Annotated in this window: 111 protein-coding genes, 1 other RNA gene and 2 pseudogenes (1 of these 114 only partly in view); 74 read left to right on the top strand and 40 right to left on the bottom strand. The window is 50.4% G+C overall.

Annotated features, from left to right (window positions below; all coding sequences use genetic code 11):
* The coding region (locus FRIGORI9N_RS13970) for a transposase domain-containing protein (protein WP_159569577.1) at nt 1-101 on the top strand (101 nt) is incomplete at its 5' end.
* A 105-nt stretch (nt 102-206) separates the two neighbouring features.
* Entirely contained in the window at nt 207-1,184 is a 978-nt protein-coding gene (locus tag FRIGORI9N_RS13975) for a transglutaminase domain-containing protein (protein ID WP_159572448.1), read from the top strand.
* A gap of 1 nt (nt 1,185) precedes the next feature.
* On the opposite strand, the gene FRIGORI9N_RS13980 is transcribed toward FRIGORI9N_RS13975, so the two are convergent.
* Nucleotides 1,186-2,367, bottom strand: coding sequence for a M20 aminoacylase family protein (locus FRIGORI9N_RS13980; RefSeq protein ID WP_159572450.1), 1,182 nt, complete (start codon nt 2,365-2,367; stop codon nt 1,186-1,188).
* Between the two features lie 106 nt (nt 2,368-2,473).
* Here FRIGORI9N_RS13980 and FRIGORI9N_RS13985 point away from each other — a divergent pair, with 106 nt between their 5' ends.
* A complete protein-coding gene (locus tag FRIGORI9N_RS13985) occupies nt 2,474-3,565 on the top strand; it encodes an aminopeptidase (protein ID WP_159572452.1) in 1,092 nt (363 codons plus the stop codon).
* Here FRIGORI9N_RS13985 and FRIGORI9N_RS13990 read toward each other — a convergent pair.
* Nucleotides 3,560-4,363, bottom strand: coding sequence for a class II glutamine amidotransferase (locus FRIGORI9N_RS13990; RefSeq protein ID WP_159572454.1), 804 nt, complete (start codon nt 4,361-4,363; stop codon nt 3,560-3,562). The genes FRIGORI9N_RS13985 and FRIGORI9N_RS13990 overlap by 6 nt on opposite strands.
* A 52-nt stretch (nt 4,364-4,415) precedes the next feature.
* On the opposite strand from FRIGORI9N_RS13990, the gene FRIGORI9N_RS13995 reads away from it, so the two are divergent.
* From FRIGORI9N_RS13995 to lpxC, 21 genes and pseudogenes are all read left to right on the top strand, one after another.
* Nucleotides 4,416-5,762: a glycerate kinase gene (locus FRIGORI9N_RS13995; RefSeq protein ID WP_159572456.1), complete on the top strand. Its 1,347-nt coding sequence runs from the start codon at nt 4,416-4,418 to the stop codon at nt 5,760-5,762.
* A 63-nt stretch (nt 5,763-5,825) separates the two neighbouring features.
* Nucleotides 5,826-6,947: a dihydroorotase gene (gene pyrC, locus FRIGORI9N_RS14000; RefSeq protein ID WP_159572458.1), complete on the top strand. Its 1,122-nt coding sequence runs from the start codon at nt 5,826-5,828 to the stop codon at nt 6,945-6,947.
* Nucleotides 6,944-7,693: pseudogene (locus tag FRIGORI9N_RS15600) on the top strand (DUF3025 domain-containing protein); the annotation flags it as partial. The gene pyrC and the pseudogene FRIGORI9N_RS15600, both read left to right, overlap by 4 nt.
* Before the next feature lie 83 nt (nt 7,694-7,776).
* Nucleotides 7,777-8,179, top strand: an RNA gene (rnpB, locus tag FRIGORI9N_RS14010) — RNase P RNA component class A.
* A gap of 228 nt (nt 8,180-8,407) precedes the next feature.
* A complete protein-coding gene (gene mraZ, locus FRIGORI9N_RS14015) occupies nt 8,408-8,836 on the top strand; it encodes a division/cell wall cluster transcriptional repressor MraZ (RefSeq protein WP_159572460.1) in 429 nt (142 codons plus the stop codon).
* Between the two features lie 2 nt (nt 8,837-8,838).
* On the top strand, nt 8,839-9,810 hold the full coding sequence (gene rsmH / locus FRIGORI9N_RS14020; RefSeq protein WP_159572462.1) for a 16S rRNA (cytosine(1402)-N(4))-methyltransferase RsmH: 972 nt from the start codon (nt 8,839-8,841) through the stop codon (nt 9,808-9,810).
* Nucleotides 9,798-10,079: a cell division protein FtsL gene (ftsL, locus tag FRIGORI9N_RS14025; RefSeq protein WP_159572464.1), complete on the top strand. Its 282-nt coding sequence runs from the start codon at nt 9,798-9,800 to the stop codon at nt 10,077-10,079. Before rsmH ends, ftsL begins: the two co-directional genes overlap by 13 nt.
* 34 nt (nt 10,080-10,113) lie before the next feature.
* A complete protein-coding gene (locus tag FRIGORI9N_RS14030; RefSeq protein WP_236550927.1) occupies nt 10,114-11,832 on the top strand; it encodes a penicillin-binding protein 2 in 1,719 nt (572 codons plus the stop codon).
* A complete protein-coding gene (locus FRIGORI9N_RS14035; protein ID WP_159572468.1) occupies nt 11,829-13,325 on the top strand; it encodes a UDP-N-acetylmuramoyl-L-alanyl-D-glutamate--2,6-diaminopimelate ligase in 1,497 nt (498 codons plus the stop codon). Before FRIGORI9N_RS14030 ends, FRIGORI9N_RS14035 begins: the two co-directional genes overlap by 4 nt.
* The gene (gene murF / locus FRIGORI9N_RS14040) at nt 13,318-14,712 is read left to right on the top strand and encodes a UDP-N-acetylmuramoyl-tripeptide--D-alanyl-D-alanine ligase (protein WP_159572470.1); all 1,395 of its coding nucleotides are present in this window, start codon (nt 13,318-13,320) and stop codon (nt 14,710-14,712) included. The genes FRIGORI9N_RS14035 and murF overlap by 8 nt, the downstream gene beginning before the upstream one ends.
* Complete coding sequence (gene mraY / locus FRIGORI9N_RS14045) at nt 14,702-15,856, top strand: phospho-N-acetylmuramoyl-pentapeptide-transferase (RefSeq protein ID WP_008250398.1); 1,155 nt, start codon at nt 14,702-14,704, stop codon at nt 15,854-15,856. The genes murF and mraY overlap by 11 nt, the downstream gene beginning before the upstream one ends.
* 16 nt (nt 15,857-15,872) lie before the next feature.
* Complete coding sequence (gene murD, locus FRIGORI9N_RS14050) at nt 15,873-17,348, top strand: UDP-N-acetylmuramoyl-L-alanine--D-glutamate ligase (RefSeq protein ID WP_159572472.1); 1,476 nt, start codon at nt 15,873-15,875, stop codon at nt 17,346-17,348.
* Nucleotides 17,349-17,377: 29 nt separating this feature from the next.
* Entirely contained in the window at nt 17,378-18,601 is a 1,224-nt protein-coding gene (gene ftsW / locus FRIGORI9N_RS14055) for a putative lipid II flippase FtsW (protein WP_371717465.1), read from the top strand.
* Nucleotides 18,598-19,671, top strand: a complete 1,074-nt coding sequence (gene murG / locus FRIGORI9N_RS14060) for an undecaprenyldiphospho-muramoylpentapeptide beta-N-acetylglucosaminyltransferase (RefSeq protein ID WP_159572476.1) — start codon at nt 18,598-18,600, stop codon at nt 19,669-19,671. Before ftsW ends, murG begins: the two co-directional genes overlap by 4 nt.
* The gene (murC, locus tag FRIGORI9N_RS14065; RefSeq protein ID WP_159572477.1) at nt 19,668-21,068 is read left to right on the top strand and encodes a UDP-N-acetylmuramate--L-alanine ligase; all 1,401 of its coding nucleotides are present in this window, start codon (nt 19,668-19,670) and stop codon (nt 21,066-21,068) included. Before murG ends, murC begins: the two co-directional genes overlap by 4 nt.
* Complete coding sequence (locus tag FRIGORI9N_RS14070; RefSeq protein WP_159572478.1) at nt 21,065-22,036, top strand: D-alanine--D-alanine ligase; 972 nt, start codon at nt 21,065-21,067, stop codon at nt 22,034-22,036. The genes murC and FRIGORI9N_RS14070 overlap by 4 nt, the downstream gene beginning before the upstream one ends.
* Complete coding sequence (locus tag FRIGORI9N_RS14075; RefSeq protein ID WP_159572480.1) at nt 22,037-22,816, top strand: cell division protein FtsQ/DivIB; 780 nt, start codon at nt 22,037-22,039, stop codon at nt 22,814-22,816.
* 25 nt (nt 22,817-22,841) lie between these two features.
* Complete coding sequence (ftsA, locus tag FRIGORI9N_RS14080) at nt 22,842-24,074, top strand: cell division protein FtsA (protein ID WP_138519404.1); 1,233 nt, start codon at nt 22,842-22,844, stop codon at nt 24,072-24,074.
* A gap of 64 nt (nt 24,075-24,138) precedes the next feature.
* Nucleotides 24,139-25,308, top strand: a complete 1,170-nt coding sequence (ftsZ, locus tag FRIGORI9N_RS14085; protein WP_159572482.1) for a cell division protein FtsZ — start codon at nt 24,139-24,141, stop codon at nt 25,306-25,308.
* Nucleotides 25,309-25,491: 183 nt separating this feature from the next.
* A complete protein-coding gene (locus FRIGORI9N_RS14090; protein ID WP_159572484.1) occupies nt 25,492-25,995 on the top strand; it encodes a peroxiredoxin in 504 nt (167 codons plus the stop codon).
* A 146-nt stretch (nt 25,996-26,141) separates the two neighbouring features.
* Nucleotides 26,142-27,062 carry a UDP-3-O-acyl-N-acetylglucosamine deacetylase gene (gene lpxC, locus FRIGORI9N_RS14095; protein WP_159572486.1) on the top strand — a complete coding sequence of 307 codons (921 nt, stop codon included), beginning with the start codon at nt 26,142-26,144 and terminating at the stop codon, nt 27,060-27,062.
* A 65-nt stretch (nt 27,063-27,127) separates the two neighbouring features.
* On the opposite strand, the gene FRIGORI9N_RS14100 is transcribed toward lpxC, so the two are convergent.
* Nucleotides 27,128-27,535, bottom strand: coding sequence for a hypothetical protein (locus tag FRIGORI9N_RS14100; protein ID WP_159572488.1), 408 nt, complete (start codon nt 27,533-27,535; stop codon nt 27,128-27,130).
* A 112-nt stretch (nt 27,536-27,647) separates the two neighbouring features.
* Here FRIGORI9N_RS14100 and FRIGORI9N_RS14105 point away from each other — a divergent pair, with 112 nt between their 5' ends.
* The 5 genes from FRIGORI9N_RS14105 to FRIGORI9N_RS14125 all read left to right on the top strand — a co-directional run bounded on the left by FRIGORI9N_RS14105 (nt 27,648) and on the right by FRIGORI9N_RS14125 (nt 34,605).
* Nucleotides 27,648-28,625 carry a M23 family metallopeptidase gene (locus tag FRIGORI9N_RS14105; RefSeq protein ID WP_159572490.1) on the top strand — a complete coding sequence of 326 codons (978 nt, stop codon included), beginning with the start codon at nt 27,648-27,650 and terminating at the stop codon, nt 28,623-28,625.
* Between the two features lie 100 nt (nt 28,626-28,725).
* The gene (gene secA / locus FRIGORI9N_RS14110; protein WP_159572492.1) at nt 28,726-31,491 is read left to right on the top strand and encodes a preprotein translocase subunit SecA; all 2,766 of its coding nucleotides are present in this window, start codon (nt 28,726-28,728) and stop codon (nt 31,489-31,491) included.
* Nucleotides 31,492-31,527: 36 nt separating this feature from the next.
* On the top strand, nt 31,528-32,757 hold the full coding sequence (argJ, locus tag FRIGORI9N_RS14115) for a bifunctional glutamate N-acetyltransferase/amino-acid acetyltransferase ArgJ (protein ID WP_159572494.1): 1,230 nt from the start codon (nt 31,528-31,530) through the stop codon (nt 32,755-32,757).
* Between the two features lie 13 nt (nt 32,758-32,770).
* Nucleotides 32,771-33,637, top strand: a complete 867-nt coding sequence (locus tag FRIGORI9N_RS14120; protein ID WP_159572496.1) for an ATP-binding protein — start codon at nt 32,771-32,773, stop codon at nt 33,635-33,637.
* Nucleotides 33,638-33,657: 20 nt separating this feature from the next.
* The gene (locus tag FRIGORI9N_RS14125) at nt 33,658-34,605 is read left to right on the top strand and encodes a Nudix family hydrolase (protein ID WP_159572498.1); all 948 of its coding nucleotides are present in this window, start codon (nt 33,658-33,660) and stop codon (nt 34,603-34,605) included.
* Between the two features lie 9 nt (nt 34,606-34,614).
* On the opposite strand, the gene zapD is transcribed toward FRIGORI9N_RS14125, so the two are convergent.
* From zapD to FRIGORI9N_RS14155, 6 genes are all read right to left on the bottom strand, one after another.
* Nucleotides 34,615-35,376 carry a cell division protein ZapD gene (zapD, locus tag FRIGORI9N_RS14130; RefSeq protein ID WP_371717467.1) on the bottom strand — a complete coding sequence of 254 codons (762 nt, stop codon included), beginning with the start codon at nt 35,374-35,376 and terminating at the stop codon, nt 34,615-34,617.
* Between the two features lie 120 nt (nt 35,377-35,496).
* The gene (gene coaE, locus FRIGORI9N_RS14135; RefSeq protein ID WP_159572502.1) at nt 35,497-36,123 is read right to left on the bottom strand and encodes a dephospho-CoA kinase; all 627 of its coding nucleotides are present in this window, start codon (nt 36,121-36,123) and stop codon (nt 35,497-35,499) included.
* A gap of 7 nt (nt 36,124-36,130) precedes the next feature.
* A complete protein-coding gene (locus FRIGORI9N_RS14140) occupies nt 36,131-36,970 on the bottom strand; it encodes an A24 family peptidase (protein ID WP_159572504.1) in 840 nt (279 codons plus the stop codon).
* On the bottom strand, nt 36,967-38,205 hold the full coding sequence (locus FRIGORI9N_RS14145; protein WP_159572506.1) for a type II secretion system F family protein: 1,239 nt from the start codon (nt 38,203-38,205) through the stop codon (nt 36,967-36,969). The genes FRIGORI9N_RS14140 and FRIGORI9N_RS14145 overlap by 4 nt, the downstream gene beginning before the upstream one ends.
* Before the next feature lie 20 nt (nt 38,206-38,225).
* Nucleotides 38,226-39,923, bottom strand: a complete 1,698-nt coding sequence (gene pilB, locus FRIGORI9N_RS14150) for a type IV-A pilus assembly ATPase PilB (protein ID WP_159572508.1) — start codon at nt 39,921-39,923, stop codon at nt 38,226-38,228.
* Nucleotides 39,924-40,030: 107 nt separating this feature from the next.
* Nucleotides 40,031-41,023 carry a polyprenyl synthetase family protein gene (locus FRIGORI9N_RS14155; protein ID WP_159572510.1) on the bottom strand — a complete coding sequence of 331 codons (993 nt, stop codon included), beginning with the start codon at nt 41,021-41,023 and terminating at the stop codon, nt 40,031-40,033.
* 215 nt (nt 41,024-41,238) lie between these two features.
* Here FRIGORI9N_RS14155 and rplU point away from each other — a divergent pair, with 215 nt between their 5' ends.
* From rplU to FRIGORI9N_RS14190, 7 genes are all read left to right on the top strand, one after another.
* Nucleotides 41,239-41,550: a 50S ribosomal protein L21 gene (gene rplU, locus FRIGORI9N_RS14160; protein WP_130558484.1), complete on the top strand. Its 312-nt coding sequence runs from the start codon at nt 41,239-41,241 to the stop codon at nt 41,548-41,550.
* 16 nt (nt 41,551-41,566) lie between these two features.
* Nucleotides 41,567-41,827, top strand: coding sequence for a 50S ribosomal protein L27 (rpmA, locus tag FRIGORI9N_RS14165; protein ID WP_008250442.1), 261 nt, complete (start codon nt 41,567-41,569; stop codon nt 41,825-41,827).
* Nucleotides 41,828-41,959: 132 nt separating this feature from the next.
* Entirely contained in the window at nt 41,960-43,075 is a 1,116-nt protein-coding gene (gene cgtA / locus FRIGORI9N_RS14170) for an Obg family GTPase CgtA (RefSeq protein WP_159572512.1), read from the top strand.
* Between the two features lie 5 nt (nt 43,076-43,080).
* Nucleotides 43,081-44,202 (top strand): glutamate 5-kinase, encoded by a 1,122-nt coding sequence (gene proB / locus FRIGORI9N_RS14175; RefSeq protein WP_159572514.1) that lies wholly within the window; start codon nt 43,081-43,083, stop codon nt 44,200-44,202.
* A 19-nt stretch (nt 44,203-44,221) separates the two neighbouring features.
* Entirely contained in the window at nt 44,222-45,079 is an 858-nt protein-coding gene (locus FRIGORI9N_RS14180) for an alpha/beta fold hydrolase (RefSeq protein WP_159572516.1), read from the top strand.
* A gap of 85 nt (nt 45,080-45,164) precedes the next feature.
* On the top strand, nt 45,165-45,725 hold the full coding sequence (locus tag FRIGORI9N_RS14185) for a pesticin C-terminus-like muramidase (RefSeq protein ID WP_159572518.1): 561 nt from the start codon (nt 45,165-45,167) through the stop codon (nt 45,723-45,725).
* A complete protein-coding gene (locus FRIGORI9N_RS14190) occupies nt 45,722-46,354 on the top strand; it encodes a hypothetical protein (RefSeq protein ID WP_159572520.1) in 633 nt (210 codons plus the stop codon). The genes FRIGORI9N_RS14185 and FRIGORI9N_RS14190 overlap by 4 nt, the downstream gene beginning before the upstream one ends.
* A 30-nt stretch (nt 46,355-46,384) precedes the next feature.
* Here FRIGORI9N_RS14190 and FRIGORI9N_RS14195 read toward each other — a convergent pair whose 3' ends face one another.
* On the bottom strand, nt 46,385-46,945 hold the full coding sequence (locus FRIGORI9N_RS14195) for an RNA pyrophosphohydrolase (protein ID WP_008250450.1): 561 nt from the start codon (nt 46,943-46,945) through the stop codon (nt 46,385-46,387).
* 140 nt (nt 46,946-47,085) lie between these two features.
* On the opposite strand from FRIGORI9N_RS14195, the gene FRIGORI9N_RS14200 reads away from it, so the two are divergent.
* Nucleotides 47,086-48,858, top strand: a complete 1,773-nt coding sequence (locus FRIGORI9N_RS14200) for a proline--tRNA ligase (protein ID WP_159572522.1) — start codon at nt 47,086-47,088, stop codon at nt 48,856-48,858.
* Nucleotides 48,827-49,525, top strand: coding sequence for a lytic transglycosylase domain-containing protein (locus FRIGORI9N_RS14205; RefSeq protein WP_236550911.1), 699 nt, complete (start codon nt 48,827-48,829; stop codon nt 49,523-49,525). Before FRIGORI9N_RS14200 ends, FRIGORI9N_RS14205 begins: the two co-directional genes overlap by 32 nt.
* A gap of 23 nt (nt 49,526-49,548) precedes the next feature.
* Here the strand turns inward: FRIGORI9N_RS14205 and ffh are convergent, their stop codons facing one another.
* Nucleotides 49,549-50,946 carry a signal recognition particle protein gene (gene ffh / locus FRIGORI9N_RS14210; protein ID WP_159572526.1) on the bottom strand — a complete coding sequence of 466 codons (1,398 nt, stop codon included), beginning with the start codon at nt 50,944-50,946 and terminating at the stop codon, nt 49,549-49,551.
* 47 nt (nt 50,947-50,993) lie between these two features.
* Between ffh and FRIGORI9N_RS14215 the strand changes: the two genes are divergently transcribed.
* The 5 genes from FRIGORI9N_RS14215 (at nt 50,994) to FRIGORI9N_RS14235 (ending at nt 57,152) form a co-directional block, all read left to right on the top strand.
* The gene (locus FRIGORI9N_RS14215) at nt 50,994-51,833 is read left to right on the top strand and encodes an inner membrane protein YpjD (protein WP_159572528.1); all 840 of its coding nucleotides are present in this window, start codon (nt 50,994-50,996) and stop codon (nt 51,831-51,833) included.
* The gene (locus FRIGORI9N_RS14220; protein WP_138519428.1) at nt 51,833-52,090 is read left to right on the top strand and encodes a PP0621 family protein; all 258 of its coding nucleotides are present in this window, start codon (nt 51,833-51,835) and stop codon (nt 52,088-52,090) included. Before FRIGORI9N_RS14215 ends, FRIGORI9N_RS14220 begins: the two co-directional genes overlap by 1 nt.
* A 17-nt stretch (nt 52,091-52,107) precedes the next feature.
* Nucleotides 52,108-52,671, top strand: a complete 564-nt coding sequence (ampD, locus tag FRIGORI9N_RS14225; RefSeq protein ID WP_159572530.1) for a 1,6-anhydro-N-acetylmuramyl-L-alanine amidase AmpD — start codon at nt 52,108-52,110, stop codon at nt 52,669-52,671.
* 227 nt (nt 52,672-52,898) lie between these two features.
* Nucleotides 52,899-55,823, top strand: coding sequence for a ribonucleoside-diphosphate reductase subunit alpha (locus tag FRIGORI9N_RS14230; RefSeq protein ID WP_159572532.1), 2,925 nt, complete (start codon nt 52,899-52,901; stop codon nt 55,821-55,823).
* A gap of 129 nt (nt 55,824-55,952) precedes the next feature.
* Nucleotides 55,953-57,152: a ribonucleotide-diphosphate reductase subunit beta gene (locus FRIGORI9N_RS14235; RefSeq protein WP_159572534.1), complete on the top strand. Its 1,200-nt coding sequence runs from the start codon at nt 55,953-55,955 to the stop codon at nt 57,150-57,152.
* Between the two features lie 747 nt (nt 57,153-57,899).
* Here the strand turns inward: FRIGORI9N_RS14235 and FRIGORI9N_RS14240 are convergent.
* Entirely contained in the window at nt 57,900-59,366 is a 1,467-nt protein-coding gene (locus FRIGORI9N_RS14240) for an IS5 family transposase (protein WP_236550912.1), read from the bottom strand.
* 71 nt (nt 59,367-59,437) lie between these two features.
* Here FRIGORI9N_RS14240 and FRIGORI9N_RS14245 point away from each other — a divergent pair, with 71 nt between their 5' ends.
* Complete coding sequence (locus tag FRIGORI9N_RS14245; RefSeq protein ID WP_159572536.1) at nt 59,438-59,788, top strand: hypothetical protein; 351 nt, start codon at nt 59,438-59,440, stop codon at nt 59,786-59,788.
* 217 nt (nt 59,789-60,005) lie between these two features.
* Complete coding sequence (locus tag FRIGORI9N_RS14250) at nt 60,006-60,314, top strand: hypothetical protein (protein ID WP_159572538.1); 309 nt, start codon at nt 60,006-60,008, stop codon at nt 60,312-60,314.
* A gap of 55 nt (nt 60,315-60,369) precedes the next feature.
* On the opposite strand, the gene FRIGORI9N_RS14255 is transcribed toward FRIGORI9N_RS14250, so the two are convergent.
* From FRIGORI9N_RS14255 to FRIGORI9N_RS14295, 9 genes are all read right to left on the bottom strand, one after another.
* Nucleotides 60,370-61,362: a patatin-like phospholipase family protein gene (locus FRIGORI9N_RS14255; protein ID WP_159572540.1), complete on the bottom strand. Its 993-nt coding sequence runs from the start codon at nt 61,360-61,362 to the stop codon at nt 60,370-60,372.
* A gap of 15 nt (nt 61,363-61,377) precedes the next feature.
* Nucleotides 61,378-61,740 carry a copper-binding protein gene (locus FRIGORI9N_RS14260; RefSeq protein ID WP_236550913.1) on the bottom strand — a complete coding sequence of 121 codons (363 nt, stop codon included), beginning with the start codon at nt 61,738-61,740 and terminating at the stop codon, nt 61,378-61,380.
* 40 nt (nt 61,741-61,780) lie between these two features.
* Nucleotides 61,781-62,311, bottom strand: coding sequence for a DUF411 domain-containing protein (locus FRIGORI9N_RS14265; RefSeq protein WP_159572542.1), 531 nt, complete (start codon nt 62,309-62,311; stop codon nt 61,781-61,783).
* On the bottom strand, nt 62,308-62,835 hold the full coding sequence (locus FRIGORI9N_RS14270) for a cupredoxin domain-containing protein (RefSeq protein ID WP_008249213.1): 528 nt from the start codon (nt 62,833-62,835) through the stop codon (nt 62,308-62,310). The genes FRIGORI9N_RS14265 and FRIGORI9N_RS14270 overlap by 4 nt, the downstream gene beginning before the upstream one ends.
* A 10-nt stretch (nt 62,836-62,845) precedes the next feature.
* Nucleotides 62,846-64,261 carry a multicopper oxidase family protein gene (locus FRIGORI9N_RS14275; RefSeq protein ID WP_040512439.1) on the bottom strand — a complete coding sequence of 472 codons (1,416 nt, stop codon included), beginning with the start codon at nt 64,259-64,261 and terminating at the stop codon, nt 62,846-62,848.
* Nucleotides 64,262-64,280: 19 nt separating this feature from the next.
* Nucleotides 64,281-65,696 (bottom strand): TolC family protein, encoded by a 1,416-nt coding sequence (locus tag FRIGORI9N_RS14280; RefSeq protein WP_159572544.1) that lies wholly within the window; start codon nt 65,694-65,696, stop codon nt 64,281-64,283.
* Entirely contained in the window at nt 65,693-66,022 is a 330-nt protein-coding gene (locus FRIGORI9N_RS14285; protein ID WP_159572546.1) for a hypothetical protein, read from the bottom strand. The genes FRIGORI9N_RS14280 and FRIGORI9N_RS14285 overlap by 4 nt, the downstream gene beginning before the upstream one ends.
* Before the next feature lie 53 nt (nt 66,023-66,075).
* Nucleotides 66,076-66,456 (bottom strand): hypothetical protein, encoded by a 381-nt coding sequence (locus FRIGORI9N_RS14290; protein WP_159572548.1) that lies wholly within the window; start codon nt 66,454-66,456, stop codon nt 66,076-66,078.
* 64 nt (nt 66,457-66,520) lie between these two features.
* Entirely contained in the window at nt 66,521-66,850 is a 330-nt protein-coding gene (locus tag FRIGORI9N_RS14295; RefSeq protein ID WP_159572550.1) for a hypothetical protein, read from the bottom strand.
* A 167-nt stretch (nt 66,851-67,017) separates the two neighbouring features.
* Here FRIGORI9N_RS14295 and FRIGORI9N_RS14300 point away from each other — a divergent pair, with 167 nt between their 5' ends.
* A complete protein-coding gene (locus FRIGORI9N_RS14300) occupies nt 67,018-67,713 on the top strand; it encodes a heavy metal response regulator transcription factor (protein ID WP_105029761.1) in 696 nt (231 codons plus the stop codon).
* A gap of 2 nt (nt 67,714-67,715) precedes the next feature.
* The gene (locus tag FRIGORI9N_RS14305; protein WP_159572552.1) at nt 67,716-69,050 is read left to right on the top strand and encodes an ATP-binding protein; all 1,335 of its coding nucleotides are present in this window, start codon (nt 67,716-67,718) and stop codon (nt 69,048-69,050) included.
* Nucleotides 69,051-69,172: 122 nt separating this feature from the next.
* On the opposite strand, the gene FRIGORI9N_RS14310 is transcribed toward FRIGORI9N_RS14305, so the two are convergent.
* Nucleotides 69,173-69,415 (bottom strand): hypothetical protein, encoded by a 243-nt coding sequence (locus tag FRIGORI9N_RS14310; RefSeq protein WP_159572554.1) that lies wholly within the window; start codon nt 69,413-69,415, stop codon nt 69,173-69,175.
* Nucleotides 69,416-69,417: 2 nt separating this feature from the next.
* Between FRIGORI9N_RS14310 and FRIGORI9N_RS14315 the strand changes: the two genes are divergently transcribed.
* Both FRIGORI9N_RS14315 and FRIGORI9N_RS14320 read left to right on the top strand, forming a co-directional pair.
* The gene (locus tag FRIGORI9N_RS14315) at nt 69,418-69,735 is read left to right on the top strand and encodes a transposase (RefSeq protein ID WP_159572556.1); all 318 of its coding nucleotides are present in this window, start codon (nt 69,418-69,420) and stop codon (nt 69,733-69,735) included.
* The gene (locus FRIGORI9N_RS14320; RefSeq protein WP_159572558.1) at nt 69,732-70,373 is read left to right on the top strand and encodes a DDE-type integrase/transposase/recombinase; all 642 of its coding nucleotides are present in this window, start codon (nt 69,732-69,734) and stop codon (nt 70,371-70,373) included. The genes FRIGORI9N_RS14315 and FRIGORI9N_RS14320 overlap by 4 nt, the downstream gene beginning before the upstream one ends.
* Here the strand turns inward: FRIGORI9N_RS14320 and FRIGORI9N_RS14325 are convergent.
* On the bottom strand, nt 70,348-71,277 hold the full coding sequence (locus FRIGORI9N_RS14325) for a tyrosine-type recombinase/integrase (RefSeq protein ID WP_159572560.1): 930 nt from the start codon (nt 71,275-71,277) through the stop codon (nt 70,348-70,350). The two genes, FRIGORI9N_RS14320 and FRIGORI9N_RS14325, sit on opposite strands and share 26 nt — an antisense overlap.
* Before the next feature lie 178 nt (nt 71,278-71,455).
* Here FRIGORI9N_RS14325 and FRIGORI9N_RS14330 point away from each other — a divergent pair.
* Nucleotides 71,456-71,665: pseudogene (locus FRIGORI9N_RS14330) on the top strand (transposase domain-containing protein); the annotation flags it as partial.
* On the opposite strand, the gene FRIGORI9N_RS14335 reads toward FRIGORI9N_RS14330, so the two are convergent.
* The gene (locus tag FRIGORI9N_RS14335) at nt 71,662-72,219 is read right to left on the bottom strand and encodes a hypothetical protein (protein ID WP_350109397.1); all 558 of its coding nucleotides are present in this window, start codon (nt 72,217-72,219) and stop codon (nt 71,662-71,664) included. The pseudogene FRIGORI9N_RS14330 and the gene FRIGORI9N_RS14335 overlap by 4 nt on opposite strands.
* 28 nt (nt 72,220-72,247) lie before the next feature.
* Between FRIGORI9N_RS14335 and FRIGORI9N_RS14340 the strand changes: the two genes are divergently transcribed.
* Entirely contained in the window at nt 72,248-72,634 is a 387-nt protein-coding gene (locus FRIGORI9N_RS14340; RefSeq protein WP_236550914.1) for a MerR family DNA-binding protein, read from the top strand.
* Nucleotides 72,635-72,927: 293 nt separating this feature from the next.
* Here FRIGORI9N_RS14340 and FRIGORI9N_RS14345 read toward each other — a convergent pair whose 3' ends face one another.
* Nucleotides 72,928-73,320, bottom strand: coding sequence for a MerR family transcriptional regulator (locus tag FRIGORI9N_RS14345; RefSeq protein ID WP_008249297.1), 393 nt, complete (start codon nt 73,318-73,320; stop codon nt 72,928-72,930).
* A 78-nt stretch (nt 73,321-73,398) separates the two neighbouring features.
* Between FRIGORI9N_RS14345 and FRIGORI9N_RS14350 the strand changes: the two genes are divergently transcribed.
* From FRIGORI9N_RS14350 to FRIGORI9N_RS14380, 7 genes are all read left to right on the top strand, one after another.
* Nucleotides 73,399-74,022 (top strand): cation transporter, encoded by a 624-nt coding sequence (locus tag FRIGORI9N_RS14350; protein WP_159572568.1) that lies wholly within the window; start codon nt 73,399-73,401, stop codon nt 74,020-74,022.
* A 40-nt stretch (nt 74,023-74,062) separates the two neighbouring features.
* Nucleotides 74,063-74,389, top strand: coding sequence for a hypothetical protein (locus FRIGORI9N_RS14355; protein WP_159572570.1), 327 nt, complete (start codon nt 74,063-74,065; stop codon nt 74,387-74,389).
* 85 nt (nt 74,390-74,474) lie between these two features.
* Nucleotides 74,475-75,722 (top strand): TolC family protein, encoded by a 1,248-nt coding sequence (locus tag FRIGORI9N_RS14360; protein ID WP_159572572.1) that lies wholly within the window; start codon nt 74,475-74,477, stop codon nt 75,720-75,722.
* Complete coding sequence (locus FRIGORI9N_RS14365) at nt 75,719-76,297, top strand: hypothetical protein (RefSeq protein WP_159572574.1); 579 nt, start codon at nt 75,719-75,721, stop codon at nt 76,295-76,297. Before FRIGORI9N_RS14360 ends, FRIGORI9N_RS14365 begins: the two co-directional genes overlap by 4 nt.
* Before the next feature lie 2 nt (nt 76,298-76,299).
* A complete protein-coding gene (locus tag FRIGORI9N_RS14370) occupies nt 76,300-77,412 on the top strand; it encodes an efflux RND transporter periplasmic adaptor subunit (protein WP_159572576.1) in 1,113 nt (370 codons plus the stop codon).
* A gap of 11 nt (nt 77,413-77,423) precedes the next feature.
* Nucleotides 77,424-80,543 (top strand): efflux RND transporter permease subunit, encoded by a 3,120-nt coding sequence (locus FRIGORI9N_RS14375; RefSeq protein WP_159572578.1) that lies wholly within the window; start codon nt 77,424-77,426, stop codon nt 80,541-80,543.
* A gap of 26 nt (nt 80,544-80,569) precedes the next feature.
* Nucleotides 80,570-80,962 carry a hypothetical protein gene (locus FRIGORI9N_RS14380; protein ID WP_236550915.1) on the top strand — a complete coding sequence of 131 codons (393 nt, stop codon included), beginning with the start codon at nt 80,570-80,572 and terminating at the stop codon, nt 80,960-80,962.
* Nucleotides 80,963-81,068: 106 nt separating this feature from the next.
* On the opposite strand, the gene FRIGORI9N_RS14385 is transcribed toward FRIGORI9N_RS14380, so the two are convergent.
* The gene (locus FRIGORI9N_RS14385; RefSeq protein WP_138515477.1) at nt 81,069-81,992 is read right to left on the bottom strand and encodes a bile acid:sodium symporter family protein; all 924 of its coding nucleotides are present in this window, start codon (nt 81,990-81,992) and stop codon (nt 81,069-81,071) included.
* Nucleotides 81,993-82,122: 130 nt separating this feature from the next.
* On the bottom strand, nt 82,123-82,545 hold the full coding sequence (locus FRIGORI9N_RS14390; RefSeq protein WP_159572582.1) for a MerR family transcriptional regulator: 423 nt from the start codon (nt 82,543-82,545) through the stop codon (nt 82,123-82,125).
* A gap of 70 nt (nt 82,546-82,615) precedes the next feature.
* On the opposite strand from FRIGORI9N_RS14390, the gene FRIGORI9N_RS14395 reads away from it, so the two are divergent.
* Complete coding sequence (locus FRIGORI9N_RS14395; RefSeq protein WP_236550916.1) at nt 82,616-83,668, top strand: cation transporter; 1,053 nt, start codon at nt 82,616-82,618, stop codon at nt 83,666-83,668.
* A complete protein-coding gene (gene lspA, locus FRIGORI9N_RS14400; protein ID WP_159572585.1) occupies nt 83,665-84,147 on the top strand; it encodes a signal peptidase II in 483 nt (160 codons plus the stop codon). Before FRIGORI9N_RS14395 ends, lspA begins: the two co-directional genes overlap by 4 nt.
* A gap of 367 nt (nt 84,148-84,514) precedes the next feature.
* Here lspA and FRIGORI9N_RS14405 read toward each other — a convergent pair whose 3' ends face one another.
* Nucleotides 84,515-84,772, bottom strand: a complete 258-nt coding sequence (locus tag FRIGORI9N_RS14405; protein WP_159572587.1) for a hypothetical protein — start codon at nt 84,770-84,772, stop codon at nt 84,515-84,517.
* A gap of 296 nt (nt 84,773-85,068) precedes the next feature.
* On the opposite strand from FRIGORI9N_RS14405, the gene FRIGORI9N_RS14410 reads away from it, so the two are divergent.
* The 6 genes from FRIGORI9N_RS14410 (at nt 85,069) to FRIGORI9N_RS14435 (ending at nt 92,137) form a co-directional block, all read left to right on the top strand.
* Complete coding sequence (locus FRIGORI9N_RS14410; protein WP_159572589.1) at nt 85,069-85,968, top strand: TnsA endonuclease N-terminal domain-containing protein; 900 nt, start codon at nt 85,069-85,071, stop codon at nt 85,966-85,968.
* On the top strand, nt 85,965-87,971 hold the full coding sequence (locus tag FRIGORI9N_RS14415) for a DDE-type integrase/transposase/recombinase (RefSeq protein WP_159572591.1): 2,007 nt from the start codon (nt 85,965-85,967) through the stop codon (nt 87,969-87,971). Before FRIGORI9N_RS14410 ends, FRIGORI9N_RS14415 begins: the two co-directional genes overlap by 4 nt.
* Nucleotides 87,968-89,026 (top strand): TniB family NTP-binding protein, encoded by a 1,059-nt coding sequence (locus FRIGORI9N_RS14420; RefSeq protein WP_159572593.1) that lies wholly within the window; start codon nt 87,968-87,970, stop codon nt 89,024-89,026. The genes FRIGORI9N_RS14415 and FRIGORI9N_RS14420 overlap by 4 nt, the downstream gene beginning before the upstream one ends.
* A 2-nt stretch (nt 89,027-89,028) precedes the next feature.
* Nucleotides 89,029-91,170 carry a hypothetical protein gene (locus FRIGORI9N_RS14425; protein WP_159572595.1) on the top strand — a complete coding sequence of 714 codons (2,142 nt, stop codon included), beginning with the start codon at nt 89,029-89,031 and terminating at the stop codon, nt 91,168-91,170.
* A 96-nt stretch (nt 91,171-91,266) separates the two neighbouring features.
* Nucleotides 91,267-91,689 carry a hypothetical protein gene (locus FRIGORI9N_RS14430; RefSeq protein WP_159572597.1) on the top strand — a complete coding sequence of 141 codons (423 nt, stop codon included), beginning with the start codon at nt 91,267-91,269 and terminating at the stop codon, nt 91,687-91,689.
* A 13-nt stretch (nt 91,690-91,702) separates the two neighbouring features.
* Entirely contained in the window at nt 91,703-92,137 is a 435-nt protein-coding gene (locus tag FRIGORI9N_RS14435; protein ID WP_159572599.1) for a hypothetical protein, read from the top strand.
* Nucleotides 92,138-92,205: 68 nt separating this feature from the next.
* On the opposite strand, the gene FRIGORI9N_RS14440 is transcribed toward FRIGORI9N_RS14435, so the two are convergent.
* Nucleotides 92,206-93,483: an AAA family ATPase gene (locus FRIGORI9N_RS14440; RefSeq protein ID WP_159572601.1), complete on the bottom strand. Its 1,278-nt coding sequence runs from the start codon at nt 93,481-93,483 to the stop codon at nt 92,206-92,208.
* A gap of 548 nt (nt 93,484-94,031) precedes the next feature.
* Here FRIGORI9N_RS14440 and FRIGORI9N_RS14445 point away from each other — a divergent pair.
* The gene (locus FRIGORI9N_RS14445; RefSeq protein ID WP_159572603.1) at nt 94,032-94,514 is read left to right on the top strand and encodes a type VI secretion system tube protein Hcp; all 483 of its coding nucleotides are present in this window, start codon (nt 94,032-94,034) and stop codon (nt 94,512-94,514) included.
* Here the strand turns inward: FRIGORI9N_RS14445 and FRIGORI9N_RS14450 are convergent.
* Together FRIGORI9N_RS14450 and FRIGORI9N_RS14455 are read right to left on the bottom strand one after the other, a co-directional pair.
* Nucleotides 94,495-95,364 carry a hypothetical protein gene (locus tag FRIGORI9N_RS14450; protein WP_159572605.1) on the bottom strand — a complete coding sequence of 290 codons (870 nt, stop codon included), beginning with the start codon at nt 95,362-95,364 and terminating at the stop codon, nt 94,495-94,497. The genes FRIGORI9N_RS14445 and FRIGORI9N_RS14450 overlap by 20 nt on opposite strands.
* Nucleotides 95,365-95,397: 33 nt before the next feature.
* Nucleotides 95,398-96,426 (bottom strand): hypothetical protein, encoded by a 1,029-nt coding sequence (locus tag FRIGORI9N_RS14455; RefSeq protein ID WP_159572607.1) that lies wholly within the window; start codon nt 96,424-96,426, stop codon nt 95,398-95,400.
* 186 nt (nt 96,427-96,612) lie between these two features.
* Between FRIGORI9N_RS14455 and FRIGORI9N_RS14460 the strand changes: the two genes are divergently transcribed.
* Nucleotides 96,613-99,696, top strand: coding sequence for a DUF3427 domain-containing protein (locus FRIGORI9N_RS14460; RefSeq protein ID WP_201301508.1), 3,084 nt, complete (start codon nt 96,613-96,615; stop codon nt 99,694-99,696).
* A gap of 330 nt (nt 99,697-100,026) precedes the next feature.
* On the opposite strand, the gene drt3b is transcribed toward FRIGORI9N_RS14460, so the two are convergent.
* The 4 genes from drt3b to FRIGORI9N_RS14480 all read right to left on the bottom strand — a co-directional run bounded on the left by drt3b (nt 100,027) and on the right by FRIGORI9N_RS14480 (nt 105,632).
* Entirely contained in the window at nt 100,027-101,967 is a 1,941-nt protein-coding gene (gene drt3b, locus FRIGORI9N_RS14465; protein ID WP_159572609.1) for an antiviral reverse transcriptase Drt3b, read from the bottom strand.
* The gene (locus FRIGORI9N_RS14470) at nt 101,960-102,637 is read right to left on the bottom strand and encodes a hypothetical protein (RefSeq protein ID WP_159572935.1); all 678 of its coding nucleotides are present in this window, start codon (nt 102,635-102,637) and stop codon (nt 101,960-101,962) included. Before FRIGORI9N_RS14470 ends, drt3b begins: the two co-directional genes overlap by 8 nt.
* A 10-nt stretch (nt 102,638-102,647) precedes the next feature.
* Nucleotides 102,648-103,142 (bottom strand): hypothetical protein, encoded by a 495-nt coding sequence (locus tag FRIGORI9N_RS14475; protein ID WP_159572611.1) that lies wholly within the window; start codon nt 103,140-103,142, stop codon nt 102,648-102,650.
* 111 nt (nt 103,143-103,253) lie between these two features.
* Nucleotides 103,254-105,632 (bottom strand): DNA/RNA helicase domain-containing protein, encoded by a 2,379-nt coding sequence (locus FRIGORI9N_RS14480; protein ID WP_159572613.1) that lies wholly within the window; start codon nt 105,630-105,632, stop codon nt 103,254-103,256.
* 171 nt (nt 105,633-105,803) lie between these two features.
* Here FRIGORI9N_RS14480 and FRIGORI9N_RS14485 point away from each other — a divergent pair, with 171 nt between their 5' ends.
* Nucleotides 105,804-106,235 (top strand): type II toxin-antitoxin system RelE/ParE family toxin, encoded by a 432-nt coding sequence (locus FRIGORI9N_RS14485; RefSeq protein WP_201301509.1) that lies wholly within the window; start codon nt 105,804-105,806, stop codon nt 106,233-106,235.
* Entirely contained in the window at nt 106,232-106,534 is a 303-nt protein-coding gene (locus FRIGORI9N_RS14490) for a helix-turn-helix transcriptional regulator (protein WP_159572615.1), read from the top strand. The genes FRIGORI9N_RS14485 and FRIGORI9N_RS14490 overlap by 4 nt, the downstream gene beginning before the upstream one ends.
* Here FRIGORI9N_RS14490 and FRIGORI9N_RS14495 read toward each other — a convergent pair.
* Entirely contained in the window at nt 106,531-108,153 is a 1,623-nt protein-coding gene (locus FRIGORI9N_RS14495) for an NAD(P)/FAD-dependent oxidoreductase (RefSeq protein WP_159572939.1), read from the bottom strand. The genes FRIGORI9N_RS14490 and FRIGORI9N_RS14495 overlap by 4 nt on opposite strands.
* 45 nt (nt 108,154-108,198) lie before the next feature.
* Nucleotides 108,199-109,704, bottom strand: coding sequence for a winged helix-turn-helix domain-containing protein (locus FRIGORI9N_RS14500; RefSeq protein ID WP_159572617.1), 1,506 nt, complete (start codon nt 109,702-109,704; stop codon nt 108,199-108,201).
* Nucleotides 109,705-109,835: 131 nt separating this feature from the next.
* Between FRIGORI9N_RS14500 and FRIGORI9N_RS14505 the strand changes: the two genes are divergently transcribed.
* Both FRIGORI9N_RS14505 and FRIGORI9N_RS14510 read left to right on the top strand, forming a co-directional pair.
* Entirely contained in the window at nt 109,836-110,363 is a 528-nt protein-coding gene (locus FRIGORI9N_RS14505; protein WP_159572619.1) for an OsmC family protein, read from the top strand.
* 34 nt (nt 110,364-110,397) lie between these two features.
* Entirely contained in the window at nt 110,398-111,198 is an 801-nt protein-coding gene (locus tag FRIGORI9N_RS14510; protein WP_159572621.1) for an alpha/beta fold hydrolase, read from the top strand.
* Here the strand turns inward: FRIGORI9N_RS14510 and FRIGORI9N_RS14515 are convergent.
* From FRIGORI9N_RS14515 to FRIGORI9N_RS14525, 3 genes are all read right to left on the bottom strand, one after another.
* Nucleotides 111,172-111,618: a hypothetical protein gene (locus FRIGORI9N_RS14515; protein ID WP_159572623.1), complete on the bottom strand. Its 447-nt coding sequence runs from the start codon at nt 111,616-111,618 to the stop codon at nt 111,172-111,174. The two genes, FRIGORI9N_RS14510 and FRIGORI9N_RS14515, sit on opposite strands and share 27 nt — an antisense overlap.
* Nucleotides 111,602-112,177, bottom strand: a complete 576-nt coding sequence (locus FRIGORI9N_RS14520) for a nucleotidyltransferase domain-containing protein (RefSeq protein WP_159572625.1) — start codon at nt 112,175-112,177, stop codon at nt 111,602-111,604. Before FRIGORI9N_RS14520 ends, FRIGORI9N_RS14515 begins: the two co-directional genes overlap by 17 nt.
* A gap of 97 nt (nt 112,178-112,274) precedes the next feature.
* Complete coding sequence (locus tag FRIGORI9N_RS14525) at nt 112,275-112,730, bottom strand: hypothetical protein (protein WP_159572627.1); 456 nt, start codon at nt 112,728-112,730, stop codon at nt 112,275-112,277.
* A gap of 122 nt (nt 112,731-112,852) precedes the next feature.
* On the opposite strand from FRIGORI9N_RS14525, the gene FRIGORI9N_RS14530 reads away from it, so the two are divergent.
* The gene (locus FRIGORI9N_RS14530; RefSeq protein WP_159572629.1) at nt 112,853-113,215 is read left to right on the top strand and encodes a helix-turn-helix transcriptional regulator; all 363 of its coding nucleotides are present in this window, start codon (nt 112,853-112,855) and stop codon (nt 113,213-113,215) included.
* A protein-coding gene (locus tag FRIGORI9N_RS14535) for a YnfA family protein (protein ID WP_159572631.1) crosses the window boundary here: on the top strand, nt 113,212-113,412 show its 5' portion. It continues 129 nt past the right edge of the window; only the first 201 of its 330 coding nucleotides appear in the window; it begins with the start codon at nt 113,212-113,214; its stop codon lies beyond the right edge, outside the window. The genes FRIGORI9N_RS14530 and FRIGORI9N_RS14535 overlap by 4 nt, the downstream gene beginning before the upstream one ends.

Raw genomic sequence — 113,412 nt, forward strand, 5'->3', positions numbered from 1 at the left:
ACCCGCTGGAATATCTAAAGGATGTGATGGACCGCCTGCCCACGCAGCCGTACAGCAGGATCAATGAATTGCTGCCGCACAACTGGAAACCAGCGAACTAATCAAGACGGGTTTGCTGGGGGCTTACTATCTTTCCTGCTTTCCCTTTGTTTCTTTTGGAATTGAAGTTGAATTGTCTTTCTGGTTGTTGGTCTCGTCTTGTGTGTTTGCTATTTTTGATTTTCCCATTGGCTTCACATGCGCTTGAAGAGGGCTCTCGTCATCAGCAGCTTAATGCTCATTTCCAGCAAACACTTGCCAAACGAATACCGCACCTTGAGTCCAGATTGCATGCACTACTTTCAGCCGCATCGAATGATGAGGAGAAAGCGTGGTTAATCTACCGGTGGGTTACCTACCATTTTAAACATGATGCTCGGCTTGCCCGTCGAATTGGAGACCCCTCCCAGTACCCACTTGAAACGCTTCACAAGCTAGGCGGCGGTAGTTGTGCTGTGTATGCCAATGTCACACATCGTTTGATGAATATGGCAGGCCTTGAGGTCAAGACCATTTACGGATTGGTGAAAGGTGGGCCGGCAACCGCGATGCGGATGGGGAAACCAGTCAATCACGTTTGGAATGCTGTCAAAATAAATGGTGTCTGGAATGTTGTGGACTCTACCTGGGGGGCTGGTTATGTAGGTCAACAAGGATTCCGTTCGGAGCACAGTGATCTGTTCTTTCTTCTGCCGCCAGAAAAAGCAATGCTAAGCCATTATGACCAAGCAGATGAACTGGGTTATCAGCAGGTATTTTCCCTTGATCAAACGCTGTTTTCCAAGCTGCCGGAGGATGCCTTGTACGCAGCGGCTGTGGGCATGGATCCCCAACTGATACTCGACGCAGCGCGCAGAGCTTCCCGCTTGATTCTTGTGTCTACTTTTGATTCCACACCTGGGGTGTTGCGAGTGATGTCCGCACCTGTGAACGGTGTGCTTGAACGGATAAAACAGCATTTTGTGATTGAATCCGCGGTTTTCGAAGAAATGATGCTGGTTCAAGGCAGGTCATGGTTGCCACTAAAGAAGAGTGGCAAGGTCTATTCATTGACTGTGGTGCCAGATCAAGGGGAATTGCTTTTGATGGGGCGTCGCCCAAAGCAGCATGAGTTTGAGGCTTTATTGGGTTACCGAGTGAAATAAGTCAGTCGCTTCCCAGGAAATCGTGCGTAATTGCCAACCAGGCTTTGACGCCGAGCGGCAGTATTTTGTCGTTGAAATCATAGGTGGGGTTGTGCAATGTACATGGGCCAATGCCATGGCCATGCGTGCGGTGGCCGCCGTCGCCGTTGCCGATCCACAGGTAGGCGCCGGGTTTGTGCTGCAGCATGAATGCGAAATCTTCTGCGCCCATTGTGGGCGGAAGACTGGAATGCACCGTCGAGACCTCGGGCACTTTATTTAACGCGTTTTTCGCCAGTTCAGCCATGTCGGCTGAATTGATTGTGGGTGGGTATTTGCGTTCAAATGTCATTTCCGCAGAAGCACCAAAAGCTGCACAAAGGTCTGTGCTGATTTTTCTCATGTGCTGTTCAATCAAGTCCAGCGTTTCAATGCTGAACGTACGTACGGTGCCCTGCAAGATTGCATGGTCAGGTATGACATTGATTGCTTCGCCTGCCTTAATTTGCGTGACAGACAACACTGCGGGATCAACCGGCTTGCATGTGCGGCTGATGATAGTTTGAAATGCGAGGATAAGTTGTGCGGCGATTACCACTGGATCGACGCCGAGATCAGGCATGGCGGCATGCGCACCTTTGGCTTGAATTTTCACTGAAAACTCATTGCTCGAGGCCATAACCGCGCCAGAGTGCGCTGCAAACTCTCCTTCTTTCAGCCCCGGCCAATTGTGCATGGCAAACACCGCATCAACAGGATATCGATCAAAAAGACCATCGTCGATCATGCGCTGGGCGCCGGCTCCGCCTTCTTCTGCCGGTTGAAAAATGAGGGCAACGCTGCCCTTGAAGTTTGTGTTTTCGGCGATTTCCTGAGCTGCGCCCAACAGCATGGCCACGTGGCCATCATGACCGCAGGCATGCATTTTCCCGGGATGACGCGACGCATGCGGAAATTGGTTACGTTCTTGAATGGGTAGCGCGTCCATGTCAGCACGCAGACCAACCATTTTTCCTGATCCCAGCTTGCCGTGTATCAGGCCGACAACGCCTGTTTGACCAACGCCTGTCGCTACTTCATAACCCAGTTCAATAAGGCGTTTCGCGACGATCTCTGCAGTACGGTTTTCTTCGTAACGCAATTCGGGATGGGCGTGGATGTCTCGACGGGTATTTACCCAGGATTCAATTTTGCTCGGATTCACAACAAACTTCGCTGTTTTGGTACAGGCAATAAGAATCGCAGGTTTTTTCCATCGTGGCAATCACCGTGCTTTACTATGGGTGTTCTTCAAAGTAGGTTTGGTGCGAATGATTCTGCGGCGTGCATTTTTGGGGTTGGCGTTGGGGTGTGCGTTTTTATTGGGCGCTTGCAGCACCGGAGCCTATTTTTGGCAGGCGACTGCGGGGCATTTGAGTGTTTTGGCGGCTGCGGAAAACATTGACGAGGTCTTGTCCAGACCAGATGTTCCGGAGAAGCTGCGTACCCAATTGCAGTATGTGCAAGAGATTCGGGGGTTTTCTGTCGACAATCTTGGGCTTCCCGATAATCGCAGCTACAGGACTTACGCTGATTTGAATCGTGCGTATGCCGTGTGGAATGTGGTTGCCTCTCAGCCAGACAGTTTGACTCTGGAGACCTGGTGTTTTCCTTTGATCGGCTGTATTTCTTACAAGGGGTTTTACTCGGAATCCGATGCAGTCGAACTGGCAAGTGTTCTGCGCGAGCAAGGTCTGGATGTTGCGGTTTTGGGTGTGCCGGCCTATTCAACCTTGGGCTTTACGCCAGACCCTGTTCTCAATACTTTCGTGAATTATCCTGCGGGTGAGTTGGCCCGGCTGGTGTTTCATGAGCTTGCACACCAGGTGGTTTACATTGCCAATGACACGATGTTCAACGAGAGTTTTGCGACTGCTGTGGAGGAATTGGGTGTGAATGCATGGCTCGCCCAGCCGGGCCGAGAGACCCTGAAATTGCAATATGACACGTTCGACTCACGCAGAAATGCCTTTAGACAGATGTTGGCGCAAACCCGCAATGACCTGGAGCAGATTTATCGGAATAGTGAGGGCAAGGACAAACAGCAGGTGTTGATTTTGAAGCAAAAGCGTTTCGATCAGTTGCATGCTGATTATGCCCAGTTGAAAGCATCCTGGGGCGGCTGGAGTGGTTATGACCGGTTTATGGCCGAGGATTTAAACAATGCGAAGTTGGGTGTGTCTGGCCTGTACACGCAATATGTGCCTGCGTTTAAAGCGTTGCATATTCTGTGTGGTCAAAGTTTCGGGCGATTTTATGAGGCAACAGGGGCCTTGGGTGATTTACCCCTTGAGCAACGTGAAAAACTGCTGAATGAGCTAGAGCGTGGTCTTCCTTTGTCCTACGGTTTCCAGTGTTCATGAAGACAGGGCGAGCCCGTTTTCCAAGACGGGTCGACCGTCTTCGAAGACCAGAAATGACTGGGGTGTAAAAGGTGTCCACACTTCATCGTTGGTGAGTGCGGCGGTTGCAATAACGGCAACCCGGTCGTTTTGTGTGGTCACGGCCCCAAAGTCGACTTGAATGTCGCAGTCAACCAAATGTGCGGCCTTGAATGGATGTGCGCGGACAATGTATTCAAGTTTGGTTGAGCAGTGCGTGTACATGGCGTGGCCATTGGATAACAGCATATTGAATGTACCGTGCTTTGAAATTTGAGCACACACGGGGCGAAGCACTGCATCTATTTCGGCAACGCTGGGGCGATTCTCTGCCGTGCGATAGCCGAATTCATTCTTCAGGGTTTGCAGCAATAGGCAGAAGGCGAGTTCGCTGTCAGTTTCTCCCATGGGCAAAAAGTCGCCCTGTAGCGTTGGGTTGAATTCTTTTAAGTCGCCGTTGTGAGCGAATACCCAGGCCTGTCCCCAAAGTTCGCGAATGAATGGATGGCAGTTTTGCAGCTTGACCTGTCCGACGGTTGCCTTGCGAATATGGGATATGACGTTGTAGGAGCGAATCGGGTAGTTCCGGATTAATTCTGCGACTGGCGAATCGAAGGCGGGGCGATGATCAATAAAGCATCTCGCGGCAGAGCCTTCAAAAAATGCGATTCCCCAGCCGTCGGCATGCTCATCCGTCAGACCGCCGCGTTTGGCAAAGCCTTCGAATGAAAATTGGATGTCGGTTGGCGTGTTGCAGTTCATGCCGAGCAATTGACACATGGTTTAATTGGTAAATTGTTGATTAATTAATTTTTATTTTAAGAGACTTTTCATGTCTGAGAAGGATGATTTTTACAAAGACCTTTTAACAGAGGTTTTTAATGTTGGAGTTTTGGCTGCTCAGCCTGAACAGGCCTTGCAAGAGGCCTGGCAAGAACAGATCAGGCCTTGGTTAAGTCAGTTGGCGCCAGAGCGGGAGCGCGTCTGGGTATTTGGCGCGGGAAAGGCGGCTGCATCCATGGCCAAAGCGCTTGAAGGTGTGGCTGGTTCTTCGGAAAAACTACAGGGGTTTGTCGTAACCCGACGTGGTCATGAAGTAAAAACTTCGACCATTGAAGTGGTGCAGGCTGCGCACCCAGTGCCGGATGAAGATGGGCAGCGGGCTGCGCGACGATTGCACAAAGCAATTTCGGAAGTGCCTTCCAGCGATGCCGTGATCGCTCTGGTCTCGGGGGGTGGTTCCAGTTTGTTGAGCGTGCCCGTGCGTGACATTCCTTTTGTCGATTTGCAGCAGTTGAACCGTGCCTTGTTGGCATGCGGAGCGCCGATTGATGAGATGAATATTGTTCGAAAACACGTGACGCAAACGCTGGGTGGTCAGTTGGCTCAGGTTTGCCGTGCGCCGGTATTTCAGTTGTTGATATCCGATGTTCCGGGAGATGATCCCTCATCGATCGCGTCGGGTCCCTTCAGTCCCGATGAGAGTACTTTTCATGACGCAATCGAGGTAATCAAGCGTTGGGCAGTGCAGGTGCCTCATTCCATCACAAAGTACCTGGAGAAAGGGTTGAGGGAGGCGGTGCCAGACACGCCAAAACGAAGCTCGCTGGTTTTTCGTAAAGTGAAAACACACTTGCTGGCCAGCAATTTGAAGTCACTGAATGCGGTGACTCATCATCTTGAAGGAAAAGGGTACAAAGTGCTGAACCTTGGGGATACCCTGGAGGGGGAGGCTCGAGATGTAGCGCAGGTACATGCAGCCATTGCCAGGCAGGCTGCGACGGGTCAAGGTGGTTGGCCTGCAGCGCCGCTGGCTATTATCAGTGGTGGCGAGTGTACGGTAACCCTGAATGACACCCAGTTGAGGCAGGCTCGAGGTGGTCGTAATTCTGAGTTTTTGTTGGCTTTGGCTTTTTACCTTCGTGACTTGAATTCAACAGTTGACGTTGCCGCAATTGCCGCAGACACCGATGGTATCGATGGAATTGGTGGCCATGCCGGCGCATTGATGTTGCCTGGTGATCAACAGCGCAGCAAGGCTGCCAAGCTTGCACCGCAGTTGCATTTGGACCAGCACACCAGTTACGACTATTTCAAGCGACTGGATCGCTTGTTGACGACCGGGCCAACAATGACCAATGTGAATGATTTGAGGATTATCTTGATCGGCAAGCCCTGAGAAATTTAGAACAATCCGCGTGAGGTAAAATACAAAAACGTTGTCAACTTTCACCGCCCTCTCATGATTCAGACCATTCAGATTGCCCCGCCCGATGACTGGCATTTGCACCTTCGCGACGGGGAGGCCCTTGAACATGTGGTTGCGGCCACTGCGCTGAATTTCCGACGCGCGATTGTCATGCCCAATTTGAAGCCGCCGGTTACCACGGTGGACCAAGCCGTAGCCTATCGCCAGAGAATTCTTGATGCTGTGGAAAAGGCCTGCCTGACCGGCGACTATAGCGTTCAGGACCAAGACGTCATGCGCCAGTTTGAACCACTGATGGTGCTTTATCTGACTGGCGCCACCAGCCCGCAGGAAATTGAGAAGGCTGCGGGCAGTGGGGTGGTCAAGGCCGTGAAGTTGTACCCAGCCGGGGCTACAACGAATTCAGAAGCGGGTGTGTCGGACCTGTTGGGTCAGTGTGGTGCTGTGTTGCAGGCGATGGAACTTCATGGTTTGCCTTTGTTGGTCCACGGCGAGGTGACGGACACCAACGTGGATGTGTTTGATCGTGAGGCTGCATTTGTTGAAACAGTCATGAGGCCTTTGCGTCGACAGTTTCCTAATTTGCGGGTGGTCTTTGAACACATCACCACAGAGCAGGCGGCTACCTTTGTGACAGAGAATTCAGGGCGTGACGCGCAAGGCAGGTTGCTTCTTGCAGCAACCATTACACCGCAACACTTGCTGTACAACCGCAACGCTTTATTCAAGGGGGGGTTGCAGCCACATTGGTACTGTTTGCCCGTGTTGAAGCGTGAGGTGCATCGCAAGGCCTTGCTGAGCGCAGCGACAAGTGGTTTGCCCCAGTTTTTTTTAGGAACAGACAGTGCACCACATGCCAAGCATTTGAAAGAAATGTCTTGCGGTTGCGCGGGCTGTTATTCAGCACCTTATGCAATGGCCATGTACGCAGAGGCGTTTGAACAGGTTGGTGCGTTGGAGAACAGCGAACTGTTCGAAAAATTTTGTAGTTTGAATGGTCCGGCATTTTACGGTCTGCCTGTGAACGAGGGGGCGTTTGAACTGCAACGCAAGCCGTTTGAAGTGCCTCAGAGGCTGCCGTTTCTGACCGAAAGCGGCATTGTGCCCTTGAGGGCCGGCGAGGTGCTTGACTGGACAGTCACGCGACTTCGATGAGTGTGGTGGAAACTTCGAGTGTCAGCCCGTGGCTTTGGCCTTACGGTGGGGACAGTGCCAGTTTCTGTTTTCACATCGATCGAGAGGGTGATGTTTCGCGTCTTTTGAATCATCAACGGGATCGGTCTGTTCATGCGCTTCCCCGATTTCAGCACTCAACAGATAATTTGGGGGCGCTTGAATATGAGCGGTTTGTTCAAAGCGGTGAAATTCCTACGCGGGATCTTTCCCATGACTGGTACAACGGTCAAGTGTGGTTGGCTTTTCCCCAAGTAAAGCAGCTGATCAATTCACGTCACATTGAAGACGCCAATTGCTTTGAAAATATTGCGGTGGACCTCTCTGCAAATGGTCGAAGCCGTTTGCGGGATGCCCTGACTTTGTTTGACGAAAGTGGTGCACTTTTTTTGACCACGGAGTTTTCGCTGTGCAATGCCCTGGTGAACCACGATTGGAAAACTTTGCTGCTTGATCAGCGAGAGAAATGGCACGCTCGCGCCAAGGTGCTTTTGCTGGGGCACGGTTTGCTTGACTCCATGCACAAGGCTCACAAAGGTTTGTGTGCCAAGGTGATACCGGTCCAGGTGCCCTCACTCGATTTAAGTTCGGCTGAGTTGCAAAGATTGGTGTTGTTGGTGGTTGAGCAACTTCGTGGCCCGGGCAATTTGAGTCCTTTGCCGGTGATGGGTGTGCCTGGTTGGTTTCAGGATTCCGATGTGCCCGGCTTTTATGAAGACCCGACTGTTTATCGCGCGAAGCCAACACGTCAGGTTTCTTCATCTCATGAAAGATTGGCTTTTGTTTGGGATGGGTCTACACTTGCTCTCGGAAAGTGCGTCGGACAGTCGCTGCCTGAATTTCAGGGAGAGGAAAGTCCGGACTCCAGTGAGCACGGTGCTGGTTAACGACCAGGCGTTATAGGTTTTGGCAACAAGACTGAAAGCGACGGAAAGTGCAACAGAAAACACACCGCCGATGGAAAGGTAACTTTCACAGGCAAGGGCGAACCGGAGGTGTAAGAGACCCCCGCAGACTTGGCGACAAGGCTGGCTAGGTAAACCCCACTTGGAGCAACACCAAATAGGCGCGCAGGCGCTTTATGCGCCAACGGCGCTCCCCGAGCGCGCGGGTAGGTGGCTTGAGCTGAGCAGCAATGTTCAGCCTAGAGGAATGATTGTCACTTTGGCTGCAAGGCCATTGAACAGAATCCGGCTTACAGGCGCGCTTTCTACTTCCCTTCATCAAGATTTAATCCCTCGATATTTCTTAAGACATTACTTTCAGTGTTGTCTTTATGCCCTTATTTTTTCAGCTGTTTTTTTCTAATTAATTTCTTCAAAGTGCTTCTAAGTCCTTGGTTGCAAAGCGTTTTCTCGAGAGAACTGCTTGACCACCCATTTCATAATGCGTAAAGTGGTGATTCGTGGGGATTTGTGTGACTTTGTGGGAAATTAATTCACGTGTATCAAGGCAGTTCTTCCTTATCCATGGATGCAAAAGGGCGCATGAATGTGCCACAGAAGCATCGTGATGCGCTGCAAACGCAGTGCGAGGGAGCCTTGACGCTTACAAAACACCCCAACGGCTGTTTGTTGATGTTTCCGCGTCCGATTTGGGAGCAGCATCGAGAAAAAATTGCCGCTTGGCCCATGTCTGCCCGTCCTTGGCAACGTATTTTTCTGGGCTTCGCCACCGATGTTGAAGTCGATTCAGCAGGCCGCATTCTCGTGTCGCCAGAATTGCGTGAAGCCGCTTCACTGAGCAAGGAAGTGATGTTGTTGGGAATGGGTAGTCACTTCGAGATCTGGGATTCCACGTTGTTGAAGGTGGAAGAGGAAAAGGCAATTGCTGCTGGCATGCCTGAATCACTGAACGAATTCAGTTTCTGAAGGTGGGTATCGATGAACACATCCCCGTGCTTCTTCAGCCCACGGTTGAGGCGCTGTTGCACAAGCCTGATGGAGTCTATCTGGATTGCACCTTCGGGCGAGGCGGGCACAGCCGCGCTTTGCTTGATCGCCTTTCTGACAGGGGGCGGCTCATCGCCCTTGATCGGGATCCCCAGGCGGTACAAGCCATGAGTGAAATCAAAGACTCTCGTTTTCAAGGTGTTCGCAGCGCGTTTGCTGATCTTGAGTTGGCGCTTGATTCGCTTGGTGTTGATCAGGTGGACGGGGTGTTGATGGACATCGGCGTGTCGTCACCCCAAATTGATCAAGCCGAGCGGGGATTCAGCTTCCGTAGAGATGGTCCGTTGGACATGCGCATGGATCCGCAGACTGGAGAGTCAGCGGCCGATTTTCTTGCTCGGGCTGATGCCCGGGAAATCAAAGAGGTGATAAAGAATTATGGGGAAGAACGGTTTGCTGTTCAGATTGCAACAGCGATTGTTGCTCGCCGCGCGGAGCGGTCGATCACTACAACACTCGACCTTGCCCAGATCGTGGCAGGGGCAGTTCGCACGCGGGAGCCGGGCCAGGACCCTGCAACGCGCACCTTTCAGGCTTTACGGATTCACGTCAACCAGGAGCTTGCGCAGCTCGAACAAGGTTTAACTGCGGCATTCAAGCGATTGAAGGTGGGGGGTAGGCTGGCGGTGATCAGTTTCCACTCGCTGGAAGATCGAATTGCCAAACAGTTCATTGAGAAGCTGGCGAATCCAAAGTCGCAGCAGGACGCACGGCTGCGGAAATTGCCATTGCCTGAGCCCACGCCATTGATGAAAAAGCTGGATCGGATCAAGCCCACCAAAGAAGAGTGTGAGTTGAATCCTCGTTCGCGTTCGTCGGTATTGCGTGTGGCTGAGAAGTTGGCTGAGTTGGCGGATCGTGTTCCTGTCGGAGGCAAAGCATGGGGCGCTTGAATATTCTGTTGCTGACTTTGGTTATTTTTTGCGCCATGTTGGTGGTTGAGCAGCAGCATGCTGCACGCACCTTGTTTGTGGCACTGGGTCAGGAGCAACAGGCTGAGCACCAGATTGAAGTTGCCTTCTCGCGTTTGCAATTGCAGCAAGTGGCACTGGCCAAAGGTGAACGTGTTGACGAAGTTGCACGAACGCGCCTGAATATGAGTCCGCCTGCACCCGGGTCTGTTGTGTTCATGCAGCTGGAGGGGGGCTTTCAACGTGAGTAAAGCTGTCCGTTTCGGTGGGTCAGAACTATTGGAGATGCGATTGCCAGCCTGGCGATCGCGTTTTGTTTTGGTGTGCATCTTTCTGGCATTTGGTGGATTGATTGCGCGCGCAGCCTACCTGCAAATCATGTCGAACGACTTTTTGCAGGAGCAGGGTGCGAAGCGACTTGAGCGCACCTTGCCGCTACAAGCCAATCGAGGAAGTTTGCTGGATCGAAACATGGTGGTGTTGGCGCAAAGCGTTCCAGCCCAAGCTGTGTGGTATGACGGCCGCCGAATTGGTGACGCGAAAGATGAGAGTTTGCGTAAACTGGCTGCGGTATTGGGTTTGAAGCCCGATCGAATGATTGCTCAGATGCGCAAAGACAGCAAGCGCGCGTTCGTTTACCTGGATCGGCAAGTGGATTCCGATGTTGCAGCGAAAGCCAAAGCCCTGAAAATTCCGGGCTTGGGATTTGTGACTGAAAGCAAGCGTTATTACCCGCAGGGCGAGACCATGGCCCACTTGGTGGGCTTCACCAGCATTGAAGACAAAGGTCAGGAGGGTGTTGAACTTGCGTTCAATGATCGGCTGACAGGTGAAGATGGCGAGCGAAATGTGTTGCGTGATCGTTTGGGCAATGTGATTGAAGATATCCGCGAATTGCGCCCTCCCGTCAATGGACAGGATTTGGTCTTGTCTGTGGATGCGGATGTGCAGTACATCGTGTTGTCTGAATTGAAAAAAGCAGTGGAGCAACACAAGGCGAAGGCTGCTGCTGCAGTGGTGCTGGATGCAAAAACCGGCGAGTTGCTGGCCATGGCCAATATTCCCACGTACGACCCCAACAACAGGGGGCAGTTGCATGGGGAAAAATTGCGTAATCGGGTCTTCACTGACATGTTTGAGCCAGGCTCCACTCTGAAGCCTTTTGGCGTGGCGCTCGCAATGGATCAGGGAAAGGTAAAGGCGAGTACAAAAATTGACACTGGCAATGGACGCATGTCGATCGGGCCGGCAACGATTAATGACACCAAGCCGCACGGTGTTATCACTGTTGAAGAAATCATTCAGAAATCCAGCAACGTAGGTACATCCAAAATTGTGCTTGAGCTGGAGAGAAAAGATCTGTGGGACTTTTTTAATCTGCTTGGATTTGGGCAGACTCCATCCATTGCGTTTCCTGGGGCCGTGGCTGGCCGTGTACGCCCCTGGAACAAATGGCGACCCATTGAGCAGGCCACCATGTCATACGGGCACGGTATTTCCGTGTCCTTGATTCAGTTGGCGCAGTCCTACACCATTTTTGCAAACAAGGGGAATTTCGTTCCGGCCTCGTTGATCAAGCGTGGGCCGCAAGATCCTGTGCTGTCTCATCGTGTGGTTGATGCGAAAGTGGCCGATAGCATGTTGCACATGCTGGAGCTTGCCTCTGGCCCCGAGGGCACGGCCCCCAAGGCGCAGGTGCAAGGCTACCGCGTGGCGGGTAAAACAGGCACCGCACACAAACAAGAGGGCGGTCGTTACGTTAACAAGTATGTGTCCTCGTATGTTGGCTTGGCGCCGGTTTCTGATCCGCGCGTGATCGTGGCCATTATGGTGGATGAGCCCAAGGGCGGCGTGTATTACGGTGGCCTTGTTGCTGCACCGGTTTTCTCGGTGATTACGAAAAGCGTGCTGACGCGTTTGAATGTGCAGCCAGATGCGATTGAGTCAACAGAACAATTGCGCAAGTTTGTTGCTGCGCCAAGCGCAGCAGGGAGTCGCTTATGATCAGCGCCTACCTGCATTCAGTGTCAGAAGTCTTGGCTGAGCTTCATGAGCGTGGATTTTATGCAGATTGCTCGGGCTTGGTGACAGACCATCGTCGTTTGACTGGGCCTCGCGATGTCTTTCTCGCGGTGCCAGGCGAAAAATTTGACCCGCGCAATTTGGCCGATGATTTGTTGCTTGAGCAGCGTTGCGGTTTGGTGTTGGTTGATTACGATGATCAGCGAGCTTATCAAAGCGCCAGTGTGTTGCCCGTGTTGCACCTGAAAACAATGCTGGCTGACCTGGCTTTTGGTTATTACGAAACCCCCAGTGATGCCATGACGATTATTGCGGCGACTGGCACCAACGGGAAAACGACGGTAACCCGTTGGCTGGCACAAGCCTTGGGCCGTCTGGGTAAAAAGGCGGCAGTAATCGGCACGTTGGGATATGGCGAGCCTGATCACTTGAAAGCGCACACGGGCCTAACCACACCTGACGTGGTCGGTGTTCATCATTTGCTCCATGAATTGCGTCGAGAAGGTTTTGATACCGTTTGCATTGAAGCTTCATCGATTGGGCTCGAACAGCGACGGTTGGCGTGTGTAAGTATTGATGTGGCGCTATTTACCAATTTGTCGCAGGATCACCTGGATTACCACGGCGATATGGCGGCTTACGGTCGCTCCAAAATGATTCTTGCCAGTTGGCCGACTCTACGATTGGCTGTGGTCAATTCAGATGATTCTTTCGGCCGGGAATTTCTCGCGAATGTTCAGGGGCGAAATATTGATTGCACCGCTGTGGGGCATGCGGATTCCGCCGAGTGTCAGATCTTGAATGTTGCCCACCAAGAGAAGGGGCAGCGCATTGAGTTGAAATTCAATGGCGTTAGTACCCAGATTGATACACCAATCATTGGTGAATTTAATGCCGACAACATGGCCTTGGTGTTCGCCACATTGGTGCGACTTGGCTACGATGCAAGCCAGGTGAAAGATGCTTTGAGCGTGGTAACACCCGCGCCTGGACGCATGCAGCATATTGAAGGTCGACCTGCGGTGGTGGTTGACTACGCGCACACGCCGGACGCTTTGGAAAAAACACTGTTGGCGCTTCGTCCCTTTGTCAACAAGCGGAAGGGTAAGCTTTGGGTGGTATTCGGTTGCGGTGGCGATCGTGACCGCAGCAAGCGTTCTTTGATGGGTGCTGTGGCCGCAGCCAATGCCGATTCAGTGGTGCTGACCTCGGACAATCCGCGCAGTGAAAAACCAGAAAGTATTCTTCAGGAAATTTGTGCGGGTATTGCGCAAGCGGAAATGGGCAAAGTTCATGTTGAGGCAGATCGGCCTGTAGCGATTGAGTTTGCAATTCGCAACGCCAATGCGCAAGACGTGGTTTTGTTGGCAGGCAAAGGGCACGAAAGTACTCAAACGATTGGCACACAGGTTATTGCGCATTCCGATGCGCAGTGCGCTTCGGCTGTGCTTGGCAAGCGAGGTGCCCATGCTTGAGCTGAATTGGGCTTTTGAACACGTTGCGGCTGCTTTGAGTAGCCAGTTGACTCAGCCTGCACCCGCGGTGCAGGGCGTTGTTCGATTGATTCAAACTGACAGTCGCCAGGTTGCCAAAGGTGATCTGTTCGTGTGTCTGATTGGTGAGCGATTCGATGCTCATGATTTCGCAGCACAAGTGATAGCGTCGGGCGCGGCTGCGCTAGTAACAAGCCGCGTACTTGATTTGCCGATTGCCCAGTTTGTGGTCAGCGATACACGCCTTGCCTTGGGTGCCTTGGCGAGCGCATGGAGAAGGCAATTTGAATTGAAAGTGTTGGCCGTGGTGGGCAGCAACGGGAAGACAACCAGCAAGGAAATGTTGGGCAGTATTTGTAAGGCGCAGTGTGGTGAAGAGCAGGTGTTGGTGACTGCTGGCAATTTGAATAATGAAATTGGCGTGCCGCAAACCTTATTGAAATTACGACGCCATCATCAAATGGCCGTGATTGAAATGGGTATGAATCATCCAGGCGAGATTGCTTATCTTTCGAGCCTGGTGAAGCCTGATGTCGTGTTGTTGACGAATGCGCAGCGTGAACATCAGGAGTTTATGAAAACCGTGCTGGCTGTGGCCCAAGAAAACGGTAGTGCATTTACCCACCTGTCGCCGGAAGGTTGTGCTGTGTTTCCGGTGAGCAACGAGTTCGATGACTGTTGGCAAGCGCAGTCAACCGGTAAAAGCGTTTTGCGTTTCGGACATGACGCTGATTTTGAATTGTTGCCCGCAGTCAGTGGCAATGACCAATCTTCTGCCGTGCTGAAAGTGCTAGACAAATTTCTTGAGCTGCGGCCCGGTTTTATCGGTGAGCACAATTTTGCAAATGCAGCAGGAGCCGCTGCTGCTGCCCATGCGGCTGGCTGCTCCACTGACGCCATACAAGCGGGTTTGAATTCATTTCAGCCGGTGAGCGGACGCTTGCAGATTGCATTGAACAGCCCCTCGCTTCTACTGATTAATGACAGCTACAACGCCAATCCCGATTCTGTGAATGCAGCCAGCAAGGTGCTCAGCCAGCAGGCAGGAAATACTCTGCTGGTGCTGGGTGATATGGGCGAGGTAGGCAATCAGTCGGATGAATACCATGCCGAAGTGGGTCTCTTTGCAAAACAGGCAGGTGTAAAGCGATTGTACGGATTGGGCGAAGCGACTGTGCACTCTGTGTCTGCGTTTGGTGACGGCGCGGTGCATTTTAAAAACATAGAAACCTTGATAGAAAACACAATGAATACAACAAAGCAAGGTCATTGGTCTGTGCTGGTCAAAGGCTCCCGTTTCATGAAAATGGAGCGTGTTGTTCAAGCGCTGGTTCAACATCACTCCGGGGAGGCTAACCATGCTTCTTGAACTTACCCAGTGGCTTGCGCAAGATATTCGCGCATTTGGTGTTTTCAATTACCTGACCTTGCGTGCCGTGTTGGCATGCGCCACCGCGTTGTTGGTGGGTTTGGTGGCTGGGCCGATGGTGATACGAAAGCTGACTCAGTACAAAATTGGGCAGTCAGTGCGTGACGATGGTCCGCAAACACATTTGGCCAAAGCAGGCACGCCAACCATGGGGGGGGCGCTGGTGCTGATCGGTATCGGTATCTCAACTTTGTTGTGGGCAGACCTCTCAAACCGCTTTGTGTGGGTGGTCATGTTAGTGACCTTCGGTTTTGGCTGGATTGGTTGGGTGGATGACTACCGCAAGGTGGTCTACCGCAACCCCAAGGGTTTGCCTGCAAAATGGAAATACTTTTGGCAAAGTGTAGTCGGCCTGATTTGTGCGTTTTATCTGGCATTCGCGGTGTCTGCCCAAAGCGGACAAGAGGTGCTGGATATTTTTGTAGCCTGGGTTGAAAGCGGCTTCTCCATGCATTTGCCAAACAATGCAGACCTGATTGTTCCTTTCTTCAAATCCATCAGTTACCCATTGGGTGTTTGGGGATTCATTGCACTGACCTACTTTGTCATCGTGGGCACCAGCAATGCCGTGAATTTGACCGACGGTTTGGACGGCCTGGCGATCATGCCAACTGTAATGGTCGCCTCTGCTTTGGCAATTTTTGCTTATGTAGCCGGTAACGCGGTTTACTCAAAATACCTGCTACTTCCTTACATTCCCGGCGCTGGCGAACTGGCGGTATTTCTCGCCGCCATAGCCGGGGCTGGTTTGGCTTTTCTTTGGTTCAATGCATACCCCGCTCAGGTTTTCATGGGCGATGTCGGGGCACTCGCACTGGGTGGCGCCTTGGGGACAGTGGCTGTCATTGTTCGTCAGGAAGTGGTGTTGTTCATTATGGGTGGTGTGTTCGTGGCTGAAACTCTTTCGGTCATGATCCAGGTGCTTTACTTCAAATACAGCGGCGGGAAACGGGTATTCCGAATGGCGCCACTGCATCACCACTATGAACTCAGTGGCTGGAAAGAAACCCAGGTTGTCGTGAGGTTCTGGATTATCACGATGATTCTTGTACTGATTGGTTTGTCGACTTTGAAACTACGTTGAAATTGAGTTGGAATAAATGAATTTGCTTCTTGATCAGTCGGTTTTGCAAGTCGGGCTCGGAGAGTCGGGCTTGGCTTGCGCGCGCTGGGCGCTTGCGCAAGGTGCCCGGCTGACCGTCATTGACACGCGAGAAACACCCCCTGGCTTGCAGGAGCTGCAAACCATGCAGTCCGATGTGCAAGTATTTAATTCTGTTGCGGATTTGAACTGGGACTTTAATCGTGTGGTGGTGTCGCCAGGCTTGCCGCCTTCTCACCCATTGATGGTGGCTGTTCTCGCGCAGGCTGAATTGCATGGCACGGTTGTAGATTCTGAACTTGATCTGTTTGCTGATGCGCTGGAGGCCTTGCAACAAGAGCGGGGCTACAAGCCGCAGGTAGTGGGTATTACAGGGACAAACGGTAAAACCACCACCACGCGGATGGTTGAGTGTTTGGCGCAATTTGCTGGGAAAAAAGCGGTGGCTGCCGGCAACATCAGCCCGGCTGCCATGGATGCTTTGCGTGAACAATTGGAAGCAAACGATTTACCCGATGTGTGGGTACTCGAGTTATCAAGTTTCCAGTTGCATTGGACAAAGCGTTTGATGTTTGACGCATCGACGGTGCTCAATATTTCGCAAGATCATCTTGACTGGCATCCTGACATGCAGGAATACGCCGAGGACAAATTCAGGATTTTCTCGGCTGGTGGCGTGTGTGTGCTGAATCGCGATGATGCGTTGGTAGCCAGCGCCACATTGCCTGCTGGTACACAAGCAATCACTTTTGGAACGAGTGCGCCTGTTCATGCCAACGATTTTGGCTTGATTCGGGAAGGCGGTATGTTGTGGTTGACCCAGTTGGTGGGCGATCAGGAAACCCCGGTATCTAACCGGCGCAGGAAGCAAGAGGAGGTTGAGCCCAGCCAAAAGCTGTTGATGCCGACCGAAGCGCTTCAGGTTGTTGGTTTGCACAATGCGGGCAACGCACTGGCTGCCTTGGCACTGTGCCAGGGGTTGGGCATGCCCATGGCCAAACTGTTGCATGGTTTGCGCAGCTATCAGGGCGAGCCGCACCGTGTTCAACACGTGGTTCAGATCAATGGCGTTGATTATTTTGACGACAGCAAAGGCACCAATGTGGGTGCCACCGTGGCAGCATTGAATGGACTTGCCAAATCCACGGTATTGATCGCAGGGGGCGACGGCAAAGGGCAGGACTTTTCGCCGTTGATACAACCCGTGGCCAATTATTGCAAACATGTCGTGTTGATCGGAAAAGACGCCGACAACATCTTGAACGCGCTTGCAGCCGCGCAAGTGCCCTGTGAAAAAGCAAGCACTCTGGAACAGGCTGTTGAGCTGGCAGCCAGCAAGGCAAGAGAAGGCGATTGCGTTCTGCTGAGTCCCGCCTGTGCAAGCCTGGATATGTTCAAGAATTATGTGCACCGTGCCGAGGTGTTTGTGGATGCTGTTCGAGCCATTGCGGCTGACAGGGGGCAACCATGCTAGGCAAGTGGGGCAAGAAAGACCAGAACAGCATGCAATTCAAAAGCCTGATTCCTGCCACGGCTGCGGGCGGTGGCATGTCGTCTTCGTCCATGTATCGGGTCAATCGTGGGTTCGCAGTATCCCAGGCTATTGATCAAGGATTGATCTGGGCTGTGTTGGCCTTGTTGTTTCTCGGCCTCGTGATGGTGTATTCAGCCACGGTGGCTTTGCCTGATTCCAACAAATACGCCAATTATCAAACCACTCACTTCTTGGTTCGACATGCCGTGTCGATTGCCGTCGCGTTTGCAGCGGCGTTCTGTGTATTTCAAATTCCGATGAAAACCTGGCAAGATCTGGCGCCACTGGTCTTTCTGTGCTGCATCGCATTGCTGGTACTCGTGTTGATTCCAGGCATTGGCAAGGAAGTGAATGGTGCAAGGCGTTGGCTGTCGTTGTATGTACTGAATATTCAGCCCTCTGAATTGATGAAAATGTGCGCGATTATTTACGCAGCCGATTACACCGTGCGCAAGCAGGCTTACATGCAGCGTTTTGGAAAGGTGTTGTTTCCCATGTTCATGGCCATGTTCCTGGTGGGCATGCTGCTCTTGCTTGAGCCTGACATGGGCGCCTTCATTGTGATTGTTACGGTGGTATTTGGAATTTTGTTTTTGGGGGGCATTAACGCCCGCGTATTTTTTGGCGTCCTCTTTGCCCTGAGTGGCGCATTCGCCATGTTGATTGCATTCAGCGATTATCGTCGTGCGCGTTTGTTGGCCTACCTCGATCCCTGGGAAGGCGACAACGCCTTGAATAAAGCGTATCAACTGTCGCACTCCCTCATTGCGTTCGGGCGGGGTGAAGTGCTTGGAGTCGGGCTGGGAGGCAGTGTGGAAAAACTGCATTATCTGCCAGAGGCACACACCGATTTTCTGCTCGCAGTGATCGGTGAAGAACTCGGATTTGTAGGTGTGACAATCGTCATTCTGCTGTTTATGTACATCGTTAAGCGATGCTTCGCGGTGGGTGCCCAAGCGATCGCACTGGAGCGCACGTTCTCTGGCTTGGTGGCCAAGGGTGTGGGTATCTGGATTGCTGTTCAGTGCTTTATCAATATGGGCGTGAACTTGGGCGTACTGCCGACCAAGGGATTGACATTGCCATTGATGAGTTACGGCGGTTCTGCAATCTTGGTGACCTGTGCGTCCCTGGCTCTTGTGCTTCGAATTGATCATGAAAACCGAACCATGATGCGGGGAGGTGCCGCATGAGCAAGGCGCAGAGATTGGCATTGATTGCTGCAGGTGGAACTGGTGGTCATATTTTTCCTGGCTTGAGTGTGGCTTCCGAATTGAAGGCGCGCGGCTGGCAGGTTCAGTGGGCTGGAAACCCCCAGGCCATGGAAGGTCGACTGGTGCCTGCGCACGGTGTTGAATTGAACACCTTGGTGTTCTCCGGCTTTCGCGGCAAGGGGCTTTTGCAACAGGTGTTGATGCCGCTGAAACTGCTCCGTGCTTTCTGGACTTCCGTGCAAATCCTTCGTCGAACCAAGCCGTCTGTGGTGTTGGGCATGGGCGGATACGTGGCCTTTCCACTGGGTATGATGGCCAGCCTGTTCAATATTCCATTGGTGGTGCATGAGCAGAACTCGGTGGCAGGCCTGACCAACAAAGTGTTGGCGAAACTGGCAGACCGCAATCTGGTTGCCTTTCCCTATGCCTTGCCCAACTCGAACTGGGTGGGTAACCCAGTGCGCGAAATGATCTACAGCCAGCCCGAGCCAGCTGCGCGTTTTAAGGGGCGCACAGGCCCACTTAAATTATTGGTGCTGGGTGGAAGTTTGGGCGCGCAAGCCTTGAACGATGTTGTACCCAAGGCCTTGGCTTTGCTGCCTGCTGATAATCGGCCCGAGGTGGTACACCAAGCCGGTGAAAAGAATTTACCCGCCTTGCGCGACAACTACGAGAAAGCCGGTGTGACTGCTCAGCAAGTTGCTTTTATTGATGATGTTGCAGGTGCCATGGCCCATGCGGATGTGGTTATTTGCAGGGCCGGTGCCATGACCGTGGCTGAAGTGGCTGCCATTGGTGTTGCTGCCCTGTTTGTTCCTTTTCCGCACGCGGTGGATGATCACCAAACGCACAATGCAGGTTTTCTGGTGAAAGAAAACGCCGCATGGTTGCGCCAGCAACATGAACTGGATGCCACCTGGCTGGCCAACTGGATGCAGCAAACCAGCCGGGGCGACTGCCAGGCGCAAGCGGAGCGAGCAAGGGCTCTTGCCAAACCACAAGCCACTCAAGAAGTGGCGGATTACATTGAACAGGTTGCGAAGGTATGAAACACAAAGTCAAACACGTGCACTTTGTTGGTATTGGCGGTTCTGGCATGAGCGGAATTGCCGAGGTATTGATCAACCTTGGATACAAGGTCAGTGGTTCAGATTTGTCCGATTCAGCCGTCACTCAACGACTGGCCAAATTGGGTGCCAAGGTATTCACCGGGCATGAACGCGAAAACATTGCTGGTGCAGATGCAGTAGTTACCTCTACAGCCGTGGGCGGCAGCAACCCGGAAGTATTGGCCGCGCGCGCCGCGCGAGTGCCTGTAGTACCCCGGGCCGTGATGCTGGCGGAATTGATGCGCTTGAAACAGGGCATTGCTGTTGCAGGAACGCACGGTAAAACCACCACCACCAGTTTGGTGGCCAGTATTTTGGCTGAAGGCAAGCTTGACCCCACCTTTGTGATTGGTGGGCGTTTGAACTCGGCGGGTGCCAATGCCAAATTGGGTACAGGCGAATTCATGGTGGTTGAAGCCGACGAATCGGATGCCTCGTTTTTGAACTTGATGCCTGTGATCGCAGTGATTACCAACATTGATGCCGACCACATGGAAACCTATGGGCACGACTTCGCACGTCTGAAGCAAGCCTTCGTCGAGTTCACTCGGCGTTTGCCTTTTTATGGTGTGGCGGCGGTGTGTGTCGACGACCCTTGCGTACGCGAAATCATGCCGTTTGTCTCCAAGACCATCGTGACTTATGGGCTGTCGGAGCAGGCGCAAATTCGGGCGGTGAATGTACAAGCCTGCCAAGGGCAAATGAAGTTTACGGTGCTACGTGAAGATGAGGCGCCGCTCGACATTACATTGAATTTGCCTGGCGACCACAACGTGCGCAATTCGCTCGCTGCAATCGCTGTGGCCACGGAAATTGGTGTTTCCGATGAAGCAATTGTCGCTGCCCTGGAAAAATTCAATGGGGTTGGCCGTCGCTTTCAGCATTACGGCGAAGTGGCCGCCAAAGAGGGAGGCCACTTCCTGATGGTCGACGACTATGGTCATCACCCCGTTGAAATGGCTGCTACACTCGCGGCCGCGCGTGGTGCCTACCCTGACAAGCGCTTGGTGCTTGCCTTCCAGCCTCACCGATACACACGTACTCGCGATTGTTTCGAGGACTTCGTAAAAGTGTTGGGCACACCCGACCTCGTGATTTTGTCCGAGGTTTATTCCGCCGGTGAAGCACCGATTGTTGCTGCAGATGGTCGATCACTGGCCCGTGCCGTGCGTGTAGCCGGACGAACTGAACCCGTATTTGTAGAAGACATGAATGAGATGGAAAGTACGATTTTGAATATTGCCCGAGATGGCGATTTGGTGATCACCATGGGCGCTGGCTCAATCGGCGCCTTGCCCAGCCGTTTGGTGGCCAACGCTCAAGGAGGCAAACCATGAGTGCTCGCGTGGATGCAAAAAGCCTGGGGAAAGTCGTGGTGCTGTTTGGGGGCCGCTCGGCTGAACGGGAAGTGTCGCTGAAGTCGGGCAGCATGGTGTTGGCCGCCTTGCAGCGCAACGGCGTCGATGCGCATGGTTTTGACCCTGCTGAACGCAGCATGGTGGAACTGGCGCAGGGTGGATTTGATCGCGCGGTGATTTCCCTGCACGGCCGTTTCGGTGAAGACGGCACAATTCAAGGCGTGCTGGAGTGGTTGAACATTCCATACACCGGTAGTGGTGTCACTGCATCGGCTTTGTCCATGGACAAAATCCTGACCAAAGCAGCATGGATCAGCCAAGGCTTGGCTACACCTGATTACGTTCGCCTTGAGCCTGGCTTCAATGTGAATGAAGTGGTGCAACGCTTGGGCTTGCCCTTGATTGTAAAACCAGCGCAGGAAGGTTCAACCCTGGGTTTGACCAAAGTAAAAACAGCAGATCAACTTCAAGCCGCCTTTGAGCTGGCTTACAAGTACGACCCGAATGTGCTTGCCGAGAAGTTTGTGAGCGGGCAAGAGTTGACCGTTCCTGTGATGGGCGAAGGTGCTGGTGCGCATGCGCTACCCGTGATTCGCATTCAGGCCCCCGATGGCAACTACGACTACCACAACAAATACATTGGCAACGAAACCAAGTATTTCTGTCCGAGTGGGCTGGATGCCGCTTTTGAATTGGAAGTACAAGCCCTTTGTGTAAAGGCATACCAAGTGTTGGGCTGTGCAGGCTGGGGCCGTGCAGATGTATTGGTTGATGAAAGTGGAAAGCCTTGGTTGCTTGAGATGAATACATCGCCAGGCATGACGGACCACTCACTGGTGCCCATGAGCGCACGAGCCAGCGGTGTGGAGTACGACGATCTTGTGATGCAAATTGCCGCCAGTGCGCGATTGAAAGCATCTGGATTGAACGTGGGGGGTACACGCTAAATGCTGGGCGCCATCTGGAACGACGACAAACTCATGAGCATTATTGCCGGGCTGTTCTCAGCGCTGGCTTTGGTGTTGCTGGGCTACGCGTGTATTCAGTGGTTAATACAGCGCCCGGTATTCGAGCTAAAGCGCGTCGAGTTGATGGGTGACGTAGAGCGCGTGAACTTGATCGGATTCAAGGCCAATGTGTTGCCGAAAATTGAAGGTACTTTTTTCTCGGCCAATTTACAAAAAGTGCGTGAACAAGTCGAGGCTCAGCCATGGGTTCGCAAGGCAGTTGTGCAGCGTACCTGGCCCAGTGGTTTGCGCATACAAATTCAAGGCCACACGCCACTTGCTTTGTGGGGTGAAACACGACTGGTCAACACCTATGGTGAAGTGTTCTCCGCCAACCTGGCCGAGGTGGCGGAAGACCAGCAGCTGGCTGTGTTGAATGGGCCTGCAGGTAGCGAATTACTCGTCTCCAAAATGTATGTGTCAAGTATCGAAAAACTGAAAACGTTGGGCATGTGGCCTTCACGTGTGGAGTTATCCGATCGTTATGCCTGGTCAATAGAAACCGACACTGGCATCACCATCGAACTGGGGCGAGCCCAAGAGAATTTCAGCATTGAACAGAAATTGGATCGACTGCTGGCGGTTTATCCAAAAATTACAAGCCAGGTGATGGCCGCAGTGGAAAGAATCGATCTGCGCTATCCAAGGGGTGTTGCAGTAAAGGGCGAGCGTTTGGCGGTTTCAAAACCCGCAGGCGCTTCAAGCGTGAAATTGAACTGAATTTGAAATACTGAAACTAGGCACCATGAACAAAGAGCCAAAAGATTTGATAGTTGGGCTAGACATTGGCACTGCGAAAGTTGTCGCCATGGTTGCGGAGCTGTTGCCAGATGGCCGCTTCGAAGTCATTGGCGTGGCGCAACATGAATCGCGGGGATTGAAAAAAGGCGTAGTGGTCAACATTGAGTCCACAGTGCATTCCATTCAACAGGCTTTGGAAGAAGCCGAGTTGATGGCCGACTGCAAAATTAAAACCGTGCTCACAGGCATTGCAGGCAGCCACATTCGCAGCTTCAATTCCTCAGGCATGGTTGCGATTAAAGAACGCGAAGTAACCCAAGCCGATGTGGCGCGCGTCATTGAAACAGCCAAGGCCGTGAACATTCCGACTGATCAGCAAATTCTGCATGTGCTGCCGCAAGAATTTATTGTGGACGGTCAGGAAGATGTACGCGAGCCACTGGGCATGAGTGGTGTGCGTTTGGAAACCCGCGTACACATTGTGACGGGGGCAGTGTCTGCTGCACAAAACATCGTGAAGTGTGTTCGCCGCTGTGGTCTTGAAGTGCAAGACCTGATGCTGCAGCCGCTGGCCTCCAGCATGGCTGTGTTGACCGAAGATGAAAAAGAATTGGGTGTGGTGCTGATTGATATTGGCGGCGGCACCACCGACATCGCGGTGTTCACTGGCGGCGCAATTCGCCACACGGCGGTCATTCCAATTGCGGGCGATCAAATCACCAATGACATTGCAATGGCACTGCGCACACCCACACCCGATGCAGAAGAAATCAAGATTCGCCATGGTGTGGCCAAGCAAGTGCTGGCCGACCCACACGCCAAAATTGATGTACCCGGTATTGGCGAGCGTGATCCACGAACTTTGTCCAAACAAGCGCTGGCTGCTGTCATCGAACCGCGTCTTGAAGAGTTGTTCTTGATGGTGCAGCAAGTGTTGCGTGAATCGGGTTACGAAGAGTTGTTGTCCTCTGGTGTTGTGTTGACCGGTGGCACCAGTTTGATGCCTGGTATTGCAGAACTTGGTGAAGATATTTTCATGAAGCCCGTGCGTATTGGCGTGCCCGATTACGCAGGTGGTTTGGCTGACATGGTTCGTACACCACGTTTTGCAACAGCCATGGGTTTGCTCCACGAGGCACGCGCGCAGCATTTGCGTGGTCGCCGTGTGGCGTCACAAGGCGGTGGCTTGAAGCAGACAGTACAGAAAATGAAAGAGTGGTTTTTAGGTAATTTTTAATCGTAGTTTTTAACTTTAATTTTTTCGGCGATGTTCAATTTTTGCTAGATAGGAGGCAAACACCATGTCATTTGAAATTCTCGAGACAGAAACTCAAGGGACTGTCATTAAGGTTGTAGGTGTAGGCGGCGCAGGCGGTAACGCGGTGGCCCACATGATTGCGCAAGGCGTTCAAAACGTCGAATTCATTTGCGCCAATACCGATGCACAGGCCTTGGCCAAAACCAAAGCCAATGTGCTCATTCAGCTGGGTAAAACTGGTTTGGGCGCGGGCGCAAAACCCGAGGCTGGCCGTCAGGCTGCTGAAGAAGACCGTGACCGCATTCGCGATGCACTGCGTGGCGCGCACATGGTGTTCATCACGGCAGGCATGGGCGGTGGTACAGGTACTGGTGCTGCACCTGTGGTTGCTGAGGTAGCTCAGGAGCTGGGTATTCTGACGGTGGCTGTTGTGACCAAGCCTTTTGAGTTTGAAGGCAACAAGCGTTGCAAGGCCGCAGAAGAAGGTCTTGAAAAGTTGTCCAGCAAAGTGAATTCACTGATTATTGTGCTGAACGAAAAGCTACTCGAAGTGGTTGGCGACGATGCAACACAAGAAGACTGCTTTATTGCAGCCGACGATGTGTTGCATAACGCCTGCGCGGGTATTGCTGAAATCATCAACGTAGAAGGCAACGTGAACGTCGACTTCGAAGATGTGAAAACCATCATGTCGGAAGTGGGTAAGGCCATGATGGGTACAGCCACCGCCAATGGCCCTGAGCGCGCGCGTGAAGCGGCTGAGCAAGCCATTGCATCGCCATTGCTGGAAGGTGTCGATTTGTCGGGAGCTCGTGGCGTGTTGGTCAACATCACTTCAAGCAAGAGCCTGAAGCTGAAAGAAACCAAGGAAGTCATGAACATCATTCGTGCCTATGCTGCGGAAGATGCAACGGTGATTTTCGGTACCGCCTACGATGAAACCATGGGTGACGATTTGCGTGTCACAGTGGTTGCTACAGGTTTGGGCCGCAAGGTAGCCAAGCCGACTTTGGTGCAGGCCGAGCAGTATCAACCCATGGCACGCACCGGTACGTTTGATGCGGTCAGCGGTCAGCAAGGTGAAACGGATTACGCCATACCGGCTGTGTTCCGCAATCCGCGCGACAACGCTGCATCACGTGTACAAGCTTTGCAGGATAGTGGCATGGACCGGTTTGATATTCCCGCATTTTTGCGCCGTCAAGCGGACTAAACGCGGCACAGTATTCAACGCAAGCGATCAGCTTTTCGAGAACATTTTCGGAAAGTGAATGTCCTATCAACACCCTCGGTAGTTCGCGGGTGAAGTTTGCAGTTTTGCCGAAGACTGCAAATCCGCGATCTACTCAGGGTCGCTTGTGTGGTGTATTTTTGAGGTTTTAGGAGAAGCATTAAAATGACAATCAAGATCGGTGACAAACTGCCCAACGCAACGGTGTATGAGTTTTTCCACGAGGAAACCGAAGGGTGTGCTTTAGGACCCAACAAATTTGAAGTGGAAAAAGAGTTGGCCGGTAAAACGGTTGCGATTCTCGCTTTGCCCGGCGCTTACACGCCAACCTGTTCTGCGAAGCATGTGCCTGGTTTTATCCAGAATTTCGACGCATTCAAAGCAAAGGGCGTTGATGAAATTTGGTGCATTTCCGTGAACGACGCGTTTGTGATGGGCATGTGGGGCAAGTCCATGGGTGCAGAAGGCAAAGTACGCATGTTGGCCGACGGATCTGCTGAACTCACCAAGAAAATTGGCCTGGAGCTGGACCTGACTGCTCGCGGCATGGGAATTCGATCCAATCGCTATTCCATGCTGGTAAAAGATGGCGTGGTAACCCAATTCAATCTGGAAGCACCTGGTGTTTTCGAGAACAGTACTGCTGAAAAGCTGTTGTCGCAAATTTAAGAAATAACTGTAGAAACGGGGTAAATCGTGCAATTTTGCGACACTTTTACTCCTTTTTAACCCTAATTGGAGTTTGACCTCCATAAAAAATCTTGGGTTGACCTAAACGGGTGGTTACACTTCCGTGACAATTCAAGGAAAGTTGAGTGAAACAGAGAACCTTAAAACAAGTGTTGAGCGCCACGGGAATCGGCTTGCATTCTGGCAAGCGGGTGACCATGACGCTGCGACCTGCGCCACCTGACACGGGTATTGTGTTCAGGCGCGTTGATCTGCCAGAGCCCGTGGACTTCCCGGTTAATGCCCTGGCGATTGGCGACACGCGCATGGCCTCCACGCTTGAAAAGGACGGTGCCAAGGTTTCAACCATCGAGCATTTGATGTCCGCCCTGTGTGGTTTGGGCGTTGATAACGCCTACATTGATCTCACGGCGGTTGAAGTGCCCATTATGGATGGCAGTGCCATTTCGTTTGTTTTTCTCATTCAGCAAGCCGGATTGCTTGAACAGTCCGCCTTGAAAAAATTCATCCGTGTGAAGAAATCCGTGGAAGTGCGGGAAGGCGAGGGCGCAAGCCTGAAATATGCCAGCTTGACGCCCTACGATGGTTTCCGCCTGAAATTTGAAATTGATTTTGGTCACCCCGCGATCGATAAAACCGGGCAAATGGTTGAAATCGACTTCTCCAGCACATCATTTACCCGGGACATCGCTCGGGCGCGAACCTTTGGTTTCACACAAGACGTCGAAACCTTGCGTAATCTTGGCCTGGCCCTTGGGGGTAATTTGGACAACGCGATTGTGATGGACGAATATCGCATCTTGAATTCGGACGGTTTGCGTTACGACGACGAGTTCGTGAAACACAAGGTATTGGACGCAATCGGCGATCTCTATGTGATTGGGCACCCCATTATCGGCGAGTACCAGGCGTATCGATCCGGCCATGGTCTAAACAATCAGTTGATTCGAGCCCTGATTAAGGACCCCTCTGCGTTTGAAGTGGTGACCTTCGAAAGTGTCAGGGAAACACCTACTGTATTTAGGGCAGATTGGGCAGTTGCCTAAATGTTCGAATGTAAAATAGTATTAATCTCAACAAAATCTGGTGGTTTTGGGATACATTCCAGAAATTACTTGAATTTGTGATGTTTGTTCAGTGCTTGAGTAGCCGCTTTCAAAGGCGAATCCCCAAGCCGGTTTTCAAGGTCTAGCCACGCTTTTCTAGCGGCATCCGAGAAAACAGCCCTTTTTGGGCGACGCTCCAACTGCTTCGATGTCAAAGGGTTGGTTTGTATTTGAAGCTGAATTTCGTTTATATTCATGCCCGAGCCCTGCAGATGCTGAATCAGGCTGGGTAAGGATTGCCTCAGGCGCGTCAGCGCCGCCGGGGTCGACACGAAAATTTTTAGTTTGTCTTTTTTGATTGGTCCAACACTGAAGGTCACGCCACGAAGCGTGGGCCAAGTGTGAATAATCTTCTCAAGTCGACGCGATTGCGCCGCTTGGGTGATTAACGAGCTTGTTTGTGGTTCCTGCATCAGGCTTGCCAAGGGAGATAATGCGGAATGCTTTGGTTTCACCGGGTGTTCTCACTAAAACCCGTTAAAAACGGGTGAATTCGGTTCGCTACGCGGATTGAGGAGGTTATACATGCAGTTAATTCTTATGCGGGGTCCTTTCTCTCGCACCAGTGTACTCAGTATAAAGACCAGCCACGTTGCTTTGTTGCTTGTTTTGCTGGTTATGTTGGCGGGGTCGTTCATGGCCGCCGGCCTGTATTTGGCTGCGCGCTTCGGCGAAAGTATTCCCGTCGTTCAAGACATTGTATACACGCGCCAATTGGCCAAGCACCATGATGTGGCGGATACCGGAAGCCCGCTTGATGCCATGGCCATTCGCCTCGCCGAGATGCGAGCCCAACTTGCGCGCCTGGATGCTGTTAGCGTTCGATTGTTGAAGTCCAATGGACTTGACACCAAGGTGACCCTCACAGAGCAACTGGGCCAGGGTGGTCTGCAGCAAAAAGATGAAAAGTCGTTGAATTACCGGGAAGTTAAAACAGCCATTTCAGATGTTGCCAGCCAAATTGAACGACAGGCCGATGTATTCAGCATTATTGATACGGACCTTCAGACTGCCCGCGTAAAATTCCTCAGTGTTCCCAATGAATCCCCGCTCACCGACACCATCGCTGTCAGTAACTTTGGTAACCGGATTGATCCTTTCACCGGGCGCCGCTCTACCCACGAAGGCATTGATTTCATTGCCCCGACCGGAACGCCCATTCTGGCTGCTGCTGCCGGTGTAGTGGTCGAAGCCAAATGGCATCCGGGTTACGGCAACATGGTAGAAATTGAACACAACAACAAAACTACCACCCGTTATGCCCACGCTTCCAAGCTGTTGGTCAAGCCCGGAGACATCGTGCGACTGGGGCAAAAAATTGCGTTGGTTGGCAGTACAGGCCGATCTACAGGCCCCCACCTGCACTTTGAGGTGCGTGTCGATGGTGTACCTCAAAATCCGAATAAGTTTCTTGAAAAGAATGGCCTTCCCCGTCCTGGCCCTTCAACCGTTGCCGCCTTGAACGGCTTATTCTCGGAAAGCGCTGCAGGCCCGCTGGACTAAGCTTCGCGTGCTAAACTTCTAGGCTGTTTTTGGAATCGACCGGACCCAAAACCCGGTCGATTGACTTTCTGGCCCCCAAAGGGTCGAACCAGCCGACATTATGATCACAGACACTCTGAAAAAGCTTTTTGGCAGCCGCAATGAACGGTTGTTGAAAACCTACCGTAAAACCGTCAACCAAATCAATGCACTAGAGCCAACCGTTCAGGCTTTGAGCGACGAGGCCTTGCGCGCAAAAACTGCCGAATTCAAAGAGCGCCTGGCCAAGGGCGATGCGCTGGAGAGCCTGTTGCCTGAAGCCTTCGCCGTTGTGCGCGAAGCCAGCGTGCGGGTGTTCGGCATGCGGCACTTCGATGTGCAGCTGATCGGCGGTATGGCCCTGCATCAAGGCAAAATTTCAGAAATGCGAACCGGTGAGGGTAAAACACTGGTGGCGACCTTGCCAGCCTACCTCAACGCGCTGGAGGGCAAAGGTGTTCACGTGATCACCGTGAACGATTACCTGGCCTCTCGCGATGCTGCCTGGATGGGCAAGCTGTACGGCTTTCTGGGCTTGAGCGTGGGTTGCAACCTGTCAAGAATGCCGCATGACCAAAAGCAGACTGCATACGCATCGGACATCACCTACGGTACCAACAACGAATTCGGTTTTGATTACCTGCGCGACAATATGGTCTACAGCGTTGGCGAGCGTGTGCAGCGTGGGCTGAACTACGCGATCGTCGACGAGGTGGATTCAATTTTGATCGATGAGGCTCGCACGCCCTTGATCATCTCGGGCCCAGCCGATGATCACACCGAGATGTACCGCAAGCTGGACGGCTTGCCGAAGCAATTGGTGCGCATGCAAAGCGAACAAAAGCCTGGCGAAGAGGAAGTGCCGGGTGACTTTTATGTCGATGAGAAAGGTCACCAAATCCAGGTGAGCGAGACGGGCCACGAGAAGGCTGAGCAAATTCTGACCCAGATGGGATTGTTGCCAGAAGGTGCCAGCCTTTACGATGCGGCCAATATTTCATTGATGCACCATGTGATGGCTGCGTTGCGAGCTCACAATCTGTTCCATAAAGACCAGCACTATGTGGTCCAGAACGGCGAAGTAATCATCGTTGACGAATTCACCGGTCGCTTGATGCCAGGTCGCCGTTGGTCCGACGGCTTGCACCAGGCCGTGGAAGCCAAGGAAGGCGTTCGTATTCAGGCCGAGAACCAAACGCTGGCCTCAATCACGTTCCAGAATTACTTCCGCATGTACAAGAAGCTGTCTGGTATGACCGGGACAGCCGACACAGAAGCGTTTGAATTCCAGTCCATTTACGGCCTGGAAACTGTACTGATTCCAACACACCGCCCTATTCAGCGCAAAGATTCACAAGACAAAATCTACAAAAGCGCCCGTGAAAAATACAACGCAATTCTTGAAGACATCAAGGACTGCTACGAGCGTGGCCAACCTGTGTTGGTGGGTACCACCTCCATCGAGAATTCCGAGCTGATCGCCAGTTTCCTCGAAAAAGAGAAGTTGCCCCACAATGTGCTGAATGCCAAGCAACACGAGCGAGAGGCCGAGATTGTGGCCCAGGCAGGACGCCCCAAAGCCATTACCATTGCAACCAACATGGCGGGTCGTGGTACCGACATTGTGCTGGGCGGTAACCTGGAACGTGAGCTTGCCGGCATTGAAAGCAACCCCGAAATTGACGAGGCCGCCAAGCCCGCCTTGATCGAGAAATCACGCGCCGAATGGAAGCTTCGCAATGAGGCTGTGTTGACCTCGGGCGGCTTGCATATTATTGGTTGCGAGCGCCACGAAAGCCGTCGAATTGACAACCAGTTGCGTGGTCGTGCCGGTCGCCAGGGCGACGCCGGTTCTTCGCGTTTTTACTTGTCGATGGAAGATCAGTTGCTGCGTATTTTTGCGGGTGACCGCGTACGCGCCATCATGGAACGACTGAAGCTGCCAGAAGGTGAAGCGATTGAAGCGGGCATTGTGTCCCGTTCCATTGAGTCGGCCCAACGCAAAGTTGAAGGCCGCAACTTTGATATTCGCAAGCAATTGCTCGAATATGACGATGTCTCGAATGAACAGCGCAAGATTATTTATACGCAGCGCAATGAAATTCTGGAATCTGCTGAAATTCGCGAAACCATTGGCAACCTGCGCCACGGCGCTTTGGAAGCAGTGTTTCGCGAGTACATCCCTGAAGAGTCCGTAGAAGAGCAATGGGATCTGGAAGGCTTGGAGACCGTGCTGCGCAATGAGTATCACCTGGAAGCCAGCTTGCGCAAATGGCTGGAAGAGGATGCGAAAAGCTCGGACGAAGACTTCCTGAAGCGAATTCTTCAAATGGCCGATGAAATTTACGAAGCCAAAGTTCAGTTGGTCGGTGTGGATTCCTTTGCCAAGTTTGAAAAAACATTGTTGTTGCAAAGCATTGATACGCATTGGCGCGAACATTTGGCTGCACTGGATTACCTGCGTCAGGGTATTCACTTGCGCGGCTATGCCCAGAAAAACCCCAAACAGGAATACAAGCGTGAAGCCTTTGAGTTGTTTGGTGCTTTGCTGAATCGCGTGCGCGATGAAGTGGCCAAAGTGCTGCTCACCGTGCGTGTTCAATCCGCCGAACAGGTTCAGCAGGCTGAGCAGCAGTTGGAGCAGCAAGCTTCGTCCCATTTGGACAAGGTTCAGTATCAGCACGCCGAAGTAACAAGCGATGATGAGGATGTCTCGACAGGTGATGAACAGGGGGCAGCAGCTCCCGCCAACGTGCCACGCCGCGTGAGTGAAAAAGTGGGCCGCAACGACCCTTGCCCGTGTGGTTCAGGCAGGAAGTACAAGCAGTGCCACGGAAAAATTGCCTAATTGTATTGAAGTCAACGTGCCAGGGAGCCGACCGCCATGCCCGTGAATTTGAATGTACCCTTAGCTGAATCACTGTTCCCCGTTGCCGGGCTGGACATGGGTTATGCCATGGCCCAAATTCGCAAGCCCAACCGAAAGGATGTGTTGGTCGTGCGTGTGGCCGAAGGCAGCAGCGTGGCGGGGGTGTTTACAAAAAACCGTTTTTGCGCGGCTCCTGTGCAGGTGTGTCAAGCCAATTTGAAGGCTGGCAAAGGCATTCGTGCCCTGGTGGTGAACACCGGCTGTGCCAATGCAGGCACGGGTGAACGTGGATTGGCTGATGCGCGTGCAACCACCGCCAAAGTGGCTGAATTGCTGGGTGTGCAACCCGAGCAGGTGTTGGTGTTTTCAACCGGGGTTATTCTTGAAAACCTGCCGATGGACCGTTTGCTGCTGGGCATTGATCAAGCCGTTGCCGGTTTGGGCAAAGCCGATTGGCTGGATGCAGCTACAGCCATCATGACCACCGACACATTGCCCAAGGCAAGCAGCCGCAAATTGAAAGTGGGTTCCGGTGAAATTTCAATCACCGGTGTGTCCAAAGGGGCTGGCATGATCCGCCCCAATATGGCGACCATGCTGGGCTATTTGGCCACCGATGCGACCGTTGCACAGCCTGTGCTGGACAAGTGGACCACCGCGATGGCAGATGCCTCGTTCAATCGAATTACGATCGATGGCGACACATCAACGAACGACAGTTTTGTGGTCATTGCCACGGGTAAAAGCAAGGCCGTGAATATTCAAACCGGTAATGAGCCTGAAGCCGCAGCCGTGTTCGAAGCATTAAAAGCTGAATCGATCAAGCTGGCCCAGGCGATTGTGCGCGATGGTGAAGGCGCCACCAAATTCATTACGGTGAAGGTGGAGCAGGCCGGTAACGAAGACGAAGCCTTGAAAGTGGCCTATGCAATTGGCCATTCGCCCTTGGTGAAAACCGCATTCTTTGCATCGGACCCCAACCTTGGTCGCATTTTGGCAGCGGTAGGGTATGCAGGCATTGATGATCTGGATCAAACAAAAATTCAACTTTATTTGGGCGATGTGTATGTGGCCCAAAATGGCGGTCGCCATCCGGACTACCGGGAAGAGCAAGGCCAGGCCGTGATGAACGACGCTGAAATTACCGTGCGTGTTCAGTTGGGGCGTGGCGATGCCAGTACCACGGTGTGGACTACCGATTTTTCGCATGAGTACGTCACCATCAATGCGGACTACCGCAGTTAAGCGCGGCTGAACCATGAGCACCCAACACAACGATAGCAAGGCCATTCTTGAGCAACTTGGCCGAATCGCTCAGGCCTTGGAACAGGGGGTGATGAAAGCCCCGAATAACTGGAATGCCTCCACGGCATTCCGCTTGCACCACCGGGCTGGTCAATTGCGCCTTGAGCCTGTAAAAACAGTCGAATCGTTGGATGCCGCTGTGCTCAAGAATATTGGCCCGCAGCTAGAAAAGGTCGACCAGAACACCCACCAGTTTGTGAAAGGCCTGCCCGCCAACAATGTGTTGTTGACCGGTGCGCGTGGCACAGGCAAATCCAGTTTGGTGCGTGCCATGTTGAGCCGCTATGCACCACAGGGTTTGCGGCTGATCGAAGTGGACAAGTCTGATCTACTGTTTTTGCAAGACGTGGTGGATTTGGTCAATGGCCGGCCTGAACGCTTCATTGTGTTTTGCGACGATCTTTCTTTCGAGGAAGGTGAGGCTGGTTACAAAGCATTGAAAAGCGTGCTGGATGGTTCGATTGCCGGTACTTCCGACAACGTACTGATCTACGCCACGTCCAACCGCCGCCATTTGCTGCCGCAAATGATGAAAGACAACCTTCAAACCCAACACTTGGACAACGGCGAAATTCGCCCAGCCGAGGGCATTGAAGAAAAGGTTTCTTTGTCCGACCGTTTTGGTGTGTGGGTTTCATTTCATGCATTCAACCAGGATGAATACCTGGCGGCTGTGCAAGTGTGGCTGGAGCATTTCAACATGCCATACACCGACGAAGCTCGTCATATCGCGCTTCGCTGGACCATTGAGCGCGGCAGCCGCAGCGGTCGCCTGGCTTACCAGTTTGCCAAGCACTGGGCAGGCTCCAAAGGTTTGTGAGCCGAGTTGAGGGTACGCACTTGAAACCCAGAATCGACGTTGCCGTGGCCGTGGTCTTCAATGCCAAAGGCCAGGTGCTGTGGGGTTGTCGGCCAGAAGGAAAGCCTTATGCCGGTTACTGGGAGTTCCCCGGCGGCAAGGTTGAGCCTGATGAAACAGTGTGGCAAGCCCTTGTACGTGAGTTAAAGGAAGAACTGGACATCACCGCGAAGGAAGGTGGCCCGTGGTTCCGCATTGAACACGATTACGAGCACGCCAATGTGCGTTTGCATTTGTACCGCGTGTGGCGTTTTGAAGGCACACCCAAATCGCTTGAGCAGCAGCAATTCACTTGGGCCAGTCTTGACAGTTCAGATCTTTCCCCGATTTTGCCTGCGACCGAACCCCTTTTGCCTAAATTGGCTCAGCCCACGGCAATGGCGTTGAGCAATTACGAGGCTGGGTTCGAGGCCTGTGTCAAACGGTTGGAACAAGCCTTGAGCGTCAACAGGGTGCCAGTTTATGTTCAATTTCGAGAGAAGCAGTTGAACGGGGATGTTCTGATTCAGGCATTCGAACACTGTTACAGCCTGTGTCAGAAAACCGGGCAGGCGATGCTGTTGAATTCCGATACCTGGTTAAACCTCCGAGAACATCTGGATAACTTGCCATGCCCGCTGCATTTGACGCAAGCGCATTTGCTGTCCGGTCAGTTTCAGGATTTGCAATGTGCCGGTGCGTCTGTGCATGATGCAGACAGTCTGCGAATTGCCTTCGATCGTGGCTTGAGTTACGCCGTGTTGGGTGCGGTGAAGCAAACCGCTTCGCATCCCGGGCAGCCTGGTTTGGGCTGGGCACAATTTCTTGAAATGGCTCAAGCTGCGCGTTTGCCGGTGTTTGCAATTGGTGGTTTGGGTTGGGAAGATATGTGCGACGCCCGTTTGCACGGCGCGCACGGTATTGCCATGCTAAGCCAGTTCAAGGCTTAGGGCTTGGCATTACAAATTACACAGTCTGATTTTGAGTTCGATCGGTTCCAGGTAGGGGTTGTTTTTGCTGACCCCGTTGGCGTTCGGAATATTGAAGCGAATCCACAGCATGTATTTGTTGGCGCTGAACTCGGGCACAACTTCAAGCTCGCTAGGTAAATCAACCCGTAACAGCTGAAATGTTTTGCCGCTCATTTGTTGCGTGTAGTTACCTTGCTCGGCCGTGACCGCACTCATTTCACCGCTGTGGCGCAGTATTTTCAATACCAACTCAATAGCTTTGGCCAGGGGACGCATGGGTTCAAACCAAGCCTCCATGTCGACTCGGCGTGCCTGGGCAGATCGGGATTGCCAGCGGTGGTAGCCTGGCAAATCAAATTCACAAACACCGCCTGGTATGGAGCAACGGCTGCGAATAATCATGAGGAACTCGTTGTCACGCAGGTGATAGCCAAGCCTGCCATTGCATTGGTTTAGCTGAGTCGCGGTTGAATCAATGCTCGCGAGCGTTTCTTCGAGCATGTTGCGGTCAACACCTGGGTGGCCACGAAATTGCACCAGCGATGCGCGTTGCCGGTCAAGTTCTTGAAGCAAATCGCTTTTCAAGTCGGCTCTTGAGCCTACTTCAATGATTTCAAACAGGGTGAGCAGCGCGGTGTGATGGTCCAGGCGATGGTCCTGAGACATGAAAAAGCCAAACTTGGCGAATAAATCTTCAAGGCGCAACAGCGTGCGAATTCTCTCGTTGAGTGGAAACTCGTAAGTGGTGATTTGAGTGACCTGATTGGTGGTCTGTTGTTCGTCTGTAACTTGAGTCACCGAGCCATCGCAATTAAAAGGAACATCAGGTGTGATTGTGGCGCACCTGTGGTTTTCATGCAAATAGCAAGGTCACTTTTGCGCTTTTTTTATTAATTTTTGGTGCATAAAGTCGATTTTTTCGATCAATTCGGGTAGCTCGCCTTTGTTTTCGATCACCTGCGTTGCTCCCGCCAGTCGTGTCTCTCGTGTGGCCTGGTTTTGCATGACCGCGCGCACCTGAGCTTCCGGCCAGCCATTGCGTTGAATGACGCGTTGAACTTGTTTCTCTACAGGGCAGTCCACCACGACAATTTCGTCCATTAGCTCACCCCAGCCGCCTTTCTCAAACAGCAGTGGCACCACCAATACAAAGTATATGGGGGCACCCGCGTCGAGTTGTTGTTGAACAAGCTGGCGAATTTTTGGGTGAAGAATTTTTTCAAGCGCCTGGCGCTTTTCTGGTTCTTTGAACACCAATGCCCGCATGTGGTCTCGGTTCATGCTGCCATCGGGACGCAGGGCCTCGTTGCCAAATGCGCGTTGTATGTCGGGTATGGCCAGTCCCCCCGTTTTTGTCAGGCTGTGGGCGATTTCATCGGTGTCGATGACCGTGGCCCCCAGTGCTTGAAGCCGGTCGGAAACCGCTGTTTTCCCTGAACCGATTCCACCTGTCAGGCCAACTACCAGTTGTTTGGGTTTTTTTAAGGCGATGTGCATGGTTTGCTTAAATCCATTTGGTCAGGTCAAAGCCTGCCATCCACGCCAACGCACCCATTACCAGGCAGGGGCCAAAGGGAAACGCATCGGTTTTTTTCTTTCCGCGAATGGTTTGAATGATCAGGCCAAACACAATGCCCGAAACCGAGGCAAACAACACCACGCTGAACAGCGATGTAAAGCCCAGCCAGGCACCGATCGCTGCCAGTAATTTGAAATCGCCGTAGCCCATGCCTTCTTTGCCGGTTGCCAGCTTGAACAGCTGATAAATCAGCCACAAAACAAGGTAGCCCAGTGCCGCACCCGATACGGCGCTGGCCAGCGGCACAAATGCGAAGAAAAGGTTGAACAGCAAACCGGCCCACAACAAGGGTAGCGTAATGCTGTCTGGCAACAGGTAAGTATCAAGGTCGATAAGCGCCAATACCAACAAGCTGGCCGCAAACACCATGAGGGCAAGGCCCACAACGCCGGGAGGATTGAGCCAGGCAATCGCCAGGAAGAGGCCGCCACACAACAGTTCAACCACTGGGTAGCGCATGGAGATTTGGCTTGAGCAATGGCCACATTTGCCACGCAACAACAGGTAAGAAAGCACCGGAATGTTGTGCCAGGCCTTCAGTGGGGTTTTGCAGGCGGGGCAATGGGATGCGGGCAGAAACAGGTTGAAGCGCGGAAATTCCTCGGGCTCGCGACCTTGAGCCTCGGCAAGGTCTGCGTCCCATGCGCGTTGCATCATGATGGGTAATCGGTGGGCCACTACATTGAGCAACGACCCGATACACAGTCCCAACAGTGCGCTAAGCGCCAGCCATTGGGCGGGCTCCAAACCATTCAGTGCGGTCAAACAATGTCTCCCATATTGAAGATCGGCATGTACATGCCCACAATCAGCACGCCCACCAGTATGCCAATAATGCACATAATCATGGGCTCCATCACGGTGGACAGTGTATCCACTTTGTCATCCAGGTTGGTCTCATACTGATTGGCCAAGCGTTCCAGCATCGAGTCCATTCTTCCTGATTCTTCGCCAATGCGAATCATCTGGATGGATTCTGGCGGAAAAAGCCGACTGCCTTCCATGCTGTCTGAAACCCGGGCGCCCGAGGCCACGGCTTGTCGTATTTCAAGGGTGGCGTCCTGAAAACTTTGAATCTGAGACACGCTGGCCACCGACTCCAATGCAGAGGTAATCGGCACGCCCGATGCGCTCAAAGTGGCAAACGTGCGTGTCCAGCGGGCATGGACCGCTGTTTTCATCAGATCGCCGATAAGCGGCATGCGCAACAGAAGAATGTCCATGGCGTTCTTGAATCTTTGATTGCGACGGTACATTTGTAACAGGCTGTATATTCCCAGTGCCAAAGCGCCGAGCACAATCAATCCGTATTCCTGAAGAAAGTCGGAGGCTTTCAACAAGATGGTGGTGAGCAACGGCAGTTCGGCGTTGAACTGGGAGTAAATGGACTTGAACGAGGGCAGCACAAACAGCAACATGCCCACGGTGACCCCAATGGCCACCAGCACCACAATGCTTGGGTAGATCATTGCCTTGCGAACCTTTTGCCGAATGCGCAAGGTTTTTTCAATGTGGGTGGCCAAGCGACCCAATGCTGTATCCAGTTCACCGGCATTTTCACCCGCGGCCAGTGTGTTGCAGAACAAATTGTCGAAACAGCGGGGATGCTTGCGCATGGCTTCGCTCAGTTTCAAGCCGCTTTCTACGTCGGCGCGAATGGCTCTAACCACAGTTTGAATGGCTCGTTTGGATTTGCTGGTCATGCCGCCAGCAATCAAACCGAGACTTTGCCCCAGGGGTACGCCCGACTGGATCATTACGGCCAGTTGCCTGACAAAAGAGGCCACCATGACCAGTTGAATATTGCTGCCTGTGTAGGGTTTGGCTTTTCGAAGCGAACTGGCCTTGACCCCCTGCCGGCTGAGTTGGTAGCGGGCGTGGTCAATTGATTTGGCTCTGATTTCACCTGACCGGGCCTTTTGTGCCTTGCCTTTGGGTTTCTCCGTCCACAGAAAAAGCAGCTCCCCGGAAGGGGATTTTTCTCTCAGGTTTGCATTCATTGTGCGCGCTCGCAAGCAGATTAATCGGCTTTTGTCGCGCTCAGAATTTCCTCAATGCTGGTGATGCCCAAGCGAACCTTGGCAACGCCCGATTCGCTCATGCTGGCAATGCCCTCTTGGCGAGCCAGGCGCTCCATGTCCAGTGCAGAGGCACCCGAAATAATGAGTTCCTGCATGGCTTCGGACACAGGCAGCACTTCGTAAATCCCGGTGCGACCTGAGTATCCTGTGCCATTGCAGGCCTCGCAGCCCACCGCGCAGAAGGGTGTCCAATCCTCTTGGGGGACCTCTTTTAACAGGCCAGAGGTGGTCAACGCTTGAAGCCCAAGCGGGTGCGGGGATTTGCAATTGCACAGTTTGCGCACCAGGCGCTGCGCAATGATCAGGCTGACCGAGGAGGCAATGTTGAAGGTTTCAACGCCCATGTTTTTCAGGCGGATGATGGACGACACGGCGTCGTTGGTGTGCAAGGTTGAGAGCACCTTGTGGCCTGTTTGAGAAGCTTTGATCGAGATGTCAGCGGTTTCGAGATCGCGGATTTCGCCGACCATGATTACATCGGGATCCTGGCGGAGCAAGGCGCGCAGGGCCTTTGCAAAGGTCAAGCCAATTCGTTCGTTGATGTTGACCTGATTAATTCCGGGCAGGTTGATTTCGGCGGGGTCTTCTACGGTGCTGATGTTGATCGAGTCATGGTTCAACATTTGCAGGAAGGTGTACAGCGACACGGTTTTGCCACTGCCGGTGGGGCCTGTGACCAGAATCATGCCATGTGGTTTTGCCAGTGCCTTTTCGACTGCGGCGCGCTGGGTGTTCTCAAAGCCGAGTTGTTCAAGTTTTAACAGTGACTTGCTCGAGTCGAGCAGGCGCATCACAATTTTTTCACCGAACAGGGTGGGCAGGGTGCTAACCCGGAAATCGATTTTGCGTTCATCGGCGCCCAAGGTAAGTCGAATTCGACCGTCCTGAGGGACCCGTGTTTCGGTGGTGTTCAAGCGGCTCATGATTTTGATTCGAGCTGCGATCTTTGATTTGGCAGCCAGTGGTGGCTGGGACGTTTCCTGAAGCAGGCCGTCGATTCGGAATCGAACCCGGTAACTTTTCTCGTAGGGTTCAAAGTGAATGTCTGAAGCGCCTTTCTTCAGGGCATCGCTGAGCACGCGTTGAACAAATCGCACAATTGGCGCATCGTCCACATCGGGCGAAGTTTCTTCGTTGTTTGAATTGCCGGCATCGGATTCAACTTCGGTCAGCAAGCTTTCGTCCATGCCCTGTGAGGGGTCGTTTTTCTCAATCCGGCTCAGTAGCTTGTCGTATTCAACCACCACGGGCTCCACCTGCAGTTGGGTGCGGAATTTCAGTTGCTGAATCGTACTGAGGTCGGTGGGGTCGGCCATGGCCACGCTGAGTGATCCGTGGCGACGATTCAGTACAAAAGCCTCAAGCCCTTTCTCGGCCTGAATCAAATCTGTTTCAAGCCCTTCACGAGAATCGTCAAACTGGCTCAAGTCGAGCAATGGGTAACCGAAATGCTGGGCGACCGTGCTGGCAAGCAACTCAGCGCTTACCACGCCATTGCTCACAATCCATTCCGCGACCGATCTGCCTTGGGCTTCTTCAGCGGTCAATTGTTCAAGCTGCGCGCTGTCCAGAATTCCTTTGGCGGTCAATGCCCGTACAAGTCCCGAGCTTTTGACAATTGCACTACTGATGCTCATAGATCAAGGTCCTTGAAAGTGAACGGTTTGGATCAACAGCTGTATTGCCCAACTATGCGTATTCAGTATGTACTTATCAATCACCTAGGCGGATGTTTTTGTGCCATTCAGGTGTTGCGATTGACCGCAACGTCGCACAACAGGGTCAGCGCTTCGGTGTACGGGTTCGGTGCCAAGGTGCCCAATCGGATTTTGGCTGATTCGGCCAGTGCATGCGCCTTGTGTCGGGTGTAATTCAGCGAGCCGGTCTGTTCAATGCTCGCCATGATTGCGCTGACATCCTGGGTTCCACCGTTGGCAATGGCATCCCGAATTTGAGCCTGCACTTGTGGCGCTGCATGTTGCATGGCGTGAATCAGGGGCAGGGTGGGTTTGCCTTCACGCAGGTCATCGCCTACATTTTTGCCCAGGGCGGCACTTTCGCCAGCGTAATCCAGTACATCGTCGATCAGTTGAAAAGCGCTGCCCACTTCGGCGCCGAAACGACCTAAATTCGCGGTGGTTTCAGTGTTCTGGCCTGTCACAATGCCAGCCAGCCGGCAAGAAGCCTCAAAAAGCTTGGCGGTTTTGAAGTCAATGACCTGCATGTACCGGGCTTCGGTCACGTCCGGGTCTTTGCAGTTGAGCAACTGGAGCACTTCACCCTCGGCAATCGTGTTCGTGGCTTCCGAGAGCACGTCCATCACGTCCATCAGGCCGATCTTGACCATCATTTGAAACGAGCGGGAGTACAGGAAGTCGCCCACCAGCACGGCGGCAGAATTTCCATATTCTGCATTCGCAGTCAGGCGACCGCGGCGCATGTCGGATTCATCGACCACGTCATCGTGCAGCAGGGTGGCTGTGTGGATGAATTCAACGATTGCTGCCAATTCAATGGCTTGCGACATTTGTTGGGGGTTGGCACCCAAGGCGCGGGCTGTCAGAATAACCAATGCTGGCCGCAAACGCTTTCCGCCTGCGTTGATGATGTAGTCGCTGATCTGGTTGATCAGGCTAACCTCGGAATGCAGGCTGGTGCGAATGATTTGATCAAGTTGTTGCATGTCGGCTGCAATGGGCAGCAACACACTTTTCACACTGGGCGCAGGGCTAGGCATGGGTTTTGAGGCATATGTAGGTTAATTGCGTTGCGCATATTGTACTTGAGGGTGTTTGCGAAAAGCCGCACAGGGTTTACAGAATGTACCAACTTTGCGCACAAGGCTTTGACATCATTGAATTTTCCGAGCATAATTGCGGGCTATCCGAATTTTTTCGGGTTCAAATCTTTGAAAGTTTGATTAAAGACTTTGGTTAAATTTAAGGGTCAACTATGTACGCGGTCATAAAAACCGGTGGTAAACAATACAAAGTTATCGCTGGTGAAAAACTTAAAGTAGAACAGATACCTGCTGACATTGGCCAAGAAATCTCTCTGGACGAAGTGCTTGCCGTTGGTAGCGGTGACACAGTTAAAGTGGGCACTCCACTGGTTCAAGGGGCTTCGGTCAAGGCAGTTGTTTTGGCACACGGTCGTCACGATAAAGTGAAGATCTTCAAGATGCGTCGTCGCAAGCACTACCAAAAGCGTCAAGGCCATCGCCAGAACTACACTCAAATCCAGATCCAAGCCATCAACGCTTGATAGAGGAGAATGACTCATGGCAAGTAAGAAAGGCGGCGGCTCTACGCGCAACGGACGTGACTCAGAAGCCAAGCGACTGGGCGTGAAGGTGTTTGGCGGTCAGGCGATCAACGCCGGCGGCATTATCATTCGCCAACGCGGTACACGTTTTCATGCTGGCGACAACGTCGGCATGGGCAAAGATCACACATTGTTCGCCCTGACTGATGGTCAGGTGCAGTTCTCAGTGAAAGGCGCCTTGCGTCGCAAAACTGTGAGCGTGGTCAACGAAGGCTAATATCTTCGTTTGCACCGCACACCGTGCTTGGTCCAATAGCCCTGCATTGCAGGGCTATTTTCGTTTTGGGTCAAGTACATTCAAGTTTTAAGTAAACAAGCAAACTCAGCAGCACAATTTTCGGGACAAGGCATGAAATTCATCGACGAAGCAACAATTGAGGTGTTTGCAGGCAAGGGCGGCAATGGCTCGGGCAGCTTTCGTCGTGAAAAATTCATTCCCAAGGGCGGCCCTGATGGTGGTGACGGCGGCAAAGGCGGCAGCGTATTTGCCGAGGCCGACCGCAATCTGAACACCTTGATTGATTACCGTTTTTCCAAACAGCACCGCGCCAAAGGCGGTGAAAATGGTCGTGGGTCCGATTGCTACGGTGCGGCTGGCCTGGACGTTGTGTTGAAAATGCCTGTAGGTACCACGATTGTGAATGCTGAAACAGGCTTGGTTGTTGCTGATTTGACCGAGCACGGTCAGCAAGTGTTGATTGCCAAGGGCGGCGATGGCGGCCTGGGCAATATTCACTTCAAAAGCAGTGTGAACCGCGCACCGCGCCAGTTCACCAAAGGCAAAGACGGCGATTCAGCCCGCTACAAGCTCGAGTTGAAAGTGCTGGCCGATGTGGGCCTGCTGGGCATGCCCAATGCAGGCAAGTCGACCTTGATTGCTGCGGTATCGAATGCACGGCCAAAAATTGCAGATTATCCATTTACCACTTTGCACCCCAACCTGGGCGTGGTGCGCATTGGCCATGCGCAAAGCTTTGTAATTGCTGACGTGCCGGGTTTGATTGAAGGGGCAGCGGAAGGCGCAGGCCTGGGTCACCAGTTTTTGAAGCACCTAAGCCGCACGCGCGTGCTGTTGCACCTGGTGGATTTGGCCCCGTTCGACGAAAACGTAGACCCAGTGCATGAGGCTGCAGCCATTGTAGAAGAGTTGCGCAAGTACGATGAAGACCTGTGGGCCAAGCCCCGCTGGTTGGTGTTGAATAAAATCGACATGATTGCGGAAGAAGACCGCAAAGCGAAAATTGACGATTTTGTGAAGCGTTATCAGAAGAAAACGGGATGGCAAGGTCAGGTTCACCCCATTTCCAGCTTGACCGGCGAAAACACGGCCAACCTGATGCGCTCGGTTTACGAAAACCTGGTGCAGCAAATGCAGGTGGAATTTCCGCCCGAGCCCGATGCGCGTTTCCGCGAAAGCACAGGTACACTCATCAATCCCGAAAAAACTGGCGACGATCAGGAGTAACTTCCGTGGCAGGGAAATCTCTGGCAAATCAACGTGTAGTAGTCAAAGTGGGCAGCTCCCTTGTTACCAAGAATGGCGAGGGTGTGGACATGGAGTCCATTCGCGCCTGGGCAGCTCAAATTGCTGAGCTAACCAATCAAGGTTGTGAGGTGGTGTTGGTTTCATCTGGCGCAATTGCCGAGGGCATGAAACGCTTGAAGTGGGCCAAGCGCCCACGCGAAATTCACGAACTTCAAGCCGCTGCGGCGGTGGGGCAAATGGGTTTGGTGCACGCCTACGAGATTGGCTTTGCGGAACACGGTTTGGTGTGCGCGCAGGTGCTACTGACCCACGCAGATTTGGCCGACCGCGAACGTTACCTGAATGCGCGGTCCACGCTGTACTCTTTGTTGGGCCACAAGGTTGTACCTATCATTAATGAAAATGACACGGTGGTCACAGACGAAATCCGTTTTGGTGACAACGACACCTTGGGTGCACTGGTCACCAACCTGGTCGAAGCCGATACCCTGGTCATTTTGACTGACCAAGTGGGCTTGTACAGCGCCGATCCCCGCAAGAATCCGGATGCAAAGTTCATTGTTGAGGAAACTGCGGGCAACCCTGAACTTGAAAAAATGGCAGGTGGTGCCGGTAGCAACGTGGGCACAGGCGGCATGATTACCAAAATTCTGGCAGCCAAACGTGCAGCACGAAGCGGCGCTGCCACGGTGATTGCCAGCGGCCATGAACCCAATGTGCTGGTGCGCCTGATGAAAGGCGAGCCTGTGGGAACCTATCTGAAAGCGCCTTTGGGCCGCTTGGCTGCCCGCAAGCAGTGGATGGCCGACCATTTGAAATTGAAGGGCTCGCTGTTGCTGGATGCAGGCGCAGCCGAGGCCTTGCGCAAGAAAAAGGGTAGCCTGCTGCCAATTGGCGTAACGGGTTGCCAGGGCAATTTCCAGCGCGGCGATGTGGTGGCATGCTTAAGCCCTGAAGGCGAGGAAGTGGCACGTGGCCTGGTTAATTATTCTGCTGCCGAGGTTAAAAAAATTGCCAAGCAGCCCACCAGCGCGATAGAGTCCATCCTTGGTTATTTGGACGAACCCGAGCTGATTCACCGCGACAACATGGTGATATTGGCCTAACACGAATTGGAGTGCGCCTATGGAACTGTCGATGTGGAAAAGCAGCGGGCAGTTTTTTGACTGGAAAGGCCACTCTATCTTTGTGCAAGACACCGGCGCGGCCAACAAGCCAGTGCTGTTACTGATTCATGGCTTTCCAACTGCCAGCTACGACTTCCATTTAATGTGGCCTGAACTGGCTGAATCACATCGCTTAATTGCCTTCGACATGCTGGGTTATGGGTATTCCGACAAACCCCGTACTTGGCAGCACTCCATTTTTAACCAGGCTGACATTGCCGAAGCCCTGCTAAAAAGCAAACGCATTTCCGCATGCACGATGATTACCCATGACGTGGGTGACACTGTGGGGCAAGAAATTCTGGCCCGCCATGCAGAAGGCCAGTTGGGCTTCAGGCTTGAGCGTGTGGTGATGTTCAATGGCGGGCTTTTTCCAGAAACTCACCGTGCCATTCTGGTTCAGAAGCTGTTGCTCAGCCCGCTGGGTTTTGTGTTCACCCGGCTGATGAAAAAAGAAAAGCTGGCAGCCAGCTTGCGCAGCGTGTGTTCCGAGGGTTTGAGCGATGCTGACATTGACGCTGCCTGGACATTGATGGCCCACAAAAAAGGCAATTTGTGCATGCACCTGTTGATTCAGTACATGCGCGAGAGGCGCGAAAATCGTGACCGTTGGGTGCAGGCTTTGCAAAAGGCCGACATGCCTTTCACCTTGATCGATGGCGTTGAAGACCCAATTTCCGGCGAACACATGGTGCAGCGGTTTGAAGAATTGGTGCCTGGCAAACAAACCATTCGACTGGCTGGTTTGGGGCATTACCCTCATCTTGAAGACGCCACTGCCGTGTTGGCTGCGTTGAAACCCCTGATTGTCCAATAGCCTTGCAGTGATTAACCCAAAATGGTTGTTTTTGCTGTGATTTGTCTCAATTGATACGCTTTGGTTTTTGCAAAAAGGCGCGACGATGTCATATGAGGTGGATTACGCATTTCTCTCCAAGCTGGAAGGTGGATGCAGAACAGGAGCTTACATTCCAGATTTGGAGAAGAGTAAAAGTGGCGTAACTGTTGCGACAGGCTTTGATTTGGGTGCGCGTAACGAGGATGATCTGCGACGACTTGGTATTCAAGGTTCTCTGTTGAAAAAGCTTCTACCTTATTTAGGCCTGAAAAAGCAGGACGCTGCCACGGCTCTCAAGAAAAGCCCTCTGAGCATTTCCGCGACCGAATGTTTACAAATTGATAAAGTTGTCAAAACTCACTACTTAACTCAGCTTGCAAAACGTTACAACAACGCGATTTCAAGTGGTGCCGTGAAATTTGAAGACTTAAAGCCCGAGTTTCAAACAGTCGTCACCTCCGTATCTTTTCAGCATGGATTGGAACTGTCCCGTTCAGCGCCAAAGTTCTGGGCTTCAATTGTGGCCCAGGATTGGAAACGGGCAATCAAGATACTGAGAGATTTTCAGGATCAGTATCCAACAAGAAGAAATAAAGAAGCGGATTTGATGGAGAAGGCACTTTGAGAAACTTCGTCCTATTTCTTTTGGTCGTTCTTATTGGATGCTCAAGTGGGGAATTCCCAGAAAATGATTACGCTTGGCTAGACCCAGATGTGCTGAAGAGGGTAAAAAACTCATCTCAAGAATTACTGCTATCCCGGCCTCAAGTCGAATTTGCAAATGGGGTCACAGCAAGTAACTGTATCGAGTATTTTCGGCAAAAAGGTGAAGTTACTGAGACTGCCGCGAACTACGCTGGGCGCTCCCATTATTTAATTTGTGACGCATTGAAACTGGCCGACACATGGCCACCAAAGCTCGAAGATAAGCCGATTGAAGCAGACCTGTCTTTGTGTTCGACCTTAAGTTTGAGTAGTTTTGAACATTCCCTTCGACCACGTATTGAAGCGGATGGCGCCACGCTGACTCAGTTGTTTGGCGAGGAAGCGATAGAGGGATTGAATGCCTGTAGTTTCCAAGGAGAGGGTCGAAACTTTGTGCTGAATGCGGTTTTGCTTGTTCAGGAAAAGGAAAGGCCAAAGAGGATGTGGGTGTGGGTGATCGATGAGATACTGGATGCGACCTATCGTGCTTACACGCCAGTCTGGTTTATTTTCGATGAGTCCCGAAGTATGTGGATCGCCGATCAATAAAAAAACGCGAACCATGTGGTTCGCGTTTTTTTATGTCGACTCAGGTTTTTCTTGGGTTTCCTCGGTTTTTACGGCAGGTTCCCAGTGATCGCCCCTAGGCAGTCGCCTTGGGTCATTTCTGGAAAACAGCAGCTTGGCCAACTCTCCCAATGCTTGTTTGTACACTTCCCGTTTGAAATCAATTACGTTTTCAAGTGGAACCCAATACTCGTTCCAACGCCAGGCATCAAATTCGGGGTGTTCTGTGGCCCGCAGGCTGACATCACAATCCCTTCCAACCAATTTCAACAAAAACCAGATTTGTTTCTGGCCTTTGTAGCTTCCGCGCCATTCCCGTCGAATCCAGTGATCGGGCACGGTGTACCGCAGCCAATTCCTGGTTCTTCCTATAATTTCAACATGTTCTGGCAACAAGCCAACTTCTTCGTGGAGTTCCCGGTACATGGCTTGTTCAGGCGATTCACCATGCTTAATTCCGCCCTGCGGAAATTGCCAGGAATGTTCACGAATTCGCTTACCCCAAAAGACTTGCTTTCGGGAATTGGTCAAAATAATGCCGACGTTGGGACGGTAGCCTTCTTTATCAAGCATACGCGCCCCGCAGATTTCTTTACAATTCACAGTCATTATAAGCACCAGCCTGCGTTTGTACACCTAGGGTATCCGCGCTGCAGGCGGATAAAAGTACAATCGCAGTTCTAACCAATTCATTACTCACGAGTTTTTTGCAAATGCGCGCCACCCAGTTTTTTTTGAATACCCTGAAAGAAGCCCCCGCTGATGCGGAAGTGATCAGCCACCAACTGATGATGCGGGCTGGCATGATCAAGCGTTTGGCGGGCGGCATTTACACCTACATGCCCGTGGGCTTGCGTTCTATCCGCAAGGTTGAAAACATTGTTCGGGAAGAAATGAACCGTGCCGGTGCCCTGGAGTTGTTAATGCCAGCAGTGCAGCCCGCCGAGTTGTGGCAGGAAAGTGGACGCTGGGAAAAGTACGGCCCTGAGCTGCTGCGCATGAAAGACCGCCACGACCGCGACTACGTGATCGGCCCCACGCACGAAGAAGTGATTACCGACGTGGTTCGCAAGGAAGTGAAAAGCTATCGCCAGCTGCCCTTGAACCTGTATCAAATCCAGACGAAATTCCGCGACGAAATCCGCCCCCGCTTCGGTGTGATGCGTGGTCGAGAATTCGTGATGAAAGACGCTTATTCATTCGATCGCAATCAGGAAGCTGCGCTTAAAACCTACGACGTGATGTACGACGCTTACCGCCGTATTTTTACTCGCTTGGGTCTGAATTTCCGGGCAGTGAATGCCGACACTGGTTCAATTGGTGGAAACCGCAGCCATGAATTCCACGTGATTGCAGACACCGGCGAAGACGCGATTGCGTACTGCCCGAGTTCAGACTATGCCGCCAACGTGGAGTTGGCCGAGGCCGTGTGTACGGCCCAGCGCCCAGCTGCAAGCAAGGCCATGGAGAAAGTGCACACACCGGGGAACTCTACATGCGAGGCTGTGGCCGCTCAACTTGGTTTGCCGCTGGCTGCCACGGTGAAAAGCGTGGTGTTTGCCAACGAGTGGGAAGACAAGGCACTTGATAAAAATGAAACCAAGCCGGTCAAAAAGGTACAAATTATATTGGCCTTGGTGCGCGGCGATCACGAAGTGAACGACATCAAGCTGGGCAAGCTGGCCGGTGTACAAGAATTGCGCCTGGCCACCGAGGCTGAAATTGTGGCTGTTTTTGGCACCAAGCCTGGTTACCTGGGCCCCGTGGGCCTGAGTGGCGATGTACGCGTGGTTGCCGACCGCAGCGTAGCCGCCATGGGTGATTTTGTGTGCGGCGCCAACGCAGCAGACTACCACTATGCAGGTGTGAACTGGGGCCGTGATTTGCTTGAGCCCGAAGTGGCCGATATTCGCAATGTGGTGGAAGGCGATGCCTCGCCCGACGGCAAGGGGGTGCTGGCTCTGTGCCGCGGTATTGAAGTGGGCCATGTGTTTTATTTGGGCACCAAGTATTCCGAAGCTTTGCAGGCCAAATTTCTGGAAGAAAACGGCAAGCCTGCCGTGATTGAAATGGGCTGTTATGGCATCGGTGTCACCCGCATTCTGGGTGCGGCCATTGAGCAGAATTTCGACGATCGCGGTATTATTTGGCCAATCAGCATTGCCCCATTTGAAGTGGTGTTGTGCCCAATTGGTTACAGAAAGAGCGAAGAAGTAAAAGCCGAGGCCGACAAGCTGTATCAGCAATTGAAGGACGCGGGTGTGGATGTGATGCTGGACGATCGCGATGAGCGCCCCGGCGTGATGTTTGCAGATTGGGAGTTGATTGGTGTGCCGCTGCGGGTTACTTTGGGTGACCGTGGCTTGAAAGAAGGCAAAGTGGAGTTTCAATCGCGCGATGGCAAGGTTGAAAAACGCGATGTCGAAGTTGGGGAAATTTTTGAGCAGTTGCGCGTTGAGCTTGCCAACAGGCAAGTCAGTTTGTAATCCTTTGGCCCGGCTGGCGCATATTGCCCGCCGGGTATTCGTGTTGCTTGGGTTTGTATTGGCTTTGGTCGGGGTTTGGTCGCCTGTTTTGGCCAGCCAGCAATATGAACCCATGGCAGACCATGTGCGTCTGGCACTTCGCACGGCCTTAAGTGCTCCTGCTGCACCCCGTCCAATTTTTGAATCTGTAAGCCACCGCATTGACTGGATGGCAGAAATGTCGCGCCGCCTGGCGCGCAGAGTGCCTGATTTTGCTGAGCGCACAGAACTGATTAAAACGATTCGCTATGAAGCGCAGCGAGTTGGTATTGACCCCCAAATTATTTTCGCCTTGATTGAAGTGGAAAGTAACTTCCGTGCAGATGCGGTAAGTCACGCGGGGGCGATCGGCTTGATGCAGGTGATGCCCTTCTGGACCGATGTGTTGTCGCGGGGAGGTTCTCGGGAATTGTTTGAACCACGGGTGAATATCCGTTATGGCTGCCTTATCCTGCGCCATTACCTGGACATTGAAAAAGGCGACTTGGACAGGGCGCTGGGGCGCTACAACGGCAGCCTTGGGAAAATGACTTACCCGAATCTGGTGTACGACCGGCTGGACCGCAACTGGGGTTACAGCTATGTTGAACCGCCGAAGTCAGCACCGCGTATTGCGGGTGACTTTTGAGCTGAGCTTGAATCCGCAGTTGATCACATGCCCGGAAATCCACCGCCCGGCGGCATGCCGCCACCAGGAAAGCCGCCTTTGCCGCCGCCACCCATTTTCTTCATCAATTTGGCAAGCCCGCCTTTCTGCATGCTCTTCATCATGTCGCGCATTTGCTCAAACTGTTTTAGCAGGCGGTTCACTTCCTGAACTTGCACGCCCGCACCGGCGGCAATGCGACGCTTGCGGGAGGCTTTTAAAATGTCTGGTTTGGTGCGTTCCTGAATGGTCATGGAGAAAATAATGGCTTCGGTGCGCTTCATCTGTTTTTCTGCGGCGGTGGCGTCTACGTCGCCTGCGCCTTTCATCAACTGGCTGGGCAGCTTGTCCATCAGGCCTTGCAGGCCACCCATGTTGCGCATTTGGCTGATTTGCGCCAGAAAGTCGTTCAGGTCAAATGCCTTGCCGCTTTTTAGTTTCTTGGCTAGTTTTTCTGCTTCGTGCTGGTCAATGCCTTTTTTGGCTTCTTCCACCAGGGAAACAATGTCGCCCATGCCCAGAATTCGGCCCGCCACGCGGTCAGGGTGAAACTTCTCAAAGCCGGTCAGCTTCTCGCCCACGCCCATGAATTTAATGGGTTTGCCTGTAATTTGGCGAACCGACAAAGCTGCACCGCCGCGTGCGTCGCCGTCCATTTTGGTCAGCACCACACCGGTCAGGGGCAGGGTTTCATTGAAGGCCTTGGCGGTGTTGGCTGCGTCCTGGCCCAACATGGCGTCGATTACAAACAAGGTTTCCGTGGGGTTCACCGCCGCATGCAAGGCCTTGATTTCGTTCATCATGGCTTCATCAATGCCCAAGCGGCCTGCCGTGTCCAGGATCAGTACATCAAAGAACTGGCGTTTGGCGTGGTTTAGCGCGGCCAGCGCAATATCGACTGGTTTTTGAGTGATGTCGGAAGGAAAAAACTCGGCACCTGCCTGCGCGCTGACCGTTTTTAGCTGCTCAATCGCGGCGGGGCGGTACACGTCGGCCGACACCGTCAGCACTTTCTTTTTCAGGTTGTCTTTCAGGTACTTGGCCAGTTTGCCGGTGGTGGTGGTTTTACCCGCACCTTGCAAACCCGCCATCAAAATGACCACCGGTGGCTGGGCTGCCAGGTTGATCTCTTCGGTTTTCTCGCCGATCAGCTTGATTAGCTGTTTGTGAACAATACCCACCAGCGCCTGGCCGGGGGTCAGGCTGTTCAAGACCTCCTCGCCCAGCGCCTGTTCCTTCACCTGATTGATGAATTCTTTGACCACGGGCAGGGCCACATCGGCCTCAAGCAGCGCAAGGCGAACTTCACGCAACATTTCCTGCGTGTTGGCCTCGGTAATGCGGGCCTCGCCTTTGATATTTTTGACAACGCGCGTTAGGCGATCGGAGAGGTTTTCAAACATCGTGTGGTGCCCCTGACTCGTGCTATGAATCGAGTAAACTGATTGGTATGAACAACACAATATTGTACGCGCTCGCAGTGCCCCTGCTGTCTGCCTCCGGTGGATTGGCGGCGCTGAACGTTTTCGGCAAATGGTCCGCACCTGCCGGGCTGAACCGTGCGTTGGTGGCCTTGGCGCTGTTGGTGTCGGGTTATTTGCTGGGCTCCCTGTTGTTTCAAACCGATGGCATGCACTTCGGCTTTGTGCTGGGTTTGATGTGTGTGGCCTGGCTGGCCTCGCTGGTGGCCTTTGTTGAAAGTTTTTTCAACCGAGTGCCCTTGCTTGAATTAATTGTGTTTCCGCTTTGTGCGGTGGTCTTTTTGCTGCCCTTGTGGATGGGTGAAGATGCCGCCATTCGCATGGCTGGAGACCATTTGTTTCAGCTGCACCTGCTCATTGCGCTTGCTGCCTATAGCTTGCTGGGCATTGCTGCCGCCCACGGGGTGGTGATGGCTTTTCAGGAAAAAGCCCTGCATCAGCCAGTTGCCAGTACTCAGGAAAACCGCATGGTGCGTGAGCGCCTTCTGGATCAGTTGCCTTCTTTGCTCACCATGGAGTCCATTTTGTTCCGGCAATTGTGGGCGGGCTTTGTTTTACTCTCGCTGACCTTGATTACCGGTTTTCTCTTTTCTGAGGAATGGAGCGGCAGCAGTTGGCGTTTTGATCACAAAACCCTGTTTGCCATCATTTCATGGTGCTCGTTTGCCGTGTTGCTGGGCGGGCGCGTGGTGTTTGGCTGGCGCGGCAAGGTTGCTTTGCGCTGGTGTTTGGGCAGTTATGCCGTGTTGGTACTTGCGTATTTCGGCACCCAGTTTGTACTCGAATTTATTTTGAAAAGGGCAGTTTGATGGGGCGTATTCTGTTTTTTCTGGGCTTGGCATTGGTGGCCTGGATTCTTTTCAAAAGCTGGCAGCGCAAACAATTGGGTGAAAAACCCAGTGTGAACACTCAACAAAAAGGCAATCTTGGCCGTAAAAAACAGGAAGAGATCATGCCTTGCCAACACTGCGGCGCATACAGCCCCATGTCGGAAGGCGTGATGATGCAGGGTCGTTTTTATTGCGGCATGGAGCATGCCAAAGCGGCTGGGGAAAAAGTTCACTGACACCGAAGGGGCATGCCATGTGGCTTGATGAGGGCTGGATAGAGGAAGACTGGGTTCACCGCCTGCAAAGTCCCAATCAGGATGCCCGGCCAATGGGTACAGTGATCGACACCTTGGTTGTTCACTGTATTAGCCTGCCCGAGCGTGGGCGCGACACCTCGTTAATTACAGACCTGTTTCTGAATCGGCTCGATTGCCATGCGCACCCCTCGTTCGGTGAGCTAATCGGCCTGCATGTTTCCTCGCATTTCCTGATTGATCGGGACGGGTCCATTACCCAATTTGTGTCGTGTGAGAAACGTGCATGGCATGCCGGAATTTCCTCGGCCATGTACCGCAGCAATTTCAATCATTTTTCAATTGGCATTGAATTGCTGGGTGACATTTACACCCCATTCGAGGGGGCGCAGTACGCCAGCTTGAAGCGCCTGGCTTTGGAGTTGCAAGCACGTTATCCACTGAAATATGCAATGGCGCACAGCGAGATAGCCCCTACCCGAAAAACCGATCCAGGACCCTTCTTCGACTGGAAAGGTCTACGCAAATCAAACACCTACGAACTTCAGATTGACGGCCTTTAAAAGGCCGTTTTTTTGTTGCACTGCAGTTATCCAGAGCTTGTCCACAAGTTGTTCACAGGGGATAACTCTGTGCACAAGTTGGGGATAAGAAAGTGTTTGCCAAATCGTGTTTCGACCACTACAATTAGTTCCAAGCCACATACAAAACACAAGATATAGTGGTTGCCGGTTTTACCTCCGCTACAAAAACAAACCCTCAAGAAAAGATTATTCCAGGAGAAAGATGCATGCTAACCAGCCAGGAATCCACTGATTTGGCGACAAACTTGCCGACGTCTACAGCCAAGCCTGCAAACGCAGCGCCGGTGGTCGACAGCGCGTATGCAAACTACAAAATTATTCGCCGAAATGGTGCCGTGGTTGGTTTCGAGCCCAGCAAAATTGCTGTGGCCATGACAAAAGCCTTTTTGGCTGTGAATGGTGGCCAAGGCGCAGCCTCTGCCCGCATTCGCGAGCTGGTTGAGCAGATGACCAGCGGCGTGGTAAACGCACTGGTGCGTCGCCAGCCTTCTGGTGGCATTTTCCACATTGAAGACATTCAGGATCAGGTTGAACTGGCCCTGATGCGTTCAGGCGAAGCCGAAGTGGCCCGCGCCTACGTGTTGTACCGCGAGCGCCGTACACAGGAACGTGCAGCCAAGCAAGTTGAACAAGCCGAGCAGCATGCGCTGAACGTGATCGATGGCGACATGAAGCGCCCACTCGATGTTGAAGCGCTGAAAGCGTTGATTGAAAGCGCTGCGGTTGGCCTGAATGAAATTGACGTTGCACACCTTCAGAAAGAAACCCTGAAGAATTTGTACGACGGCGTGAAAATCGACGAAGTGTTCAAGTCTGCGATTTTGGCCTCTCGCGCCATGATCGAGAACGAACCCAGCTACACATTGGTCACTTCCCGCCTGTTGCTGCACACGATTCGCCGTGAAATTATTGGCCGCGAAATTGCGCAAGACGAAATGGCGCAGGTGTACCCCGAGTACTTCCCGCAATTCATCAAGAAGGGTATTGCTGCCGGCTTGCTGGACAACCGCCTGGCCCAGTTCGACATGAAGAAACTGGGCGCAGCCCTGAAGTACGAACGCGACTTGCAGTTCGATTACCTTGGCCTGCAAACCCTGTACGACCGTTACTTCCTGCACGTGGAAGGCACCCGCATTGAAATGCCACAGGCGTTTTACATGCGCGTGGCCATGGGCTTGGCTCTGAACGAAGTAGATCGTGAAGCACGTGCCATCGAGTTTTATGAAGTGCTGTCGACATTCGACTTCATGAGTTCGACTCCAACTCTGTTTAACAGCGGCACCATTCGCTCGCAGTTGTCTTCCTGCTACCTCACCACCATTGGTGACGACCTGGACGACATCTATGAAGGCATCAAGGAAAACGCATTGCTTTCCAAGTTCGCTGGCGGCTTGGGCAACGACTGGACACCCGTGCGCGCCTTGGGCAGCCACATCAAGGGCACCAATGGCAAGTCACAAGGTGTGGTGCCATTCCTGAAAGTGGTGAACGACACCGCAGTGGCAGTGAACCAAGGTGGCAAGCGCAAGGGCGCTGTATGTGCCTACCTGGAAACCTGGCACCTGGACATTGAAGAATTCCTGGAACTGCGCAAGAACACGGGCGATGATCGCCGCCGCACACACGACATGAACACCGCGAACTGGATTCCCGACCTGTTCATGAAGCGCGTAATGGAAGGCGGTAACTGGACCTTGTTCAGCCCATCGGACGCACCTGATCTGCACGACCTGTACGGCAAAGCCTTCGAGAAAGCCTATGTGGGTTACGAAGAAAAAGCTGCACGTGGCGACTTGAAATTGTTCAAGACTGTGGAAGCGGCCAAGCTGTGGAGAAAAATTCTCTCCATGTTGTTTGAAACCGGCCACCCATGGATCACTTTCAAAGACCCTTGCAACATTCGCAGCCCCCAGCAACACGTGGGCGTGGTGCACTCGTCGAACCTGTGTACAGAAATTACACTGAACACCAACGAGAACGAAATTGCAGTGTGTAACTTGGGTTCCGTGAACCTGACCCGCCACCTGAAGCCTGCCGACAACGGCGAGCTGGTGCTGGACCACGAAAAGCTGCAGAAAACTGTGGGCGTTGCCATGCGCATGCTGGACAACGTGATCGACATCAACTACTACGCTGTGGCCAAGGCGCGTAATTCCAACCTGCGCCACCGCCCCGTGGGCATGGGCATGATGGGTTTCCAGGATGCGCTGCACATGATGCGCAAACCCTATGCTTCACGTGACGCAGTTGAATTTGCCGATGAAAGCATGGAAGCCATTTGCTACTACGCTTACGAAGCTTCGACTGAGTTGGCTGCCGAACGTGGTGCCTACAGCACCTTCAAGGGTTCGTTGTGGGACAAGGGCATCATGCCTTTGGATTCACTGAAGCTGCTGGAAGAAGAGCGTGGCGGTTATGTGGAAGTGGATACAAGCAGCCGCATGGATTGGGATGCACTGCGTGCTCGCATCAAACAGCACGGCATGCGCAACTCCAACTGCGTGGCCATTGCGCCCACTGCCACCATTTCGAACATTATTGGTGTGGCGGCTTCCATTGAGCCCACATTCCAGAACCTGTATGTGAAGTCGAATCTCTCCGGTGAATTCACCATCGTGAACGAACACCTGGTGCGCGATTTGAAGCGCTTGGGCATTTGGGACGAAGTGATGATTTCTGACCTGAAATATTTTGACGGCTCAGTGATGAAGATCGACCGCATTCCGGAAGACCTGAAGCGCCTGTATGCAACCGCTTTCGAGATGGACCCACGCTGGTTGGTTGAAGCCGCAGCCCGTCGCCAGAAGTGGATTGATCAAGGCCAAAGCTTGAACATTTACATGGCTGGCGTAAGCGGCAAGCGTTTGGACGACACGTACAAGTTGGCTTGGTTGCGCGGTTTGAAAACCACGTATTACCTACGCACCATTGGTGCCACGCACGCCGAGAAATCAACCTTGGCAGGCGGTGAGCTGAATTCAGTGAATGCCGAAGGTGGTGCATCTGCAGCGTTTACGTCGGCCCCAGCCACTGGTTTGGTGCCCAACCTGCCCGAGCAGGAAATTGAAGGCAAAGTGTGCACCATGCGCCCTGGCGATGCAGGTTTCGACGAATGCGAAGCGTGCCAATAAGTTGCCAATAAAAGGCCAATAATTTAGACCAGCGAGTTGGGCAGGTTACCAAGACTTGCCCAACACCATAAAAATGAACATAATGGCACTGTGACTTCATACAGTGTATTGGTTAAGGAGTTAGAAAATATGCTGTCTTGGGACGATGAATTTGATTCAGCCATGGGCAAAACAGCAGCAGCCAAGCCTGCTGTGTCTGTTGCGCCAGCCATGGGTTCTGTGGCTTCCGGTTTCGCAGCGCCAGCAAGCCAAGGCTTGTACCAGCAAGCTGCACGCCCTGTGCAACAACCCGCAGCTGAAGGTGCAAAAGCAGGCCGCGTGAACGCAGCCGACAAGCGCGTGATCAACGGCACAACCGATGTGAACCAGTTGGTGCCGTTCAAGTACAAGTGGGCTTGGGAAAAGTACCTGAGCCAGTGCGCCAACCACTGGATGCCGCAAGAAATCAACATGGACCGCGACATTGCGCTTTGGAAAGACCCCAATGGTTTGACCGAAGACGAGCGCCTTATTGTGAAGCGCAACCTGGGCTTTTTTGTAACAGCCGATTCACTGGCTGCCAACAACATTGTGCTGGGTACCTACCGCCACATTACAGCGCCCGAGTGCCGCCAGTTCTTGCTGCGCCAAGCGTTTGATGAAGCCATTCACACCCACGCTTACCAGTACATCGTTGAAAGCCTGGGTATTCCAGAAGCTGAAACCTTCAACGCTTACAACGAGATTTCCTGCATCAAGGCGAAAGACGATTTTCTGCTGCCTTTCATTGATGTGTTGACCGATCCTTCATTTAAAACCGGCACGCTGGAAGCAGACCAAACATTGCTGAAAAGCCTGATCGCTTTTGCATGCGTGATGGAAGGCATGTTCTTCTACGTGGGCTTTGTGCAAATTCTGGCGCTGGGCCGCCAGAACAAGATGATTGGTGCTGCTGAGCAGTTCCAGTACATTTTGCGCGACGAATCGGCACACTGCACATTCGGTATCGACTTGATCAACACCGTGAAACTGGAAAACCCACACCTGTGGACTCCGGAATTCAAGGAAGAAATCAAGGCCATGTTCCGCAAGGCTGTTGAACTTGAACACGCCTACGCCGTAGACACCATGCCACGCGGCGTGTTGGGCCTGAATTCTGCCCAGTTTATGGAATACATGAAGTTTATTTGTAACCGTCGTTCCAACCAGATTGGCTTGGGCACCTTGTACGAAGGCGCAAACAACCCATTCCCATGGATGAGCGAAATGATGGACTTGAAGAAAGAAACCAACTTCTTCGAGCGCCGTGTGACTGAGTACCAAACCGGTGGTGCGTTGAGCTGGGATTAATCCACACTCACAGTTAAAAAGTGAACTTAACAGCTTAAAACTGAACTGTTTTCAGCTAAGAGTGAACTGAGTCAGCATTTCGGATCGGGGTGCAGGAGTGAAAACCGAAGCACCCCTTCCCAAGTCAAGTTAGATCAGCGAGCTTAATGATAAAAGTTTCGATTTGTTGGAATTGTTTTGAAACTCGGGTTTTCATCAAACAGGTGAAAGCCCTAAAAGTCCCAGTAAGCTGAGTGAGGCCCATTGTTCGAAAGAACCTTGGGCTTTTTTATTGAATTCAGAAAATTGTGATTTCCACCGGAAAAGGTGGGATTGATAGACATGAAAAAGGCCGGAGGAGGGCGGCAACCCTCAACCAGCCTTTGACAGACAAACCTCTCTCCGAAGTCGTCTGTCACTTTGACCGTACAAGTCAACGCTAATGTTCTTACGAGCAGGGTTGATACGTCAAGGGTTTTGTAGCTTCGGACTTAATTCATCTTTTTTATAAGGAATGTAAAGATGAAAAAAGTAATTGGCAAACCAGGTCAAAGCACTGGCAATGGTGGTGGTATTTATCAAGAGCACGGGCCACGAGGAGGTCCAAGACCAAACTATGCGACGGTGGCAGACAATAAACCATTGCCGCCTACGTCTGGCCCCAATAGTACTTGGGTTCAAGTAAGCAAAACGCCAAATAGTAAGAGGTAATTGAGGAAATAGGTCCCCGCGCTCTGCCGGGGACCTATTTAGTCGGTATTGCGAAATTCAGTTTTCAACTGTTACCAGTCTCGCTTGATCCAGCCCGAAACGGCTGGATTGCTCATTTTTCACGGTTTGCATGATGTTTTTCATCCAAGCCATCACCGCAAATAAGGGTAAATAAAGGGCAATCGCCCTCATCAGCCACTTCAGGTTAAAGCCTGCCGCACACAGCACCACATGCAGTGCATCACCAGATGCCCCTTTGAGCCACGTTCTTCGCATTCCGTGATCCGCTTTCAAGTGCCCGATCGTCGGTTCAATGGCCTGCCTGCGTCTCAGTCTCTTTCTGTCCGCTTTGATCATCGATTTGTATTTGCCTCGGTGGATGATTTCCACATCTGGATTTGCATAATCCACCCCACGGTAACCCAAATCCACGTACACCTGCTTGATCGGTGTGTTGTGCTCTTCGGTGAGAATCCTGGCTTGTTCTAGTTGTTCTGCCAGCGTGTGACCATCGAAAGGGTTGCCAGGAAATGTTCTCGCACCAACAATCAAACCCCTCTTGTGAGTCACTGCAAATCCGGCTTTAACTCCAAACTCATAGGGCTGTCTTGCTTTGCCCTTTCCAATGCACTCTACTTCAGGGGCATGTAAAGCGTACAGCTTGTTCTTGTCTTTCGGTTTCTGATCAACAAGGCGCTGCGCTCGTTCAAGCAAGGTGTTCATTCTTTCCAGTGCCGCTGAGCTTTCCAGATTCAGGACCTTGAGCTTGCGCTGTATTTCCCGAATCACAATGCCCACAACGGTTCGCTGACGTTTCAATGTTCGTCTCAGACGTCTGAACTGCTTGGCATGGGCATAACCGGCTGCTTTGCGTTTCAGTTGTTTGCCTTCCATGGCAAAGGTCTGCTTGAATTTGATTCCAACGTGTTTGGCGTTCTTGATCAATTGGTACCGGGCGATTTCCAACAGTCTGCTGTCAGTCGGATAGGCCTCTGCCTTCTCAACCACAGTGCTGTCGACAATGACTCGTTCAAACTCGCTTGGGCGAATGGCTTTCATCTTCACCGCTGCATCAATGGTCGCCTTGAACAACTCTTCAACCCCAGCCTCTCCAAGCATTTGGCGAAACCGGGTGATCTGGGCCGGATCACATGGAAACTTGGTCTGGTAATACTCCATGCCGCTGAAATACTGCCACTGCACATTCTCGGTCCAGCGCACCACCAACTCCCGGTCACTGACATCATAGGCGTGTTTCAAATACAGCAATGACACCATCAACCGGATTGGCAACCGAGGGCGTCCGGCGTTGCTCACCCCCGCACCTGCTATCTGTAGATTCTGGCCAAACATGTCGTCTGTGAAAAACTGACGACCTTTACGGTCACGATGTTCAAACACCGGCCTCAAAGACTCTTCCAACCCATCCCAGGGCATCTTCTGCGACAACACCGCCAACGGGTGACGAAGGTCAATCATCTGATCCAAACGGGAGCGGAAAAAATCGTCAGTGGCCATCAACATAAAGGGACAAAATCCCTCAGATTTCTAATACCCATATTTTACTTTCTGGGGGATTCGCAACCCACTCAGACATGCAAAACACCAGAAATCATGCGGGTTTCGAACATTTTGCAAGGCCGACTAAATATATCAATTACATCCTCGATAGAGTCCCCGATGAGCAAAACTTTTTCTTCACGTTTCACAAGCAGCAAGGTTACTTCGCTGAGCAGGAATTTCGCATCGCACTAACCGAATCCCATGAAAGTTTTGATGACAAACCTCAGTTCGTTCAGTTTGATTTGAACAAGGCCCTGGAAAAGATAGTGCTCTCTCCATGGGCAGAGAAGTGGCAGTTAGATGCGTTAAAAGAAGTACTGAGATCTTTCATGTTGGATCCCAACCTGATCGGATATTCATCAATATTGAGAGTTGGGAAATGATCTTTCCCTTGATTAATTCGATCTTGCTTGCGACATTATTTCAACGCGATCATATTTGGTTCCGGTTGTGGTTACCGGTTAGTGTTCTGGTGTATTACAAATTTGTAATTCAATTGAGAGGATCTGGTCATTCGCCCCTGCGTAAAGTGTGAGTCATGCCAACGCTTGATTGAAAGCAAAGGCAAAACCCAAACTGATACACTTAAGGAGAATTACCATGAAAACACGTCAATTGATCGCATCCACAGTGTTTGCCATTTCCGCAACGCTTCCAGCTTTTGCCTTGGCCAGCGGCCCTACAGATCACGGTGATGGCACCGACCATGTGGCACTGATCAGCCAAGGCAAATTGGCCACCCAAGCAACGGTGCTAAAAGAGTATCAACAAGCGGTAAAAGCAGATCAGTTCAACCCTCTGGCCGGAGATTCGACAGTGTTGCTACACGAATTCGAATCGTCCAAGTCACGGATTGAGGTACTGAGTGAGATCAAAAGCGTTGATCTCACAGAAGGCGATGCAAGCTAATGAAGGGGTTAAGGGTTGGTGTTAATTCGCCGCCAACCCGTGCATAATTAACAAATCACTTCAGCAGTTTTTCAGCTTTCCGAAGTTTTTCTTTGGCTTCCAAATAACCTGTTTTAAATACCCAATGACGATCATTCAAACCCAGTTGACCAACATTGGTTAACTGAGGGGCGATGATCATTGTTGCCTGTAACATCTCCAGTTCTTTGATTCTAAAACTCGATATCAAAAAGGTTTGAAACATCAAATCGGTAAGCGTAGAGACCTCAGCAAGCTCGGGGGGATACACCACGTCTACGGCAAGAATTGGAAGATCACTCAAGCGTTTTGCCGGAACTATCGGCAGTGGAGAACTGGCCTGACCATCGATGTAAAGACGGCCATTAATGGAAGGTGGCGTGAAGATACCTGGAATTGTTGAAGATGCCCGCACTGCCTGGGCGACATCACCTGCATTAAAGACCACGGGACGACCTGTTTCAAGGTCTGTGGCCACTATGGCAATTGGTTTCGGGAGATCTTTAAATGTTTGAATGCCGAAATCCCTGCGCAATTGCCGTTCAAGAAACTGACCCGAAAAAACTCCAGCCTCGCCCTTTAAAACTGGCTGTCCCAGATTCGGTAACACGGGTACAAACAGATCACTGTTATTTAGTGATTCTGCACGTTGCATCATTTGATCGGCTGTATAGCCCAAGCCCCAGTACGCAGCCACGACAGCACCCGCACTGGTGCCAATCACCATTCGGGGCTCAAGCCCCAATTCCTCCAGGGCTTTAAGAACTCCGATGTGGGCAAAGCCACGAACCCCTCCACCGGAGAGAACCAAAATAAAGCCCTCCTCCATTTTCTGTGTGCGGGTAGCACGCTCGGCGCTAAACCAAGGTTCCTTCTTTACTGTAACCGTTGGTTTGTGACTTTCCGGATGAACAAAATTTCCGACTGTTTGACAGGCGCAAAGCACCATTGCGGAACCCAGCAAACTCAACATCAATCCCAATTTACCAACAATGACCGATCCATTGGGAAATCCAGGTTTACTTTGCAATGGTGCTTCTCCTGATTACTGTTTCTTCTCGATGTGGGTGATGTTCATGTTTTGATCCACAGCAAAGAGAACATTGTCGCCCTTATTCAGGCCTTCCAGTTGCGCCGCCTCTTTGGCCGAGAAAACCATAGTCATAGGTGGCATTTGAAGGTTCTTGATTTCGCCATGCTTCAAGGTGACCTTACCAGTCTTCGGATCAATTTTTTTCACCTCGCCCTGCGTCATTTCCATGGTTTCGGACTGCTTCATCTGCATGCCTTCCATGGACTTTGGATCCGTGGGTTTACTTGAATGGGAACCGTGATCTCCTCCGGCAAAGACCGAAGTCGAAATTGACAGCGCAACGATTGAAGCAAGTTTGATTAAATGGGTTTTCATGATTTTTTTCCTTTCAGTTTTTGTTAAGTCGGGTGTTTTTTCAAAATTGATCTTGATAGGTTTTCACTTCCGCATAAACAGAAGCGCTCCCATCCTTCTTCAGGAGTAATACCTGATACGGCATGAATTTGTTGCCATATTCCATGCCAGGAGAGCCAACTGGCATCGCTGGAACGGACAGGCCAAGTGAATCCTCGGGTGTTTCGTTCAGAAATTCCCTTATGTACTTGGCTGGAACATGGCCTTCAAACACAAAGCCATTCGCCGATACTCCTGTGTGACAGGATTGGTAATTGTTTTCGATACCGAACTGCGCCTTAATGCTGTCTAGGTCTTCGTGATTCGAATACTTCACGGAAAACCCCGATTTTTCCAAGTGTTTAATCCATTCGCCGCAGCAACCGCAGGTCGCTGTTTTGTGTACATGAATGGGTAAAACTTGATTGGCATCGGATTCTTGTGCAGCCACTGAGACTTTCTCAACATTTGAGAAAGTCTCAGGTTTGATGGCAGCAAAAACACCCAATGCCAAAATTGCAGTTGCAATACCAACAAAAGCAATTCGCTTCACTTTTCAGCTCCAGAGGATTTGGCTACGCGCAGTGGTCCGCGCATACCTGCATCAAAGTGGCCTGCAATCAAGCAGGCAAACTCAAACTCGCCACTTCGGTTGAAAGTCCACACCATCTCAGTGGTTTTGCCCGGAGCCACATGTGCCATATAGGGCTCTTCATGCTCCATGTTTGGAAACTTCTTCATTAAGTCTGCATGCTCCAGGTTCTTGTCTTTTGTCCCCAGAACAAACTCATGCATCAGCTTTCCTTCGTTCTTGACAATAAACTTCACTGTTTCACCTTCCTTAAACTGCAAGGAGGATGGCTCAAAGCGCATGTTGTCGGACATCACGACTTTGACCGTGCGGTCTATCTTGGTCGGAGTGCCGGCAATGCCCCAAGCGGTTTGCTCAAGAACTGGCTGTGCATTGGAATCTGCCTTTTTATGCTCTTGAGTGCCGTGCGCCAATACGGCCACGGGCAATAAAAGCCCAGCACCAAGCAGCAGCGATAGAGAATGATTTGCGAACGATTTTTTCATGGTTGACTCCTTAGTGGCCGGAATGGCCTTGAGGTTTTCTGACCTTCAACTCGATTGTTTCCTGAGGTCGATTACTGGATTTCATGGCGGGCTTTCCCGCCTTGTCGGATGTTACGGGCTTGGGCATGTCTGGGCCTTCGTATTCAAAAGCCACGGTTTTGCTAGGATGTTTGTACCAACCGGGGTCTGAATAATCCCCAGGCTTTTGGTCTTTGCGCACTTTCAACATACTGAACATGCCGCCCATTTCCACTGAGCCAAACGGGCCATCGCCTGTCATCATGGGGATGGTGTTATCTGGAATCGGCATCGTCATCTCAGTCATATCGGCCATACCCCGTTCACCCATCACCATGTATTCGGGAACGAGCCCTCGGGCTTTTTTCGTTATTCCCCGGTGATCCACGCCGATCATGGTGGGAAGGTCGTGTCCCATCGCGTTCATCGTGTGGTGGCTTTTGTGGCAATGAAAGGCCCAGTCGCCTTCCTCATTGGCCAGAAAATCAATCTGCCGCATTTGCCCAACGGCGATGTCGGTAGTCACTTCGGGCCAACGACTTCCTTTGGGTGTTGGGCCGCCGTCGGTGCCGCTCACCTCGAATTCATGGCCGTGCAGATGAATGGGGTGATTGGTCATGGTCAAGTTACCAATTCGTATCCGAACCTTGTCGTTTTTTCGAACACACAAGGGCGAAATTCCGGGAAACACGCGGCTGTTCCACGTCCACAAATTAAAATCGAGCATCGTCATGATCTTTGGTGTGTACGCACCAGGATCAATGTCGTAGGCATTCAGCAGAAAACAGAAATCTCGGTCCACGTTATCAATCAAGGGATGTTTGTTTTTGGGGTGAGTCACCCAAAAACCCATCATGCCCATGGCCATTTGCACCATCTCATCGGCATGCGGGTGGTACATGAAGGTACCGGGACGCTTGGCCTCGAACTCATACACAAAGGTTTTGCCGGAAGGAATGGCCGGCTGGTTCAGGCCTGCAACACCGTCCATGCCATTGGGCAGGCGCTGGCCATGCCAGTGCACGCTGGTGTGCTCGGGTAGTTTGTTCGTCACAAAAATACGCACGCGATCACCTTCCACCACTTCAATGGTGGGGCCTGGGCTTTGTCCGTTGTAGCCCCAAAGGTGAGCGACCATACCTGGTGCCATCTCACGCACCACGGGTTCCGCCACAAGGTGGAACTCCTTCACGCCATTGTTCATGCGCCAAGGCAAGGTCCAGCCATTCAGGGTAACAACCGGGTTGTAAGGCCGCCCTGTGTTTGGGGTCAAAGGGTCCATGGTGTCCGGCGAGGTTTGAATGACGGGCTCGGGCAGCGCGGCCATGGCCACTTTGCTGACACTGGCTGCCGCCACTGCGCCACCGGCCATGCCGGCAAACTTGAAAAAATCTCTTCTGGAATTCATTGCTCTTACTCCAAATCTTTTAATGACCAGCAGCGGCTTCAGCCGCTGGACTTTGGGTGCCCATGGAAAGCTTTACATTGCTTGGACTGCCCATCAATGCAGCATCCAAGGCCAGTTGAGCTCGCAGAAAGTTCGCTGATGCGTCAATGGATGACTCGATGGAACGCACCTGATTGCGACTGTCGGCAAGTAGCTCGAAAGTACCAATCAACATGCCGTTGTAACGCAGTGTGTTTTGCTCGGCCAAGGTATCGAGCATTGGAACCACCTCAGTTTGATAGTGCTTGGCAATGTCATAAGCTGTGCGGTAATTGGTGTAACTTTCCCGCAGGTTTGAATCAACATTCCTCATGACAGCCTCAAGCGTGTTGGCCTTGGCCAGTAACTCAGCAGAAAACGCGTCACGCCGCAAGCCACCCCAATCGAACAGCGGCAATCGAATGTCCAGTTCATATCCCTTTGGGTTGGTTTTGGAGCCAGAGTCTCTGTCAAATACAGAATCGCGGCGAATCCCAGCCTCAATGTCCACAAAGGAGCTCACGGTTTCAGCACCAGACACTTTCAGCGCCGCGTCGTAAGCTTGTTTGGCCATTTGAACATCCAGCCGCGAGGTGGCCTGTTTTGAAACTTCTTCAGGCTTTTTCACCATGGCGGGTAGGTCTGGCAAGCGATCTGGAAGTTTTAGCTCCTCAAATTGCTGTGCATCCAACCCGAGTACGCGAACCAGCTTTTCCCGGGTAGATGTAGCCTCTTGACGTGCCATGGCCAAGCCAAGCGCGGCATCGGAATAAAACATTTGCTGACGAATACGTTGAATAATCGTGAAGTTACCCACTTCTTCCATGCGTTTGGCCAATTCGGCACTGGCTTGAGCATTCTCGAATACTTGCTCCGCATATTGCTGTTTTTGCAGGGCGACCACCGCATCAACCCAAGCTGAGCGCGCTTGAGCCACTTGCCCAATCACATCACCAGCCAACTGCAGTTGAGCTCGCTCAATTCGAAAAGTTGCAGCCTGTTGACGCCAAGGAAGAGTGATTAAATCCAACAGGCCAAAACTGAACAATCGCCCAATTTCAAGTTCATCTCCAACGGTAATTCGTTCAAAATTGAAAATTGGATTGGGGATTCGACCCGATTGGGCGGCCAATGCAGACTCGCTGTAACCCCGAGCCAACAGCGCCTGAAATTCAGGGCTGTTCACCAACATTAGCTCCACTGTGGAATTTAATCCGAGCGGGGTTTTCAACAACTCATCTGCTTGCGCGCGCAACTGATTGCGCTGCTCATCGTTCAGAGCAAGAACCACTTTCTTTTCGGTCATCGACGCAGTGGTTTCATTCAGGTTGGCCATGGACTGATCCATGTTCACTGTGGCGCAGCCGGTCAAGCCTGCAATCGCTAAAGCAATTGCTGTGTATTTCAAAGTTCTCATCGGTGCCCCCCTTGGTGAGCTTCGCCGGGGCTCATGGGCTTTTTCATTTTGCCCATGTCATGTCCCATGCCGCCATCCTGCATGGGTTGCTGGTCTTCACCATTTTTCAGGTAAGGCTCACGGGCGTAATATTGCCAGCCACCAATTTTCTCTACATTCTGATTGGCCCCCACCCAATCACGGTCGCCTTCTTTGGGCTTCCATGTTGAATAGTTCTCAAAAGCTGATTGATATTCAATCTGCAAACCTTCCGACTGGGCGTTTGCAAATCCTGTGCTTGCTGCGAGAATTGAACCCGCTAACAACAACTGCATAACCGTACGCATACACGTACCTCCACCAAATGAATTGAAATCATTAAACGAAATTCAGGATTGGCTTAGGCCAGGATGGGCGGTCGGTAAGGCAGCGCCAGGTCGGTACTGGGCAGGATTGAAGAGAAAGGAACGGAGATGAGAAGGTTGGATTGGATCAAACCAACTTGAACAACTGGAAGGTCGAGCTTGGCTTTGTAAATGGCATCACAACTGCAACAGGGCCTTTCATTGGACTCTTGTTCGTCCGAAACAGCATGGTGGGCAGGTTGGTCTGACATGTGCTCGATGCAATGCTCGGACGAAAGTGATGAAGGATCCGACTCATCCGAGGTTTGCTTGAAGGAACCGGTATGACATCCGACCATGACCGCAAACGCCGTACCCTGAAAAATAACAGAGGCGGCGATTACAAACATCAACAGTGATTTGATCACTTTGGTCATGGTTGTGCGGTCTGGTGATTGTTCAAAAGAATAACATCGCTTTCGCAGATGTCAAACCTTGCCTTTAGTTCGAATTAGCCAAACGACGCTCTTCTACAGTTTGGCTTTGCAATTCACGCAACACCTCTTGGCGGGTTTTTCCAGACCTAGAGTTGCCCCAATCACCGTGTGTGGTCCCATCACCGCTGGCTTCAGAACCAATAATGTTTGCGCTGTAGCCGCGAAATCCCTTGCTGGCGTGTGACGCAGATTTCGCTGGATCTTTGTATCCCAGATGGGGTTCATACACCGCATCGCCTTTGCCGGGGTGGAAGGCAGCATCTGCAAGGACCAATGAAGGTGCAGTAATGGCGAAGGTGGTAATCAGAACAGCGGCAATTTTAATATTTTTCATGATGATCTCCTGATTGATTCGAATTGGAGGGTTGTTTTTCTAGACCCATGCCCTTAGTCTAGTCAGGGGCACCTGTCAGCTACCTTCCCGGTACATTACAAATATGTAATCTTCACCAAATTCGGGGTGGTTATACTGGGCACCTGCATAACAACCAAAAAAAGTCGATGAAACTGCTTTTGATCGAAGACGACCTGCGGCTGGCCGATTACCTAAAGAAAGGATTGACCGAGGAAGGTTTCGTTGTCGATTTGGCACGCAACGGGATTGACGGTTTGCATTTGGCCACCCAAGGCCTTTACGACGTGATCATTCTTGATGGCATGTTGCCCGACATTGATGGTTTGGCCGTATTAAGTGCGTTACGCCAATCCAAAAGTATTCCGGTACTGATGCTTACCGCCCGCGCCATGGTTGAAGACAGGGTGAGCGGCCTGAAGGCCGGTGCAGATGACTACCTGGTAAAACCCTTTGCGTTTGCCGAGCTGGTGGCCAGGCTTCACGCCCTGGGGCGCCGAACTTCAACAGTTGCAGCAGAAAGCCAAACCACCGTATTGACCTTGCTGGACCTGGAGTTGGATGCGGTGCGCCGCACGGCCAAACGCGGCGGCAAGGATTTGCGGCTAACGGCCAAAGAATTTTCATTGCTGTGGCTGCTGCTTCGCCGCAAAGGAGAAGTGATTAGCCGCACCGAAATTGCAGAACTGATTTGGGACATGCATTTTGACAGCGAAACCAATGTGATCGATGTGGCCATTCGCAGGTTGAGGATCAAGCTGGACGACCCTTACGAAATTCCGCTGCTTCATACCATTCGGGGCATGGGGTATGTTCTCGAGATTCGGGCGCAGGGCAAGGAGTGACCGTGAAATCAATTTCCAGAGCCACCATCGGTTTGACCAGCTCCGTCAGTGTACTGGGCGTGGTTTTACTCGCAGTGCTTGTGTATTGCTGCATCCACTTTTGGCAGGCCAAGCAACAGGAAGAAACCGCCAACCGCGCGCTTCATGCAGTTGAACACCTTTTACTAAAACCTACTTCCGAGTATTCACCCGAAGACGTGAAACATGGCCTGGAAGAAGTGTTGGGAGGGCAAGGTCGAACCCAAGCCCGAGTTGTTGACAGCCGGGGCAATCGCATGTTCGGGCCAGAGGTGTTCTTCAATGGAGAGGGATCTATTCGGGAATTCTCTCAAGTGTTTGAAACCGAACTTCCCCAACTGCAAGCCAAACGGGTTGAACTGGCAGTAAGCACCGTAGATGACGAACGTTTTCTGAACTTCATTTCAGGAATTTTTGCATCGTCCATCGTGTTGTGGATTCTGGTGTCGGTGTTGATCAGTATGCGACTGATTCGCCTGGTTTTGCGCCCTATCAATCGACTGACAGAACGCATTCACAATTTGGGGCCACGCTCGCTTGATGTTGTGCTGGACGACCACAAGGCCCCGCTTGAATTGCGACCCTTCATCGACGGATTCAACCGCTTACTGGGGCAACTGCGCGAGAACCGGGAGCAATTGAAACTGTTCAACAGCAATGTTGCACATGAATTGAATACACCACTGTCGAGCTTGACCATTAGCCATGAGCTGCTTCAACGCCGCAAACTGATTGAAGGTGAGGACCTTCAAAAAATTGTCGGTGATCACCTCGACGAACTCGATCGTATGGCACGAATTATTCGCAGCATGCTGTTTCTGGCCAATGCAAACCAGGGCAGAAAACTGCAACTTCAACCTGTGCCAAGTCTTCGTCAGTTGGTGGTATCAGTCGCAGAGTACCTTGAACAGTTGGCCGAAGACAGAGATCTTCGCATCACAGTTAAAAGCGATGCCACGGTGGAGGCTGAAACCGAATTGATTAAACGAGCAGTGAGCAATTTGCTGTCCAATGCAATTCGGTATGCGCAGGCCAACACAGAAATTACCGTACACATTACCTTAGAAGCAGAGAGGGTGTGGATCAAGGTTTCGAATGAAGGCCCGACAATTGACCCACTCAAATTGAATCGTTTGTTCGAACCCTTTTTCCGTGCTGAAGAGGGGCGAAGTGACACTGGGAGCAATCACGGACTTGGCCTGGCCATTGTGGCTGCAATTGCGAAACTGCATGGTGGTGATGTGTTTGCAAGCAGCGAAAATCAAGTAACGGTGATTGGCTTTTCGATTCAAACGAAACGACAATCGGCATCAGGATAGGCAAATAATATTGTCGAAAAGATGCTGTTCATCCATTTTCATGGCACTTAGGTTTTGTTGCCGCTTTTTATCACCTCACGCTGGAATCGGGACAGGAGAATAATTCGTCGGTATTGCGAAATTCAGTTTTCAACTGTTACCAGTCTCGCTTGATCCAGCCCGAAACGGCTGGATTGCTCATTTTTCACGGTTTGCATGATGTTTTTCATCCAAGCCATCACCGCAAATAAGGGTAAATAAAGGGCAATCGCCCTCATCAGCCACTTCAGGTTAAAGCCTGCCGCACACAGCAGCACATGCAGTGCATCACCAGATTGTAATGACCCAGTGAAATTCTGCTCAGGTGATAATGAAGGAGAAATCACAGATGAGCATAGAAATGAACGACGACATCAAGCGCTGGACAGCCAAGCGCAAAGCAGCCCTGGTCATGGATATTATTCAGGGCAAGACCACTGTCTCAGAGGCCAGCCGAACATTTGATTTATCACCCTCTGACATCGAGAACTGGGTCGATGAGGCCAAACGGGGCATGGAGAATGCTCTGAAGGCTAAGCCCTTTGAAGTCAAAGAACTCTATGAAAAGCAAATCAAGGACCTTCAGGAAGCATACGGGGAGGCCATGCTGGAGTTGCGTGCCAGAAAAAAGCTTCAGTCCCTTCTGGGCGAGGAGGACGACAAATGATTCTCCAAATTCGGCAGGGACTCCTTGAAGACGGTTTGAAGGTGAGTATCGAAAAGTTGTGCCGATGGTTTGAAGTGCCGCGCAGAACGGTCTATTACAGGCCCACCAAAGCAGCACCCAAGGTCAACGAGGCTTATGTCAAACCCATCAAGGCCATGATTGAAGAGAACCCAGCCTTTGGCTATCGCACCGTGGCGTATTTGCTGGGTATGAACAAAAATACCGTGCAACGCGTGTTTCAGTTGATGAGCTGGCAGGTACGCAAGCGACCCGTTGGCTTTCGCCCGCGTGTACAAGCTTTACCTGCGGTTGCGCAACGGCCCGATGAACGTTGGGCCACAGACCTATGCCGTGTTTGGTGTGGCAAAGACGGCTGGGCTAGCCTGGCGTTGGTGATTGATTGCCACACGCGAGAATTGCTTGGTTGGCACTTGAGCAGAAGCGGTAAATCAGCCACGGCAGAGTCTGCGCTGGAGCAAGCCCTTATCAGCCGCTTTGGCGTGCTTGGAAAGGTCTCAAAACCCTTCCTGCTGCGCTCGGACAATGGCTTGGTGTTCTGCTCCAGAAGCTACACAGCACTGGTGCGCAGTTACGGTTTGCAACAGGAATTCATCACACCTTACAAGATGCCCCTTTGAGCCACGTTCTTCGCATTCCGTGAGCCTTACCTTTGTTTATGCGTAATGTACCGGCCTGCCAATCAATGTCATCCAGTTCCAGATTGGTAACTTCACATTCGCGCAGGCCCAGGTCGACCAGGCAGCGCACCATTGCATAGCCACGCCTGTGCGATGGGATCTCCGGTGGGAAAGCTTCCAACAATTGCTCGATCTCACTTTGCGACAGAGTTTGCGGTAAAGACGCCAATCTCCAACAAGCCGGTGAGGCGATGATAGGCAGCAAATGTTCCACACGAGCACCGCTTATTGCCAAGAATCGTAGGTAGCCACGAAGTGCACCGGCAAGTGAAGACGCACTGGCAGGGCTTATGCGTTTGAGTTCACGCGAAATAAATTGTCTTAGCTCGTCGGCGCTTGGAACCGCCATCTCGTTAGTGTTAGCGTCTACTGCCAATCGCATACGCAGTAATGAGCGGATGACACTCAAGCGTCGCGTTCTCGTACTCTCAGCCAAGCCTCGGGCATCCTTCATGTAAATATTGAACTGTGCAAGCTGGGTTTCAACCCTGTCGTGACTTGTGTCGTTTGATAGAACTCCCTGATCCACCAGAGTACTTAGCAATTGGCGCAGTGCCGCACGAACCTGATGCCGGCTGCGTTGTACGGGAGTGGAACATTTGCAGATAGGCAGGTGCTTATCAAGGAAGCATTGGACTACGTCGTCGGTAATATCTTCAGCGAACAATCGGCAGTGATGTGTCCAGTGCGCAAAATGCGCTACGCAGTGCACATACACACGAACAGTGGCGACAGCATATCGTCGGCTAACCAAGCGTTGCACATAGGCTGGGACAAATGTTGCTAGGTCGCTTTCGCCAAGCCAAGCGCTAGGTACAGGGTGAAGCGAATTGCACAAATCCATTGGAATCTCCTGAAGTGGGGTTGCCACTACAGGAGATTCCTATTCTTATGTGAAGTCTAGCCTCCGTAAAAAAAACTCGAAGTCGCTTGCTGTGTAAGTTCGCCCCTTTGACTTCGATAGATAGATTCACATAAAAACGCAGTTTGCATAATTACGATTATGCAAATCTTCTCATAATCGCAAGAACTGGTTGTTTGCCGGAAGCCTGCGCTCGGGCCAACGCAACGCAGCCATCATGAGCCTGGTTCAATCGGCTAGGCTCAATGGACTGAACCCGCTGGTGTATCTCAAGGACGTGATGGATCGACTGCCCACGCAGCCGTACAGCAGGATCAACGAGTTGCTGCCGCACAACTGGAAACCTGCGTCGGCATCAATCGAAAGTTAATGCTTGGTCTCTGGATTGCCTAGATTGGCCTCTACTGCATCCCAAGCGTGAGGCCACTGCAAAGTTCGTTGAGGCATGGTGTTGATATTCAGAATGATGTCAGTCAAGTTGCAGGACTGTAGACCACCGCCCACCTCGATCATTGCGCGGTAACAAAAAACCAAATCATTGAGCACACCCAGTACACTTCGACTGTCCGTCTTGGCAAACAAGCCAGAGTGATAAGGAGTTAGTGCGGTGTCGATGGCGGCATCTGAATAGCCTCGCATCTCCAAAAGTTGAGCGATACCGGTCAGCATCATGTTGGGCAAAGTCTTGGCTGTCACCGGTTTCTTGCCCTGGTACATGATGAACGACAGATAGGTGTTCTCGCTCATGAAGACAAAGCAATTGTGCCGCCCAACCTTGAATCGGTTGATGTACCAATTGCCCAGCGGTGCGGAGGAGGGTTCAGCCTCAACCAGAGATGCCTTGGACAGTTTCAAAACCTTCTGAATCTCAGCGGTGCACTTTAAATAAAGCATTGGATGGTGGGCCTGGACAGGAACAAACATGCCGGCAGTTTAAGCAATGCGAAACGGAATGTCCAAATCCAAGTCAAGACGGGTTTGCTGGGGGCTTACAACGGTTCGCTACTACCAACGCGTGGGCATGTTGGCACAGCCTGCCAAGCCCCTGCACGGTATTCGTAAATATGGTGTCGGCGACGTTAAGCGGATCCGCTTTATCAAACGCGCCCAGTTATTGGGTTTTACTTTGGCAGAGGTGTCTGAACTGCTGGTTTTGAGCAACGCTAGTTCCTGCCGCGAAACCCAAGATCTGGCCGAAAGCAAGCTGAAATCTGTTAGCGAGAGAATCCGCGACCTGACTAAAATGCAAGATACATTGTTGCAGCTTGTGGCTCGGTGCAATGCAGCAGACGACTCGACCAGTTGCCCCATTATTGACGCATTGGTGGGTGAAGATTAATTCCATCATGCAGGCCTAAAGGGTTACCTATACTGCGTCGATTTGTGTAAAGTTTGCCGCGAATTTATAGACCTACTGGATTAGGTGACAATGACGAAGCCATCAGCCAACGCAAGCTAGATTGATGCTAATGACCATCTTGAATGGTAAGACAAGGTTGATATTAAATTTGTTTCCAGCTTTGTACGCAGAGACAGACAGTGGTCGATTTTTGTTCTCACGTGGCGTTGAGCCTAGTAAAAAGCGACTAGTGCGTTTATCTGCACTTCTCTAATTGAACGTTCGATACCTAACTAAATTATTAACGATGTTTTTATGATTTCGCATTGGGCTATTGTGTTGTGACCCAAGCATTTGGCACGCAAACGTTGCAATTCGCTCCGAAGTGCTTGAAGTCTGCTGATCCTTTTGTCGATCTCAATCAATTTGTCGTCAATAGCCTCGTTAATTGGCTCGCATGACTCACGGGGTGAATGTTTGAGTTTCAGTAAAGAGCGTATTTCATCCAATGAAATGTCGATACCGCGACAAAACACCACAAATGCTAGATCTTCGAGATGATGCTCGCCGTAAACCCGGTAGTTGGAGGCGGTTCGGTCTGGTGCACAAAGCAGGCCTTCCTTCTCGTAATAGCGTATTGCCTCCACCGTTATTCCCAACTTCTCGCTTAACTCACCGATTTTCATCAATTTCTCCTCGGGGTTGACTCTAAAGCTACTTTAGGGTTTTTAATGAATGTATTGCAATTTCACGAGGAGATCAAGATGCCAGGTTGTTCAACATGTCACGACCATCAGCCGGCCCAATCAGTTTCACCAACCTATAAAAAAGTGTTATGGGTTGCTCTGGTTGTGAATTTGGGTATGTTCATCGTTGAGGTGGCTTCAGGTTTGAAAGCGGGCTCTGTCTCCCTGTTAGCGGATTCACTTGATTTTTTTGGCGACGCAGCGAACTACGCTGTTTCCCTTTTTGTGTTGGGCATGGCGCTGTCGATTCGTGCCAAAGCGGCCCTTGTTAAAGGTGCAACACTCGGAATTTTCGGGGTAGGCGTTTTGGCCTACACGGCGTATCGCCTTTGGACAGGGCAAGTTCCTGAACCTTTGACCATGGGCGTGGTAGCGGTGTTGGCACTCGTTGCCAATGTAGCTGTAGCTTTGATGCTTTACAAATGGCGTGAAGGCGACTCGAACATGCAATCAGTGTGGCTTTGCAGCCGCAACGATGCCATTGGAAACGTAGCCGTGGTTGCAGCCGCCGGCTTGGTTGCCTGGACCGGCAGTGCATGGCCTGATTTGGCGGTAGCGGTGTTGATGGCCACTTTGGGTATTACCGCAGCTAGAACCATCATCACTCAAGCATGGCGCGAATTGAACCAAACCAGTGTGTGATACTCTTACGCTCATGAAAAAATTTTTCCTTGTCCTTCTTATGTTGGTACTACCGCTTCAAGCAGCGCTTGCAGCGGTGGAAACCTATAACGGACACGGCGTAGAACATGAATCTGCGATTGAGGCAGTGCTTCATACCCACGATGGGCATGATCACCACGCCGCATATCACGAACCAGACAATAACAAGCAGCAAGACCAAACCTGTGATGGTGATCACCACCATTGCCACGCCCACAGTGTGAGCGTGCTGCCCAGTTTGTTGACTTTCACCACACTTCCCAATGCCTTGGACCAAGCACCCGAAGAGTTCAACGGCTTTCAATCTTTCTCGTCAAACCGCATAGAACGCCCGAAGTGGGTCTGAACAAAACCTGAATTAACCGCCCCTTGGTACCTGCTTGTGCAGGCTAAAAAGGGCAGTTCATCTGTTTTGTTTGGAGAATTTACCTATGTATTCACCACATCGTGTGGTGTCCACTTGCCTGGCTTTATTGTTCTTAAGCGCTGCTCTGCCTGCGTTTACTCAGCAAGCCATGCCTGTGGAAACCCCAGTGACTGTTCAAGATGCCTTTGAATCGGCCTTGAGCATTGATCCTGAAGTGCAGTCGGCACTGAAGCGCATTGAAGCATTCAAAGCGAGAAGGAGTGCGGCCAGCGCCTTGACTGCCCAACCACTTTCACTGGAAGGGTCGTATCGATCGGATCGGAACTACAACAACCAGGGCTTGCGAGAAATCGAGCTGGGTGTGTCAGCACCCATCTGGAACTGGAATGAGCGGGCGCGTACCCAATCATTGCGAGACACCGAAATTGAGTTGGTGCAGTTGCAACTTGAACAGAAAAAACTTGAGCTCGCTGGTCTTGTACGTCAAACGATTTGGAATACTTTGGCAGCGAACCTTGATGCTGAAATTGCGCAGGCGCGACTTAAATCTGCGAAAGAGTTGATGGTGGATGTTGAAAAGCGGGTGAAGGCTGGTGATTTGGCCCAAACCGATTTTTATCAGGCTTCTGCCCTGTATGAACAGACCCGAGCAGAATTTGCTCGAACTCAAAGCGCTTTAAGTGATGTGAGTGCAGATTACGCGGCCACCATCGGTTTGCCTGTTTCAGTGCTTTCACAGATTCAAACCGAGAGCACCGACATTCCCAATGGGCTGAAACCGCTGGATCATCCCGCGATCAAACTGGCGCAGCTTAAGGTGTTGGCCCAGCAACAACAAAGCGATTTGGTGCAAACCCAAGCGCGGGCGAATCCTGAGGTGGGTTTGGCCATCATCAGCGACCGTGGCGCATTCACCTCGGCCAGCGAGAAGTCTTTGGTGGTTTCCACGCGAATTCCTTTGGGTAACTCGTCGGAATACCAAAGCCGGGTGTTGCAGGCAGAAAGTGAAAGCATTGCCGCCGAAGCGGTACTGACAAAAACCCAGCGGCAAATAGTTGTTGTTGGCCGTGCCGCCGAGAGCAACTTGGACCTGTTCGCGCAAATCAGGGTGTCAGCCCAAGAGCAGGCCAAGCTGGCCGCAAAAACCTTCCAGTTGTACAAAAAGTCATTCGATTTGGGTGAAACCGATTTGCCCACTTTGTTGATTGCCGAGCAAAAGGCCTTTGAGGCCGACAAACTGGCCCGGAAATCTGCCATTGAATATGCCGCAAAAGTTTCTGCCTACAAACAGGCCCTGGGACTTCTACCATGACCAATATTGAGATCAACGTAATGAAACAGAGCAAATTTTTAACCAATGTATTGTCAGCCGCAGTGCTTGCCGGCTCGCTCATCTTCTCCACGACAGCTTATGCAGGCCCTGGTCACGATCATGGCGATGAAGCACCGCTTGGAGTTGGTGAAGCGTCGCCCCGCGTGGTCATGGAATCGGAATTGTTCGAAGCGGTTGGCATTTTGAAAGGCCGCATGCTTGAAATTTACATTGATCATGCAGCCACCAATGCACCCGTGCAAAACGCCAAGGTGGAATTGGAACTGAACGGTCAGCAAGTGCCAGTTGAGTTGCACAGTGAAGGCGAATTTGATGCGCAGTTACCCGAGGGAATCGAGGATGGGACAGTGGCTGTCAGCATGACTGTATCCGCAGGCGAAGACATTGATCTTTTGGCTGGGGATCTGATTGTTGGTCACCACGATGATCTCGATAGTGTTGAAGAAGTGCAGTCACGTCTTTCGAAAATAGTCTTGTATGGAGTGGGTGGTTTATTGATTCTCGCTTTGATTGTGTTTGGGTATGTTCGTCTGAAATCAAAGGGAGGCAAATAATCATGCTGAAGAAAAATTTTATTCTCTCGGTGGTGGCGTTTGGCTTGTTGGCACCGCTTCCCTTGTACGCAGGCCCTGGGCACGATCACGGCGACGAAGCAGCCGTTGCCAGCACTGGGGATGGTCCCAAGCGACTTGCTACGGGTGAAGTGTTCCTGCCAAAACCGGCACAACGGCAGTTGGATTTGCGAACACAAATTGTGCAAGTAAAACCACAGGCCAAGGTAATTGAAATGAATGGTCAAGTGGCGCTGGATCCCCAATCGGGCGGTGTGGTGCAAACCAGCCTGGGAGGTTTTTTTGTGCCTTCCAGCAATGGTGTTCCGAAACTTGGGGAGCCGGTAACGAAAGGACAAATTTTGGGATTTATCCAGACTCCCCAAGCCCCCCTTGAAAAGTCTGCCCAACTGGCGCAATTGTCACAATTGAAATCTGAATTGGCGTTGGCCAAACAACGCTTGGATCGGTTAACCCTACTGGCTGACACCGTACCCAAGAAAGAAATTCAAGCCACCCAAGCGCAGGTACATAGCCTTGGTGAGCAAGTGTCTGCGGTATCTGGCGGTATTGGCTCGCGCGAGGAGCTTCGTTCTTTGTCAAACGGTGTTGTTGCTTCGACAGCAGCTATTGCTGGCAAGGTTTTTTCTGAAGGCGATGTGCTGTTTGAAATCGTGAATCCCAAAGTGGTTCGTATTGAAGCCACTTGGTTTGAGCCCAACGCTGTTCCCCAGTTTTCCTCCGCTCAGATTCCTGCAGGTGAAAAAACTTTAAAACTAAATTACGTGGGTGCAGCCAGCAGCGTAAAAAATCAGTCGCTGTCTTTGGTATTTGAAGCCCGCGATGTTGAGAGTATCCGCTTTCCGACAGGGCAACTTTTGAAAGTATATGGGGAGCTAGTAGATCAGATAGACGGTATTGCCATACCCAGTGCTGCGGTGGTTAAAAACGCTGCCAATCAAACCATTGTATGGGTCAAGAAAGAACCGGAACTGTTCGAGCCCAAGGTGGTGTTGACCGAGCCGCTGAACGGCGTTGAGGTGTTGGTGCGAAGCGGCCTGACCGACGATGAACGTGTGGTTGTTCAAGGCTCGACCTTGATCAACCAAGTTCGATAGGGGGCGTCGATATGTTTCAAATGTTATTGGACAGCAGCCTGAAAAACCGGCTGTTGGTACTGCTCGGCGCGCTTATTTTGACCGTGTATGGGGCCTATACGCTGACCCAAACACCGGTTGATGTTTTTCCGGATTTGAACAAGCCCACGGTCACGGTCATCACCGAGGCTGGTGGTATGGCCTCGGAAGAAGTGGAGCAACTGATTACCTTTCCGCTGGAAACAGCTTTGAACGGTCTTCCGGGAGTCGAGGTCATTCGCTCGGTATCCAGTGCCGGACTCTCGTTCATTTACGTGACTTTCAATTGGGATACTGAGATTTATCGGGCACGTCAAATGGTATCTGAGCGGCTTTCCAGCCTGGAGGAATCCATTCCTGCAGGCGTGGCGCCGGTGATGGGGCCAGTCAGTTCAATCATGGGCGAGATCATGCAAATCGCCATACCGATTGATTCGAGCAAGACCACACCCATGCAAGTGCGCGAGTATGCTGATTGGGTGCTTCGCCCCCGATTGTTATCGATTCAAGGCGTGGCACAGGTGATCCCGATTGGTGGTGAAGTACGCCAGTTTCAGGTTCAACCAGATTTGCAGCGGATGGTGGATTTGGGCATTACGATTGAGGATCTGCAGCAGGCCTTGAGCGGTTTTGCATCCAATACATCGGGCGGATTTTTGGCACTCAATGGCCGTGAGTACCTGATTCGAAACCTTGGAAGAACGTCCTCTTTGGAGGACCTTGGAAAGGTGGCTGTAGGTTCAAAAGACGGTGTGCCAGTGCTGCTCAAGCAAGTCGCCAAGGTGGATTTTGCGGCCGCAGTTAAACGGGGTGATGCCGGGTTTGAAGGCAAACCCGCTGTAATTTTGGGCGTACAAAAGCAGCCAAGCGCTGACACCATTGCCTTAACCAAAAGGATTGAAGAGGCCCTGGTTTCCATGGGCAGCAGCTTGCCAGAAGGAATGGAAACACCGCGTGTGACTTTCAGACAGGCCAGTTTCATTGAGGCCTCAATTTCCACCTTGCAAGGAAAGCTGATTGGCGCTTCGATATTTGTAGCTGCAGTGCTGTTTTTTTTCTTGGGTACGATTCGCCCGACCGTGATCGCACTGATTGCCATCCCTGTGTCTATTTTCATCACCGCCTTAGTGTTTGAGTATTTTGGACTTTCCATCAACACCATGACGCTGGGTGGGTTGGCCATTGCCATTGGTGGTTTGGTCGATGATGCCGTGGTAGACGTAGAAAATATTCTTCGCCGTTTGAAGGAACAACGGGCGAAACACCCTGGTGTTGCTTTCGACCTGGTGGGCCTTGTGCGCAAGGCATCGCTTGAAGTAAGAACAGGTATTGTGTACGCCACGGTGATTATTGTGTTGGTGTTCATCCCCTTGTTCGCTTTGCCTGGCATTGAAGGCAAGTTGTTTGTGCCCTTGGGCATTGCGTTTATCGTGTCTACCCTCGCATCGCTGGTGGTTTCTGTCACGGTGACACCCGTGTTGTCGTATTACCTGTTGCCAGGCATCAAGGATCTTGATCATGGCGATACTCGCGTGTTGGCTTGGTTAAAGTCCAAGTATCAGGTTGGCTTGTCTGGAGTGCTGAATAACCCGAAAGCGGCGATTTGGGCGGGTGTGATTGCGGTAATTGTTGCAGGCGCATCAGTACCATTTTTTGCTAAAACATTCCTTCCGCCTTTCAATGAAGGCACCTTGCTGATCGGTATGAGGTTAAATCCTGGCGTCACCTTGGAAGAGTCCTCGAAATTGGCCTCTCAAGCGGAAGTGTTGCTCAAAGACATTCCAGAAATTACACACATTGGGCGGCGAAGTGGTCGTGCGGAGCTGGATGAACATGCCGAAGGTGTGCATGTGTCCGAACTGGATTTGGGGTTGATTCCTGCCGGTGACATGACTCGCCCCATGGCGGAGTTACAAGCGGAAATACGCGAACGACTCCAGAACTTGCCGGCGGCTATTGCGGTAGGGCAGCCCATTTCACATCGCATTGATCACATGCTTTCCGGTGTACGTTCGCAAATCGCGATCAAGGTATTCGGGGAAGACTTGGATACCTTGCGTGGCACCGCTGAAACTCTGCGTGCAGAGCTGTCAACAATCGATGGACTGGTTGACCTTGAAGTTGAGAAGCAGGTGCTCGCACCAGAGATCAAAGTGCGGATCAACTACGATGCCGCATCCCGGTATGGTGTGTCTTCATCGGAAGTGTTGCATTCTCTACAGGCTTTGATTGAGGGCGAGAAAATTACTCAGGTGGTTGAAGGCAACCGGCGTTTTGCCCTGGTTTTGAAACTGGCAGAAAAAGACCGCAGTTTGGAGCAACTCAAGACTCTACTGATACCGACCCCCTTGGGTGCAGTTCCGTTGTCTGTTTTGGCGGACATTGAAGACAGTGATGGTCCCAACCAGATCAGCCGGGACGACGGGAAACGGCGAATTGTGATTTCTGCCAACGCCCAAGGCAGAGCGCTTTCTGAAGTGGTTGAAGATATTCGTACCACAGTTGCAAATACTGATTTGCCGGAAGGTTATTTCATTACCTTGGGCGGCCAGTTCGAGGCACAAGAAGAAGCCACACGCTTAGTCGGTTTTCTGTCAATCATTTCACTGGTGCTGATGTTTGCGGTGCTTTACAGCCGTTATCAATCGGTTCGCCTGTCGGCCATCATCATGGGCAATATTCCTTTGGCCATGGTAGGCGCGGTTCTTGGTTTGTGGTTATCCGGACAGCCTTTGTCAGTGGCTGCATTGATTGGTTTTATCACGCTTGCTGGTATTTCAGTTCGCAACGGCATTTTGAAGGTGAGCCACTACATCAACTTGATGCGATTCGAACACGAGCAGTTTACGCAGTCCATGATTGTGCGCGGATCGATGGAACGGTTAAGTCCAGTCTTGATGACAGCTTTGGTCACTGCATTTGCCTTGGCACCACTGCTGTTTGAGGCGGAACGCCCGGGCACCGAAATTTTGCACCCGGTTGCAGTTGTAATTTTTGCTGGTCTGATCAGTTCAACCTTGCTGGATACCTTTTTAACGCCAGCATTGTTTTGGGTTTTTGGGCGCAAAGACGCCGAAAGGTTAATGGAGCAATCCGATGCTCAAGCACTGTAAGTTTTTTTAACAAAAAGGAGATGAAAATGAAATCAATCAAATTGCTGACAACAACTTTCGGTCTAGTTTTGGCCTTGAGTTCAGGTTTTGCTGTGGCCCAGGAAAAAGATGAACACAAACTTGAGCCCAAGCATGGTGGTGTAGTGGTTGAATCCAATCACATCGAGTATGAATTGGTGGTGAAGCCGGAAAATGTTCAATTGCATGCAGTTGATCACGGCAAGGTGATGGACTTGAGCAAAGCCAAGGCCAAAGTGGTGTTTCTGGTGGCCGGTCAAAAAATGGAAAGAACACTGGCGGGTCAGGGGGCGCTTTTGTCGGGTGAGGGTGTTGACTTGAAGGGCTCTGCCTACACCGCTGTGGCCACTGTGGAATTCGCCAACAAGAAGAAAGCCACAGTTCGATTTAAGCAAAAGTAAAGGGTGAGGCGATGGCAATGATCTGACGATATTTTGTTCAAGCCTTGCCCACCGTCTTTACATTTTTACTCCGAATCTGGGTACCGGCGAGCATCCTCGCCGGTATTTATGAGCGCCGACTAAGAATTTTCGCAGCTATTGGAGAAGTAATCATCTGAATGACTGCAAAAAATGCGGCTGGAATCGCTATTTCCGATGGAAGACCAGATGCCGCCACAAATGCAGCAGCTATGCTGAATTCCTTTTTGCTTACTGTAAAAAGGTATGCGATCACTTCTTGCCGGTCAGAAGTTAGTAATCTTGCTGTCATTCCTACTGCGTAGCCAATGAGATTCAAACATAAGGCTGCCCCAGCGATAACAAAGGCGTACAAGCCATAACCGATGATTTTTTCCGCGTTCGGTCCCACGACAGCCAGAAGAATCAGAAGATAAATGACGGATCCAATCCCTGCGTAAGTTGAATCATAGCTTGAGATGAGTTTCGTGAATCTCGTACGCAAGCTCACACCCAAAACGGTGGGAATAAGGACAATCAATACCAGTTCGACAATAATCGATACAAGAGGAACTTCCAGTTGTATGCCTGTCAGTGATAAAAACAGGAAAGGGACGATGAACGGAGATAACACGGTATTAATGGCGTTAAAAACCGCTGCAAGGGCAACATTGCCCCGCGCCATCAGCACGAGTAAAGGAGATGAAACGTCGGTTGGTAGCGTACCAACCAAAGTTTGACCCGCAGCCAGTGGACCGACTCCAAAGAAAAAGCGACCCGTTAACATTCCAGCAATAGACATGGGTATGTAGACCAATCCCAGCGCCAAAATCTGCCTTGATGGTTTGCGAAGTACTAACCGCACGTCATTCGCATCAAACGTCAGACTAATGACAAACATCAAAAGTGCCAGCATTGGTCCGATTGCGGGCTCCAGAAACTGGCCCGATGCTGGGACCAATAACCCCAGTAATGCAATTCCAATCACAAACCAAACAAGGTTGGATTCAATGATGAAGATCAGTCGGCTCATATTCGCAAATCTAGTTTGAAGGTTTGACGCAAAATGTTTGCAAGTGCGCTGTTGGAGTGGTTTCGCTTTTAATGAACTTGGGCCAAGCGATGGACCGCGTTTGTCCTGTTGTCTCGATTTGAAATACCACCTAACTCCGGGTGCGAAGCGCTACTATCTGACTTTTTGCTGCCAGCTCGCTTAGTACGCCACATTCGGCTGAAACGCCGGGATTTAAGCATCGGTTACGCAGCCAAGTGAGATCCTTTTCCAGCAACTTCAGTTTCTGCATTTGAAGGCGCGCGTCAGCCAAGTGCTTGTCCAAGCAGTCGTTGACTTCATGACATGGCGTGCCAGCATCGTCTTGGATCGCGATGAGTCGGGCGATTTCCTGCAACGTCAACCCCAATGCCCGGCAGTTGCGAATGAAAGCCAGTCGCTCTAGAGCTTCCAAACCATAGACCCTGTAGTTTGATTCGGTTCTTGTTGCATTGCCCAACAGGCCCTTTCGCTCATAAAAGCGGATCGTTACGGGCTGGCAACCAACGGCTTTTGCTAAATCTCCGATCTTCATCCCGCCTCTATTGACTCTACACTAACTATAGGGTTTAGCATCCTTACATCCTGAATTCTTAAGTCGCCACATGACCACTGAAAACAATCATCAAGAGAGCACCTTTTCTATACCGAAGATGGATTGCCCTTCGGAAGAAAATCTGATTCGCATGGCATTAAGTAGTATTGATAATATCGAGTCGCTGCACTTCGATCTGTCCCGACGAGAACTCAAGGCCCGGCATCAGGGAGAAGCTAATCGCTTGCTGGAACGCCTGCAGCCACTTAACCTAGGTGCAATTTTACTGGATACTCAACCGGTAAGCGTAAATGCTGAGGCAGGCTTGCTGGTGAGTGTCTTTTCCGTACCGAAGATGGATTGCGCCTCCGAAGAGAATCTGATTCGAATGGCGGTCCAGGATGTGCCCGGTGTGCAATCGCTGTCGTTCGATTTAAGCAACCGGGTCGTTAAAGCAACCCACAATGGCTCGCCCAATGAGTTGTTGCAAAAGCTCGAATCGCTTAAGCTTGGAGCTATTTTACGAGGGTCTAAGCAGGCAACTTCCTCGCCTGCCTCTACTGCTGCGATTGATGATGCCGCCCAGGCGCGTACTTTGCGCCTTTTGCTCGGTATTAACGCTTTCATGTTTGTGATTGAGTTGACAACGGGCCTAATCGCTCAATCGACTGGCTTGATCGCCGACTCTCTTGACATGTTCGCCGATGCTGCCGTGTATGGTTTGGCACTTTATGCTGTGGGACGTGCGGCAAGTATGAAGTCTCGCGCCGCGCATCTCGCGGGCTGGTTGCAGCTACTCTTGGCCGTCGGAGCCTTGACTGAGGTTGCTCGGCGCTTTGTGTATGGTAGTGAACCAGAGTCCATCCTGATGATCGGAATGGGCGTCATAGCCTTGATTGCTAACGTGAGCTGTTTGCTTCTGATATCAGGCAAACGCGAAGAAGGCGTTCATATGAAAGCGAGTTATATATTTTCCGCGAACGATGTGATTGCCAATCTCGGCGTTATAGCGGCCGGCGCCCTGGTAATGTTTACTGCTTCTCCTTACCCGGACCTTGTTATCGGCACCATCATTGGTGTGATCGTTTTAAATGGTGCGCGTCGCATCCTGCAGCTCAAATGAAGATCCTCCGTCCTTGGTACTGGATTGCCTTTGCAACGCTATTTGCAGTGTTGGATCAGGCATCCAAAGCAATGATTGAAATTTGGTTGCCTTTACACAACTCAATACCAGTTGCTGCGCATTTCAATTTGGTTCATGTGCTCAATCCCGGTGCCGCGTTCAGTTTTTTGGCTGATCAGGCAGGTTGGCAAAGGTTATTTCTTGCCGGCATTGCAGCTTTCGCGTCTGTATTTCTGGTAGTTTTGATCGTTCGAAAACCAAGGTTCATTGAGGCGACTGCCTATTCCCTGATCTTGGGCGGTGCGGTGGGTAATCTCGTCGACAGAATTGTTCGGGGTGCTGTGGTCGACTGGCTCGACTTTTATGTCAATCATTGGCACTGGCCGGCCTTTAATTTGGCCGATGTGTGGATTGTCATTGGTGCTGGCTTATTGATATTGTCGGGTTTCAAGCAGAGGGCTATCACTACAGCGCAGTAGATTCTCTCATGTCTGATATGTTAATTCGCCTGTACTACAGGCAAGTCTGGTAACAGCTCAGCGGAATGCGGGGCTAACCCGCTGGAGTATTTGAAGGGCGTGATGGACCGACTGTCCACGCAGCCGTACAGTCGGATCAACGAACTGCTGCCGCATAACTGGAAACCCGCCAACTAATCAAGACGGGTTTGCTAGGGGCTTACAGCAATTCGGGAAAAGCAGTGGTCCATTAACTAATACCGATTACCCCGTAATACGAGGGCCAGTCGAGGATGTCTGAGTTAGCATTTCGAACGTTCGCGCTTAACATCGCTCAAGAAAAGTTCGGCCAATACAATTCTTAAAATTCAATGTTTCCAAGTGCTGTTCATTTCAGAACTTTTCGCACTTTCGACCCTGCCAATAAGAGTGCCAGATCATTTTTATTGGGTCGTATACCCAGCCGACGAAGAACGGCTAACCCTCTATCTACAGGCATATTTCTCTTCCCTTTTTTTATCGAACAAATAAACCCTCTAGATACGCCCAGATCTCTGGCAAGTTGGGCATCGCTGCCAAGTTGTTCTTTTTTCTTGAGAAGTTCAAATAGAACCGGCCAAGAAAGATCTGGTGATGTTTCTGTCATTTCTTGCTAATTTCCGTATCTGTAATTAATGCTGAAAAATCACCTAGGTCAATGTTTTATAAAGGAAATTTTACTTTGACAATGTAGTGCAAATTGAACTACATTGCTACAAAATGTTTGAAGTAATTAGGACCAAATACAGTCGCAATTTGGTCAAATTCAGTATGTGAGATTGCGAAGGTCTAGGCCCACCTTATGAGATTCGGTGGGGGTAAGAATTGAAAAAACCGGAGGCAGAATGAGAAAAGCGATGTAACAAAAGTCACATCGCTTTGGCGAATACGTGAATACCCGCAGTGAGAAAGCCAAGTATTCCAATTCCCAAAGCGAAAGTCAAGTTTGAGCCCAAACAACCGAAAGCCGATTTCGGTTGTTTGCAGGTGGTGTTCGTCCGTAGTCTTTGGGAGACTGTTTTGATCACAAGTCAGCAATCAATTTTTGAAATCTTGGGTTTGGTAAAGGAATCTGAGTATCCAAGCACAAGTCATACTGTCAAAAGCGGCGCCGGGTTGCGTCCGAATGAATCCTCTCTATCTAACCTTTTTCCTTCGAAGTCCGATGCTCGCGATAGCGTTCTTGAACCCATAAGACGGCTTAATAGAACACGACAGGGAATGCAGCTGAGTCACTTTTCATCCAGAAAGATGGATAGGGTGATTATGTGCGAGAGCTCTATCGAAGCCGATCTTGCCTTGGTGTTCGAGTGTGAGCCAGATGTCGTAGCCTATTGCGAGCAGCCTGAAACAATTCCTTTGCGGCTTAAAGGACGTTTAACTTCGTACACGCCCGATTTTCTCACACAGCAAAAAGACGGCGTTGAAACGATGTGGGAGGTAAAGCCGTCCCATTGGCAACTATCACCTTATTGGGTCGATAGATTGTCCACTGCGAAGCGAGTGTGGGAGGAGAGGGGGTACCGGTTTCAGGTAGTTACCGATCATGATCTTAGAAGCTCTCACCTCATCGCCAATTTACGCCTTATTTATCCAAGGCTGGGCGCGGTCACTCCTGCAGAGCTATTTCAAGTTAAAGATCTTGTTGATCAAACCAGCCGAACTTTGAACGTTCGTCAGCTCATGACCTTGTGTCAGGTAAGTTTTGGTGTTGTTGCCGCATATGTCTACGCTTATTGCTGGGAAAAATTGGATCAGCAGCTTTTTGATATGTCTTTTCCTGTATCCGGAGGGCTGCAATGAATCTCCAACAAGATTTTCAGCTTCCTGATCTCCATTCGATCTACCTAATAAGCGGACGACGGGCCATGGTTGTTCACGCTGATGATTCGATAATTAGATTCGAAACAGAGCTATACAACCGCACGATAAGCCTGGAGCCTGTCGCTTTCAGGACAGAAATTCAATCAGGGGAAATTCGTCTATTGCAGAAAATGCCATTCAACAAGGAGTTGCAGGCCTTTAGTGGAATGACTGAAAAGCAGGAAAAAGCTCACCAGCGGAAGTTACATTATGTGAAATTTTTTACAAAGCATTGTGGACAAAATCTTCCCAGACATGGTTTTGAAGATCTAAGGCACAAAGCAGCCGCTTTGATTAATGACCCTAGTCCTTTCGGTTACGTGCAAATGTCGAAGCACTGTAAAAAATATTGGGCTTCGGGTCAAAGTGAAACTTCCCTTATCGGACCACAGCAAATGTTCGGACGCAGGGCGTCTAGGCTTTCCGAAGAAGTGCACGACATCATCGCCACTTGCATCAATGAACATTACTTGCAGCCAACGCGTCCGTCGCTGCAGCATCTGACCCGAATCATTCGCGGGAAAATCATAGAACTGAATAGTGGTCAGTACAGAACAAGGCCGCTGCAAATACCTTCATATGGCACAGTCTGCGCCGCGGTAGATCGAGTTGACGATTTTCATCTGACATCGCGTCGAGAGGGAGTGTACATCGCATCGAAAGAAAACAAACGCGGACGCCCGATCGAATACGAACAACGGATAGGGGCTCGAGTGGAGGCTGATACACAGTTGTTAGACATCATGGTCTATCACGAACAATTTGGAATCGCCCTTCGTCCCTATCTAACTGCCCTTATCGATGTGGCTAGTCGTTGTGTTATCGGGTGGGATATCTCGTTTAGCCATCCATCAGCCCCCAAAACTCTTAGAGCACTTTGTCAGGCAATGGTTGCAAGCCCAGATGTGGAAACTCGAGCGGTGCCAGAGACATTAATCGTTGATAACGGTAAAGAGTTTGTTAATACAAACATGATGTCTTTGTCGAAAGATATAAGCATTTTATATAGACAGGCATCGCCAAGAGCACCGGATCAAAAGGCTTTTGTTGAGCGTGTCTTTCATACATTTAATCAGCAGTTTTTCCATGCACTGCCTGGTACAACAAAGTCGAGTCCCGCTCATCGTGGCGATTACAACTCGGGAGCCGAGGCAGCAATCAACATATTCGATTTAAGACGGTTGTTTGGTCAATATTTGAGCGAGGTCTACCACTATGGAAAGCATTCAACGCTTGAGTGTTCTCCGATTGAGAAGTGGAGAGAGCTTGGGAGGCAGGTGCCTCCACGTACCCTTACCGAGGAAGAGGTTCGATTTAAGAGCTGCATTCGGATGAAATGCAGTATCCATCATGGCCGCGTGAAAGCAGAAAATATGCAATGGGAAGGACCAGGACTTCCGCAACTTGCCACGCGGCTTAAATCGGGCAGGAGTAACTTGAAGGCAATTTTGCTGATTGACACTAATCAAATTGGTAAGGCTTGGGTGCAGGATCCAACTGGCAAGTCTCCACTACAAGAAGTCACCAATACTCTTCCAGATTTCTATCACTCATTAAGTTTAGCGGAAATCAAATTGGCTCAAAAGTTGCGTAAGACAGAGAGTAACGGAAAGGCAAACGACAGGGACCGCAGCAGTCTTGATCTTGCAGTATCCAGGCTTTTTCGCGAAGTTGCTGAGGTCGCTAATGGGGGGCGTGGGAAGAAGGAAGCGAGAAAACTCTCGAAGGTAGTGGAGAAATTTCCCAGCGATCAACCAGTCAATTCTGTTAGCTCTATGACAAATGATTCCAATCGCTTGCAAAGACAAATATCAATGTCTTTAGAAGAATCCGATGAGGCTGATCATTTAACTGGAGCTCTGGACATCACATTCGAGCAAGACTTACCTAAATCAGCCGAACGCAAAATGAAAAAAATCTACCAGCAAAGGAGCGAATCATGATCGTGGAGTCCAGGCCCCAAGAGCGAGGTCGTACGAACCTTCCAACCGAACATCTTCGACAATCTCCTTTTAAAGATGCGTTCGACGACCAGAGTGAAATACTTAGCGATGAGCAAGCTGAAGCCAAAAGCTGCCTGTCTAAAGTGATTTGCCTTCATCCTGAATATGACAAGGCGATGGCGAAAATCCGAAAGGTCATCCGCTACAACATGAGCAGTCATGCCCCGGAGCCAAGCAGTATTTTAGTTCTAGGGCAATCTGGCACCGGTAAGACAACATTGAGGGATACGATCGCCTCTATGATGCAAGAGCCGTATGAAACGATTGAAAATGGATATTTGGTCAGAAAGATCCCCTTCTTTGACAGCTCTGTTCATACCGATGCTACGCCGACCGCCATGTCCAATGAGATTTTGCGGCACATGGGTATCGGTGCTGTAAAGTCGTCGGGCGCTGTGGATCGTGTCCGGGCATGCCTAAAGCTCGCAGGTACTTTTGCCTTTAACTACGATGAGATTCATAACTTAGCGGGTAACCAGTCTGCCAATTCCATTTGCTGTGCGCGAAACTGGCTTCGGGATCTTATTACCAATACCGGTGTGATGGTAATCGGCTACGGAACACCCAATTGCAAGCAAATGTTCCTTGGGGAGCCGCAATTATTAAAACGCTTTCCCATCATTTTGGAATTAAATCTCTTTGAATTTGATGTCAGGCCCGGATCTGTTTTTAGAGAGGTGTGCGAAGCATTTGAGGACGAAATAGGAGGCTTTGGTAAATTATTGCGCTATAACCAACCCCGCATGAATGAGAGCTTCTTGGTGGCGATGTATGCGGCTTCAGGTGGATCAATTAATGCTATCAAAAAAATCTATGAAAGTGCGGTGAATGAGGCTTTTCTTGGTGACGGTCGGCTGGATCATGAAAAGTTTGCGATTGTAGTTGATGACCTTACTTTTCACACTAGTCTATCTGCGCCAGAAAATGCTTTCAGGTTGGATTCGAGATACCTAAGGACATGTATCCGAAATGCGTTACTCAAGCGGGGGTACTGAAAATGATCCGTGCCCCTTTACCTATCGAATGGGAAAGCCCAAAAAGTATATTGATGCGATGTGCGCATGCAAACTTTTTCGATCAAGTAGCTGACGTTCTCGGTAAGGATGTGTGTGAATTAACTGGAATGTTGGACCTCTTATGTGGGAGCTATACAGGTGTCAACGAGTTAATGCGAAATATTCAAAGGTCTTTTGCATCGAATCTTGTTGACTACAGACCACTTTTCTATAGGCAGGTGGCTGGTATTACCGAGCAACGCCCCTTTGTAGTTCGCTCAATTGAGGTTCCTTACCAAGAACTCGAGTTGGTGAGGCATAGGGTCTGTTTGCTATGCCATCAAGATAAATTTCATAGCAAAATTTTTGCGGATCTTCGGGCATTCACTCATTGTCCTGTCCATCGCAATCAATTCATACAAGAGTGCCCTAATTGCGGCACGTCGTATGAGTGGCAAGGGTTCCAGTTTAAAAAATGTTCACGCTGTAAATACACTTTCAAAAGCAAAGATCGAAAGAAGCAGTCCTTAGGGTCGGAACTGGAGCTTTATTCCATGATCCTTGAAGGAAAGAATGACGATGTTTCAGCTGCTCTCTACCTGCTGAGACATCTGCGAAAGTACTTCGAACCGGAAGTTGTCAGGTCAGGTATTGTGCTGGGAATCGCACTTGATTTTCTGGCTGGCCGTAATGATCAACTTTTAAACAAATTGCAGGCTGTCTATGAGGGGGGCAGAGACCTACCCACCCGGTTCTTGATGTCCTGCTTTAGCGTATCGTCAAGTTTGGAAGTGAAAGAACGGGCGTCAGCCATCGTTCGTGCGGATGCCCCAGTTTGTGGTGCATCGAAATATGCTGGTCCTAAGCAGAATTGGTTTCGTCTTGAACAAGCTGAATACTCATTGAATATCACCAACAGCACGCTCCGAGCTCTCCATAGTTCTGGTTTCTTGAATATTAAGCAGTTACCCAAGTCGGTCAACATCGTTCTAATTGATTCTTTGCTCAATTTGATGGCCAGGGTAGTAGAAACCATTCCTGCTATTAAGAGCTTGAAGGTTAATCCGCTCAAGGGTATTCATTCTCAGCATTTACAAAAGAATCTCGAGAGTGTTCGAGCAAGCGAAATGGTCGTTTATGAAGCCAACTGGAGGCTTGGTTTAAAGGGCTTAAGATTCGCTAAACTCTGCGCACCGTCAAAATTTACAAGTGGGAATAGCCATTTACTTGACATCAGTCAGTTTGCAGCGAGAGCTAAAACATATCCTGATGCACTTCGCCGAGCTTGTAGATCAGGCTTTATTTCATCGGAGAACATTTTAAAGAATGGTCATAAAAGCTACACGTTCAAGATTGATTTCGTTGATGCATTCGTCTCGGAATTTTGCTTCATCTCGGAACTGAATTCAAAGTTAAAAGGCAGGGGTAGAACAATACTTTCTGCAATTCTAAAGTCGCGTGACATCAGACCACTTTCAGGCCCTGAAATTGATGGTGCCCTAGTGCCGATATACAGGCGGTCTGATGTTGAACATCTGAACTTAAATGCTCTTCTTAAAAACCCTATATTTGAAAGTAATGCGGGTAGGAAACACGAGGGGGTTGAATTGTTTGATCGGTCTCGCTGGGCATCAACCAAGCAAGCAAAAGAAATGTTGTCTGTGAACGACCAAGAAATCAAAGCACTGGTGGATCTTGAATATTTGGTTGAGTCAACTCCGCCAGGTCGCAAAAAGGACAACTTTAAATATTTTTCACATCAGAGTGTTATGTTCACAGCCAACTTTTTTAGTGGGGCAGTTCCTGTCAAAGATTTGATAGCTGAGCTTGGGATCTCAAAGCGTGAGTTTTATCTTCGCTTTGTATCGTCGGGTATTTTGAAGGTTGTTACCATTGCTAAGCGAGTTTTGATCGGTGGCGAAGATGTTAGTTTCGTTCGATCAGATTGTGCGAAATTTATCAGTCTTAGAAATGCGGATTCTTTAACAAACTCCACATCGCGACATTTTTTAAACTTGGTTAATACCGACCGAATAAGACCCGTTTCGATTGAACAGACTCTAAGCGCGACCCACATAAATCTTGTTGAGAGGTCCATGGTCAATTTGCTTGCTGTCGAAATGCCAGAGAAGCGAATTTTTTAGTTCAGCAATGTATGTCCATCGAAAATAGATTTTTCTATTAACGACGGTTTTTAATGTCGTGAAGACTTAGCGAATTCGTTGTGGGAGATCGATGTAATGGGAAGAGAGATACGTGGGGGTTTGGTTTCGGTCTCTGAGGTTAAGGAGATGGTCTTAGAATCTGGTACTTTGGTCTCCGTTAGAGAGATTGCAGGACTAAGCGAAACCTCGATTCAATCCGCTAGGTCAATGACTGCTCGCTGGAAGAAGAGCGAAAAAATTTTTGCTCTGAAGGTAGGTAGGAAAAATTATTTTCCCCTATATGCCTTGGATCCTCAAAGTAATTGCAAGCCTTTGCCGTCGATTCATCAAATTATTAAAATTCTGAGCGTCAAGATGGGGCCTTGGCAAATGGCATTCTGGTTCATATGTGCATCGCGATTTTTGCAGGGTAAAACGCCCAGCGTGCTTGTATCTTCCGATCCAGATCTTGTGATTGCTTCCGCTAAATTTGAAATTGACGGTTGGTTACATGGCTAGGGAGAAATTAGGTATGAAACACGCTGAATCACCGCTTGCAATCGATTCTGCATTACTGGCTCAAGTACAAACTGCGGCAAAGGCCGCCAATAGAAACGTTTCTGAACAGTTAGTCCTGTGGGCAAGTCTAGGTCAAATACTTGAGTCAATGCTCACCAGTTCAGAGATTTCAGCGCTAATGGCTGGCGCAATTGAGATAAAGGTAGAGGTGTGCAATCGAAGCATGATCGATGCTAGAGGCAATGTGGATATTGTCGAGCTTGCAATGTCTCATCAAAGCGAAGCCGGGTTTAATAAAGTTGCTTCTCAAATCAAAAAAGAAGTAAAAGGTCCTTTGTATGAGACTGTGGATGATCGATCTGATTTGTTAAGACAGATCTCGCCAGATGGCACGGTGGAGATTGGTATTCTCAAAAATAATAACTTTAAAAAAATAAGGTCCGTCTAGATCCCTTTCGCATAATCACTTCCATCCGAGAGGTCTCCTTGCGTGATGTAGGCGTTTCGGCCTTTCAATTATGATTTTTTCAGATCAGCCAACACCCGAGCACAATCAATCTCTCCCACAACTCCGTCTCTGCCCAGATAAGCGAGCCTCTCAATGATTCTTTTTAGGTCTCTCAGTGAGCGCGGGTCGGCGCTCAGAAGGTCAAAAGCTGCCGATGAGTATTTTAAATCCGCTTTTGTCAGCATAGACCTGACAATCGCTTGAAACTGAGAATGGGTGGGGCGCTTCACTTCAATAACAATGAAGCGGTCTAGCAGTTGATTACTTAGGCCGGAACGATCGTTTGCTACGGCAACCTTTATCCAGTTTTGGGTGCCAAACTCGTGTCGCAAATTATTGCATTTGAATCGATTTCTCGAATCAAAAAAATCTAACAACACAGGTCCCCATGGGTGATTACGGTGCAAGTCGGAAAGGTTGGCATTGATCTCGTCAAGGAACACATACATAAAGTCCGTGTTCTCAGTGGCCAGCTTGTAAAGTAGCTCGGACACTTCGGCATCTCTCCACCCACGGTTTGAACCACAAAAAGAGAATGGGCTGTCTTCGCTGGCGATACTCACCCGATAAAAGGGAAATTTTAGTGCACTAGCCACAGCCTGTTGAATATGGGTTTTCCCAACCCCGGATGGACCGAGTAGTAGCACGGGAGAAAAGTTTCCTGATTCAACTTGATACCCGATCTCATCGATGAATTGAGAAAAGTGAGGAAATTCCTCTCGAATAGATCCCAAGTCAGCTTGGTGGGGGGCAAAGCGTCTCGCGGACTTCGTTCGGAGCTTCATCTCATTTAGTGTTGATCGATTCTGATTGGTTTCTACAATCTGCGAAATCTCTACAAGATCAGATTGGTTTACGACGTTGGTGGTGTCCTCTGCGGCCTTGCCTTCCTTTCCCAGCACCTTTTCCCTCAGAATGCTACCCATTACGGATCTAATTCGAATAATTTCAGTGCGACAATCTTTTAGAAGCGCCTTGATATGACCTTTGTCCCGTTTGTCTTGGCAATCCTCCAGCGCCCGAAGCAAATCAGTTAATCTGCTGGCCCCACCCTCTGCGATAACCTCTGCTATGGCTTTTAACGCGATGCCTGAATCTCCAGCCTTACCAAAGCAAATTCTTAGAGATCGTGTGGCTAGTAAGTGAACAATAAACGCTGAGTCGGCATCATCCAGGCTCATACTCCGCAGCTCTCGAATAATTCCTTCGATAGAATCGCTGCCTGATTTCTTTTGCAGATCGACAGGTAAAAACAGCCCTGAGTCTTTTCTTTCAAATTGGCCCACAGATCACCTTTACGAACCATCTCACTGTTGTCATCAGTCAGCTCGAACCCGTCCGAAAACCAACGCGTGTTGCTGGTAAGCGCTCACAAAGCCCAGAAAAATTAAGGCTTTCTTTAAATGCAGTTTAAAGGGTTTCTGTGCGACTGGATATCAAGGTGTAGGTTTGGTATTAGATTGGCCGTTTGGGTCCATCGTGGCCGATTCTGAAGGTCACGTCTTGAGTTCACTCTAAGCTGTAAATTTAGTTCATTCTTTAACTGTTAGAAAACCCTGCAGTTCACTTTTAAGCTGTAATTCAGTTCACTCCTTAACTGTGAGGGTAGCAGGAGAGCACGTATTTACGTAAGTTCAGTTCACTTTTTAACTGTGAGTGTCGTTAATTTTCTCGGTTATACATGCAGTGATGTAAAAGAAAGCAGCCTTCGGGCTGCTTTTTTATTGGGCCTGTAATGCATCACCCTGTGTGGGTGACGGAAATGTAAATTTCTACCCTCTATGCCTACCTGACTACACTTCTTGATTATTTAAATTCTTGAGAGTGGTACGCCATGTCAGCAGATCTGTTTTTGAAATTGGGCAATGTGAAAGGTGAGTCGGTTGACTTAAAGCATGCGGGCGAAATGGAGCTGTTAACAGCACGCTGGGGTATGCATGTGGCGGTGGCGGCAAACGGTGGCGTGTTGGCCCCGGCAGGCCGTGCTGAGGTGAAAGGATTGCGTGTAGAAAAGCGGGTTGACCGGGCTTCCCCAACGCTGCACGCGCAAACTTGTGTGGGTCAGCTTTACGACACCATGGTATTGACCAAAAGGAAGTCGGGCCTTGTGCCTTTGGAATATTTGCGCATTACTTTCAAAGATGTGATCGTGAGCGACATTGATATTTCGCTGGGTGCTGGCGACGATGGCGACCTTGAAGTGGTCACCTTTGCGTTCACGGAATACACGGAAGAATACAAACCGCAGAACGGCGATGGCACGGGTGGCGCTGCTGTCACCGCCGGGTTCAATTGCATTAAGTGCGTGAAGATTTAACTTCGTTCTGGAGGCGTTCATACGCCTCCACATGTTGATTGAACAAGCGCAGGTTCAGTTTGCGGATTGGGGCGGGGAGGTGATATTTCACGTAGTCGTGGCGCCAGCGCATCAAGTGTTCAAGGTCCGCAATTTCAAACTTTCCCCGATTTAAAAATCGTTCAATTTGAATGAGGCGAACTCCCTCGCCAAAAGCAAGTCCACACAAATAGCACAGAATCATTGCGCACATGCCGAACAGAAAAATCAGCTTTAGGTCTTCGTTTAACTCTGCCACATGGGAAAAGCGATTACGAAACCACAGAACGTAAAACGTACCCAACAAAATTAGCGGCCAGTAAAGCGTATGGATTATCGGAAAATTCTTAAGACGACGGTACTTTACTGTGCGCAGGTCTATATTAAAAAGTGTCCATTCAAGGTTGGAATACCTTTTTAGGGAGTCTTCATCTGATCTTGAATAGGCAATCGCATAGGCGACACAGGTGGTGATAAACAGCACCCCAAGACCGAAAACGAGGTTGATATTTTCCCACCAATGACTGGTTTGAATTAAGTCACTGCTATCTGTGAGGGGCGACCAATGATGAACTCCAAATACAAACGGATGCAGCGTTATCAGTACAGTCCCAAACTCTAGCATCATTGCTTTGACAGGTCGTTTGCTGACAAAGACCCAGCGATAGCACGCGATGGATGAGGAAAGAAAAATACCGATAAACAAACACAGGAATACTCCTGTGGTCATCCAGCTAGCCATAAGAATAGGTGTTGCAGCAATTAGCAGCAAGAATGACAAACTGAAAATTCCACCAAAGAAGTAGAAGTGTAAAGGTGCGGGCTTGATCATGGTCTTTAATAATTGAAGTGAATTCCGAGTGGCTTACAGAAATAACTTTTTAGCCTTGGCCTCTACAAAATCATCCAATCCAAGGCGGTCGTACGCAATTGAAGCGGCGATTCCGATCCCCATCGAGAACAATATTAATGGGGCACCAGCTACCAAACTACCTGTGAATAGAATAGCCACGCCAAAGCCAGTAGCCATGCCGATTGCGTTTCCCGTCTGATTTTTGGTCGTGTCAACAGCAAATTGTTTGTAGTTGAATTTTTGATCCAGTTTCGCGTTGTGGTTGTAGTTGTTCAGAATATCGTTGATCAATGTGGGGCCGAACGTGAGAACACCACCTACTCTCGCAGAGCCCAGCCAAGATGAACTAGTCAGCCTTCGCAACTCCCACATTTCATCAGCAGCCTGTCTGCTCAAGCTAAGTACTTTGTCATGTTTGAATGCCGTTGGTCCTATGGACTTGGTGCTCATGTTTTTACTGATTTGCTGAAACTGGTTTTTCTCCAGCAATGTAATTTGTTTTGCGTTGGTTTGACGAACACGTATAAGCACATCGGCGTGTTTGCTAAACTGGTTTGGACCTTTAAGGCCCACGGCTTTCAATTCCACACCATTGCCCAGTTTCACGGTGCGCGATTTGCCACTGGCCAATGTGGCTCGCAATTCGGTTTTCATTTTTGCGGTAAAGCGAGCTTTGGCTGCAGCCTCAATTATATTGGCCAAGTTACCCGGTAAGTTGTTGGGGCCAAACAACTGGGCAACTAAAGCTGCACTCAATGTTCCCTTTTCAGCAGCGCTGACCAAGGTGTTGGTTTGCTGTGTGTTCAGTTGCGCGGTCATCAGCATAACGCCTGCTACAGGGTCTTGCTGTATCACCTCCGGCAGCATCGCCAGGCTTACTTGAACATCGGGCTCAAAGTGCCCCAGAAAATCCATTTCTTGATGCAGGTAAAGCGGGGCGGAACCGTCGTGGCTATTCAGCGCGCGCGTGTAGGCCAGTTGTAGCGATTGCGCTTTGCGCTTCAGGTGATCTTCGTGAAATGTGCGGGCTTGGGCATTCATACGGCAGCAAGGGAAAATGTGGCAGCGGGCAGTATGCTGGAAAGGTCTCAAGGGGGAGAAATGTGGGGTTTTCTCATAAGGGAGAGAGGGATGCGCGATCACTCCCTGTTTTTGAGTCTGGTGATTGGCCTTTCAACCTGGTAAAACGATACGAGAGACTTTGAGATCAAGAACGGGGAATTCAGCTTGAAAAACGGACCTTACGATCTGCTGATTACAAATGCCATACAGACCGAGCTGCAAGGTCGCAGCGCTTTTCAAGAGTCACTCAACAAAGATCCCGAAGCCCTTTCGTACTACCTTATCGATTTGTTGTCCCGAAAGCTTCAGGATTCCTTCGAATCGCTGGCAGGGGAGGGGGCTGAGAAGTCTTCAACACAAGTTGAGTTGATCAATGACTTATTACGTTTTCTTCAAAACAGAGATCAAGTGCCGCAGAAGGTGGAGGTATTGCGTTGGCTTGGCGAATCGGCAGTAGAACCTACCTTGCCTCAAACCGGTTTATTGCACCCATGGCTGTTTACAGCAGGTCGGGGCATGCCCGCGTTGCTCAATGAACTAAGAGCCGAAATGGGTTGTTGCGATCGGCTGGATATTTTAGTCAGCTTCATTACGATGTCGGGCCTTCGAAAAATCCGCGACATTTTGGATACGATTACCGCCCGTGATGCACAAGGTCAGCAGCGCACTAGTATTCGAATTTTAACCACCACCTACATGGCTGCCACTGAGAAAAAGGCGCTGGATGAGTTGGCAATGCTGCCCGGTTGTGAAGTCAAAATTTCTCTGGATGGGCGCCGCACTCGTCTGCATGCCAAAGCATGGATGTTTCACCGGCATACGGGATTTGGTACGGCCTATGTGGGCAGCGCCAATTTATCTGCTGCTGCAATGACCGGTGGGCTGGAATGGACAGTGAAGTTTTCGCAAAGGGAGCAGGCGGCCCTGTACGAACGCGCCTGCGCCAACTTCGAAACGTTGTGGGAAGACAGTGAGTTTCAAACGTATGACCCTACGCAAGAGACGCATCAACAGGCCTTGCTGGCAGCACTGAAGCAAGAAAGCGGACGCGATTTCGCACCACTGCCTTCACTGGGTTTTCTGGAAGTAAGCGCCAAGCCGTTTCAGCTAGAGATCTTGGATCAGTTGGCATTTGAAAGACAACACGGGCGCCAAAAAAATTTATTGGTGGCTGCAACCGGTACCGGAAAAACGGTGATGGCTGCTCTGGATTACCGACGCTTTGCCCGTGAACAAAAAGGTCTGCCACGATTGTTATTTGTCGCCCACCGAATTCAAATACTTCGGCAAGCACAGCGCACATTCCAGCAGGTATTGGGCAATTCACAGTTTGGTGAACTGCTTGGCGAAGGGTATGAGCCGCAAAGCCACGAACACTTATTCGCGGTAATCAACAGCGTGAACTCTCGTAAGCTGGTTGATCAATTCGGAGGGGATTACTGGGCGATGGTGGTGTTGGATGAATGCCACCATATTGCTGCGCAATCGTTTTCCAGTTTCGTGAACTCGGTTCGACCTACTGTTTTACTTGGACTTACCGCCACGCCTGAACGTGCAGATGGGCAAGCCATTACCACCTACTTCAACGCCCGACCTGATGGTTCCCCGGCGGCCGAACTACGGTTGTGGCATGCACTGGAACTTCAATTACTGTGTCCATTTGAATATTACGGTTGTGATGATGAAACCGACTTCAGCGGTGTGAACTGGAATTCAGTCGACGAGACCAGACAAATTTCGGCTTTGGTAGACGGTAATACAGTACGCGCCCAGGCCATGCTGCGTGAATGGGGACGGCTTACTGACAACCCTGCAGCGTGTAAAACACTGGTGTTTTGTGTGTCCATTAACCACGCCAATTTTATTGCCGCGATTTTAAATGGCAACGGTGTAAAAGCATTGGCTGTACATTCGCAAACTGATAGAAGCGAAGCACATGCAGCGCCCGGTAAATTACAGAATGGTGATCTTGCTGCGATTGTGACGGTCGACCTGTACAACGAAGGTGTTGACCTGCCATTTGTAGACACATTGGTTCTGCTGCGGCCCACACAAAGCCCGGTGGTGTTTCAACAGCAAATAGGTCGAGGTTTGCGCTTGTTCGAGGGCAAGCAAAGTTGCCTGGTGCTCGACTTTGTAGGCCAGCATGGACGCGATTTTCGTTTTGACCGCTTGCTCAGCGGCATTACCGGTTTAGGTAGAAAACAGTTGAAGGAAGGCTTTGAACAAGGCTTTCCTACGCTGCCAAGTGGCTGCCATTTATTCTTGCAAAAGAAAACCAAAGCCCAAGTGCTAGCACAACTGCAAACGCTGATCGGTCAGCGTTGGACTATTCTGATTCGAGAAGTAACAGCATTTAAAAATCTGAATCGGGACAGATTTTCGTTGACGGGTTTTTTGAACGAGTATGACCTGGCTTTGAGCGATGTATATAAGGGTGGCAATAATTCAGGCTGGCTGAAATTATTGGAAGCAGCCGGTTTGTTGAATGCATCCTTGAGCCCAGTCGAACAACGCATAAGTACCAAGTTGTCACAGCTTGTTCACTTCGATGATCCAGTGCGAATTGATGCCTTGCATGCCCTGTGCAATAAAGATCAAGTTGCATTACAGGCGTGGGCGAAGTACCTGTATTTCATGATGGAAAAGCGTACGCCAGATGAAACCGTACCCTTGCAGTGGGCTGCGGACTGGTTGACAAGTGAAAGATCACTTGACGAACTGCACGCCGTGCAACAGGTTTTGGAATCGCATTGTCGTTTGTTGGACCGCCCCTTGTCGGGGCTGGAGCACACAACACTTTGCCTGCATGCCAGTTACACCTCTACCGAAGTTGCCCTGGCTGTGGGTTGGTATACCCCTGAGCGACAAGCCCCTGTTACTGCGGGTGTGTTGAGTTTGAAAGAACAAACGCTGGAAGTGTTTTTTGTAACGCTAGACAAAACCGAAGGCTTTCACGAAAGCATTGCCTACACCGACTGCGCCATTAGTCAAACCCTGTTCAAGTGGCAAACGCAGAACAGCGCGGGGCCACACACCACGGTGGGCAAACGGTATTTGGAAAGTGCCACAAATGGCTGGCGTTTTCAGTTGTTTGTGCGAGTAAAAAAAAGTGAGCCTTTTAAAGCGCTGGGGCCAGTGAAATTAAAAAGCGCGGAAGGGTGTGGGCCCATGACTGTGATGTGGGAACTGGATGTGCCGATGGGCGCGAATATTTTCAGGCAGTTCAGTGTGATTGGTGATGTTTGAGGTAAAGACGTTTTATTGTTGCTCGAGCTGCCAGCTGAAGTGATACAAAGCCTAAACAGAGGTTTGCTAAAGGTGGAAGTGCTGCCTGTACATAGCAACGCAAGCAAGACTTTCTTCAATAATGGTAAGCCCTTTGTATACTCGGTCGAAACATGGTGATGCTGCTATCAAAATCTACACTAAATAATCTGGGCGGATAATTTAAAAAGGACCGTTTTACATGTGAATTGGGCGCCTCCCACCTCCAATCGTGTGTGACTCTGGTTGCCCAAAGTCCATGTATGCATTAAGCACAGACAGAAACCTACGGAGGCGGGAAGCATTGAAAAATTAGCCGTAAGAAAAAATATACTGCTTTTTTTCTAAGCTATGTTTAAGGTAGCTCGGATCTCTCCAGTTTACAAGAAAATCTTCAGTCATAAGTGTATTTTTATATTTCTCACTGCGAAACTCAATTGGTTTGTCATTTTTCAATGTAATTTTCTTTACAGTATCAAAAATATAACCTTTGGTCAGTTCGCTAATGTATGGGCACGCAAGATAGTCAAAATAAAATATAAAAAACTCGGTAGAAATAAACATATCTTGATCTGTGCAAAGAAATATTTCCGCTTCTCTAACTAATCGTGCGTGAATAGTGTTGTACATTTGAATATCACGGATGTACAACATAAATGTTGTCCAGCAGAAGTAAAAATCACAAGATCGTGAGTTGCTCCTGATCTTGTCAAATAGGGTGATGACTTTAGATTCCGGAAGATTAAACGAGTGGGGTAGCATCGTAAGGATAGTTATAAGATTTAAGCCTTCTAATCCTATCGTGGAGTTCGAGTTGCTAATGAGTGTGTCAATCGAACTTCGAATGTGATCGAATATTTTTTTATTTAATATGTTTTTATTTTTCTCTGGCCAGTCAAAAGTAATTTCAAGTAGCTTGCTAATCAGTCGTGCAAGACGATCAGTTGGTCGTACTCTGATGTCCATGGCATGTATAAAAAAAATTACATCTAGATCAACAAGAAGCCAGTTTAAGTAACGCTCGTCTGTTTTTTCGATATCGGATATTTTTGATAAATATAAAAATAGTCTCCTTGTTATTGCTCCAAATAAGTAGTTGGAGATCGAATGGTACTTCACGTTATTCCCAGATAGGGACATCTTTATTTCTATAATTATCTTATTTGATATGTATTGTGGATTGTTAAGCTGTGCGACGAGTGTTTTTTCGTCGTCAGTATTTACATATCTTTTGGTAAACGAGTCTTGAATTGTTTTGCTAAGTGCATGCTTAGCTATCGATATATTAGTGACAAATGGTCGAGATGCAATCGATGTCTTCGCATCGTTTAGATACATTTTATAGTCGAGCAGGCATAACTCTAATTGTTCGAGAAATTGTTGTTTAACTTCATTTGAACAAAAGAAGAAAAAATAATCATCAACATACCTTCTAAAATCATAGTCTTTGGAAATATTATAATTTGAATTTTCCATTCTTTTTATTAAGTTTAGATCAATTTTTTGTAATATTATTTCGGCGAATATTCTACTTATTTCAGGACCAACAATTATTCCGTTGGTTTCGCGGTAGTTGCTTAACTGCATTAAACTGTCAAAATCGGCATCAAAACTACCTGAGCTGCCCTTTTTGGATTTTGCAAGACGCTTGTCTTTCACTGCCCAGCCAATTGAATGCGTGTAGATACTCGGAAAGCATTTTGATATGTCGACCTGCAGCATACTATGAAACTGTTTTTCCAATTTATGGTATTCATAAGATTCAAAAAACCTGTACAGAAATGGATACTGTTTATATTTAAAGTATGAGCTAGCTACTATGCGTTCTTCATCGTGGGCTTCGACTCCACCAACTTCTCTAGACGCTTCCTGAATTTTTCCATAGAATTTTGTTACTTTTCGATAAGGATGTCTCAGCGATTTAGAGGATTTTGTACAAAAATATTCTATTAAATCGTCGTATTGTTCATAAAAGTCACATATTTTTAATTGCGCGGCAGGATGCATAATCGATATTAATCGTGGGGTTTTAGAATCCCCCCTTCTGATTAAATAGTTCAATGGAATGTATGTGCCAGAATTGTTGTTAAAATTAAGTCCAGATATGGTTTCGTATATTTCTTTTTGACTTTGGTGGCTAAGTCTCTTGTACATTGTAAAGTTTGAATACCATAAAGGTAATTCGTATGGAAGAACCTCTGTTAAAAGGGTTCTTAGTTTGTCGTTAGTGTTTACATTTATAATTTCAGGCATTTTTCCAGATACTTGTAATTAAAGTTGTTTGATTTTTGCTGAATTTCCCAGTTTTTCTATTAATCGCATTGCCGTACAACGATATTTTTTTTATTGTTTGTTGCTCGAATGTCGTGAGTTTGTATCTGGTTTTGATTATTTGGTGGCAAATGAATCCGTCGATCTTCTTCAGGCATTGAAATTCGTCTGTTACATATTGATAGTTATTTGCTATGCCAGCCAGTAGATCTCCATTTTTGCCTTTTCTTACTTTTGTTAACATCGATAAATACTCCATTCTTCTTTTTAGTAGTTGTATGTTTTTTGATTTTTTATTGGCGAGTAGACTTTGTGTAATTTTTAGCTTAATTTTATTTATTTTTGGTTGAGAAATGGTTAAGGATATTTTGTTTGGTTTGTTTTTCGCATCTTCTACTTGAATTTGATAGCCTAAAAAATCAAACTTGGCTGATTTGGTTTCTGATGAGTAATATTTGTTGGGTTTTTGATTTATTTCGAGTGAGAGCTCAGAAAGCATTGTTTTGATTTTTTGTTCTACGCTTTCTGATTTTTTAGGAGTGGTTATTATGATAATATCATCTACATATCTGGCGCTATATATTACATCCTCATGTGATTGAACTTTATTGTCTAAATTCCTTAGGTAAAGTTCTGATAGCGTTGAACTTATTGAAAACCCTCTAGGTAGTCCATTGTATTGATATTGATTTTTTTAAATTTGATGATATGTTTTCTAAAATTTGTATTCCATTTGGTGCTAAAATTAAATCATCTATAATTTTTTTTATCATTTTGTCTAATGCTATAGATTCGTAGAAGTTTTTTATATCTAGTCTGATTACTTGGTGGTTTCCTGGATCTGTAAGTATCTTTTTTATTTGTCTTATTATTCGTCCTCTGTCAGATTGTCTTACTTTGTAAATTCTTCTAATAAATCTATCAAGTAGATTGATTGCGAAAAAATCTTCCATTCTACTTGGTGTAAATATATATTTACCTCTTGTTTTGTAAGTATCAAATAACTCAAGTTTAGGGAAATGTGAGCCCCAATAAGCTACTGTATTCTCGACAGCTTGGTCTACGCTTCCGTGTAGGCGCAGTATTTTCCATTTCCATACATCGCTTGATTTAACTATTTTTGTTAGTTGCTCTTTGTCGTAAACCTGTTTTAGCATTTGATTAATCTCAAAAAAAATTAGTAATTAAGGTTTGGTTAAGAGGTTTTGAACGATATTCATTTGTTCTGTTGCTATTACGATTTTTATAGGTATAGCATTTGATGTGTGTTACACCACCGTCAAAAACTCCGCCACCACAACCATTTCTTCTGCATCCTCGGCACTCAGTACAATCGCTTCGTGTTGGTCATTCGTTGATTCCGGTTTCAACACAACAACACTGTTAACCACGCCATCTTCACTGTAATGCTTTTCGCTTTTGTAGCGTTTAATGGTGTATTGCCCACCCAGTTCAGGGTCTGAAATACGGCGGTGTTGTACCACCACAATTTTTCCGTTGCGTGTGCCCTGCGGGTTGAAGTGAAACAGGCACCACGCGCCGGGATGTATGCGTTTGTTCATTGAGTCGCCTTCCACGCGCGCTACAAAATAGCCTTCGCTGGCGTGCAGGTGGGTGGGCAACACAACATGGTCAAACGTGTCGGCTTCCTGGTATTCGCTAAACTGCCCAGCGGCAAATTTCAAATCGAAAATGGGTACGCTGTTGGCGGCTTCCTGGCCTGCTTGCACAATGGGTAAGTCCAGCCCTTCGTATTTGTTCAACATTGGCGCTACCTCCACTTTGTTCAGTTCAGTCAACAGCGCTTTAAAATGTGCGCGTGTTTCCTCGTCGGTAAAGTAAACGTAACACCCTTTCATGCCGCGGGTCATCAGGGTTTTGTAGGTATTCTTGATCACTGCGTCGGCCAAGGCCAAATTATTGGCTCGGTTTGTTTTCAGTCCTCCTTTAAACCCTTTGATGCTCTGGTCCATGTTGCTGCGCTTGAATGCGTCGGTGATCACTTCGCCATTACGCACTACAAAATCGGGGCCAACAATGACACCCACATAGTCCAGCTCTAGCCCTTGGCAGGTGTGTATGCAGCCCACTTGTTCCACGCTGTTGGGCTTGATTATCCAGGTGCTGCCATCGTCGTCCAGGTTCCATTGGGCTTTGTAGCCGTATTCGGGAAATTCAATATCGAAGGCTTTGGGGGTCTTTTTGCTTTTCCAGTCCCAGCAGTAACCAGCCACCACGCGGGCTTTGTTGTTCACTTCGTTTTTCTGGCGTATGGCATTGTGCAGGGCGGTGGGTGAATCGAATACTTTGAAATCAAAGTCCAACCCGTCCATGTTCAGGTTGGCGGTGGATTTGATGTGCAGGTGGTGGTTTAGCCACGCAATGTAGCCATCGCTGCCATTGCAGCGAAATTGCGAACGTAGTTCTTGTTCAATTACTTCGGTGCCCAAGGCCTTCGCCCATTTGCGAATTTCCGCTTTGCTGCCAATGTCTTTGAAGGTAACGCGCTGATCTTCGTCCAAGAAGAAAATGCACAGCTTGCTGGCGTGGATCAGTTCCTTAATTTGGTTCTCGCCTTTGTTCGATAGCAATCCACTTTTTGCAGTAAGGCGCTGGCCTTCGTCTACGATGAGAACATCAAAAAAATTGGATTCTGCATCGATATAATTACCCGATCCACGAAATAAATTCGCTATACGTGTTTTTTTGAATGTACCTGTCAGCTTGGCTTCAAACACGGCTCGGGGTGCTGCGTTTTTCGATACGTATTGGCACACCTTGCCACGTTGCGTAAATTCACTCAGCAAGTTAATGGCCACCACCGACTTGCCCGTGCCAGGGCCACCCTCCACAATCAACACGCGTTTTTTCTCATCATCGCGTGCATGGGCCATGTCCAATGCCATTTCATACACTAGCTTTTGGTCGTCGATCATCAAAAACTCGCGGTTGCCCAACAGCATATTGGCTAAGCTGTCTGCGAGGTTTTTGGAAGGGCGAATTTTTCCGTGCTCAATGCGGTACATCAAGTCGCTCTGGTCGCCGTACTTCACATGCTTTTTTAAAAACTCGGAAAGCTTGCGTGCGTCTTTTGAAATGAAGACAGGCGCACGGTCGGTGTGTGCTTTGTAAAACGGATCGTTGATTACTTGGGCATTGTTCAAATTGTGCAAATACGCGCAGGCACTTAGGCGTACCTGTTCGTTTTGCACTACCTCGGAATAATCTTCGATCAGCGCGGCATAAGTCCACGCTTGGTAAGAAGGGTGGGGCGTGTTGATGTTGCCCTTACCTAGCCAGGTGTTCACTACGGCGTCTTGCTTGGTGGCTTGCACATCACTCCACTGCTTCAATTCAATAATTACGGCGCATTCTTCAAGCTGGGCGTTGCGGCCAGTCAAAATAAAGTCGATGCGTTTGCCCGTTAGCGGAATGTTGTATTCGATTGAAACCAGCGAGTCGCCGGGAATGTCAGGATCGTTCAACACTTGGCGCATTTCTTTCATCGAGTTGCGCCAAGAATTTACTTCTGAGTCCCCCGCTCTGCGGAACAGCTTGCGCTGAAATTCGCGGTGAATGACTTCGTGAATTTGATCGTCCAACACGTCGTCGAGGAATTTCGATTTGCTGGCGGTGTAAACGATCATCGCGGGAGTGGTTTGTTCTTATGCTTTGAATGTATCAGGAAACCTTCGTTGAATGAACTATTTGAGGTGGGGTAATTGGGGGCTACAAATGGGTGGGGAGGGCAAGCAAAGCTTTAGAACTGAATGCCAGTAATTGTTACAGAAGAAGCTTGACCTTATTGAAATGGGTGGTTGTTGGTGGTTCGTAACAAAAGTACAGAGAGTTTGACTTACGTACCAAAAAAGGTACAATCAAGCGAAAGTGATTTTTCCATTAAGCAATTCAAATTGAATTGCGTTTTTTATCGTCAGGCCTCAGGTGATGAGCCAGTTAGAGCGTGGCTAAAGGCCTTGAAACCCGATGCTGATAGGAAAATCGTAGGCGCTGATATTTTGGCTGTTCAGTACGGGTGGCCGTTGGGTTTGCCGCTGGTCGATAATTTGGGCGGTGGTATTTGGGAGGTTCGATCAAAGTTACGCAATCGAATTGCCAGGGTGTTGTTTGTAATTGAAGACGGCGCAATGATTTTGCTTCACGGTTTTATCAAAAAGGTTCAGAAAACACCAGTGCAAGAATTAGAGATCGCTAAGGATAGGCTGAGTAAGTTAAGGGGCTGTAAATGAACAAACACGTGGGCTCAAATTTTGAAGACTTCTTGAAAGAAGAAGGTATTTTCGAAGAAGCGGAAGCTTTGGCCATTAAGAAAGTGATTGCTTGCATGATTGAGCAAGAAATGATTTCCAGGTCGATACCAAAAACTGAAATGGCGCGGAAAATAGGAACAAGCCGAAGTCAGTTGGACCGACTTCTTGATCCTGAAAATACATCAGTCACTTTGGCAACGCTTGTCAAATCGACAGCAGCGATCGGAAAAAAAATGGTGATCACTTTTGAGGATGATCCACAAGCCGTAGTTGCCTAACCTTCCATCAAACTTTTCGCCACTGCCTCGGCCACTTCAATGCCATCCACACCAGCAGACAAAATTCCACCGGCGTAGCTGGCCCCTTCACCTGCCGGGTACAGGCCTTTCACATTCAGGCTTTGGAAATTGTCGCCGCGCGTAATGCGCAAGGGCGACGATGTGCGGGTTTCAACACCGGTCAACACCGCGTCGTGCATGTCGAAGCCTTTAATTTTTTTGCCAAACGCGGGCAGTGCTTCGCGCATGGCGGTAATGGCATATTCAGGCAGGGCTTGCGCCAAATCAGTCAGGTGAACCCCGGGTTTGTAGGAAGGTTCTACGCTGCCCAGTTCTGTCGATGGTTTGCCTGCAATAAAGTCGCCCACCAGTTGGCCAGGCGCTTCATAGGTGCTGCCGCCCATCACAAAGGCATTCGATTCCAGCTTGCGCTGAAAGGCAATGCCTGCCAGCGGGCCGCCGGGGTAGTCGGCTGGGCTGATGCCCACCACAATGCCCGCATTGGCATTGCGTTCGTTGCGGGAGTACTGGCTCATGCCGTTGGTGACCACGCGGTTTTCCTCCGAGGTGGCCGCCACCACCGTGCCGCCGGGGCACATGCAAAAGCTGTACACCGAACGGCCATTGGCAGCATGGTGCACCAGTTTGTAATCGGCTGCGCCGAGCAGCGGGTGGCCTGCATGTTGGCCCAGGCGGGCGCGGTCGATCAAGCCTTGTGGGTGTTCAATTCGAAAGCCCACGGAAAATGGTTTGGCTTCCATGTACACGCCGCGTTCGTGCAGCTTGGCAAAGGTGTCGCGTGAACTGTGGCCCAGCGCCAGCACCACATGGTCGGCGCGTAGTTCGTAGTGCTTGCCGTCTTGAAAGTTCTCGATGGTCAGGCCACGAATATGGCCGTCTTCAATGTGGAAGTCGCTGACCCGTTGCTCAAAGCGAATTTCGCCACCCATGGCGATAATTTGCTCGCGCATGTTCTCAACAACCTTCACCAAACGGAAGGTGCCAATGTGCGGCTTGCTCACCAGCAAAATTTCTTCGGGTGCGCCGGCTTTCACAAATTCGGTCATCACCTTGCGGCCCAGGAAGCGCGGGTCTTTGATTTGACTCCACAATTTTCCGTCCGAAAACGTACCCGCTCCGCCTTCACCAAACTGCACGTTCGATTCGGTGTGCAGCACGCGCTTGCGCCACAGGCCCCAGGTGTCTTTCGTGCGTTCGCGCACTGGTTTGCCGCGTTCAATCACAATGGGTTTGAAGCCCATTTGTGCCAGCATCATGGCGGCAAAAATGCCGCAGGGGCCAAAGCCGATTACCACGGGTCGAATGGCAGGGGCTTCATTCAATTTCACCGGCAACTGGTAAACCATGTCGGGCGCAGGCCGAATGTGCGAGTTGGTGCTGAACTTGTCAAGAAGTTGGGCTTCAAGCCGTGCACTATTCAGTTTCACGTCCACGATGTACACCAGCAGCAGCTTTTGCTTGCGGGCGTCGTAGCTGCGCTTGTAAATGCTGAAGCCTTGAAGCTGGTCGGCAGAAATTTTAAGCGTGCTGCAAATTAAGACGGGCAGGGCGTCTTCGGTGTGGTCGAGTGGAAGCTTCAGCTCGGACAGGCGGATCATGGCGGGTGTACCTTGTGGATCTGTTTTTCGGATCAAGGGCGTATTTTATGCTTTTGCCTGCCAAAGTGCACTGATTCGCGCGGCTATTTTTTTGCCGTGTGACTGTGCAATTTCTTCAATGGTTAGTTCGGGGCGAACAGTGCGCGCTTGCGTTAAAGCATGTTGGGCACATTCTGCGTTACCCAATGTGTCGAACGCGGCAGCCTGGGCCACATGAGCCAGATGAAAGCGCGTGTCATGCTGAACAGCTTTTTGGGCTTCTTCCAGGGCCTCGTGGGGGCGGTCTGCACGCAGCAGGAAGCAGCTTAATACCCACAACCAGAAACCGAGTCGCCTGTCTTTTGGGCTAATGCGCATGCCGAGCCGCATTTGGGCGATACCCTTTTCAAGCTCGTTCATCATTGCCAAAGCCGCACCGTGGGCCACCTGTGCTTGTGCGTTGCTTGGGTTCAAACGCAAGGCCGCCTGCAAGGTGGTTAGTCCTTGCCGGGTTTGTCCCAGGTCGCACAGCGCGCAGCCTGCGTAACCCATGACTTCGGAATTTCCTGAGTCCAGTTCAATCGCTTTTTGTGCGGCATTCAGGGCGTTGGCCTGAACTTCGTCAGAGTGGGGAAGCAGGCCAATGTTTCGTGACAGTGCGGTGAGCAAGGCGAAATGTGCCTGAGCCAGCCCAAAGTCACGGTCTATTTCCAAACTGTTTTCGAGTTGATGCCGCGCATTGCGCAAGCCGGTTTCGCTCCAGCCGTGCTGGCCCAGTGCGCCCATGGCTTCTTGGTAGTGTGCCCAGGCGTCGAGGTTGTGCGGGCGTTGCCGGCGAATGTGTGCAATCTCCGCTTTGATCAGTTCGGGCTCAAGCTCGCTGAGTACCCCTCTTGCAATGTCTTCCTGCAGGTCGTGGCCGTCTTGGGGAGAACTCTCGAAACGACCACTCCAGAACACTTGCCCAGTGTGAGCGTTTGCCAGTTGTACATTCACACGTATCAAATTGCCCACGGGCCGAATGCTGCCCAGAACGGCGTATTGCACTTGAAGTTGTTCTGCGATTTCGCCCAGACTGGCTTCAGAGTGCTGAAACATTTGTGTGGATGCTTGTGAAATGATCAAAAAGCCGGGCACTCTGGCCAGCAATGCAATCACGTCTTCAAGCAAACCCTCAGCCAAAAATCGCAAATCAAATTGTTCGCCCAGAATTTTGAAAGGCATGACAGCAATTGTGGGGTGTTTGCTTTGCGAGGCGACCTGCACGTCGGCCGTGGATTTGACCGGAAGGCTGAACTGGTAACCACGCCCAGTCAACGTGGCAATGGCTTGGCTACCCAGTACTTTGCGCAAAGCCGATGTTTGTACCGTCAAATTATTTTCTTCAACCACCACACCCGGCCACACGGTCTGAAGAATTTCATCTTTGCTAAGCACCCGTTGGTGGTTGCTCACCAAGCACAACAAGAAATCGAAGGTGCGTGGGCCCAAATGAACGATTTCACCTTGACGCAACAGAATTCGTTCGCCTGTGCGCAATTCAAAGTGACTGAAAAAATAGGAAGGGCTCAAGTGACATTCCTGCGGTGGGCTGTTAGCAAAATATAGCAAAAATTTAGGAATTCCTAGGGATTAAAAACCAGGTGGTGTTGCACAGTGAAGGCATTGAGTCGTTCATTGTTTTTACACCACCGGAGCTTGCCATGTCTGTTTCTGTACCCAATGCCCAGCGTGAAGTGCGCGCCCTTTACAAGGAAGATCCCGGTGCTGCAATGGTGACAGACCATGCGGTGACCCGCGGAGTCGATCCTTCCGATCCTTTTCATTCTGTTGTTGAACCCATGGATGGCTGTGGGGTGGCAGTGCCAATTGGTGTACACCGCGCCTTGGGTGGTTTGCACGATGCGCCCACTCCGGGCGACATGTTGTGTGCTGCGCTTGCTGCCTGTCAGGATTCTTCCATGCGCATGGTCGCAAATGTGCTGGGGGTTGAACTGGAGTTTCTGGAAGTTCGCGTGACCGCTGATGTGGATGTGCGTGGTGCGTTGAACATGTCGCCCGATGTGCCGGTTGGCTTTCAGCGGATGCGGTGTGCGGTCCAGTTCAAAGTCACGGAGGGCACTCATCCTGACATGGTCAAAGCGCTCACCTTCGCGGCCAAGCGCTGTTGTGTGGTGCAACAAACGCTGAAAAATCCACCCCAAGTTGAAACCAGCTTTCAGCTCAACTAAACTCGATTCATCCTTCATCTATTTCAGGATCGCCATGGCCTCTGTTCAGCCCTATTTCAAAGAGGCCGGCTCCGGCCCCGCTGTGCTGTGTTTGCATGCCAATGCCTCCCATTCTGGCCAGTGGAAAGGTTTGATGAATTTGCTTTCGCCAGAGTTCAAGGTGATCGCAGCCGATTCTTATGGCTCGGGACAAACACCCGACTGGCATTCCGATCGCGTCATTTCCCTTCTTGATGAGGTTGAATTATTGGCGCCCGTGTTTGAACGGACTGGTGAGCAATTCACATTGGTGGGACATTCTTACGGTGGCGCGATTGCCCTGAAAATTGCGCTGATGTTTCCTCATCGAGTGCGTGCCCTTGCATTGTTTGAGCCCACTTTTTTCTCTGTGGTTGAACATGAAAGCCCCTCGCCAAACGAGGTGGACGGTATTCGCCGTGCAGTGGCCAATGCCAGCGCGGCTTTGGAGGGTGGTGATTCAAACCTGGCTGCGCAGCACTTCATTGATTTTTGGATGGGGCAGGGCAGCTGGGCAAAAACACCAGAAGAGCGCAAGCCAACGGTGGCGGCCTCGGTGCGCAACGTGCGCCGCTGGGAGCACGCTTTGTTCAGCGAACCAACCACCCTGGAAGCATTTCGGGGCATACAAGCCCCGGTGCTGTGCATGGTCGGTGGCAAGTCGCAATTGTCTGCACATTCAGTTGCCAACAGATTGGTTGCGACCTTGCCGAGGGTAGAGTTGGTGGAGTTTCAGGAGTTGGGCCACATGGGCCCAGTGACGCATCCGGATGTGGTCAATGAAGTCATTTCACGTTTTGTGAAAAAGTCCGGTTAACACCATTGCTACAGGCAGATATTTTTTGAGAATGCTGACCATGGCTTGTGCATCTGCGTCGGAAACAGGTGGAAAGGGCGAACGATATGCGGTGTTATTTCGACGCTCATGCGCGCGAATGACAAAGGGCATTTCCGCAGACGTTAGTTTAAGGTCGCTGGATACACGTTGAATGGCCAAGTTGCGCCCTGCGTCTTTGGTGCGTACTCCGTGGTGTTCAAGGATGGCCTGAACGATTTGAAAATAGCCTTCGTAAGCCATCGTGAATATCTGAAGGGTTTTTTCTTCAGGGAGTAATTCACATGCTTCGAGGTAATTCTTTGCATTGTCCAAAAAGCCCTTAACTGCTCCTGTTGTGGGCAATACTTCCTCAATCGCTTTGATCTTGATCAGGTTTTCATATTCAGCCGGTCTTGGCATCAGGCAATACCATTAGTTTTGGAGCTTCATTAATTTGTCGGCAGATTGGATCGTTTTGAATCAACTTTTTCCATTCACTGGGTTTGTAAATAGTGAAGTTGATAGGTCTGCCAAGTGAGCCTTCCATTGTATGAATCGGTTCGGCAATATCCAAAACACTTAACTTGCCGATGATCATCAGATCTATATCACTCGAGCTAGAGTCTTTTTCTGTTGCGATCGAGCCGAACACATATGCTTCGTCGATTAATTTTGAAAAAGGTGCAAGCACATCGCGAATTGGTTCTGTGATACCAAATGTTTTTTTAGCAATCGAGGTCAACTCGGAATAAAGGAAGTGATCTTTGTTCGCATAAATTTGACGAAGGCGTCCGAATTCTCTGTTCTCCTTCAGAATACCTGCCGCCAACAAACGTTCGATTTGTTTTTGTGTGCTTCCTCGCCCTGTGTTTGCAATGTCTAGTAGTGCACCCAATGAATATTTGCGTTCTGGATTCAGCAGTGTGGCTCGAAGCACTCTCTGCACTGTGGGTGTAAACATGAAGTCGATCGAACTCATATATCCATATATTAGGGATTAATATCCACATTATATGGATTTTTAAGAAAATCCACAAACTATGGCGTTAAATCCATAGTTTGTGGCTTAAAGCGACTTACCGGCAATGCTTGCGCAAAGCCAGCAACGGTATGGCATACAACACCGCAAAGCCTGTATTCATAACCGCGTTTTGCCAAAAGCCGCTGTACAGTGAAAACGCGGTGTCGGGCACATACCAAGCCAACACGGATATCGCAATCATGTTGCATGTTGACTTGGCGTCTTTGGCTGAAAGCCTGCGTACCAGCATGAACATAAGCGCACCCCAGCCCATCATCACCGAGCCCATCACGGCGTGGGCCAGTTCAATGTAGGCAGAGGCCTGAGGGTCAAAGGCAGCAAATTGTGCAGGGTTTTGAAATACCAACAATCCGAATGCCTGCTGGGTAAGCCCGGGCGCGAGCACCATGAGCAGGCCAAACAGTACGGTGAACTCAGTGGTGTAGGTTAGCCATTTGATCCAGAAGGTTGGAGTGCTGGTCGGTGTGTGGGGCATGGTCGTGGTTTGCATGTCGAATCTCCTTGCGTGGTTGAAAGTGGCCGGGTTCAACGCCAGTTTCAACAGGAAGGGTCATTGCATCAATAACCTGCCAGGTCATAGATTCCAGTAATTTTCCGTGGCAGTATTGGCACATGCACGCACACGCCCCTACCAAACATGCCGGAATTTGCCTTCGCGATTTGCGTTCAAGGCGGAAGGTGAGTCAACTCGATTTGGCTTTGCGTGTGGGCGTGTCTCAGCGACATTTAAGTTGCATTGAAACCGGCAAGGCCAGTGCCAGCAAAGACATGTTGCTGGCCTTGCTTGAAGGTTTGGATGCGCCACTTAGCGAACGGAACGAAACTTTGGTAACGCGATTCAAAAGCACTGCGGGCGAACTGCGATTCATCTCAACCTTCACCAGCTTTGGGGCTCCCTTGGACATCACCGCCGCGTCGTTAAGAATTGAGCATTTGTTCCCGGCTGATGATGCCACCCGCAAGGTGTTTTCATGATCAAAACATTTCTGCTTTTTGCGGTCACTGCATTCTTTGAAATATTGGGTTGTTATTTGCCTTACCTTGTTTTGAAAGAAAACAAGTCAGTGTGGTTGTTGCTGCCGGCTGCAATCAGTCTCGCCTTGTTTGCGTGGTTGCTTACCTTGCACCCCACCGCGTCGGGCCGGGTTTATGCCGCTTATGGCGGTGTGTAT

The sequence above is a fragment of the Limnobacter sp. 130 genome (genome assembly GCF_902506325.1).
In the GTDB taxonomy this organism is placed as follows: domain Bacteria; phylum Pseudomonadota; class Gammaproteobacteria; order Burkholderiales; family Burkholderiaceae_B; genus Limnobacter.

Bases quoted from the DNA above. Each gene is read 5' to 3' on its own strand.
- FRIGORI9N_RS14495 (WP_159572939.1), bottom strand. From the start codon at position 108,153: ATGATCCGCCTGTCCGAGCTGAAGCTTCCACTCGACCACACCGAAGAC.
- FRIGORI9N_RS14515 (WP_159572623.1), bottom strand. From the start codon at position 111,618: ATGCCAAGACCGGCTGAATATGAAAACCTGATCAAGATCAAAGCGATT.
- cgtA (WP_159572512.1), top strand. From the start codon at position 41,960: ATGAAATTCATCGACGAAGCAACAATTGAGGTGTTTGCAGGCAAGGGC.
- FRIGORI9N_RS14100 (WP_159572488.1), bottom strand. From the start codon at position 27,535: ATGCAGGAACCACAAACAAGCTCGTTAATCACCCAAGCGGCGCAATCG.
- FRIGORI9N_RS14370 (WP_159572576.1), top strand. From the start codon at position 76,300: ATGCTGAAGAAAAATTTTATTCTCTCGGTGGTGGCGTTTGGCTTGTTG.
- FRIGORI9N_RS14155 (WP_159572510.1), bottom strand. From the start codon at position 41,023: ATGCCTAGCCCTGCGCCCAGTGTGAAAAGTGTGTTGCTGCCCATTGCA.
- murG (WP_159572476.1), top strand. From the start codon at position 18,598: ATGAGCAAGGCGCAGAGATTGGCATTGATTGCTGCAGGTGGAACTGGT.
- ffh (WP_159572526.1), bottom strand. From the start codon at position 50,946: ATGTTTGAAAACCTCTCCGATCGCCTAACGCGCGTTGTCAAAAATATC.
- murF (WP_159572470.1), top strand. From the start codon at position 13,318: ATGCTTGAGCTGAATTGGGCTTTTGAACACGTTGCGGCTGCTTTGAGT.
- FRIGORI9N_RS14105 (WP_159572490.1), top strand. From the start codon at position 27,648: ATGCAGTTAATTCTTATGCGGGGTCCTTTCTCTCGCACCAGTGTACTC.
- ampD (WP_159572530.1), top strand. From the start codon at position 52,108: ATGTGGCTTGATGAGGGCTGGATAGAGGAAGACTGGGTTCACCGCCTG.
- FRIGORI9N_RS14505 (WP_159572619.1), top strand. From the start codon at position 109,836: ATGTCTGTTTCTGTACCCAATGCCCAGCGTGAAGTGCGCGCCCTTTAC.
- FRIGORI9N_RS14090 (WP_159572484.1), top strand. From the start codon at position 25,492: ATGACAATCAAGATCGGTGACAAACTGCCCAACGCAACGGTGTATGAG.
- FRIGORI9N_RS14415 (WP_159572591.1), top strand. From the start codon at position 85,965: ATGAATCTCCAACAAGATTTTCAGCTTCCTGATCTCCATTCGATCTAC.
- FRIGORI9N_RS14375 (WP_159572578.1), top strand. From the start codon at position 77,424: ATGTTTCAAATGTTATTGGACAGCAGCCTGAAAAACCGGCTGTTGGTA.
- FRIGORI9N_RS14345 (WP_008249297.1), bottom strand. From the start codon at position 73,320: ATGAAAATCGGTGAGTTAAGCGAGAAGTTGGGAATAACGGTGGAGGCA.
- FRIGORI9N_RS14420 (WP_159572593.1), top strand. From the start codon at position 87,968: ATGATCGTGGAGTCCAGGCCCCAAGAGCGAGGTCGTACGAACCTTCCA.
- FRIGORI9N_RS13990 (WP_159572454.1), bottom strand. From the start codon at position 4,363: ATGTGTCAATTGCTCGGCATGAACTGCAACACGCCAACCGACATCCAA.
- FRIGORI9N_RS14185 (WP_159572518.1), top strand. From the start codon at position 45,165: ATGTCATATGAGGTGGATTACGCATTTCTCTCCAAGCTGGAAGGTGGA.
- pyrC (WP_159572458.1), top strand. From the start codon at position 5,826: ATGATTCAGACCATTCAGATTGCCCCGCCCGATGACTGGCATTTGCAC.
- FRIGORI9N_RS14300 (WP_105029761.1), top strand. From the start codon at position 67,018: ATGAAACTGCTTTTGATCGAAGACGACCTGCGGCTGGCCGATTACCTA.
- FRIGORI9N_RS14145 (WP_159572506.1), bottom strand. From the start codon at position 38,205: ATGAATGCAAACCTGAGAGAAAAATCCCCTTCCGGGGAGCTGCTTTTT.
- FRIGORI9N_RS14350 (WP_159572568.1), top strand. From the start codon at position 73,399: ATGCCAGGTTGTTCAACATGTCACGACCATCAGCCGGCCCAATCAGTT.
- ftsA (WP_138519404.1), top strand. From the start codon at position 22,842: ATGAACAAAGAGCCAAAAGATTTGATAGTTGGGCTAGACATTGGCACT.
- FRIGORI9N_RS14525 (WP_159572627.1), bottom strand. From the start codon at position 112,730: ATGCAAACCACGACCATGCCCCACACACCGACCAGCACTCCAACCTTC.
- FRIGORI9N_RS14275 (WP_040512439.1), bottom strand. From the start codon at position 64,261: ATGAATTCCAGAAGAGATTTTTTCAAGTTTGCCGGCATGGCCGGTGGC.
- FRIGORI9N_RS14445 (WP_159572603.1), top strand. From the start codon at position 94,032: ATGTCAGCAGATCTGTTTTTGAAATTGGGCAATGTGAAAGGTGAGTCG.
- FRIGORI9N_RS14120 (WP_159572496.1), top strand. From the start codon at position 32,771: ATGAGCACCCAACACAACGATAGCAAGGCCATTCTTGAGCAACTTGGC.
- FRIGORI9N_RS14435 (WP_159572599.1), top strand. From the start codon at position 91,703: ATGAAACACGCTGAATCACCGCTTGCAATCGATTCTGCATTACTGGCT.
- murD (WP_159572472.1), top strand. From the start codon at position 15,873: ATGAATTTGCTTCTTGATCAGTCGGTTTTGCAAGTCGGGCTCGGAGAG.
- FRIGORI9N_RS14520 (WP_159572625.1), bottom strand. From the start codon at position 112,177: ATGAGTTCGATCGACTTCATGTTTACACCCACAGTGCAGAGAGTGCTT.
- FRIGORI9N_RS14235 (WP_159572534.1), top strand. From the start codon at position 55,953: ATGCTGTCTTGGGACGATGAATTTGATTCAGCCATGGGCAAAACAGCA.
- FRIGORI9N_RS14215 (WP_159572528.1), top strand. From the start codon at position 50,994: ATGAACAACACAATATTGTACGCGCTCGCAGTGCCCCTGCTGTCTGCC.
- FRIGORI9N_RS14280 (WP_159572544.1), bottom strand. From the start codon at position 65,696: ATGAGAACTTTGAAATACACAGCAATTGCTTTAGCGATTGCAGGCTTG.
- FRIGORI9N_RS14325 (WP_159572560.1), bottom strand. From the start codon at position 71,277: ATGGATTTGTGCAATTCGCTTCACCCTGTACCTAGCGCTTGGCTTGGC.
- FRIGORI9N_RS14450 (WP_159572605.1), bottom strand. From the start codon at position 95,364: ATGATCAAGCCCGCACCTTTACACTTCTACTTCTTTGGTGGAATTTTC.
- FRIGORI9N_RS14245 (WP_159572536.1), top strand. From the start codon at position 59,438: ATGCAAAACACCAGAAATCATGCGGGTTTCGAACATTTTGCAAGGCCG.
- mraY (WP_008250398.1), top strand. From the start codon at position 14,702: ATGCTTCTTGAACTTACCCAGTGGCTTGCGCAAGATATTCGCGCATTT.
- argJ (WP_159572494.1), top strand. From the start codon at position 31,528: ATGCCCGTGAATTTGAATGTACCCTTAGCTGAATCACTGTTCCCCGTT.
- ftsZ (WP_159572482.1), top strand. From the start codon at position 24,139: ATGTCATTTGAAATTCTCGAGACAGAAACTCAAGGGACTGTCATTAAG.
- FRIGORI9N_RS14475 (WP_159572611.1), bottom strand. From the start codon at position 103,142: ATGCTAAAACAGGTTTACGACAAAGAGCAACTAACAAAAATAGTTAAA.
- FRIGORI9N_RS14425 (WP_159572595.1), top strand. From the start codon at position 89,029: ATGATCCGTGCCCCTTTACCTATCGAATGGGAAAGCCCAAAAAGTATA.
- FRIGORI9N_RS14430 (WP_159572597.1), top strand. From the start codon at position 91,267: ATGGGAAGAGAGATACGTGGGGGTTTGGTTTCGGTCTCTGAGGTTAAG.
- rplU (WP_130558484.1), top strand. From the start codon at position 41,239: ATGTACGCGGTCATAAAAACCGGTGGTAAACAATACAAAGTTATCGCT.
- FRIGORI9N_RS14230 (WP_159572532.1), top strand. From the start codon at position 52,899: ATGCTAACCAGCCAGGAATCCACTGATTTGGCGACAAACTTGCCGACG.
- FRIGORI9N_RS13985 (WP_159572452.1), top strand. From the start codon at position 2,474: ATGATTCTGCGGCGTGCATTTTTGGGGTTGGCGTTGGGGTGTGCGTTT.
- FRIGORI9N_RS14220 (WP_138519428.1), top strand. From the start codon at position 51,833: ATGGGGCGTATTCTGTTTTTTCTGGGCTTGGCATTGGTGGCCTGGATT.
- FRIGORI9N_RS14365 (WP_159572574.1), top strand. From the start codon at position 75,719: ATGACCAATATTGAGATCAACGTAATGAAACAGAGCAAATTTTTAACC.
- FRIGORI9N_RS14385 (WP_138515477.1), bottom strand. From the start codon at position 81,992: ATGAGCCGACTGATCTTCATCATTGAATCCAACCTTGTTTGGTTTGTG.
- FRIGORI9N_RS14070 (WP_159572478.1), top strand. From the start codon at position 21,065: ATGAGTGCTCGCGTGGATGCAAAAAGCCTGGGGAAAGTCGTGGTGCTG.
- drt3b (WP_159572609.1), bottom strand. From the start codon at position 101,967: ATGCCTGAAATTATAAATGTAAACACTAACGACAAACTAAGAACCCTT.
- FRIGORI9N_RS14270 (WP_008249213.1), bottom strand. From the start codon at position 62,835: ATGAAAAAATCGTTCGCAAATCATTCTCTATCGCTGCTGCTTGGTGCT.
- FRIGORI9N_RS14355 (WP_159572570.1), top strand. From the start codon at position 74,063: ATGTTGGTACTACCGCTTCAAGCAGCGCTTGCAGCGGTGGAAACCTAT.
- pilB (WP_159572508.1), bottom strand. From the start codon at position 39,923: ATGAGCATCAGTAGTGCAATTGTCAAAAGCTCGGGACTTGTACGGGCA.
- FRIGORI9N_RS14180 (WP_159572516.1), top strand. From the start codon at position 44,222: ATGGAACTGTCGATGTGGAAAAGCAGCGGGCAGTTTTTTGACTGGAAA.
- FRIGORI9N_RS14075 (WP_159572480.1), top strand. From the start codon at position 22,037: ATGCTGGGCGCCATCTGGAACGACGACAAACTCATGAGCATTATTGCC.
- FRIGORI9N_RS14290 (WP_159572548.1), bottom strand. From the start codon at position 66,456: ATGACCAAAGTGATCAAATCACTGTTGATGTTTGTAATCGCCGCCTCT.
- FRIGORI9N_RS14200 (WP_159572522.1), top strand. From the start codon at position 47,086: ATGCGCGCCACCCAGTTTTTTTTGAATACCCTGAAAGAAGCCCCCGCT.
- FRIGORI9N_RS14340 (WP_236550914.1), top strand. From the start codon at position 72,248: ATGTCCAAATCCAAGTCAAGACGGGTTTGCTGGGGGCTTACAACGGTT.
- FRIGORI9N_RS14380 (WP_236550915.1), top strand. From the start codon at position 80,570: ATGAAATCAATCAAATTGCTGACAACAACTTTCGGTCTAGTTTTGGCC.
- FRIGORI9N_RS14250 (WP_159572538.1), top strand. From the start codon at position 60,006: ATGAAAACACGTCAATTGATCGCATCCACAGTGTTTGCCATTTCCGCA.
- FRIGORI9N_RS14195 (WP_008250450.1), bottom strand. From the start codon at position 46,945: ATGCTTGATAAAGAAGGCTACCGTCCCAACGTCGGCATTATTTTGACC.
- FRIGORI9N_RS14455 (WP_159572607.1), bottom strand. From the start codon at position 96,426: ATGAATGCCCAAGCCCGCACATTTCACGAAGATCACCTGAAGCGCAAA.
- FRIGORI9N_RS14480 (WP_159572613.1), bottom strand. From the start codon at position 105,632: ATGATCGTTTACACCGCCAGCAAATCGAAATTCCTCGACGACGTGTTG.
- lspA (WP_159572585.1), top strand. From the start codon at position 83,665: ATGAAGATCCTCCGTCCTTGGTACTGGATTGCCTTTGCAACGCTATTT.
- FRIGORI9N_RS14240 (WP_236550912.1), bottom strand. From the start codon at position 59,366: ATGTTGATGGCCACTGACGATTTTTTCCGCTCCCGTTTGGATCAGATG.
- FRIGORI9N_RS14335 (WP_350109397.1), bottom strand. From the start codon at position 72,219: ATGTTTGTTCCTGTCCAGGCCCACCATCCAATGCTTTATTTAAAGTGC.
- FRIGORI9N_RS14390 (WP_159572582.1), bottom strand. From the start codon at position 82,545: ATGAAGATCGGAGATTTAGCAAAAGCCGTTGGTTGCCAGCCCGTAACG.
- FRIGORI9N_RS14295 (WP_159572550.1), bottom strand. From the start codon at position 66,850: ATGAAAAATATTAAAATTGCCGCTGTTCTGATTACCACCTTCGCCATT.
- FRIGORI9N_RS14285 (WP_159572546.1), bottom strand. From the start codon at position 66,022: ATGCGTACGGTTATGCAGTTGTTGTTAGCGGGTTCAATTCTCGCAGCA.
- FRIGORI9N_RS14315 (WP_159572556.1), top strand. From the start codon at position 69,418: ATGAGCATAGAAATGAACGACGACATCAAGCGCTGGACAGCCAAGCGC.
- FRIGORI9N_RS14395 (WP_236550916.1), top strand. From the start codon at position 82,616: ATGACCACTGAAAACAATCATCAAGAGAGCACCTTTTCTATACCGAAG.
- ftsL (WP_159572464.1), top strand. From the start codon at position 9,798: ATGGGGCGCTTGAATATTCTGTTGCTGACTTTGGTTATTTTTTGCGCC.
- FRIGORI9N_RS14320 (WP_159572558.1), top strand. From the start codon at position 69,732: ATGATTCTCCAAATTCGGCAGGGACTCCTTGAAGACGGTTTGAAGGTG.
- FRIGORI9N_RS14510 (WP_159572621.1), top strand. From the start codon at position 110,398: ATGGCCTCTGTTCAGCCCTATTTCAAAGAGGCCGGCTCCGGCCCCGCT.
- murC (WP_159572477.1), top strand. From the start codon at position 19,668: ATGAAACACAAAGTCAAACACGTGCACTTTGTTGGTATTGGCGGTTCT.
- FRIGORI9N_RS14260 (WP_236550913.1), bottom strand. From the start codon at position 61,740: ATGAAAACCCATTTAATCAAACTTGCTTCAATCGTTGCGCTGTCAATT.
- secA (WP_159572492.1), top strand. From the start codon at position 28,726: ATGATCACAGACACTCTGAAAAAGCTTTTTGGCAGCCGCAATGAACGG.
- FRIGORI9N_RS14530 (WP_159572629.1), top strand. From the start codon at position 112,853: ATGCACGCACACGCCCCTACCAAACATGCCGGAATTTGCCTTCGCGAT.
- FRIGORI9N_RS13995 (WP_159572456.1), top strand. From the start codon at position 4,416: ATGTCTGAGAAGGATGATTTTTACAAAGACCTTTTAACAGAGGTTTTT.
- FRIGORI9N_RS14360 (WP_159572572.1), top strand. From the start codon at position 74,475: ATGTATTCACCACATCGTGTGGTGTCCACTTGCCTGGCTTTATTGTTC.
- FRIGORI9N_RS14030 (WP_236550927.1), top strand. From the start codon at position 10,114: ATGCGATTGCCAGCCTGGCGATCGCGTTTTGTTTTGGTGTGCATCTTT.
- ftsW (WP_371717465.1), top strand. From the start codon at position 17,378: ATGCAATTCAAAAGCCTGATTCCTGCCACGGCTGCGGGCGGTGGCATG.
- FRIGORI9N_RS14035 (WP_159572468.1), top strand. From the start codon at position 11,829: ATGATCAGCGCCTACCTGCATTCAGTGTCAGAAGTCTTGGCTGAGCTT.
- coaE (WP_159572502.1), bottom strand. From the start codon at position 36,123: ATGCACATCGCCTTAAAAAAACCCAAACAACTGGTAGTTGGCCTGACA.
- FRIGORI9N_RS14405 (WP_159572587.1), bottom strand. From the start codon at position 84,772: ATGACAGAAACATCACCAGATCTTTCTTGGCCGGTTCTATTTGAACTT.
- rpmA (WP_008250442.1), top strand. From the start codon at position 41,567: ATGGCAAGTAAGAAAGGCGGCGGCTCTACGCGCAACGGACGTGACTCA.
- FRIGORI9N_RS14490 (WP_159572615.1), top strand. From the start codon at position 106,232: ATGAACAAACACGTGGGCTCAAATTTTGAAGACTTCTTGAAAGAAGAA.